The 113,768-nt window shown below is 63.9% G+C and carries 108 protein-coding genes and 1 tRNA gene (2 of these 109 running past the window's edge); 62 read left to right on the forward strand and 47 right to left on the reverse strand.

Annotated features, from left to right (window positions below; genetic code table 11):
• Nucleotides 1–4,106 carry the 5' portion of an MBG domain-containing protein gene (locus tag AB6802_RS06450; RefSeq protein ID WP_371009177.1) on the reverse strand. The gene continues 2,542 nt to the left of window position 1, outside the view, so only the first 4,106 of its 6,648 coding nucleotides appear in the window; the start codon lies at nt 4,104–4,106; its stop codon lies beyond the left edge, outside the window.
• A gap of 10 nt (nt 4,107–4,116) precedes the next feature.
• The gene (locus AB6802_RS06455) at nt 4,117–6,027 is read right to left on the reverse strand and encodes a ShlB/FhaC/HecB family hemolysin secretion/activation protein (RefSeq protein ID WP_371009178.1); all 1,911 of its coding nucleotides are present in this window, start codon (nt 6,025–6,027) and stop codon (nt 4,117–4,119) included.
• A gap of 238 nt (nt 6,028–6,265) precedes the next feature.
• On the opposite strand from AB6802_RS06455, the gene AB6802_RS06460 reads away from it, so the two are divergent.
• Both AB6802_RS06460 and AB6802_RS06465 read left to right on the forward strand, forming a co-directional pair.
• Entirely contained in the window at nt 6,266–7,132 is an 867-nt protein-coding gene (locus AB6802_RS06460; RefSeq protein ID WP_371009179.1) for a hypothetical protein, read from the forward strand.
• Nucleotides 7,133–7,240: 108 nt separating this feature from the next.
• A complete protein-coding gene (locus tag AB6802_RS06465; protein ID WP_371009180.1) occupies nt 7,241–8,104 on the forward strand; it encodes a hypothetical protein in 864 nt (287 codons plus the stop codon).
• A 9-nt stretch (nt 8,105–8,113) separates the two neighbouring features.
• Here the strand turns inward: AB6802_RS06465 and AB6802_RS06470 are convergent, their stop codons facing one another.
• Nucleotides 8,114–9,316, reverse strand: a complete 1,203-nt coding sequence (locus tag AB6802_RS06470) for an ROK family protein (protein WP_371009331.1) — start codon at nt 9,314–9,316, stop codon at nt 8,114–8,116.
• Nucleotides 9,317–9,543: 227 nt separating this feature from the next.
• Here AB6802_RS06470 and AB6802_RS06475 point away from each other — a divergent pair, with 227 nt between their 5' ends.
• The 6 genes from AB6802_RS06475 to AB6802_RS06500 all read left to right on the forward strand — a co-directional run bounded on the left by AB6802_RS06475 (nt 9,544) and on the right by AB6802_RS06500 (nt 15,611).
• Nucleotides 9,544–10,782, forward strand: coding sequence for an extracellular solute-binding protein (locus AB6802_RS06475; RefSeq protein WP_371009181.1), 1,239 nt, complete (start codon nt 9,544–9,546; stop codon nt 10,780–10,782).
• A gap of 79 nt (nt 10,783–10,861) precedes the next feature.
• Nucleotides 10,862–11,746, forward strand: a complete 885-nt coding sequence (locus AB6802_RS06480; RefSeq protein WP_371009182.1) for a carbohydrate ABC transporter permease — start codon at nt 10,862–10,864, stop codon at nt 11,744–11,746.
• A complete protein-coding gene (locus tag AB6802_RS06485; protein ID WP_371009183.1) occupies nt 11,746–12,591 on the forward strand; it encodes a carbohydrate ABC transporter permease in 846 nt (281 codons plus the stop codon). The genes AB6802_RS06480 and AB6802_RS06485 overlap by 1 nt, the downstream gene beginning before the upstream one ends.
• A gap of 2 nt (nt 12,592–12,593) precedes the next feature.
• On the forward strand, nt 12,594–13,610 hold the full coding sequence (locus AB6802_RS06490) for an SIS domain-containing protein (RefSeq protein WP_371009184.1): 1,017 nt from the start codon (nt 12,594–12,596) through the stop codon (nt 13,608–13,610).
• Nucleotides 13,610–14,548 (forward strand): PfkB family carbohydrate kinase, encoded by a 939-nt coding sequence (locus AB6802_RS06495; RefSeq protein ID WP_371009185.1) that lies wholly within the window; start codon nt 13,610–13,612, stop codon nt 14,546–14,548. The genes AB6802_RS06490 and AB6802_RS06495 overlap by 1 nt, the downstream gene beginning before the upstream one ends.
• A complete protein-coding gene (locus tag AB6802_RS06500; RefSeq protein ID WP_371009186.1) occupies nt 14,535–15,611 on the forward strand; it encodes an ABC transporter ATP-binding protein in 1,077 nt (358 codons plus the stop codon). Before AB6802_RS06495 ends, AB6802_RS06500 begins: the two co-directional genes overlap by 14 nt.
• A gap of 246 nt (nt 15,612–15,857) precedes the next feature.
• Here the strand turns inward: AB6802_RS06500 and AB6802_RS06505 are convergent, their stop codons facing one another.
• The 8 genes from AB6802_RS06505 to AB6802_RS06540 all read right to left on the reverse strand — a co-directional run bounded on the left by AB6802_RS06505 (nt 15,858) and on the right by AB6802_RS06540 (nt 28,659).
• Nucleotides 15,858–17,372, reverse strand: a complete 1,515-nt coding sequence (locus AB6802_RS06505) for an aldehyde dehydrogenase family protein (protein WP_371009187.1) — start codon at nt 17,370–17,372, stop codon at nt 15,858–15,860.
• 344 nt (nt 17,373–17,716) lie between these two features.
• Nucleotides 17,717–18,991 carry an RNA polymerase sigma factor gene (locus AB6802_RS06510; RefSeq protein WP_371009188.1) on the reverse strand — a complete coding sequence of 425 codons (1,275 nt, stop codon included), beginning with the start codon at nt 18,989–18,991 and terminating at the stop codon, nt 17,717–17,719.
• Entirely contained in the window at nt 18,988–19,362 is a 375-nt protein-coding gene (locus AB6802_RS06515) for a YciI family protein (protein ID WP_371009189.1), read from the reverse strand. Before AB6802_RS06515 ends, AB6802_RS06510 begins: the two co-directional genes overlap by 4 nt.
• A gap of 100 nt (nt 19,363–19,462) precedes the next feature.
• Entirely contained in the window at nt 19,463–20,542 is a 1,080-nt protein-coding gene (locus AB6802_RS06520) for a DNA topoisomerase IB (RefSeq protein ID WP_371009190.1), read from the reverse strand.
• An 83-nt stretch (nt 20,543–20,625) separates the two neighbouring features.
• Nucleotides 20,626–21,501 (reverse strand): transglutaminase domain-containing protein, encoded by an 876-nt coding sequence (locus AB6802_RS06525; RefSeq protein WP_371009191.1) that lies wholly within the window; start codon nt 21,499–21,501, stop codon nt 20,626–20,628.
• 66 nt (nt 21,502–21,567) lie between these two features.
• Nucleotides 21,568–23,979, reverse strand: coding sequence for a circularly permuted type 2 ATP-grasp protein (locus AB6802_RS06530; RefSeq protein WP_371009192.1), 2,412 nt, complete (start codon nt 23,977–23,979; stop codon nt 21,568–21,570).
• A 6-nt stretch (nt 23,980–23,985) separates the two neighbouring features.
• Entirely contained in the window at nt 23,986–27,345 is a 3,360-nt protein-coding gene (locus tag AB6802_RS06535; protein ID WP_371009193.1) for a DUF2126 domain-containing protein, read from the reverse strand.
• A gap of 117 nt (nt 27,346–27,462) precedes the next feature.
• Complete coding sequence (locus AB6802_RS06540; protein WP_371009194.1) at nt 27,463–28,659, reverse strand: acyl-CoA dehydrogenase; 1,197 nt, start codon at nt 28,657–28,659, stop codon at nt 27,463–27,465.
• 160 nt (nt 28,660–28,819) lie between these two features.
• Here AB6802_RS06540 and AB6802_RS06545 point away from each other — a divergent pair, with 160 nt between their 5' ends.
• Entirely contained in the window at nt 28,820–29,731 is a 912-nt protein-coding gene (locus tag AB6802_RS06545) for a LysR family transcriptional regulator (RefSeq protein ID WP_371009195.1), read from the forward strand.
• Here the strand turns inward: AB6802_RS06545 and AB6802_RS06550 are convergent, their stop codons facing one another.
• From AB6802_RS06550 to AB6802_RS06590, 9 genes are all read right to left on the reverse strand, one after another.
• Nucleotides 29,732–29,926, reverse strand: coding sequence for a hypothetical protein (locus AB6802_RS06550; protein WP_371009196.1), 195 nt, complete (start codon nt 29,924–29,926; stop codon nt 29,732–29,734). It abuts the gene before it with no gap.
• Nucleotides 29,927–29,991: 65 nt separating this feature from the next.
• Entirely contained in the window at nt 29,992–32,313 is a 2,322-nt protein-coding gene (locus AB6802_RS06555) for a Tex family protein (RefSeq protein WP_371009197.1), read from the reverse strand.
• Between the two features lie 266 nt (nt 32,314–32,579).
• Complete coding sequence (locus AB6802_RS06560; protein WP_371009198.1) at nt 32,580–33,758, reverse strand: serine hydrolase domain-containing protein; 1,179 nt, start codon at nt 33,756–33,758, stop codon at nt 32,580–32,582.
• Between the two features lie 30 nt (nt 33,759–33,788).
• The gene (locus AB6802_RS06565) at nt 33,789–34,985 is read right to left on the reverse strand and encodes a serine hydrolase domain-containing protein (RefSeq protein ID WP_371009199.1); all 1,197 of its coding nucleotides are present in this window, start codon (nt 34,983–34,985) and stop codon (nt 33,789–33,791) included.
• A 120-nt stretch (nt 34,986–35,105) separates the two neighbouring features.
• The gene (locus AB6802_RS06570; protein ID WP_371009200.1) at nt 35,106–36,137 is read right to left on the reverse strand and encodes an extracellular solute-binding protein; all 1,032 of its coding nucleotides are present in this window, start codon (nt 36,135–36,137) and stop codon (nt 35,106–35,108) included.
• A gap of 41 nt (nt 36,138–36,178) precedes the next feature.
• On the reverse strand, nt 36,179–36,991 hold the full coding sequence (locus tag AB6802_RS06575) for an ABC transporter permease (RefSeq protein ID WP_371009201.1): 813 nt from the start codon (nt 36,989–36,991) through the stop codon (nt 36,179–36,181).
• The gene (locus AB6802_RS06580; protein WP_371009202.1) at nt 36,984–37,931 is read right to left on the reverse strand and encodes an ABC transporter permease; all 948 of its coding nucleotides are present in this window, start codon (nt 37,929–37,931) and stop codon (nt 36,984–36,986) included. The genes AB6802_RS06575 and AB6802_RS06580 overlap by 8 nt, the downstream gene beginning before the upstream one ends.
• The gene (locus AB6802_RS06585; protein ID WP_371009203.1) at nt 37,931–39,034 is read right to left on the reverse strand and encodes an ABC transporter ATP-binding protein; all 1,104 of its coding nucleotides are present in this window, start codon (nt 39,032–39,034) and stop codon (nt 37,931–37,933) included. The genes AB6802_RS06580 and AB6802_RS06585 overlap by 1 nt, the downstream gene beginning before the upstream one ends.
• Nucleotides 39,035–39,173: 139 nt before the next feature.
• The gene (locus AB6802_RS06590; protein ID WP_371009204.1) at nt 39,174–40,832 is read right to left on the reverse strand and encodes an amidohydrolase; all 1,659 of its coding nucleotides are present in this window, start codon (nt 40,830–40,832) and stop codon (nt 39,174–39,176) included.
• Between the two features lie 171 nt (nt 40,833–41,003).
• Between AB6802_RS06590 and AB6802_RS06595 the strand changes: the two genes are divergently transcribed.
• The 3 genes from AB6802_RS06595 (at nt 41,004) to AB6802_RS06605 (ending at nt 43,957) form a co-directional block, all read left to right on the forward strand.
• Complete coding sequence (locus tag AB6802_RS06595) at nt 41,004–42,035, forward strand: histone deacetylase family protein (RefSeq protein ID WP_371009205.1); 1,032 nt, start codon at nt 41,004–41,006, stop codon at nt 42,033–42,035.
• A 441-nt stretch (nt 42,036–42,476) separates the two neighbouring features.
• Nucleotides 42,477–43,187, forward strand: coding sequence for a LuxR C-terminal-related transcriptional regulator (locus AB6802_RS06600; protein ID WP_371009206.1), 711 nt, complete (start codon nt 42,477–42,479; stop codon nt 43,185–43,187).
• On the forward strand, nt 43,184–43,957 hold the full coding sequence (locus AB6802_RS06605; RefSeq protein ID WP_371009207.1) for a response regulator transcription factor: 774 nt from the start codon (nt 43,184–43,186) through the stop codon (nt 43,955–43,957). The genes AB6802_RS06600 and AB6802_RS06605 overlap by 4 nt, the downstream gene beginning before the upstream one ends.
• A 22-nt stretch (nt 43,958–43,979) precedes the next feature.
• Here AB6802_RS06605 and AB6802_RS06610 read toward each other — a convergent pair whose 3' ends face one another.
• Genes AB6802_RS06610 through motA form a run of 6 tightly spaced genes read right to left on the reverse strand, consistent with a single transcriptional unit; the run spans nt 43,980 to nt 48,882 of the window.
• Complete coding sequence (locus AB6802_RS06610; protein WP_371009208.1) at nt 43,980–44,417, reverse strand: hypothetical protein; 438 nt, start codon at nt 44,415–44,417, stop codon at nt 43,980–43,982.
• Nucleotides 44,418–44,437: 20 nt separating this feature from the next.
• Nucleotides 44,438–45,520 carry a flagellar biosynthesis protein FlhB gene (gene flhB / locus AB6802_RS06615; protein ID WP_371009209.1) on the reverse strand — a complete coding sequence of 361 codons (1,083 nt, stop codon included), beginning with the start codon at nt 45,518–45,520 and terminating at the stop codon, nt 44,438–44,440.
• A gap of 24 nt (nt 45,521–45,544) precedes the next feature.
• Entirely contained in the window at nt 45,545–46,567 is a 1,023-nt protein-coding gene (locus AB6802_RS06620; protein WP_371009210.1) for a flagellar motor switch protein FliG, read from the reverse strand.
• A 43-nt stretch (nt 46,568–46,610) separates the two neighbouring features.
• Nucleotides 46,611–46,985 carry a flagellar motor switch protein FliN gene (gene fliN, locus AB6802_RS06625; protein ID WP_371009211.1) on the reverse strand — a complete coding sequence of 125 codons (375 nt, stop codon included), beginning with the start codon at nt 46,983–46,985 and terminating at the stop codon, nt 46,611–46,613.
• A gap of 30 nt (nt 46,986–47,015) precedes the next feature.
• Nucleotides 47,016–47,954, reverse strand: a complete 939-nt coding sequence (locus tag AB6802_RS06630) for a FliM/FliN family flagellar motor switch protein (protein ID WP_371009212.1) — start codon at nt 47,952–47,954, stop codon at nt 47,016–47,018.
• A gap of 52 nt (nt 47,955–48,006) precedes the next feature.
• Nucleotides 48,007–48,882, reverse strand: coding sequence for a flagellar motor stator protein MotA (gene motA, locus AB6802_RS06635; protein ID WP_371009213.1), 876 nt, complete (start codon nt 48,880–48,882; stop codon nt 48,007–48,009).
• A 147-nt stretch (nt 48,883–49,029) separates the two neighbouring features.
• Between motA and AB6802_RS06640 the strand changes: the two genes are divergently transcribed.
• The 32 genes from AB6802_RS06640 to AB6802_RS06795 all read left to right on the forward strand — a co-directional run bounded on the left by AB6802_RS06640 (nt 49,030) and on the right by AB6802_RS06795 (nt 79,988).
• Nucleotides 49,030–50,841, forward strand: a complete 1,812-nt coding sequence (locus tag AB6802_RS06640) for a DUF1217 domain-containing protein (protein WP_371009214.1) — start codon at nt 49,030–49,032, stop codon at nt 50,839–50,841.
• 7 nt (nt 50,842–50,848) lie between these two features.
• Nucleotides 50,849–51,571, forward strand: a complete 723-nt coding sequence (gene flgF / locus AB6802_RS06645) for a flagellar basal-body rod protein FlgF (RefSeq protein ID WP_371009215.1) — start codon at nt 50,849–50,851, stop codon at nt 51,569–51,571.
• 4 nt (nt 51,572–51,575) lie between these two features.
• Nucleotides 51,576–52,997, forward strand: coding sequence for a flagellar protein export ATPase FliI (fliI, locus tag AB6802_RS06650; RefSeq protein WP_371009216.1), 1,422 nt, complete (start codon nt 51,576–51,578; stop codon nt 52,995–52,997).
• Nucleotides 52,978–53,778: a hypothetical protein gene (locus AB6802_RS06655; RefSeq protein WP_371009217.1), complete on the forward strand. Its 801-nt coding sequence runs from the start codon at nt 52,978–52,980 to the stop codon at nt 53,776–53,778. Before fliI ends, AB6802_RS06655 begins: the two co-directional genes overlap by 20 nt.
• A gap of 87 nt (nt 53,779–53,865) precedes the next feature.
• A complete protein-coding gene (flgB, locus tag AB6802_RS06660; protein WP_371009219.1) occupies nt 53,866–54,246 on the forward strand; it encodes a flagellar basal body rod protein FlgB in 381 nt (126 codons plus the stop codon).
• A gap of 2 nt (nt 54,247–54,248) precedes the next feature.
• On the forward strand, nt 54,249–54,665 hold the full coding sequence (gene flgC, locus AB6802_RS06665; protein ID WP_371009220.1) for a flagellar basal body rod protein FlgC: 417 nt from the start codon (nt 54,249–54,251) through the stop codon (nt 54,663–54,665).
• On the forward strand, nt 54,665–54,994 hold the full coding sequence (locus tag AB6802_RS06670; protein WP_371009221.1) for a flagellar hook-basal body complex protein FliE: 330 nt from the start codon (nt 54,665–54,667) through the stop codon (nt 54,992–54,994). The genes flgC and AB6802_RS06670 overlap by 1 nt, the downstream gene beginning before the upstream one ends.
• A gap of 4 nt (nt 54,995–54,998) precedes the next feature.
• Nucleotides 54,999–55,787, forward strand: a complete 789-nt coding sequence (flgG, locus tag AB6802_RS06675) for a flagellar basal-body rod protein FlgG (RefSeq protein ID WP_371009222.1) — start codon at nt 54,999–55,001, stop codon at nt 55,785–55,787.
• Nucleotides 55,788–55,793: 6 nt separating this feature from the next.
• Complete coding sequence (flgA, locus tag AB6802_RS06680) at nt 55,794–56,315, forward strand: flagellar basal body P-ring formation chaperone FlgA (RefSeq protein WP_371009223.1); 522 nt, start codon at nt 55,794–55,796, stop codon at nt 56,313–56,315.
• Between the two features lie 149 nt (nt 56,316–56,464).
• Nucleotides 56,465–57,553 (forward strand): flagellar basal body P-ring protein FlgI, encoded by a 1,089-nt coding sequence (locus tag AB6802_RS06685; protein ID WP_371009332.1) that lies wholly within the window; start codon nt 56,465–56,467, stop codon nt 57,551–57,553.
• Between the two features lie 8 nt (nt 57,554–57,561).
• A complete protein-coding gene (locus AB6802_RS06690; RefSeq protein WP_371009224.1) occupies nt 57,562–58,167 on the forward strand; it encodes a MotE family protein in 606 nt (201 codons plus the stop codon).
• On the forward strand, nt 58,164–58,868 hold the full coding sequence (gene flgH, locus AB6802_RS06695; RefSeq protein ID WP_371009225.1) for a flagellar basal body L-ring protein FlgH: 705 nt from the start codon (nt 58,164–58,166) through the stop codon (nt 58,866–58,868). The genes AB6802_RS06690 and flgH overlap by 4 nt, the downstream gene beginning before the upstream one ends.
• 17 nt (nt 58,869–58,885) lie before the next feature.
• On the forward strand, nt 58,886–59,380 hold the full coding sequence (gene fliL / locus AB6802_RS06700; protein WP_371009226.1) for a flagellar basal body-associated protein FliL: 495 nt from the start codon (nt 58,886–58,888) through the stop codon (nt 59,378–59,380).
• Complete coding sequence (gene fliP / locus AB6802_RS06705; RefSeq protein ID WP_371009227.1) at nt 59,377–60,108, forward strand: flagellar type III secretion system pore protein FliP; 732 nt, start codon at nt 59,377–59,379, stop codon at nt 60,106–60,108. The genes fliL and fliP overlap by 4 nt, the downstream gene beginning before the upstream one ends.
• A 224-nt stretch (nt 60,109–60,332) precedes the next feature.
• On the forward strand, nt 60,333–61,331 hold the full coding sequence (locus AB6802_RS06710; RefSeq protein WP_371009228.1) for a flagellin: 999 nt from the start codon (nt 60,333–60,335) through the stop codon (nt 61,329–61,331).
• 271 nt (nt 61,332–61,602) lie between these two features.
• Nucleotides 61,603–62,673, forward strand: a complete 1,071-nt coding sequence (locus tag AB6802_RS06715) for a flagellin (protein WP_371009229.1) — start codon at nt 61,603–61,605, stop codon at nt 62,671–62,673.
• A gap of 178 nt (nt 62,674–62,851) precedes the next feature.
• Nucleotides 62,852–64,504, forward strand: coding sequence for a flagellar basal-body MS-ring/collar protein FliF (gene fliF / locus AB6802_RS06720; RefSeq protein ID WP_371009230.1), 1,653 nt, complete (start codon nt 62,852–62,854; stop codon nt 64,502–64,504).
• A 3-nt stretch (nt 64,505–64,507) separates the two neighbouring features.
• Nucleotides 64,508–65,134 carry a hypothetical protein gene (locus AB6802_RS06725; RefSeq protein WP_371009231.1) on the forward strand — a complete coding sequence of 209 codons (627 nt, stop codon included), beginning with the start codon at nt 64,508–64,510 and terminating at the stop codon, nt 65,132–65,134.
• Nucleotides 65,131–66,498, forward strand: a complete 1,368-nt coding sequence (locus AB6802_RS06730; RefSeq protein WP_371009232.1) for a MotB family protein — start codon at nt 65,131–65,133, stop codon at nt 66,496–66,498. Before AB6802_RS06725 ends, AB6802_RS06730 begins: the two co-directional genes overlap by 4 nt.
• Nucleotides 66,495–67,925: a chemotaxis protein MotC gene (locus tag AB6802_RS06735; RefSeq protein ID WP_371009233.1), complete on the forward strand. Its 1,431-nt coding sequence runs from the start codon at nt 66,495–66,497 to the stop codon at nt 67,923–67,925. Before AB6802_RS06730 ends, AB6802_RS06735 begins: the two co-directional genes overlap by 4 nt.
• On the forward strand, nt 67,922–69,292 hold the full coding sequence (locus tag AB6802_RS06740; RefSeq protein WP_371009234.1) for a flagellar hook-length control protein FliK: 1,371 nt from the start codon (nt 67,922–67,924) through the stop codon (nt 69,290–69,292). Before AB6802_RS06735 ends, AB6802_RS06740 begins: the two co-directional genes overlap by 4 nt.
• Nucleotides 69,222–69,812 carry a transglycosylase SLT domain-containing protein gene (locus tag AB6802_RS06745; RefSeq protein WP_371009235.1) on the forward strand — a complete coding sequence of 197 codons (591 nt, stop codon included), beginning with the start codon at nt 69,222–69,224 and terminating at the stop codon, nt 69,810–69,812. The genes AB6802_RS06740 and AB6802_RS06745 overlap by 71 nt, the downstream gene beginning before the upstream one ends.
• 221 nt (nt 69,813–70,033) lie before the next feature.
• A complete protein-coding gene (locus tag AB6802_RS06750; RefSeq protein ID WP_371009236.1) occupies nt 70,034–70,702 on the forward strand; it encodes a winged helix-turn-helix domain-containing protein in 669 nt (222 codons plus the stop codon).
• 91 nt (nt 70,703–70,793) lie between these two features.
• Nucleotides 70,794–72,041, forward strand: a complete 1,248-nt coding sequence (locus AB6802_RS06755) for a flagellar hook protein FlgE (RefSeq protein ID WP_371009237.1) — start codon at nt 70,794–70,796, stop codon at nt 72,039–72,041.
• Nucleotides 72,042–72,071: 30 nt separating this feature from the next.
• Nucleotides 72,072–73,526, forward strand: a complete 1,455-nt coding sequence (gene flgK, locus AB6802_RS06760; RefSeq protein ID WP_371009238.1) for a flagellar hook-associated protein FlgK — start codon at nt 72,072–72,074, stop codon at nt 73,524–73,526.
• A gap of 3 nt (nt 73,527–73,529) precedes the next feature.
• Complete coding sequence (locus AB6802_RS06765) at nt 73,530–74,579, forward strand: flagellar hook-associated family protein (protein WP_371009239.1); 1,050 nt, start codon at nt 73,530–73,532, stop codon at nt 74,577–74,579.
• A gap of 31 nt (nt 74,580–74,610) precedes the next feature.
• Nucleotides 74,611–74,958, forward strand: a complete 348-nt coding sequence (gene flaF, locus AB6802_RS06770) for a flagellar biosynthesis regulator FlaF (protein WP_371009240.1) — start codon at nt 74,611–74,613, stop codon at nt 74,956–74,958.
• The gene (gene flbT, locus AB6802_RS06775; protein WP_371009241.1) at nt 74,955–75,392 is read left to right on the forward strand and encodes a flagellar biosynthesis repressor FlbT; all 438 of its coding nucleotides are present in this window, start codon (nt 74,955–74,957) and stop codon (nt 75,390–75,392) included. Before flaF ends, flbT begins: the two co-directional genes overlap by 4 nt.
• A 1-nt stretch (nt 75,393) precedes the next feature.
• The gene (flgD, locus tag AB6802_RS06780) at nt 75,394–75,801 is read left to right on the forward strand and encodes a flagellar hook assembly protein FlgD (protein ID WP_371009242.1); all 408 of its coding nucleotides are present in this window, start codon (nt 75,394–75,396) and stop codon (nt 75,799–75,801) included.
• 13 nt (nt 75,802–75,814) lie between these two features.
• Nucleotides 75,815–76,081: a flagellar biosynthesis protein FliQ gene (gene fliQ, locus AB6802_RS06785; RefSeq protein WP_371009243.1), complete on the forward strand. Its 267-nt coding sequence runs from the start codon at nt 75,815–75,817 to the stop codon at nt 76,079–76,081.
• 266 nt (nt 76,082–76,347) lie between these two features.
• Nucleotides 76,348–78,213, forward strand: a complete 1,866-nt coding sequence (gene asnB, locus AB6802_RS06790; RefSeq protein ID WP_371009244.1) for an asparagine synthase (glutamine-hydrolyzing) — start codon at nt 76,348–76,350, stop codon at nt 78,211–78,213.
• Nucleotides 78,214–78,344: 131 nt separating this feature from the next.
• Nucleotides 78,345–79,988, forward strand: a complete 1,644-nt coding sequence (locus AB6802_RS06795) for an MFS transporter (protein ID WP_371009245.1) — start codon at nt 78,345–78,347, stop codon at nt 79,986–79,988.
• Nucleotides 79,989–80,000: 12 nt separating this feature from the next.
• Here the strand turns inward: AB6802_RS06795 and AB6802_RS06800 are convergent, their stop codons facing one another.
• The 4 genes from AB6802_RS06800 to AB6802_RS06815 form a co-directional block, all read right to left on the reverse strand.
• On the reverse strand, nt 80,001–81,386 hold the full coding sequence (locus AB6802_RS06800; RefSeq protein ID WP_371009246.1) for an NAD(P)/FAD-dependent oxidoreductase: 1,386 nt from the start codon (nt 81,384–81,386) through the stop codon (nt 80,001–80,003).
• Between the two features lie 50 nt (nt 81,387–81,436).
• Nucleotides 81,437–83,116, reverse strand: coding sequence for a chloride channel protein (locus AB6802_RS06805; protein WP_371009333.1), 1,680 nt, complete (start codon nt 83,114–83,116; stop codon nt 81,437–81,439).
• A 276-nt stretch (nt 83,117–83,392) separates the two neighbouring features.
• A complete protein-coding gene (locus AB6802_RS06810) occupies nt 83,393–83,890 on the reverse strand; it encodes a cupin domain-containing protein (RefSeq protein ID WP_371009247.1) in 498 nt (165 codons plus the stop codon).
• A gap of 17 nt (nt 83,891–83,907) precedes the next feature.
• The gene (locus AB6802_RS06815) at nt 83,908–84,636 is read right to left on the reverse strand and encodes an NAD-dependent epimerase/dehydratase family protein (RefSeq protein WP_371009248.1); all 729 of its coding nucleotides are present in this window, start codon (nt 84,634–84,636) and stop codon (nt 83,908–83,910) included.
• Between the two features lie 62 nt (nt 84,637–84,698).
• Between AB6802_RS06815 and AB6802_RS06820 the strand changes: the two genes are divergently transcribed.
• A complete protein-coding gene (locus AB6802_RS06820) occupies nt 84,699–85,172 on the forward strand; it encodes a MarR family winged helix-turn-helix transcriptional regulator (RefSeq protein ID WP_371009249.1) in 474 nt (157 codons plus the stop codon).
• An 11-nt stretch (nt 85,173–85,183) separates the two neighbouring features.
• On the opposite strand, the gene AB6802_RS06825 is transcribed toward AB6802_RS06820, so the two are convergent.
• A complete protein-coding gene (locus AB6802_RS06825) occupies nt 85,184–85,483 on the reverse strand; it encodes a putative quinol monooxygenase (RefSeq protein ID WP_371009250.1) in 300 nt (99 codons plus the stop codon).
• Nucleotides 85,484–85,604: 121 nt separating this feature from the next.
• Here AB6802_RS06825 and flhA point away from each other — a divergent pair, with 121 nt between their 5' ends.
• From flhA to AB6802_RS06860, 7 genes are all read left to right on the forward strand, one after another.
• Nucleotides 85,605–87,692: a flagellar biosynthesis protein FlhA gene (gene flhA / locus AB6802_RS06830; RefSeq protein ID WP_371009251.1), complete on the forward strand. Its 2,088-nt coding sequence runs from the start codon at nt 85,605–85,607 to the stop codon at nt 87,690–87,692.
• On the forward strand, nt 87,689–88,441 hold the full coding sequence (gene fliR, locus AB6802_RS06835; protein WP_371009252.1) for a flagellar biosynthetic protein FliR: 753 nt from the start codon (nt 87,689–87,691) through the stop codon (nt 88,439–88,441). Before flhA ends, fliR begins: the two co-directional genes overlap by 4 nt.
• 4 nt (nt 88,442–88,445) lie before the next feature.
• Nucleotides 88,446–88,832 carry a hypothetical protein gene (locus tag AB6802_RS06840; protein WP_371009253.1) on the forward strand — a complete coding sequence of 129 codons (387 nt, stop codon included), beginning with the start codon at nt 88,446–88,448 and terminating at the stop codon, nt 88,830–88,832.
• A 318-nt stretch (nt 88,833–89,150) separates the two neighbouring features.
• Nucleotides 89,151–89,720 (forward strand): rod-binding protein, encoded by a 570-nt coding sequence (locus AB6802_RS06845; RefSeq protein WP_371009254.1) that lies wholly within the window; start codon nt 89,151–89,153, stop codon nt 89,718–89,720.
• Nucleotides 89,721–89,728: 8 nt separating this feature from the next.
• Entirely contained in the window at nt 89,729–90,151 is a 423-nt protein-coding gene (locus AB6802_RS06850) for a hypothetical protein (protein ID WP_371009255.1), read from the forward strand.
• A gap of 31 nt (nt 90,152–90,182) precedes the next feature.
• On the forward strand, nt 90,183–90,713 hold the full coding sequence (locus AB6802_RS06855; protein WP_371009256.1) for a hypothetical protein: 531 nt from the start codon (nt 90,183–90,185) through the stop codon (nt 90,711–90,713).
• Nucleotides 90,714–90,902: 189 nt separating this feature from the next.
• Complete coding sequence (locus AB6802_RS06860) at nt 90,903–91,187, forward strand: SCP2 sterol-binding domain-containing protein (RefSeq protein ID WP_371009257.1); 285 nt, start codon at nt 90,903–90,905, stop codon at nt 91,185–91,187.
• 61 nt (nt 91,188–91,248) lie between these two features.
• On the opposite strand, the gene AB6802_RS06865 is transcribed toward AB6802_RS06860, so the two are convergent.
• Both AB6802_RS06865 and odc2 read right to left on the reverse strand, forming a co-directional pair.
• The gene (locus tag AB6802_RS06865; RefSeq protein ID WP_371009334.1) at nt 91,249–91,866 is read right to left on the reverse strand and encodes a GNAT family N-acetyltransferase; all 618 of its coding nucleotides are present in this window, start codon (nt 91,864–91,866) and stop codon (nt 91,249–91,251) included.
• A 197-nt stretch (nt 91,867–92,063) separates the two neighbouring features.
• On the reverse strand, nt 92,064–93,197 hold the full coding sequence (gene odc2 / locus AB6802_RS06870; RefSeq protein ID WP_371009258.1) for an ornithine/lysine decarboxylase: 1,134 nt from the start codon (nt 93,195–93,197) through the stop codon (nt 92,064–92,066).
• A gap of 545 nt (nt 93,198–93,742) precedes the next feature.
• On the opposite strand from odc2, the gene AB6802_RS06875 reads away from it, so the two are divergent.
• From AB6802_RS06875 to AB6802_RS06895, 5 genes are all read left to right on the forward strand, one after another.
• Entirely contained in the window at nt 93,743–94,945 is a 1,203-nt protein-coding gene (locus AB6802_RS06875; RefSeq protein ID WP_371009259.1) for an amidase, read from the forward strand.
• Between the two features lie 3 nt (nt 94,946–94,948).
• Nucleotides 94,949–95,848: a LysR family transcriptional regulator gene (locus tag AB6802_RS06880; RefSeq protein WP_371009260.1), complete on the forward strand. Its 900-nt coding sequence runs from the start codon at nt 94,949–94,951 to the stop codon at nt 95,846–95,848.
• A gap of 111 nt (nt 95,849–95,959) precedes the next feature.
• A complete protein-coding gene (locus AB6802_RS06885; RefSeq protein ID WP_371009261.1) occupies nt 95,960–96,628 on the forward strand; it encodes a DUF1007 family protein in 669 nt (222 codons plus the stop codon).
• A gap of 170 nt (nt 96,629–96,798) precedes the next feature.
• Nucleotides 96,799–97,917: a nickel/cobalt transporter gene (locus AB6802_RS06890; RefSeq protein WP_371009335.1), complete on the forward strand. Its 1,119-nt coding sequence runs from the start codon at nt 96,799–96,801 to the stop codon at nt 97,915–97,917.
• A gap of 122 nt (nt 97,918–98,039) precedes the next feature.
• Nucleotides 98,040–98,393 carry a hypothetical protein gene (locus AB6802_RS06895; RefSeq protein WP_371009262.1) on the forward strand — a complete coding sequence of 118 codons (354 nt, stop codon included), beginning with the start codon at nt 98,040–98,042 and terminating at the stop codon, nt 98,391–98,393.
• Between the two features lie 24 nt (nt 98,394–98,417).
• Here the strand turns inward: AB6802_RS06895 and denD are convergent, their stop codons facing one another.
• The 4 genes from denD to AB6802_RS06915 all read right to left on the reverse strand — a co-directional run bounded on the left by denD (nt 98,418) and on the right by AB6802_RS06915 (nt 101,366).
• Nucleotides 98,418–99,380 carry a D-erythronate dehydrogenase gene (denD, locus tag AB6802_RS06900; RefSeq protein WP_371009263.1) on the reverse strand — a complete coding sequence of 321 codons (963 nt, stop codon included), beginning with the start codon at nt 99,378–99,380 and terminating at the stop codon, nt 98,418–98,420.
• 3 nt (nt 99,381–99,383) lie between these two features.
• Nucleotides 99,384–99,590, reverse strand: a complete 207-nt coding sequence (locus tag AB6802_RS06905) for a hypothetical protein (RefSeq protein ID WP_371009264.1) — start codon at nt 99,588–99,590, stop codon at nt 99,384–99,386.
• A gap of 19 nt (nt 99,591–99,609) precedes the next feature.
• Nucleotides 99,610–100,611, reverse strand: coding sequence for a cation diffusion facilitator family transporter (locus tag AB6802_RS06910; protein ID WP_371009265.1), 1,002 nt, complete (start codon nt 100,609–100,611; stop codon nt 99,610–99,612).
• A gap of 68 nt (nt 100,612–100,679) precedes the next feature.
• Nucleotides 100,680–101,366: a GNAT family N-acetyltransferase gene (locus AB6802_RS06915; protein WP_371009266.1), complete on the reverse strand. Its 687-nt coding sequence runs from the start codon at nt 101,364–101,366 to the stop codon at nt 100,680–100,682.
• Between the two features lie 83 nt (nt 101,367–101,449).
• Here AB6802_RS06915 and AB6802_RS06920 point away from each other — a divergent pair, with 83 nt between their 5' ends.
• Complete coding sequence (locus AB6802_RS06920; protein WP_371009267.1) at nt 101,450–102,634, forward strand: pyridoxal phosphate-dependent aminotransferase; 1,185 nt, start codon at nt 101,450–101,452, stop codon at nt 102,632–102,634.
• Between the two features lie 3 nt (nt 102,635–102,637).
• On the opposite strand, the gene AB6802_RS06925 is transcribed toward AB6802_RS06920, so the two are convergent.
• From AB6802_RS06925 to AB6802_RS06935, 3 genes are read right to left on the reverse strand one after another with little or no spacing between them, the layout of a single operon-like run.
• Nucleotides 102,638–103,381: an MBL fold metallo-hydrolase gene (locus AB6802_RS06925; RefSeq protein WP_371009269.1), complete on the reverse strand. Its 744-nt coding sequence runs from the start codon at nt 103,379–103,381 to the stop codon at nt 102,638–102,640.
• The gene (locus AB6802_RS06930) at nt 103,381–104,058 is read right to left on the reverse strand and encodes an amino acid ABC transporter permease (RefSeq protein ID WP_371009270.1); all 678 of its coding nucleotides are present in this window, start codon (nt 104,056–104,058) and stop codon (nt 103,381–103,383) included. The genes AB6802_RS06925 and AB6802_RS06930 overlap by 1 nt, the downstream gene beginning before the upstream one ends.
• A gap of 10 nt (nt 104,059–104,068) precedes the next feature.
• Entirely contained in the window at nt 104,069–104,908 is an 840-nt protein-coding gene (locus AB6802_RS06935) for a transporter substrate-binding domain-containing protein (RefSeq protein WP_371009271.1), read from the reverse strand.
• A gap of 133 nt (nt 104,909–105,041) precedes the next feature.
• Between AB6802_RS06935 and AB6802_RS06940 the strand changes: the two genes are divergently transcribed.
• Nucleotides 105,042–105,938 carry a LysR substrate-binding domain-containing protein gene (locus AB6802_RS06940; RefSeq protein ID WP_371009272.1) on the forward strand — a complete coding sequence of 299 codons (897 nt, stop codon included), beginning with the start codon at nt 105,042–105,044 and terminating at the stop codon, nt 105,936–105,938.
• 31 nt (nt 105,939–105,969) lie between these two features.
• Here the strand turns inward: AB6802_RS06940 and AB6802_RS06945 are convergent, their stop codons facing one another.
• Nucleotides 105,970–106,731, reverse strand: coding sequence for an SDR family oxidoreductase (locus AB6802_RS06945; RefSeq protein WP_371009273.1), 762 nt, complete (start codon nt 106,729–106,731; stop codon nt 105,970–105,972).
• A gap of 226 nt (nt 106,732–106,957) precedes the next feature.
• The gene (locus AB6802_RS06950; protein ID WP_371009274.1) at nt 106,958–107,686 is read right to left on the reverse strand and encodes a tellurite resistance TerB family protein; all 729 of its coding nucleotides are present in this window, start codon (nt 107,684–107,686) and stop codon (nt 106,958–106,960) included.
• A 195-nt stretch (nt 107,687–107,881) separates the two neighbouring features.
• Here AB6802_RS06950 and AB6802_RS06955 point away from each other — a divergent pair, with 195 nt between their 5' ends.
• Nucleotides 107,882–108,244, forward strand: a complete 363-nt coding sequence (locus AB6802_RS06955) for a nuclear transport factor 2 family protein (protein ID WP_371009275.1) — start codon at nt 107,882–107,884, stop codon at nt 108,242–108,244.
• On the opposite strand, the gene AB6802_RS06960 is transcribed toward AB6802_RS06955, so the two are convergent.
• Entirely contained in the window at nt 108,241–109,173 is a 933-nt protein-coding gene (locus AB6802_RS06960; RefSeq protein ID WP_371009276.1) for a rhodanese-related sulfurtransferase, read from the reverse strand. The genes AB6802_RS06955 and AB6802_RS06960 overlap by 4 nt on opposite strands.
• A gap of 147 nt (nt 109,174–109,320) precedes the next feature.
• Between AB6802_RS06960 and AB6802_RS06965 the strand changes: the two genes are divergently transcribed.
• Nucleotides 109,321–109,959 carry a 2-dehydro-3-deoxy-phosphogluconate aldolase gene (locus AB6802_RS06965; protein WP_371009277.1) on the forward strand — a complete coding sequence of 213 codons (639 nt, stop codon included), beginning with the start codon at nt 109,321–109,323 and terminating at the stop codon, nt 109,957–109,959.
• An 8-nt stretch (nt 109,960–109,967) separates the two neighbouring features.
• Here the strand turns inward: AB6802_RS06965 and AB6802_RS06970 are convergent, their stop codons facing one another.
• Nucleotides 109,968–110,717: an SDR family oxidoreductase gene (locus AB6802_RS06970; RefSeq protein WP_371009278.1), complete on the reverse strand. Its 750-nt coding sequence runs from the start codon at nt 110,715–110,717 to the stop codon at nt 109,968–109,970.
• Between the two features lie 173 nt (nt 110,718–110,890).
• Here AB6802_RS06970 and AB6802_RS06975 point away from each other — a divergent pair, with 173 nt between their 5' ends.
• Complete coding sequence (locus AB6802_RS06975; RefSeq protein ID WP_371009279.1) at nt 110,891–111,784, forward strand: AraC family transcriptional regulator N-terminal domain-containing protein; 894 nt, start codon at nt 110,891–110,893, stop codon at nt 111,782–111,784.
• Between the two features lie 71 nt (nt 111,785–111,855).
• Here the strand turns inward: AB6802_RS06975 and AB6802_RS06980 are convergent, their stop codons facing one another.
• The 3 genes from AB6802_RS06980 to AB6802_RS06990 form a co-directional block, all read right to left on the reverse strand.
• Nucleotides 111,856–112,059 (reverse strand): hypothetical protein, encoded by a 204-nt coding sequence (locus tag AB6802_RS06980; RefSeq protein ID WP_371009280.1) that lies wholly within the window; start codon nt 112,057–112,059, stop codon nt 111,856–111,858.
• A 114-nt stretch (nt 112,060–112,173) separates the two neighbouring features.
• Nucleotides 112,174–112,247 (reverse strand) — tRNA-Gln (locus AB6802_RS06985).
• A gap of 75 nt (nt 112,248–112,322) precedes the next feature.
• Nucleotides 112,323–113,768, reverse strand: partial view of a DUF882 domain-containing protein gene (locus AB6802_RS06990; protein ID WP_371009281.1) — the 3' portion only. It continues 405 nt past the right edge of the window; 1,446 of the gene's 1,851 nt are visible here — the last part of the coding sequence; its start codon lies off the right edge, out of view; it ends in the stop codon at nt 112,323–112,325.

The raw sequence follows: 113,768 nt of genomic DNA on the forward strand, positions 1-113,768 counted from the left end.
TAGACCTTGCCCTGCCCTTGGTCGACGGTGACCGTGATCGCCCGTTTGTTGATGGTGAAATTGGCGCCGACATAGGTGATATCGTAATTCGCGTTGTTAGCGTTGGTCAGCGTGCCCTGGCCGATGGCATAGGTGCCTGCATTCTCGCCGGCATCTCGGTCGAGCGAGCCGGACAGCGCCACGCCGCTGCCCAGATCGGAGTAGATATAGCCATAGGACGACGGATCGGCATCGCCATAAGTCTTGCCCTGACCGGAATTAGCCGTCAGGGTCACCATCCGCTTGGCAACGGAAATTAGGCCCGTGCTGTTGAAGGCAAGGGCGTAGCCATTCTGCGCGGCGACGTTGGCGGCATCGATGGTGATCGTGTAGGTCCCTGCTCCGAGCGGCTGGAGGGCAAGCGTAGCCGGGGTATAAAGCGCCGGCGCGCCGGTGAAGGCGGTAGCGGCGTTGTCGCCGAGATAGGCATTGGCCACTCCTGCCTGGTAGCCCGATACCGAATAGGTCAGCGTCGGCATGGCGTCGCCATAGACCATCGACGCATTGTTGGAGCTAAAGGTCAGGGTCGGCTGATAGGCGAAGACATAACGATTGCCTGACACGCTCACCGCGCCTCCGACCGTCGTGTTCCACACCGCTGTGTTGCCGCTGTCGAGATTGCCGAATGTGTTGCCGGTGGGTGCCGCCGCATAGACCAGCCAGCGCCCGCTGGTGGCGGTGACGGCATCGCTGCCGCGGCTGTTGATGAACTTGCCGCCGGCGGCCAGCACCGGATCGGTGCCGCTGACTTTGGCGCTTGCGGCGATCGTCAGGTCGCCGGTGGTCTGTAGTTGAACCTGGCCCGTCGTGGTGGCGCCGGTCGTGGTCATTCCGCGCGCGCTGCCGACGCTCCCGATGGTGAGCCCGCCGAGATCCACCAGGTTGACCGATCCGGCATTGGCGGCGACGGTGCCGATCTGGTTGCCGGCATTGGTCAGGCTGAAATTGCCGGTGCCGCCAAGCCAGAGCGAACCTGCCGTCAGGCTGCTGCTCGTCTGCGCGACCGTGCCGTCCGACGACAGCGCCAGCGTGCCGGCGCCGACGTTGACAGCCTGGTCGAGCGCGAAGATCGTCGCCGCCGTTTCGATCTGCCAGTTGGCGAAGGAAAGCGCGCCGACATAGGTCGATCCCACGGTTGCCGCGGCAGCGTTCTGCAGCGCCGAAAGCGACGTGATCGAGCTGTCCGCTTCGTCGAGACGCCAATTGCCATAGACGTTGAGATTGGCGACGTTGCCGCTTGAAACCCCGCTGCGGAACGTGACGCCGTTCTGCGCGCCCGAGCTGTCGCTCGGATTGGGATCGCGGACCGTATAGGCAAGCACACCGCCGCTGATCCAGCCGGTCGGCACGGCGATGTAGTAATAGCCGTTGACGCCTGTCGACACCGTGCCGAGATCGACGCCATTCGACACGGCAGTCACGAGGCCCGGATTCTTCACATAATACGGCTGACGGGTATCCGACGACAGCGGGGTGACGCCGTCATCCTTGTAGGCGATCCCGGAAATCGCCTGGACACCGTTCGGATAGAAACTATTCAGATAGGGGTAGAGGCCGCCGGAACCGCCGCCGAAGGCCGAGCTCAGGCCATTGGCCTCGCCGCCCTGGAAGTCGGCGGTGCTCAATCCGATCACGCTGCCGGTATTGCCGTAACCGATAGCGACGGTCGTTCCCGATGTGGTCGTGTCGAACGTGCTGTTGGTGACCGTGCCGTAATTCAATCCGACCAGTCCGCCCACCTCGGCGGCTCCGAGCGTTCCGCTGGCTGGCCCGGTCGAGTACGCATCGCTGATCGATCCCTGGTTCAGCCCCACAAGCCCCCCGACGAAGCGTGAACCGAGCACCCAACCATATGAATAGGACTGGCTGATCGTACCGCCTGCCGTGTTGGTGCCGACCAGTCCGCCGGCAGAATTGTAGTCACGCGCGTTCACTCCGACCGTCGAGAACGACCGGATGATCGAGCCATCGTTCTGGCCGACCAACCCGCCCGTCGAGCCGGCGCCATGAATCTGGCCGCTCGCCCATACACCGGAGATGGAGCCCTTGTTCCAGCCGGCGATGGCGCCCGTCTCATAGGAAGCCATCACGACCGCGTCGACCAGCCCGACATTGCGCACCGCGCCCCCACCGCCGATATAGCCGAACAGGCCGGCATAATTGTTGCCGCCGGGGGTCGACCACAAATCGTTGACGGTGTTGCCGAGACCGTCGAACGCGCCGGTGAAGCCGTTGCCGCTGTTGAGGATATTGGTGTTGCCGTCGGTGCCGATCGGGATGAAGCCCTTGGGGCCATTCCAGTTGTAGGTGGCGGTGGCGTCGATGGTGTTGGCCAGCGCGTAGCGTCCGGCGAGGTCGCCGTTGATGGCTTGCAGCTGGTTGACGTCGTAGATCAGCGTGTAGCTCTGGCCGTTGATCGACAGCGCCTGTGCCCCTTGCGTGCCGGTAAACGTCACCGAGGCGCCGAGCGCATAAGATACGAAACCGCCGGTGCCGCCATGATTGGTGACCAGCGACAGCCCGCCGACGCCGCCGATCGTGGCGCCGGCATTGAAGACGATCGAGTGATAGGCGTCGAGTGTCAGCGTGTTGGCGCTCCAGGCGATCGGCGCGGCCACGGTGATGTCGCCCGCCTGCGAGCCGCCGCTGCCGGTCGAGATGGTGACGTTGGCCGTGGCGAGCAGGTTCTGCAGCGTGGTGACGTTGATGACGCTGTCATTGGTGTTGGCGCTCATGCTGCCGCCGATGTTGCCGGCAGCGTTCGATATGGTGACGTTGTAGGGATCGAGCAGAAGGTCGCCGGAGTCGCCGAAGCGCGCGCTGAGATCGGCCGAGCCGGTGAAGTCGAGGCGCTGCTTGCCGGAAACTTCCGTAAAGCCGCCATTGCCGCCTTCGTCGCCGCCGCGTGCGGAAATCTTGCCGGCGAACGTCGTCACCGCGTCCGACCACACGATGACCGTGCCGCCATCGCCGGTGCCGGTCGCGTCGGCGCTGATCTTGCTGTCGGCATCGATTTCGGTGGTTTCGGCATGCTGCAGCGTGCCCGAGCCTTGCTTGTCGCCGCCGATCTTGATGGTGCCGCCGCCATTCTTGCCCGAGGCGTCGACAACAGCGCTCTTGAGCTTCAGCTTTCGGCCGGTGACCGTAACTTTACCGCCTTGACCACCCGCCTTGGCCGACGCGTCGAGAGTGCCGGAGACTTCAACGGCCCCCTGGTCGCCGCCAAGCACGATTTCACCGGATTGACCCGAGACCGTGCGCGCCTCGACAAGGCCGGACATATTGACGGCCTGCCGCGCCGCTTCCTTGGCTGCCGCAGCCTTGATCTCGACACGACCGCCATTGGCGCTGATTACGCCCGAATTGCTGACCAGCGCGTTCGAGCCTGCTGCATTTGTCGGCACGGCGACCTGCAGGAAGCCATCGCCGGAAAGATCGAGCGCTGCTTGTTCGCCCGAGCCAAGGCCGACCTTGCCGAGCGGCACGCTGATGGTGCCGGAATTGTCGACGCTGCCGCCGATCAACGCGGCATAGCCGCCTGAGCCGATCGAGATGGTGCCTTCGTTGGAGACGGCCGCGGACGCGCCCTTGCCCTTGAACTTCAGCTTGCCGGCCTTGAAGTCGTCATCGCTGATATCGAGCGAAGAGCCGACGAAGCCGGCGGCACTGACCTTGCCGGTCTTGGAGATGGCAATGCCGTTCGGATTGACCAGAAACACCTGGCCGTTGGCGTTGAGTTGGCCGGCGATCGTCGACTTGGTGTTGCCGGTGACACGGTTGAGCATCACCGACGACGACGTCGGCTGCTCGATATCGACCCTGGCGCCGGCGCCGATGGAAAAGCTCTGCCAGTTGACGATGGCCGCGTTGGTCGACTGCTTGATCGCAAGTCGCGAGGCCGACGGCTTGGAGATTGTGACGCCACCGGATGCAACACTGCCGCCGGTCGGCAGTTCCTGCGCCTTGGCTGATGTGAAGCCGACAAGCGCCGTCGAGGCCCACAGCAGCGCCGTCAGCGATGCGCTGGTGCGGTTGAAGAGAAGCGATGGGAAGGCCCGGCGTTGCATGGTCATGCCCTCAGAACTGTATCGCGCCGCTCAGCGAGAAGCGATCGCTGTCGGACTGTTGGTCATCGCGGTGCTGCCGGCCCCATTCGAGGGTCAGGCTGGTGTTCGTGGGATCGCTTGCAAACGCCGTGCCGAACTTGACGCCAAGCCCGTAGGAAGCCCCGATGATGCTGGCGCTCTCGAGCGCCGTCGGCATTTCGAGACGCACTTCGCCGACAGCCCCGAACACATAAGGCGAAAGCTGGAGCACGCCGCCGGTGAACGGCACATACCAGGGCGTCGACAATTCGCCGCGAACCACATAGCCGGAATCGCCCTGCAGCGCGCCGGCATCGAAGCTCGACAGTCCGGTCGCACCGGCAAGGCCGATCTGCTCGGATTGCAGAAGCGGCTTGCCGAACGAAGTCTGCGCGCGGGCGAACAGATCGACGCCAAGATGCTCGGCGAGCGTCTGGCTGTAGCTTGCCGAGACCTCCAGCTTCTGGAACGTGGCGTCGGCGCCCTGGCGCGACAAGGGCAAGAGCGGCGTGGCATCGGCGGCCATGCGCGCGCCAAGGCCATCGATGCCGAAGGACGCGCTGACATTGCCGACAAAGACGCCGCCGAGCGGCGTGAACCAGGTGGCATCGGTGCCGAACCGGATGATACGCAGCCGGTCCTCGGCGATCGGCAGCGATATTGGCGTGACGGCGTTGAGATAGTCGTTCTGCGCGTCGAAGGAGAGCTCGCTGCTCACGGTCAGCGCGCGGCTGCGGATCCATGGATAGCGCAGACTTGCCGAGTAGCGTTCGAATTCGCTGCCGAAGCCGAGAGACCCTGGCTCGGCGTTCGGATTGGCGCGCGTACGGCTGGCCTCGAGGTTGAACGTCAACCCGTCATAGCCGATCGGCACGACGATGCCGGCCGCATAGTTGCGGTTGCGCGGGTCGCCGCTGAACAACCCGTTGTCGCCGTCGTTCGGATAGCCTCCGGCCCGCAGATAGACCAGTTCGCCAAGCCCGAGCAGCGAATTGAAATCGATGCCGACCCCGGTCGACCGGCGCTGCAGCGACGGCGACAGCGAATTGTCGAGTGTGACCTGCCCGCCGATCGGCCGGTATCTGCCGTCGACGACCAGCACGCTGGCGCCCCTGGCCGAGCCTGCCTTGAGCGTCGAGCGCAGCCTGGCGCCCGGCGTGTCGCCGGCCAGCAGGAGCTTGCACTCGATGACGGACAGCTTGACGCCTTTTTGGCCGACCAGTGGCGCCAGCGTCGCCTCGACCCTACCCCTTATCCGTTCCGGCAGATTGCTGGTGTCGATCTTTTCGAGAAAGCCGTCGACGACCACGAGCCGCAGCGTGGCGCCGTTGGCCAGCTTCTGCGCCGGCAACACGACCCGCACCAGCGCATAGCCGGCGCGGGCATATTCGGCCTCCAGTTCGCGCGCCGCGGCGAATATCTGCGCCGCGGTGACGGTGCGATGCGCAAGCACGCCTGTGATCTTGCGGGTCGCTTCCGCCATTTCGGCCAGTCCACCCTCGATATGGACTTCGGCAAGCTTCACTTTCAGCTTTTCGGCGCCGGCCGGTGCCTCCAACCCCTTGTTCTCGGGGATGGAGACACCTGCCGTGTCCGGCCCGGGTGGTGGCCGAAAAGTAGGTGGTGTGATCTGGCTGGCGGTCTGGGCGAACGCGCCCGCCGGAAGCCAAAGCCAGGCTGAAGCGGCGACGAGCACGACCGCGGCGCGAACGCAGCCATGCCGTCCGATGACGCCTGACCGGCGCCGGGCGCCTTGTCGGATGTTGCGGTTTTCGTCGGCCCGGAAGCCGGATCCGCCCATATGGATCACGCAGTCACTCTTGGTCCTGGGACAAAAGTCTCGCGCAAAAGCGTTGCCACCGCCGATGCCGTGCATCGAACGCCAGACCCTGTCCTGTTTCATTTTTCCCGGGAAGCGCTCCCCGCGGCCCCGATGGCTAAAACCCTATGCCCGCCCGCCGGGACTCGTCAATTTGCCGGCCGGACTATTATTGGGACGGGTTTTGCAAACCGATGCAAAGGGTTAGCCGGGAACATGCACGATGCTTGGTCGTTGTTCCAATGGGCAACTGGACACGACCGGCGAAGACTGGGAATCTTCCTTTGTGGTTGTTTTGGAATCGCATGGAGTACCGCAGGAAATGCCGCTGAGTGCCGAAAAGATCGCCAGTCATCCAGCCACTCTACGTGGTGTCCAGGAGCAATCACGCGCGCTCATCCATATCTACGAAACAAGTCCTCGGCTCGCAGCCGTCTTTGCCACCCAGCAGCGCTGGCTGCTCGGTCATGTCGGTCTTGCCATGCACTTTCGGCGCGACCCCAACGACCGCCGCACCGAGCTGACGACCGCGCGCTTCATTGAGGCCGTACGGCGTAATTCGGTGGCCAGCCGCAACACCGCCGAAGCCTTTCTCAAGGAGATGCTGCACTACAACATCGCCGAATATCTTTCGACGAGCGGCGACGGTCGCGCCCATCCCTTGCGACCGACTTCCGCCACCATCGAGACCTTCACCGGCTGGATTCATGCGCATTTGAGGACGCTCGACCGCGTCGATGGCGGGACCCGGCTGGCAACCTTCCTCGACCGGCCCGAGATGCTGTCCACCTTGCAGCCCTTGATCTGCGACGGGCTGTTGACGAGCGCCGGGGTACGGGAGCCAAGGCAGACCTTCTCGTTGTTTATCTGGCTAAACAACGGCGGAATCGTCATGGACTGGCTGATGTCCGGCATCGATCCGGAAGACGCCCATCTCGACAAGATTCCGACCAGCGTCATTTCGGTCAGCGAATTCGCGCATTGGCTCAAGCTCTCGCGCACCCATCTGTCGCGAAAACTCCATGATGCCGAGGCACTTGGCAGCATCGGCTGGGTCGGCCAGCGCGGCCATTCCGTGATGTGGGTTTCGCGCCAGTTCTTCGACGAATACATGGCGGTCCAGTCCGCCAAGCTCGCCATCGTCGACGTGGCCTTCGAGGCCTGTCTAGCCAGCTTCCCGCAACGCTGACCTCCACTCCGGTAGTACGCGCGAAAAACCGCTGGTTGTACTGGCGAGTATGCGTCGAAACTGCTATCGGCTTGCCTGTGTCATGGGACTTTGCGCGGGTTGTGGGGGATGGCGCTGAATTTCGAGGACATTGTGAGCCACCCCGGGCTGGGCGCTTACATCCAGGCGCAGGCACGGGCGATGCAGCAGGCCTATGAAGGGAACCCGCGAGCGTCCGCGGTCTTTGCCACCCAGCAACGCTGGCTGATGGCCCATATTGGTCTTGCCTTGCATTTCCGCAGGGACCCTAGCGACTACCGGAAGGAGATGACGGCGGCGCGTTTCGTCGACGTCACCGTCCAGCATCAGGTGGCGAGCCGAAATACGGCCCATGCCTTCATCAAGGAAATGCAACACTATCATTTCATTGAGGTCGGGCGGGCGGGCGACGACGGCCGTATTCGCCCGCTGCAAGTGCCCGCCATGACCTTGGAGCCGTTGATCGGCTGGGTCCTGATTCACCTGAGCACGCTTGATGCTCTTGATGGCGGCAAGCGGCTGGAAACATTCCAGGCGCGGCCGCAAATGCTGGCGCAGTTGCAGCCGCTGGTCGCGGATGGCCTGATTTCCTCCGTGCCGGTGCGCGAACCGCAACAGACTTTTTCACTGTTCACCTGGCTCAACAATGGCGGCGTCGTCATGGACTGGCTGATCTCCGGCGTTGATCCGGCGAATGCCGCCAACGAGCGCATCCCGACCGGCATTCTTTCCGTCGGCGATTTCGCCCGCTGGTTGAAGTTGTCGCGCACCCATCTTGCGCGCAAGTTGCGCGACGCCGAGACGCTCGGCAGCGTTGGCTGGCTCGGCCAGCGCGGCCATTCGGTCATGTGGATCTCGAACGAGTTCTACGGTGAATACGTAACGGCGCAGGCAGTCAAGCTCGCCATCATCGACGCGGCATTCGCCGCGTGCCAGGCGCAGCCGGCGAACTAATTCCCCAACCTACCCAGCCTTCAGAATGGCGGAGAAGCGCGGGTCGAAGGCCCGGCTGATCGGCTCGGCCGCCGCGCCCACGGCGATCGCCCAAGGGTCCGTGGTGCCAAGCTGCAGGCGCGGCAGGCGCCGTACAGGGCGATCGGCAATCGACGGCAAGAGGGGCTGCATCGCATCCAGCAGGCGGCGCGCCAGCGCTTCCGGGGCGCTGCTGGTGAGAATGACGGTCTGCGGATCGAAGATCGTCTCGATCAGATGCACGCTCCAGCGCAGGTCGCGGGCGGCGTCTTTGATCCAGTCCATGACCTTGGGGTCTTCGGCAAGCGCCAATTCGCCGATCTTCTCGTAGAGATTTGCCCCGGTCGGATCGAGGCCGAGATGCTGATAGAGCGAGGCCAGCGATGCGCGATGTTCGAGCGGCGTCGAGCCGGGACCGGCAGGCGAAAGCAACGCCATGCCGACTTCGCCGGCATTGCCGTTGCCGCCGCTGTAGAGTTCGCCGTTGAGGATAAGCCCGGCCGCGATGCCGTAGCCGACATAGAGGCAGACGGCGTGGTCGACGCCATGCGCGGCGCCGACGATGCGCTCGGCCGTCGCGCAAGCCGCGGCGTCGTTCTGCAGGCCGACATTCAGCCCGGTTCCGGCTGCAAGCGCCTCGACCAGCGGAAATTGCTGCCAGGCCGGCATCATCCATTTGTTGTCGGAGTTCTTCAGGCCGAACGGTCCCGGCATGGCAACGCCGAGCCCGACCAGCCGCGGCTCGGACTGCGCAAACAATCCCGCCAGCTCGCGCCTGACATCGGCAATCAGCGCAAGGATGATCGCCACGCCTTCCGACGGTTCGTCGAACGGCAGGCCCGCATTGGCACGGGCGATGACATTGCCGATGAGATCGACGACCACGACGCGGGTCAGATGCCGGTCGATCTGCAGGCCGATCGCAAAGGCGCCCTCGGGCACCAGCCGGTAGGGTGTGAAGGGCTGCCCCCTGCCCTTGCGCACGGTGCCCAGCGCCGCGACCAGGCCATCGCGCTCAAGATCCTCGATGATGTTGGAAACCGCCTGCTTGGTGAGCTGCGTCGCCCGCGCCAGGTCGGCACGCGAAAGCGCGCCGTTGAGCCGCAATGCCTCGATCATGACGCGGCGGTTGTGCGCGCTTGCGCCTTCCTGGTTGGTGCCGCTCTTGGCGCGGATCGGGCTGACGTCGTGCACCTTCATTTTCCCCTCTTGACTCCATTAAAGGATTGATCGACTAATTAAGTCAAGCGAATTGACTTAATGGTGAAGTCAGAGCGGTTTTGAGAAAAAAAGACGGCAGGCCAAAGCCTTTCGCCGCTAACCGCTCAGGCAGATCCGGTCACACGCGATATGGAATTCGAGGAAACGGCAGGTGCCTTCGCCGCCTCCTCCGAAGCTGTCGAAAAATGGGAGTAGTTGAAATGTTGAAATCTATCGGAAAGACACTTCTGGGCGCGGTGTTCGCGGGCGGGCTGCTTGTCCCTCACGCCTTCGCCGACACCACGCTGAACGCGCTGTTCATGGCTCAGGCCGCCTATAGCGAGGCCGACGTGCGCGCCATGACGGAAGCCTTCACCAAGGCCAATCCGGACATCAAGGTCAATCTTGAATTCGTCCCCTATGAAGGATTGCACGACAAGACGGTGCTCGCGCAAGGCTCCGGCGGTGGCTATGACGTGGTGCTGTTCGACGTCATCTGGCCGGCAGAATATGCCACCAACAAAGTGTTGGTCGATGTCTCGTCCAAGATCGGCGACGACATGAAGAAGGGCGTGCTGCCCGGTGCCTGGACCACTGTCCAGTATGACGGCAAATATTACGGCCTGCCGTGGATCCTCGACACCAAATACCTGTTCTACAACAAGGAAATCCTCGAAAAGGCCGGCATCAAGACGCCGCCGAAGACCTGGGAAGAGCTTGGCGAGCAGGCCAAGATCATCAAGGACAAGGGCTTGTTGAAGACGCCGATCGCCTGGAGCTGGTCACAGGCAGAGGCCGCGATCTGCGACTACACCACGCTGGTCAGCGCCTATGGCGGCGACTTCCTCAAGGACGGCAAGCCGGACTTCCAGAATGGCGGCGGCGTCTCGGCGCTGAAATACATGGTCGACAGCTACAAGTCGGGCCTCACCAATCCGAACTCCAAGGAATTCCTCGAAGAGGACGTCCGCAAGGTGTTCGAGAACGGCGACGCGGCTTTCGCGCTGAACTGGACCTATATGTACAACATGGCCAACGATCCGAAGGACTCCAAGGTCGCGGGCAAGGTCGGCGTCGTGCCGGCGCCTGGCGTTGCCGGCACCAGCGAAGTATCTGCCGTCAACGGCTCGATGGGCCTCGGCATCACCGCGGTGTCGAAGCATCAGGACGAAGCCTGGAAGTACATCGAGTTCATGACCTCGCAGGCGACGCAGAACCAGTACGCCAAGCTTTCGCTGCCGATCTGGGGATCGTCCTATGACGACCCGGCCGTCACCAAGGGCCAGGAAGAACTGATCGCCGCCGCCAAGCTCGGTCTCGCCGCCATGTATCCGCGGCCGACCACGCCGAAATACCAGCAGCTGTCGACCGCCCTGCAGCAGGCCATCCAGGAATCGCTGCTCGGCCAGACGACGCCGGAAGATGCGCTGAAGACAGCGGCGCAGAACAGCGGCCTCTGATCTGCCATTTCTCTGTGTGCGGGCGGCTTCATGCCGCCCGTGCTATTTCTGACCCGTTGAAGGAAGAGAGGCGCCCTGCATGTCAGGCACCTGGATGACGACTCGCGCGTGGCTCTTGATGCTGCCGCTGCTGGTGATCATGGTCGCAATTATCGGCTGGCCACTGGTCGATACCGTCCGGCTTTCTTTCACCGATGCCCAACTGGTCGGCACGTCGGGCAATTACGTCGGCCTCGACAATTACACCAACATGCTGATGGGCTCGAACTTCACCCGCACGCTGGCCACCACCACCTGGTTCGCGGTTGTGTCGGTTGCAGCCGAGATGGTGCTCGGCGTGCTGGCGGCGCTGTTGTTGAACCAGCAATTCCGTGGCCGCGCGGTGCTGCGCGGCCTGATGATCCTGCCCTGGGCGCTGCCGACGGTCGTCAACGCGACGCTGTGGCGGCTGATCTACAATCCCGAATATGGCGCGCTGAATGCGGCATTGACGCAGCTGCACATCATTGGCGACTACCGCTCCTGGCTGGGTGAGCCGGGAACGGCGCTGGCCGCGCTGATCGTCGCCGACTGCTGGAAGAATTTTCCGCTGGTCGCGCTGATCGCGCTGGCCGCTCTGCAAGCGGTGCCGCGCGACATCACCGCCGCGGCACTTGTCGACGGCGCCGGCCCCTTCAACCGCTTCCGCTTTGTCATCCTGCCCTATCTCGCCGGCCCGCTGATGGTGGCATTGGTGCTGCGCACCATCGAGGCCTTCAAGGTCTTCGACATCATCTGGGTGATGACGCGCGGCGGCCCGGCCAACAGCACGCGCACGCTGTCGATCCTGGTCTATCAGGAGGCTTTCTCCTTCCAGCGCGCCGGTTCCGGCGCCTCGTTGGCGCTGATCGTCACTTTGCTCGTCACAGTGCTCGCGGTCGCCTATGCGGCGCTGGTGCGCAAGACCGCGGGGAGTGCGGCCTGATGGAACGCAAGAACCCAGTCTTCACCGCTTTCATCTACATCTGCGCCATCCTGCTCGCTGCGCTCATCCTGGCGCCGCTGGCATGGCTCTTCATCATGAGCATATCGCCGGCCGCCGACCTCGCCGACAAACCGCTGCGCTGGTGGCCGCAAAGCGTCGACTTCTCGCGCTACGGGCAACTCCTGTCGACCGCCGAAAACAGCGCCGGCGCCGCCTTCACCGCGTCGCTGCGCAACAGCCTCGAGATCGCCGGCATGGCGACGCTTGCCGCGATCCTGCTCGCGGTGCCGGCCGGCTGGGCGGTCTCGCGTACGCCCTCGGTCGGCTGGTCGCTGTCGATGGTGATCGCCACCTACATGCTGCCGCCGGTGGCGCTCTCGGTGCCGCTCTATATGGGCCTCTCCTATCTCGGCCTGCTCAACAACGTCTTCGGCCTGGCGCTGATCTATCTGACCATCCTGGCGCCGTTCACCACCTGGCTGATGAAATCGGGCTTCGATTCCATCCCGCGCGAGATCGAGGCCGCCGCCATGATCGACGGCGCCGGACTGCTCCAGACCTGGCGCATCATCACTTTGCCGCTGGCAGCACCGGTGGTGGCGACATCGGCGCTGTTTGCCGTGCTGCTTGCCTGGGACGAGTTCTTCTACGCCCTGCTCTTCACCTCCGACCAGCGGGCAAAGACGCTGACCGTGGCCATCGCCGATCTCGCCGGTGGCCGCGTCTCCGACTATGGACTGATCGCCACCGCCGGCGTGCTGGCGGCCTTGCCGCCAGTGCTGATCGGCCTCGTCATGCAACGCGCGCTGATCTCGGGCCTCACCAGCGGCGGCGTGAAAGGATAATGATGACTGCAGAACGACCCCGCCCCTCCGGCCTCGTCGCGATCGACCGCGAGATGGCGCGCCAGCATCAGGACGCGCTCGCTTCCTTCAAGAGCAACAAGGATGCCGCCGCCAAGGTCGCGGCCTCGATCAGGCGCAACGGCAGGCTGATCCTGCTCGGCATGGGCGCTTCGCATGCCGTCGCCCGCGGCGTCGAGCCGCTCTATCGCGCGCATGGCATCGAGGCCATCGCCCTGCCGCTCTCGGAACAGCTCGGACAGAAGCTGCCGCTTGCCGGCAAAACGGTGATCGTCACCTCGCAATCCGGCGAAAGCGCCGAAGTCGTGCGCTGGTTCTCCGAAGCAGATCAACACGCCGACACTTTCGGCCTGACATTGGAGGCCGGCTCTTTCCTCGGCCGCACCGTGCCTTGCCTCGTCGGCGCCGGCGGCACAGAGCTTGCCTTTGCCGCGACGCGCAGCCTGACCGTGACCTTCGCCTTGCATCTCGCGATCCTCGCCGCGCTCGGCGAGGATCCTGCCGCAGCGCTGTCGGTACTCGAGGCGCGTGAAGCGGCTGCGATCGACGCCGCCCTGGCTGCCTTGGACAAGGTGCAGACTGTCGTCACTTCGGGCCGCAGGCTGCAGGGCGTAGCCGAAGCGCTGGCGCTCGGCCTGACCGAGCTGTCGCGCCTGCCATGCTATTCGCTCGAAGGCGGCCAGTTGCGGCACGGGCCGATGGAGATGCTGAGCCCGAAAATCGGCATCGTGCTGTTCCGCGGCGACGACCCGACCGCCGACCTCGTCACCGCCATGGCTGTTTCCGTGGTCGAGACCGGCGCGCCGCTGATCCTGTTCGACGCTTCGGGCAAGCCGCCGGTCGCCGGCGCGGTCACCTTGGCCTTCAGGCCGGCGTCGGGACTGGCGGCGATCTTCGCCATGCTGCCGGTCGCTCAGCGCCTGATGATCGCCTTCGCCGACGCTCGCGTCGACAACGCCGGGACGCCGGTGCGCACCACCAAGATCACGCGGAGCGAATGATGCGGCCGCTTGCAGTGATCGGCAACGTCAATGTCGACCTGATCGTCGGCCCGGTCGCGCCATGGCCGAAGGCCGGCACCGAGACCGTCGTCGACCACGACGATCTGCGCGTCGGCGGCCAGGCCGGCAACACGGCGCTCGCCTGGCAGGCGCTGGGCATCGATTTCGAGATCGCGGCCAATATCGGCGACGACCAGTTCGGCCGCTGGCTGGGCGAGGCCTTCGGCTCGCGCGCGCAAAAATGGCCGGTGTACCGCGAGGGCACGACCTTGTCGGTCGGCATGACCCATCCCGATGGCGAGCGCACCTTCTTCACCACGCGCGGCCACCTGCCGCGCTTCAGCCTGGGCGATGTGGTCTCCGTGCTGGACGGCGATCGGCTCTCCGGAGGCTACGCGCTGCTGTGCGGTTCGTTCCTGACCAATGACCTGACCCGGGACTACGATGCCTTCTTCGACTGGGCGGAGGCCCATCGCATCGCCGTTGCGCTCGATACGGGGTGGCCAATCGACGGCTGGACCGAGGCGAACTGCGCGGCCACCCGCGGCTGGCTGTCGCGGTGTGAACTCGCTCTCTTCAATGAGGTCGAGATGACGACGCTTGCCGGTCTCGATAACCCGGTGGAAGCAGCGCGCAAGATCCGCGACGGCATGCGGCAAGGCGCGACCGCCGTGGTCAAGCGCGGGCCCGATGGCGCGATCGCGATCGGCCCCGACGGCGAGCTTATCGAAGCCACCGCGCCGCGCGTGAAAGTGGTCGACACGATCGGCGCCGGCGATGTCTTCAACGCTGCCTTCCTGGCGGCACTGGCGCAGGAGCGGCCGCTGGGCAGCTGTCTTGCCGCCGCCATCCGGGTGGCCTCGCGCGCCATCTCAACCCTGCCCCGCGACTATAGCGGGCCGATTGCATTCGAGGACGTCGTCAATGAGCGCGCTTGAAATCCGTGACGTCCGCAAGAATTACGGCAGCGTCGAGACGCTGAAAGGCATCAACATCGCGCTGGAAAGCGGCGAGTTCCTGGTCCTGCTTGGATCGTCGGGCTGCGGCAAGTCGACCTTGCTCAACATCATCGCCGGTCTGGCCGAAGCGACCAGCGGCGACGTGCTGATCGGTGGCCGGTCAGTGCTTGGCGTGCATCCGAAGAACCGCGACATCGCCATGGTCTTCCAGTCCTATGCGCTTTATCCGAACCTGACCGTGCATCGCAACATCGGCTTCGGCCTGGAAATGCGCAAGGTTCCCGCGGCTGAGCGCGACAAGGCGGTGCATGAGGCGGCACGGCTTCTGCAGATCGAGAACCTGCTCGAACGCAAACCCGGTCAGCTTTCCGGCGGCCAGCGCCAGCGCGTCGCCATCGGCCGGGCGCTGGTGCGCAAGCCGCAGGTATTCCTGTTCGACGAGCCGCTCTCCAACCTCGATGCCAAGCTGCGCCTTGAAATGCGCACCGAGCTCAAGCGGCTGCACGAGATGCTGCAGACCACTGTCGTCTACGTCACGCATGACCAGATCGAGGCGATGACGTTGGCGACCCGCATCGCCGTGATGCGTGACGGCCGTATCGAACAGCTGGGCACCCCGGAAGAGATCTACAACAATCCGGCGACGCTCTATGTTGCTGGCTTCGTCGGCGCGCCGTCGATGAACATGCTGGAGGCGGTCGTCGAGGACGGCAAGCTTGCCATTGCGGGTGTTGATGCGCGCCTGGCGATCCCGGCCCGCTACGCAAAGGCTGCTCAAAACGGCGCGCTGGTCGTCGTCGGCGTGAGGCCCGAGGCGCTTCGCCTTGGCCAGGGCAACGATGCCGAGCTGTCGCTACCGGTCGAGATCGATGTTGTCGAGCTGACCGGCCCCGAGCAAGTCGTCACCGCCCGAGCCGGAACGCAGAAGCTGACGGCAACCCTGCCGCCGCAGGCTCGCCTCGCCAAGGACCAGTCCTGCGCGTTTGTCTTCGATGCGGAAGCGTTGCGCCTGTTCGATCCGGCAACCGGCAAGGCTTTCTGAGCAAGGGGATATCCCCCGCGCGGGAGATGCCGTCGCGTCGCCACGGCTGTAGACACGCCATGCTGCGCGCATTTGGCCGCATCGCAAAGGCGGGGATTCGCATGAAGAAGACCTACGAAAAGCCGACGTTGAACAGGCGTCAGAAACTGTCCGTCGTCACGGCCCTTTGCACGCCGTCGACCTGCGTACCCTGATACGTCTCGGGTAACCGGAAAACGGCGCCGCTTTGCGCGGCGCCGTTTCGATTCAGTCGATGTCGAACGACACGCCTTGCGCCAAAGGCAGAGCCTTCGAGAAGTTCACCGTGTTGGTGGCGCGGCGCATATAGGCCTTCCAGGCATCCGAGCCGCTCTCGCGGCCGCCGCCCGTTTCTTTCTCGCCGCCGAACGCGCCGCCGATCTCGGCGCCCGAAGTGCCGATGTTGACATTGGCGATGCCGCAATCCGAACCGTCGACACCGAGGAACCGCTCCGACTCCTGCAGGTCGCGGGTGAAGATCGACGACGAGAGGCCGGCGCCAACCGAATTGTGCTCGTCGAGCACGGCATCGAAGTCGGTATATTTCATCACATAGAGGATCGGCGCGAACGTCTCCTCAGTGACGGGAGCCACCTGCTTGGGCATTTCGACCAGCGCCGGATGCACGTAGTAGGCGTCCGGATGGCCGTTCTCGACGCGGGCGCCGCCGGTAATCTTGCCACCGTGGGCACTGGCTTCCTTCAGCGCCTTCTGCATGTTGTCGAAGGCTGCCTTGTCGATCAGCGGACCGACCAGCGCCTTGCCTTCCAGCGGATTGCCGACCGAAACACTCTGATAGGCTTTCTTCAGGCGCGGCAGCAAAGCGTCATAGACGCTGTCATGCACGAACAGGCGCCTGAGCGTCGTGCAGCGCTGGCCGGCCGTGCCCATGGCGCCGAAGGCGATGGCGCGCAGCGCCATGTCGAGGTCGGCGGTCGGGCAAACGATGCCGGCATTGTTGCCGCCGAGCTCCAGCACCGCGCGCGCGAAGCGCTTGGCAAGCCTTGGGCCGACCTCGCGGCCCATGCGGGTCGAACCGGTGGCCGAAACCAGCGGCACCTTCGGGTGGTCGACCATGACTTCGCCGACGACGCGGTCGCCGATCAGCACCTGCAGCAGCCCATCGGGCGCGTCAGTGCCAAAGCGCTTGGCGGCACGCTTGAAGATCGCCTCGCAGGCAAGCGCGGTCAGCGGCGTCTTTTCCGACGGCTTCCACACCACGGCGTCGCCGCAGACGAAGGCGAGCGCCGAATTCCACGACCACACCGCGACCGGGAAATTGAAGGCCGAGATGACGCCGACGACGCCAAGCGGGTGCCAGGTTTCCATCATGCGATGTCCGGGACGCTCGGTAGCGATGGTCAGGCCGTACAATTGCCGGGACAGACCGACGGCGAAATCGCAGATGTCGATCATTTCCTGGACTTCGCCGAGGCCTTCGGACGGGATCTTGCCGACCTCGATCGACACCAGCCGGCCGAGCTCATCCTTATGGGCGCGCAATTCCTCGCCGAGCAGGCGCACCAGTTCGCCGCGCTTCGGACCTGGCACCAGCCGCCAGGCCTGGAACGCCTTGTGCGCGGCATCGATGGCCTTGCCGGCATCGGCGGCCGAAATCGACTTCAGCGCCGCGATCTGTTCACCGGTCACCGGGCTGCGCACGATGAGATCGCCGCCGGTCAGCGCATCCTTGGCCACGCCCAGTTTCGCCAGAAGTTCGGCCGTTTCCTTCGCAATGGTCATTTTTATCCCTTTCAGATCCCGCCTCTCATAGGGCGGGCGTGGACGCCATGCGCCGTGTCCTGTCCGTGCCGAGGGGCACGCTTGGGCGCTTTCATGGCGTGGCATTACTCGTTTCAGGGAAAAACCGCCACCCCGGCATGGTCCAAGGCCGGAGCGCGAAATTAGGCCAGGCAGGCGATTGGAGGAAGGCGTGTTGAGATTTCAGGTCAGGCCGAGTCGGAGTCGAAGACGGGCGCGAAGCGACCAAACTGGGCGGGTTCCGAGAACCGGAGCGGAGCGTACTTTTCGTACGTGAGCACCGGAAGCGCAGGAAACCGGCATTGCAGACCGGCCTCACCTGACTATCAATGCGCCTTCTGGATCGACGACTTCTCGGCGCTTTCCTTGATCAACCGGTCGATATGCATGCGGATATGCGCCGCTTCCGCCGCGGTGTTGGCCAAGGCGATGGCGCGGTCGAAGGCGACGCGCGCCTCCTCGTTACGGCCAAGTTGCATCAACAGTCCACCGCGCAGGCCGAAGAAGTGGAAATAGCCCGAAAGCCGGTCTTCCAGCGGCTCGATCATGGCAAGCGCCGCTTCCGGACCGCGCACCTTGCTCACGGCGACAGCGCGGTTCAGCGTCACCACCGGCGACGGCTGCATCTGCTCGAGCAGGCCGTAGAGCAGGTCGATCTCGATCCAGTCTGTGTCCTCGGGCGTCGGCGCCCGCGCATGCAGCGCCGCGATCGCCGCTTGCACCTGGTAAGGACCGGGCTTGCGATGGCGCAGCGCCTTGTCGACCAGCGCCAGGCCCTCGTCGATCATCTTGCGGCTCCACAGCGACCGGTCCTGGTCGTCGAGCAGGATGATCTCGCCATTCGCGTCGAAGCGCGCCGGCGCCCGCGCATGCTGCAGCAAAAGCAACGCGGTCAAGCCCATGATCTCGGGCTCGGCCTGGAACAGCCTGAGCAGCAGGCGGGCAAGGCGGATTGCCTCCTCGCAGAGCGGCGCGCGGGCCGGCGCCTCGCCGCTGTTGGTCGAATAGCCTTCGTTGAAGATCAGATAGACCATGGCGGCAACCGCCGCGAGCCGTTCGGAGCGCTCGACCGCGTCCGGCGTCTCGAACGGCACGCCGGCGTCGGCAATGCGCGCCTTGGCGCGCGTGATGCGCTGCTCCATGGCGCTCTCACCGACCAGAAAGGCGCGCGCGATCTGCTTGACGGTAAGGCCGGAGACGATACGCAGCGCCACCGCGATCTGCTGCGTTGCCGGCAGATCCGGATGGCAGCAGATGAACAAAAGCCGCAGGATGTCGTCGCGGTAATGCGCTCCATCCAGGCGCTCGACCATGTCGCCCTCGGCATCCTCCAGATCGGAGATCTGGTCTTCTTCCGGCATCGGCGCCTGCTTGGCGGTCTTGCGCACAGCATCGATGCCGCTGTTGCGGCCGACAAAGATCAGCCAGGCCGCCGGATCGCGCGGCGGCCCGTTCTTCGGCCAATTCTTGAGCGCCCTCAGGCATGCGTCCTGGAAAGCCTCTTCCGCCGCGTCGAGGTTGCGGAAGTAGCGCAGCAGCGCGCCCATCGCCTGCGGGCGGGCGTTGCCGATCGCGGTGCTTATCCAGGCAAGCTCGGTCATACAGCAACCTTTGTCGGATTGAAGACCGAAACCGGCCGGATCTCATACGATCCGCCGCTCGGATTGACCTCGGAGAGCTCGCGGGCGAATTCGACGGCTTCGTCGAGATCGCGGCATTCGAGCGTATAAAAGCCGAGGAACTGTTCCTTGGTCTCGGCGAACGGGCCGTCGAGCACGATCGACTCGCCCTTGACCTTGCGCAGCGTCGTGGCCGCGGTCGTCGGCAGCAGCCGGGCCACTGGCCCAAGTCGACCGGCCTTGGCATATTTCTCTTGGACGTTGAGTATCTTGGCCATCACCTCGTCGTCCTGTTCCTTGCTCCAGGAACTGACGACGTCTTCGGAGGCGTAGCAGAGGATGGCGTAGAGCATTTTTTCGTCCTTTCCGTATCAAAGGACGCGACAGTAGGGCGCGAACCGACACAAGGTCGATAAAAAAAATCGTCGGGCTGTCAGAGACTTGCCGAGCCGGTCAGGCCCCGTGCGACTGGAGCCACCGGAGCACCAGCGTTTCTTCCTCATCGAGCCCGGCGATCAGCCGTTTCCGCTTGTTTGCGTCGGCCATCTCGGTCAGCAGGCGCCCCTCGGACCACGCGTCGAAAACGAGCGGATGAATGTAGCATTTACGGCAGACCGCGCGCGTGTTGTTCAGGCGTTCGGCCACCTTGTCGACGACGCTGTTGATCAGCCGCTTTTGGTGGGTCTTGCTTTCGGGCAGCTCGGCGCCGGCAAACAGCGACGCCGCATGGATGGTGCCGCCCCAGGTGCGGAAATGCTTGGAACTGAAATCGGCCCCGATAGCCTCGCGTATATAGCGGTTGACGTCGTCGGAGCGCAGCTTGCGCCTCTCGCCATCCTCGTCGAAATACTGGAACAGATGCTGCCCTGGAATGTCCTGGGCGCCGCGCACGACCCGGGCGATGCGCCGGTCGACCAACTTCAGCTTCCATTCCTTGCCGGATTTGCCCTTGAAGGCAAACCGCAGGCTCGACCCTTTGATGTCGACATGGCGATCACGCAGCGTGGTGAGCCCAAAACTCTTGTTGTCGCGCGCATAGGCGGCGTTGCCGACACGGATCATCGTGTTGTCGAGCAGCCAGACGACCGCCGCGACGACGCGTTCGAACGGCAGGCCGTGGCGGCGCAGATCGGCATCGATGCGGCGGCGCAATTCCGGCAGGCTTTGTGCAAAGGCCACCAGGCTCGAATATTTGGCGCCGTCGCGCTCCTCGCCCCAAAGCGGATGATAGCGATACTGCTTGCGCCCGCGCTGGTCCCGGCCGGTCGCCTGAATATGGCCGTTCGGATCAGGCGAGATCCACACATCCGTCCAGGCCGGCGGGATGACGATCGCCTTGATGCGATCGAGGGCCACGGCGCCGACCGGCCTGCCATTGGCATCGGCGTAGGCAAAACCTTTGCCTTTCCTCAGGCGCCGGATGCCCGGGTCGGCATCGCTGACATAGCTGAGCGAGGCACGCTCGGCCGAACTTTGCGCGCCGTTCGTATGTTTCTCTTCTTCGCTCGCCGAGGATTGCAGCCGTTGCAACATGATCGCTCCACGCAAATAGCGCGTAGATAAGCCGCGTAACCGCTGCAGGTTCCGTATTTTTGGAGGAGGGTATCCTGGGTGCGTCAGGCCGCGACCGGAATGACGTCCACGGCCTGGTCGCCGACCTGGCCGCCCGTCGTCTTCAGCACGCCGACGATCGGCGCCACATCGGAATAGTCGCGGCCATAGCCGACGGTGATGTGGTCGTTGCTCGCCCGCATGCCGTTGGTCGGGTCGAATTCCTGCCAGCCGGCGTCGCGCCCGCACCAGGCCTTGACCCAGGCATGCATGGCGTCCGCGCCTTCCAGCCTCGGTTTGCCTTTGGGTGGGATCGTGCGCAGGAACCCGCTGACATAGCCCGCCGGGATACCCAGTCCGCGCAGGCCGGCGATCATGATGTGCGAGAAATCCTGGCACACACCGCGCTTCAGGGCGAAGGCGTCGCTGGCCCTGGTGCGAACGGTGGTCGCCTTGCCGTCATAGGTGAAATCGCGATGGATGCGGTCGCACAGGTCCATGACCGTGGCGGCGGTCGAACCGGCAAGGCTCCGCCGCGCATAGGCGGTGATCGCGGCATCGATGCCGACATGATCGCTGGCGGCGAGAAAGTGGTGCGGCGCATCCGGCGCCAGCGACCGCACCGCGCCGAGTTCTTCCCTCAACCGCTGCAGATCCGGCGAGACGTCGAGCCCAGGCTCAGGACGCGACACCGACACGCGCGCGCTCATTCTGATATCGAGCCCGTCATGGACGTCGCGAAAGGCGATCGCGGTGACGTTGTTGCCGAAGAAATCGGAAAAGTCCGTACGCTCCGACGGGTTCGGTACAAACGACAGCGACGCGGCGACCACGCGTTGCACGCCCGCAATCGTCGGCGGCAGCACCCGAACCTGATGCCGGCTGCCACCGGCTGCGGCATCATAATCGTAGCTGAGATGAAGCCTGATATCGTACAGCATGCTTAATTTCTTATCTTGACACAGGTTCTTGTCGCAAAACCACACGACACTTTTGCGGAACCTGCTTTATCCGAAATAGGCTTTGGCGAGGCTGCTGTAGAGGTTGCCGATCTCGGTGGCGAGATCGTCCAGCACTTCCGCCGACATCTCCGAAGGCTCCATGACGGCGGTCGCCGTGTTGAGCTGCAGAATTTCCTTGGCTGCCACCGACATCTGCCCCTCCGGGCCGACGGACGGTAGCAGCCCGATTTCCGCCTTCAGCCGCTCAAGCTGGAACAGGATCGAGCGCGGATTGAGCGGGTCGAGCGCCAAAAGGTCGATCACCGTGCGCCGCCCGGCTCGCACCGGATATTGCCGGCGATGGGTCATGACGCTGTCGCCGATCTCCAGCATCATGTCGAGCGAGCCGTCCGGCGCGCCCGAGCGAGTGAGACGGGCAAGCGTGCGCGCGATCTGGATGCCGCGCTCGATCCGCCGGCCGATTTCAAGGAAACGCCAGCCGGTGAAACGGTACATATTCTCGTGAAGCAGGCCGGAAAAGCCGGCGAGCTTGCGCAGCAGCACCGTCATCGCCCGCGTTGCATCGTCTCCAGGCGCAACCGTGTCCGCGAACTTGTGCACCGTCTTCGACAGGTCCTTCAGCGCCAGCCAGCCGTCGGGCGAAAAGCGATCGCGGATCTGCCCGGCGCTGTAGACAGCGCTGTCGAGCGTGCCGATCAATCCAGGCGGAATGGCCGATTCCAGGTCGATGCCGAATGGCTCGAGATAGTCCCTGATGTCGGCGAGCAGCGGCATGTCCGGATCGGACGTCTCGGCCAGCCGCACATGATAGGCGCGCAGGATGCGCACAGTGTCTTCGGAGCGCTCGATATAGCGGCCGAGCCAGGTCAGGTTTTCCGCCGCGCGGCTTGGCAGGCTGCCGGGCATGGTGCGGGCGAAGCTGTCATGCTCCTGCGGCAGCAGCGTCTCGCGTTCGACGGGTTTGTCGCTGACCACCCAGACGTCGGCGGCCTGGCCGCCGCGCTGCATGGCAATCGCCGTCGGGTCGAGCGACAGGCCGACCCGGGCGAAGCCGCCCGGCATCACCGTCCAGCCATCGGGCGTGCGCGCCAGATAGACGCGCAGGCTTGCCGGCCGCGGCTCCAGCCAGCCGCCGACATAGACCGGCGTCGTCGACAGCGTCACTGCTTCCTGGCCGACGAAACCGCCGCCATCGCTTTCGATGCGCGCGACCAGCGCGGTCCGTTGCTCCGGCGTCAGCGCCGAACCGAGCCTGGTCTGGTCGTCGTCCTCGAAGGCAAGCCGCGTCGACAGCGCCGGGCCGACAACCATGCGGTCGAGATTGGCGAGCACATGCTGGCGCTCGCTGTCCTGCCCGCACCACCAGGTCGCGACGCTCGGCAACAGAAGCTCCTCGCCGCGCAATTCGCGCGAAATCTTCGGCAGGAAGGCGAGCAGCGCCCGCGTTTCCATCAGGCCCGAACCCAGCGCATTGACCGTCGAAACGGTACCCCGGCGGATTGCCTCGACCAGACCAGGCGTGCCGATTTGCGAGTCCGGCCGCAGTTCCAGCGGGTCGGCGAAGGCGGCGTCGAGCCGGCGCCACAGCACGCTGATCGGCATCAGCCCGGACACCGTGCGCACCATCAGCTTGCCGCCGGAAACGGTCAGATCCTCGCCCTCGAGCAGCATGATGCCGAGATAGCGAGCGATATAGGCGTGCTCGTAGTAGGTTTCGTTGAGCGGTCCGGGCGTTAGAATGGCGACGCGGCCGTCATTTTCCCTGGCCATGCCGATCAGCGCGTCGCGAAAGCGGCGGAAGAAGCCGGCCAGGCGATGCACATGCATCTCGCCATAGATATCGGACAGCGCGCGCGTGGTGGCGACGCGGTTTTCCAGCGCAAAGCCGGCGCCGGACGGCGCCTGGGTGCGGTCGCCCAGGACCCACCAGCTTCCGTCAGGGCCGCGACCGAGCTCGAAGGCCAGCATATGCAGGAAATGGCCGCCGGCCGGCACGGTGCCGACGACAGGGCGCAGATATTCGGGACTTGCCGCGATCAGGCCGGCCGGCAGGATGCCTTTCTCGATCAGCCGGTTTTGCCCGTAAATGTCGGCGATGGTTGCTTCGAACAGATCGGCGCGCTGCACGAGGCCGGCGCTGATCTCGGCCCATTCCTTGTCCTCGATCAGCAGCGGGATATGCGCCAGCGGCCATTCGCGCTCATTGGCGCCAGCCTTGTCGTAGACGCGGTAATAGACGCCGGCATCGCGCAAATACTGGTCGGCGCGGGCGAAGCGCTGGCCGAGCTTTTCAGGGCCTAGTTCTTCCAGCGCCTCGATGAAGGGCGCCCAGGCCGGACGCGGATTGCCCGAGGCATCGACCATTTCGTCGACGACGCCGTCAATCGGCTGGTAGTGCTCCAGCAGGCTGTGCCTCAGCGGCTTGCCGCGTAGCTTTTTCTGATTCCCCTTTGCCATTGCTGATCAGAGTCTGGGAGGCCGCCTGAGGTCAAGGGTCATCGGGAAGTCTTCAGAGGGTTCTTCGTTGCGCAGCACGTAGCTGCCGGCCGTATGGCCACGCGGTTCGAAGCGGGCGAGCCGCCGCGCCTCGGCCTCATTGCCGTTGACCGGGAAGGTATCGTAGCTGCGCCCGCCGGGATGCGCGACATGGTAGACGCAGCCGCCCACCGCGCGGCTCGACCAGCGATCGTAGATATCGAAGACCAGCGGCGTGTTGACCGGCAGCGCCGGATGCAGGCCCGACGCCGGCTGCCAGGCCTTGAAGCGCACGCCGGCCACCGCGATCTCCCGGTTGTCGGTCAGTTTCATGGGCACGACGCGACCATTGCAGACGATGGCGTGACGTTCCGGATTGAGGCCTTCGGTCTTGACCTGCAGCCGTTCGACCGAAGAATCGACGAAGCGCACCGTGCCGCCGATGGCCCCTTGCTCGCCCATCACGTGCCACGGCTCCAACGCTTGCCGCAGTTCCAGCTTGATGCCGGCATGCTGGACCTCGCCGCAGAAGGGAAAGCGGAACTCGAGTTGCGCGTCGAACCATTCGGGACGGAATTCGAAACCATTGAGCTTGAGGTCGTCGAGTACGTCGAGGAAATCCGCCCAGACATAATGCGGCAGCATGAAGCGGTCGTGCAGCGAGGTGCCCCAGCGCACGAAGCGACCGTCTAGCGGGTTCTTCCAGGCGCGGGCGATGATCGCGCGGACCAGCAACTGCTGCGCCAGTGACATGCGCGCATTGGGCGGCATCTCGAAGCCACGGAATTCGACCAGTCCCAGCCGACCGGTCGGCCCGTCAGGCGAGAACAATTTGTCGATGCAGATTTCCGAGCGGTGCGTGTTGCCGGTGACATCGGTCAAAAGATTGCGGAACAGCCGGTCGACCAGCCATGGCAAGGGTGCATTGCCCTGGTCCGGATGCGGCACCTGCGCCATCGCGATCTCGAGCTCATAGAGCGAATCGTGCCGCGCCTCGTCGAAGCGCGGCGCCTGGCTGGTCGGGCCGATGAACAGGCCGGAGAACAGATAGGACAGCGACGGACGCCGCTGCCATTGCAGCACCAGGCTCTTCAACAGATCGGGCCGGCGCAGGAACGGACTGTCATTGGGCGTCGCGCCACCAACGACGACATGGTTGCCACCGCCGGTGCCGGTGTGGCGGCCGTCGATCATGAACTTGTCGGCGCCGAGCCGCGTTTGCCGCGCCTCCTCGTAGATCGCCGTGGTCGTCGCCACGCAGTCCTGCCAAGTCGAGGCGGGATGGATGTTGACCTCGATGACGCCGGGGTCGGGCGCGACGCGGATGACGTTGAGGCGCGGATCGTGCGGAGGGCCGTAGCCTTCGATGTGCACCGGCAAGCCGATCGCCTTTGCCGCGTTCTCGGCGGCTGCGATCAGTTCGAGATAGTCTTCCAGCGCCTCGACCGGCGGCATGAACACGCAGAGCCGCCCGTCGCGCGGCTCGACGGAAAGTGCGGTACGCACCGCGCCGCCGATCTCGGTCAACTCCTGCTCGACCCGGTCCTGCTGACCGGTCGTCGCGGTGAACGAGGCCGCCTGCTGGCGCCGCGCCATCTCGTCGGCGCCTTCCAGTTCTGCTGGAGCAGCGGCAGCCAAGATCGCCTCACGCGCCGGCAGCGCACCGCGCGGCAGCGATGGATCGACCGGTACGATGTAGGGAAATTGCGCCGGCGGCACATAGGGCAGCGTTCCGAGCGGCAGGCGATAGCCGACCGGGGAATCGCCCGGCACCAGGAACAGCCGGCCGCGCCGCGTCTTCCATTTCTCCGAGCGCCAGCGCGGCTCCGACGCCTGGCTGTTCCAGCGCTGCACCGGCAGCACATAGCCCGACGGCTTGGTCAGCCCGCGCTCGAACACACGCGCCATGCGGCTGCGCTCTTCCGGATCTTCCAGCTTGGAGTTGGAAGGATCGACATTGTCCGGCAGCTTGCCTTCCTTGAGCAGCCATTCGGCAGGGTCCTCAAAGGCTTCGCTGACCATCGCCTTGTCGATGCCGAGCTCGCCGGCAATCGCCGTCAGCAGGCTTTCGGCCTGCTGCGGACCAACCTTGGCGTCGCTCTTTTCGTGCGCGATCAGCGACGGATCGCTCCACACCGGCTCGCCGTCGGTGCGCCAGTAGAGCGAAAAGGTCCAGCGCGGCAGGCTCTCGCCCGGATACCACTTGCCCTGGCCATAGTGGAGGAAGCCGCCCGGCGCGAAGCGTTCGCGCAGTTTGCGGATCAGCGCGTCGGCCTTTTCGCGCTTGGTCGGGCCGACGGCGGCGGTGTTCCACTCGGCGGATTCGAAATCGTCGATGGAGACAAAGGTCGGCTCACCGCCCATGGTCAGCCTGACGTCGCCGGCTTGCAGCGCAGCGTCGACCTTGTTGCCGAGCGCATCGAGCGCCTGCCAGCTTTCATCGGAGAACGGCTTGGTGATGCGCGGATGCTCGGCGATGCGATCGACCCGCATGTCGAAACCGAACTCGACATTGGCGAAGCTCGCCATGCCGGAGATGGGAGCGGCGTTGCGGAAATGCGGCGTTGCGGCCAGCGGCACATGGCTTTCGCCGGTGAGCAGACCCGAGGTCGGATCGAAGCCGATCCAGCCGGCGCCCGGAAGATAGACCTCGCACCAGGCATGCAGATCGGTGAAGTCGACGGCGGTTCCGGCCGGGCCATCGAGCGCCACCAGATCGGGCTTCAACTGGATCAGATAGCCGGAGACGAAACGCGCCGCGATGCCCAGGTTACGTAGGATCTGCACCAGCAGCCAGCTCGAATCCCGGCACGAGCCTTTCTTCGCCGCCAGCGTCTCTTCCGGCGAGAACACGCCGGTCTCCATGCGCACGATATAGGCGATCTCGCGCTGCAACCGCGCATTGAGGTCGACGACGAAATTGACGGTGTTGGTGGGGTTGCGATCGATCGTTGCGAGGAAAGCCGACAGCAGCGGTCCGGCCGGTTCCGGTGTGCGGTAAATGGCGAGATCGTCCCTGATCTCTTCCGGATACTCGAACGGAAAGATCTCAGCCGACGGTTCGACGAAGAAATCGAACGGATTATAGACCGTCATGTCGGCGACGAGATCGACCTCGATCTTCAGTTCCGTCACCGGCTCCGGGAAGACGAAGCGGGCGAGGAAATTGCCGTAGGGGTCCTGCTGCAGATTGACGAAGTGGTTAGCCGGCTCGACCTTCAGCGAATGGCTGAGCACCTTGGTGCGCGAATGCGGCGCCGGTTGCAGCCTGATCACCTGGGGGCCAAGAACGACCGGACGGTCGTATTTGTAATGGGTCAGATGGTAGACGGCTGCCAGAATTGCCATGGGGCCCCGGAGATCGGCGTTTCTTCAGCCGAACCCTGACACAAGTCCTGGGCATTCTCCAAGCACAGATGTTGCGCTGCACCCAATTTAAGCAGCGTCACCGGCTAAGCTGTCATCCTAGAAGAATGCCTGAATGCCCGTCTGCGCCCGTCCCAGGATCAGCGCATGCACGTCATGCGTGCCTTCATAGGTGTTGACCGTCTCCAGGTTCTGCGCATGGCGCATGACGTGGTAGCCGATCTGGATGCCGTTGCCGCCATGCATGTCGCGGGCCTGGCGAGCGATGTCGAGCGCCTTGCCGCAATTGTTGCGCTTGACGATCGAGATCATCTCCGGCGCCATCTTGCCTTCGTCCATCAGCCGGCCGACGCGCAGCGAACCCTGCAGTCCAAGCGCAATCTCGGTCTGCATGTCTGCGAGCTTCTTCTGGAACAGCTGCGTGCCCGCGAGCGGCTTGCCGAACTGTTTTCGGTCGAGACCATATTGCCGCGCGCGGCGCCAGCAGTCCTCGGCGGCGCCCATCGCACCCCAGGAGATGCCGTAACGCGCCCGGTTGAGGCAGCCGAACGGACCTCCGAGGCCCCTGGCGTTGGGCAGCAGCGCATCTTCGCCCACTTCCACGCCTTCCATCACCACCTCACCGGTGATCGACGCCCGCAGCGACAGCTTGCCGCCGATCTTCGGCGCCGACAGCCCCTTCATGCCCTTTTCCAGCACGAAGCCGCGGATCTCGTCCTTGCCGTTGTCGCCCTTCAGCTTCGCCCAGACGACGAACACGTCGGCGATCGGCGCATTGGAGATCCACATCTTGGACCCGGAGATCCTGTAGCCGCTCGCCGTTTTCTCGGCGCGCGTCTTTATGCCGCCCGGATCGGAGCCGGCATCCGGCTCGGTCAGGCCGAAGCAGCCGATCCATTCGCCCGACGCCAGCTTTGGCAAATATTTCTTACGCTGTCCTTCCGAGCCATAGGCATGGATCGGATACATCACCAGCGACGACTGCACTGACATCATCGAGCGGTAGCCGGAATCGATGCGTTCGACCTCGCGCGCCACCAGCCCGTAAGTGACGTAATTGGCGCCGAGCCCGCCATATTCCTCGGGGATGGTGATGCCGAGCAGGCCCGCCTCGCCCATCTCGCGAAAAATGCCAGGATCCGTCTTCTCATCGAGATAGGCTTCCTCGATGCGCGGGGCGAGCTTGTCGGCGGCAAAAGCCGCGGCGCCGTCGCGCACCATGCGCTCGTCCTCGGAAAGCTGGTCCTCAATCAGGAAGGGATCTTCCCAGACGAACGCGTTCTTGTCGGCGGCCATGGCTCTCGGTCTCTCCCAAATGCATGTCGCCCAAAAGTGTTCAGGGGTTTTTGGACAACGACATGCGCAAACAAAATCTTGGATGCCGGGCTTATCCGCCTCTGCCTCGAAAAAATCAAACGAAATTGCATCATTGATCAATGAGGTTTAGTAATGGATCATGAATGTCCAACGCCGCCTTCTGCCCAACACCGCCGCGCTTGCCGCTTTCGAGGCCGTGGCGCGCCTCGGCTCCTTCACTGCCGCGGCCCGTGAACTCGATCTGACCCAGGGCGCTGTCAGCCGGCAGATCAGTCTTTTGGAAGACCTGTTCGGCCAGCGGTTGTTCGAGCGCGACAGCCGCAATGTGCGGCTGTCCACGGCGGGCGAGATCTACGCAGAGGCGGTCCGCTCAGCGCTCGGCCAATTGCGCGACGCCGCCCTTGGATTGATGAGCAATCGGCATAGTGGTGTGTTGAACCTTGCCATTCTGCCGACCTTCGGCACACGCTGGCTGATGCCGATGATCCCCGATTTCGTCGCCCGCAATCCCGACATCACCATCAACTTCGCCACGCGCATCGGCCGCTTCGACTTCGCCCGCGAGCGGCTCGACGCCGCGATCCATCACGGCATGCCCGATTGGCCGGATGCCGACTGCACGCTCCTGATGCATGAGACCGTGATGCCGGTGGTTTCACCCGAATTCCTCGCTAGCCGCGCCATCGCCACGGCCGCCGATATCAGTCGCCTGCCGCTGCTGCACATGGCGACGCGTCCCGGCGCCTGGAGCGAATGGTTCGAAGCGCAAGGCCTGAGCGCGCCGACCGGGCCCGGCATGCAGTTCGAGCAGTTCGGCACGGTCGCTCAGGCCTGCATGGCGGGGCTCGGCGTCGCGCTCTTGCCGGAAATCCTGATCGCAGGAGAATTGCAGCGCGGCCAGTTGGTGCCAGCGCCGGGTCAACCCATGCAAAGCCGCAGCTCCTACTATCTCGTCGTGCCGCATGACAAACGCGGCCACCCGCCGGTCGCAAGCTTTCGCGACTGGCTGCTCGACAAGGTCGAGAAGGAGCCAGCCTTTCTCGCCTGGTAGCTACTTGCGCTTCATCGCCTCGGCTTCCGGCTGTGAGCGTCGGGTCATTGCGACTTGCGTTTCGGCAACTTTCGCATCGAGCTTGCTTTTGATCCGGGCGAAAGCCTGGTTTCCATCGACCGAACTGCCGCTCGCCATGCCCTCGTCCCAAAGACGCCCCAACTCGTGGACACCCACTTGCTCGAAGCTTGCCATATCGCGCGTCTCTCCACGCACGGATGGTAGATAACGCTCTACCGATTGCAAGGAACCATTCGCAGCTACTTCCGCTTCATCGCCTCGGCGAGCGCCGCGCCGAAAGCACCTTGCGAAGGTTTTTCCGGCTGGCGCTGTGGCGCCGGCGAGCGCGGCGCGGGCTTGCCGCCGCCGTGATCCCGCGGCCCAGTCTTCGACGCGCCGCCCTCGCCGCCATCCTTGCGCATCGACAGCCCGATGCGCTTGCGCTTGATGTCGACCTCGACAACGCGCACTTTCACCACGTCGCCGGCCTTCACTACCTCATGCGCGTCCTTGATAAAACGGTCGGCGAGCTGCGAGACATGCACCAGCCCGTCCTGATGCACGCCGATGTCGACGAAGGCGCCGAAGGCAGCGACATTGGTGACTGTGCCTTCAAGCAGCATACCGGGCTTCAGATCCTTGATTTCGTCGACGCCATCGGCAAAGGTCGCTGTCTTGAAGCCGGGGCGCGGATCGCGTCCGGGCTTTTCCAGCTCGGCGATGATGTCGCGCACTGTCGGCAGGCCGAAGCGCTCGTCGACGAAGACGCGCGGATCGAGCGCCTTGAGTGCCGCGCTATCGCCCATCAGCGCCCGCACATCACGGCCGCAGGCGGCAACGATCTTCTTGGCCACGCCATAGGCTTCCGGATGCACCGACGAGGCATCGAGCGGCTCGCTGCCATTGGCAATGCGCAGGAAGCCGGCGGATTGTTCGAACGCGCGCGGTCCAAGGCGGGAGACCTTGAGCAGCTCCTTGCGGCTGGAAAACGGTCCGGTCGCGTCGCGATGCGCCACGATCGCCTCGGCAAGCGACGTGCCAAGGCCTGAGACGCGCGCCAGCAGCGGCGCCGACGCCGTGTTGAGGTCGACGCCGACGGCGTTCACCGCATCCTCGACCACCGCTTCCAGCGAGCGGCCAAGCCGGTACTGGTCGACATCGTGCTGATACTGGCCGACGCCGATCGATTTCGGCTCGATCTTGACGAGCTCGGCCAGCGGATCCTGCAGGCGCCTGGCGATCGACACCGCACCGCGCAGCGACACGTCGAGGCCGGGGAATTCCGCCGCTGCCGTTGCCGAGGCGGAATAAACCGAGGCTCCGGCTTCGCTGACGATCACCTTGAGCGGCTTCGGGCCTGAACCTGCAGGCATATCGGACAGCATGTCGGCGGCCAACTTCTCGGTCTCGCGGCTGCCGGTGCCGTTGCCGATCGAGATCAGTTCGACCTTGTGCTGGCGGATAAGCGCGGCGAGTTCGGCTTGCGTGCCACGCACATCGTTCCTGGGTGGAAACGGATAGACCGTGGTCGTCGTCAGCACCTTGCCGGTGCCATCGACCACAGCCACCTTCACGCCGGTGCGGATACCGGGATCGAGCCCCATCGTCGGCCGCGACCCGGCAGGCGCGGCAAGCAGCAGATCCTTCAAATTGCGAGCAAAGACATGGATCGCTTCTTCCTCGGCCCGCTCGCGCAGGTCGCGCATCAGATCGAGCGTCAGATGCAGCGAAAGCTTGATGCGCCAGGTCCAGCCGGCGACTTCCATCAGCCAGCGATCGCCCGGCTGCGTGCCGCCGATGGCGTACGCATTGGCGATCATGCGCTCGACCGGCTTCACCGGCGATTGATCGTCGGCATCGACCTCGATGTCGAGCGACAGCACCTCTTCGTTGCGGCCGCGCAGCATCGCCAACGCGCGATGGCTGGGCACGCCGGACCAGCGCTCGACATGGTCGAAATAGTCGGAGAACTTCGCACCAGCCTCCTGCTTGCCATCGACGACTTTGGCACGCAGGAAAGCGCGCTCTTTCATATAGGCGCGCAGCTTGCCGACCAGATCGGCATTTTCCGCGAACTGCTCCGACAGTATGTCGCGGGCGCCTTCGAGCGCCGCCTTGGCATCGGCCACCTCCCCGGTGACATAGGCCAGCGCAAGTTCCGCCGGCACTTTCGAACGGTCGGCCAGGATCGCCTCGGCCAGCGGACCGAGTCCACGCTCGCGGGCAATTTCGGCCTTGGTTCGGCGCTTCGGCTTGTAGGGCAGATAGATATCTTCCAGTTCCGCCTTGGTCGCCGCAGCCAAGATCTTGGCCTCGAGCTCCTCGGTCAGCTTGCCCTGCTCGCGAATCGAACCGAGGATCGTGTCGCGGCGCGCGTCGAGCTCGCGCAGATAGGCAAGCCGCTCGGCCAGGTCGCGCAATTGCGTGTCGTCGAGCCCGCCGGTGACTTCCTTGCGGTAACGCGCCACGAACGGCACCGTCGCGCCCTCGTCAAGCAGCCCGATCGCCGCCGCTGCCTGTTCCGGCCGCGAGCCGATCTCGGCCGCGATGATTGCTGCGATGCGCTTGATGTCCGATGCCATGCCGATCCCTGTCGAAAAGAGCGGCGACCATAGGCCGTGGCGCCCGCCCCGCCAACAACGGTATTTTCATTCGACAGCGAAGGTCCACAGGAAAGCGCGATAATGTGCGTTCAGCGCGACTCTAAGGTGTGTTGAGATTCAGGTCAGGCCGAGTCGAAAACGGTGGCTTTCGAGAACCGGAGCGGAGCGTACCTTTGGGTACGTGAGCACCGGAAGCGGAGAAAGCCGGCGTTCGCAGGCCGGCCTCAACTGAATGTCGACACACCTTAAACCATCGCGCTTAGCGCCTCGAGGAACACCACGATATCCTCGTCCAGCTTGTCGTCGACCGGCTCGGGCTGCGACGACATCTTGGCGATCACCACTTCCGTCTTCGGATTGACGTAGAGCCACTGGCCATGGATGCCGATGCCGCAGAAGGCGCCGCTGTCGTGCCCGGTCTGGTACCATTTGTTGCGATAGCGTCCCTTGGGAAACAGGAACACCATGGTGCCGCGCTGCCAGGCCTCATGGCTGCCGCCTGTGGCGATCGTGTCGCGCACCCAGGACTCCGGCAGAATGCGGCGGCCACCGGCTATGCCGCCCTGCCGCATCATCTCGCCGATGCGGGCAAGGTCACGCGGTGTCATCGACATGCCGCCGGCGGTGCGCGCCGTGCCTTCCATGTCGACGGTCACCGACATTTCGCTCGCGGCGCCCAGCGGCAGCCATAGCCTCTCGCTCAGCAACTCGGAGACGCGCTTGCCGGAGGCTCGCTCCACCAGGATGCCCAGCATGTCCGAATTGGGCGAGCGATAGCGGTAGGTCTGGCCATGCGGCTCGGCAAGCCGCTGGATGGTCATCAGGAACGTCGTCAGGCTTTCCGACCCGCCGCCCGGGTTCCACAGCGTCGAGCGACGATAGCGAGCAAAGGCGCTTTCGGGGTCGAGATAGGCCTCCTCGAAATCGAGGCTGACGGTCATGTCGAGCACATGGCGCACGCTGGCATCGCCATAGGCCGAACCCTTGGCTTCCGGAATGTACTGCGTCACCGGCGCGTTAGGGTCGAACACCCCCCCGCCTTCCAGAATGCCGGCAAGAATTGCCGTGACCGACTTGCTGATCGAGAAGATGATGTGACGGGCGCCGAACGGCATATGCGGCGCCAACCAGTCGCCAATGAAAGTGCCGGCTTTCATCACGGTCAGAGCGTCGGTGTCGGAGCGTTTGAGGAAGCCCTCCACGGTCTCCGTGCCGCCGGCGAAAGCGACCTTTTCGCCGAGCAGGACGCCAAGCGATTTCGCCGGCTCCTCGCCGCCGGGCGCGGCCGCGACATGCGCGCTTGGCACCAGCTCACCGACATTCTGGAACGACCATCGGTTGAACGGCGCCTGCCGCCAGGTTTCGAGCCGCACGTCCTTGCGGGCAAAGCCATATTGGGTTTCGAACGCGGTCTTGCCGGTCACGATCTCTCTCCCGATCTATTCCGATGGGTTTCAGGCCAACGCCGCGGCGATGGCATGCACGGCCTTCAGCGTCGCCACCGAATAGGCCGAGTTGAGGAAATCCGGATAGGTCGAAAGCTTCACAACGACCATCCGCTGTTCCCAGCTGATATGGATCATCTGGCCGAAGACGCCGCGGCACATCAGCGAGCGCGAGCGCTGATCCTCGATCCAGAACTGGTTGCGGTAACTGCCGTCCGGCAGGCTGGGATTGAAATCCGGCGTGTGCTTGCCGGTGCGCGTCGCCTCGATCCAGTCGGCGGGGATAACGCCGCCGCCATTGTCGAGGATCAATTGGCCGAACCGAGCATAGTCGCGCAGCGTCGCGTTGAAGCCGCCATCGGCCAGCGCATAGCCGGCGCTGTCGACGGTAAAGCAGGCGCTTTCGTCGGCGCCAAGCTTTTGCCAGAGCTCTTCGGAGACGAGCTGCGCCAGCCGCTTGCCACTCACCCGTTCCATGATGAAGGCGAGCACATCGGTCTCGATCGAGCGGTACTCGAATTCAGCGCCATGCGGCCGCACCTTGTCCTTCAGCCGCAGGATCAGTTCGAACAGATGTGACGGCCATGGAAAATCAGGATCGCTGCCCGGCGGGATCGGCTTCCAGCCGGTGGCGACATCGACCTGGCCGATTTCGGAATAGCGATCGGTATATTCTTCCGAGAAGCGCACGCCCGTCGTCATGTCGAGCACGTGCTGCACGGTGGCGCCGGCCCACCCGGTTTCGCCAAGTTCGGGAAGATAATCCGTCACCAGCCTGGCCGGATCGATCAGCCCGCGACCGACAAGAATGCCGCAAACCGATCCGGTGACCGATTTCGCCATCGACTGCGACAGATGCAGCGAGCGCTCGTCCATGCCGTTGAAGTAGCGCTCATAGGCGACCTTACCGTCCTTGAGCACCAGAAAGCCATCGGCGTAGGTCTCGTCGAGCAGGCCGGCAAGCGTCGTCGCCGCACCGTTGCTGTCCACGACCGACAGATCGTCAAGATCGACCTCTGCGCGCTCGAGGCGATGACGATGGCCGTTGCCGCGCCAGACCTCGACCGTCGGCAGGAACTCGCGGATATGCTGGAAGGCCCAGCGGTTCCAAGGCGGCCGGTCCCAATCGAGCTTCGGCGGCACAAGCTTGGGCGGCGAGCCCTGCATGATCGGCGGGCGGTGCTCGGAATTGCGATAGGACGTCAAGACTTCCTCCCGAATGCATGTCGCCCAAAGTGCGTGGCGGTTTGGGCAACGGCATGCACAGAAACAGGCAATAAGAAGGGGAGGCCGGAGCCTCCCCTCCTTTCATATGTTCCCGCAAACTTACTTGCGCAGGTTGGTCCAGATCTTGTTGTAGATCTCCACCACATCCGGCGGGCATGGCGGCACGAATTCCGGGGTCGGCGCGCCGGCCGGCGGATTGAGTTCCGGTGAGTTGGCGAAGTCTGGAGTCAGGAATTTGTGGCTGCCGGCAATGCCATTGTCGTAGCCGGCGAAGTCAGAAATCATCGCCGCGTTTTCCGGAAGCATCAGGAAGTCCTGGAACAGCTTGGCATTGTCCAGGTTCTTGGCGCCCTTCAGCACCGCGACATTGTCCATCCAGCCTTCGATGCCTTCCTTCGGATAGGAATATTTGATCGCCGGGATTTTCTGCCGCGAACGGTAGGTCGCGCCGTTCCACTGTTCGGTGACGATCACGTCGCCGGAGGTGATCTTGGTGATGGTGTCGTAGCTGAACGTCTTCCATGACGGCTTGGCGGCCATCAGGATGTCGTTGACCTTCTTCAAATTGGCCTTGTCGGCGCCGCAGCGCGGCACGCCGGCATAACGCTCGGCCGCATGCATGACGGTGTTGACGTCGTCGAGCACGTTGATCTGGCCCTTCAGCTCGTCCGGCGGGTTGAACAGGATGGCCAGCGTGTCGATGTCGCCCTTGTACTTGTCGGTGTTGACGGCGAATGCCGTGGTGCCGAACTGCCACGGCACGGTGTAGTGGCGACCCGAATCCCAGTAGATGTTGAGGAAGCGCGGATCGATGTTCTTGCCGTTCGGCATCGCATTGGGCTCGGTCTTTTCGAGCAGGCCTTCATCGATCATGATCTTCACGGTGTAGTCGGACGGCACCACGATGTCGTAGCCGGAATTGCCGGCGCGCACCTTGGACAGCATCGTTTCGTTGGAATCGTAGTCGTCCAGCGTCACCTTGATGTTGTACTGCTTCTCGAACTTCTCGATCAGCTTCGGATTGGTGTAGTCACCCCAGTTGTAGATGTGCAGTTCACCGTCGGCGAGCGCCGGCACGGCCCAGAGCAGCACGGCCGACGAAACGGCCGCCATCAGTTTTTTTCTAGACATTTTATGTTTCTCCTTGCCTTCCCATTGTTATGTCTTGGAGCTTATTTTGCGCGTCGGCGCGCAATCAGGAACGAGACCGAGACGAACAGGATCGACACCATAAGCAGGATGGTGGAGATCGCGTTGATCTCCGGTGTCATCGGTCGCCGGATCTGATTCCAGATGTAGAGAGGCAGCGTCGTCTGGCCGGGACCGGCGACGAGCTGCGTGATGGTGAAATCGTCGAAAGAGACGATAAAGGCGAGTGCGGCGCCCGACATGATGCCGGGCACCAAGAGCGGCAGCGTGATGCGCCGGAAGGCGTTCCACGGTGTCGCGTAGAGGTCGGCTGCGGCATATTCCAGCGTCAGGTCCATATCCTCCAGCCGCGCCCGGATCGGCATATAGGCAAAGGGGATGCAGAACACGGTGTGGGCGAGGATCAAATTGCCAATGCCGAAATTGAGCCCCAACGTTCCCGCGATCAGCGCGAAGAAGGACAGCGTCGCCACCGCGGTGATGATCTCCGGCACCATCAGCGGCAGGTTGATGACCATGAACGCCGCCGCGAGCCCAGGCCATGGCTTGACCCGCGTCATGCCGATCGCGGCAAGCGTGGCGCAGATGGTCGAGACGATTGTCGCTGTCACCGAGATGATCATCGTGTTCCTGGCGGCGCTGTGGAACTCCTCGTTGAGCAGCGCCGTGCCGTACCAGCCGAGCGTGACGCCTTCCCAATGTGTGACCAGCGAACCGCTGTTCAGCGAGAAGATCATCAGGATCAGCACCGGCACATAGAGCACCAGCAGACAGATGATGGCGATGGTGCGGAAACCTGGCTGGTCCTTGATGTCCATGATGCGGGGCTCACCCATGCTGCACCTTCCCCGACGTGTTGCGGACGTAGAAGTAAAGCGCGACCAGCACCGCGGCCATCAGGATCAGCGCCTGCGCGCAGCCCAGTGGCCAGTTGCGCCCCGAGCCGAACTGCTGCGCGATCAGGTCGCCGATCATCAGGTGGATGCCGCCCCCCAGGATTAGCGGCGTCACATAGGCGCCGAGCGCCGGTATGAAGACCAGCAGGCAGCCGGCGATGATGCCGGGCTTGGACAGCGGGATGATCACCCGCCACAGCACCTGGCGGCGCGTCGCATAGAGATCGTAGCCCGCTTCGATCAACCGGAAGTCGAGCTTCTCCAGGCTCGAATAGAGCGGCAGCACCATGAACGGCAGGAAGGCATAAAGCAGGCCGAGCTGGATGGCGAAATTGGTGTAGAGCATGGTGATCGGCTTATCGATCACGCCGAGACCGATCAGCGCGTTGTTGATCAGGCCTTCGTCGCGGATGATGAACATGATCGCCAGCGTGCGCACCAGAAGGTTCGACCAGAACGGGATGGTGATCATAAGCACCCACCAATTGCGCTGCGCCGGCGGCCGGGTCGCCATGAAATAGGCAGTCGGGAAGCCGAGCAGCAGGCAGATGACCGTCGTCACCACCGCGAACAGGAACGAGCGCAGATAGATGATCAGGAAGTCCGGCGTGAACTGCAGCGTGTCGTCGAAAATGTCGCGCTGGAACAGGAAGTTCAGATAGGCGTCGGCCGAGAAGTGCCATTGCACGCCGCCATAGGGTGCTGCGACAAGGAACGAATAGACGCAGATGATGAGGAGCGGCAGCACGCCGAAAATGCCGATGATGATCAGCGCCGGCAGCGACAACAGCCGGTTGCGCCGCGCGCCGGCCTTGGCCGCCTGAGCTTCGAACAACGCGGCCTTGGAAATCGTGGTTGGAGAAAGGGTTGCTGTCGCCATCAGTCTTTCAGGACGCGGGCGGCGTCCTCCTCGAACTGGATGCCGACCTTGGCGCCGGTCTGATATGTCACCGCGCTCGAGCGGCTGTTTTGATGGCGCACGATGAAATCGTCGCCGCCGCCGTCGAGCTTGACGTAGTAGTGCGTGTCGGTGCCGAAATAGACGATGTTGGACAGCGTGCCGGTGATCGTGCCCTTGCTCGGATCGGGCACGAGGTCGGCATGTTCTGGACGCATCACCACAGTGACCTCGCCCGAGGGTTCAAACCCTTCCGGATAGCCGGCGTTGATCGTCGCATCGCCGCCAAGTTTGACGGTCGCGACACCCGGTTTTTTCGACACCACAGTGCCCGGCAGGAAATTGGTCTCGCCGATGAAGTCGGCGACGAAGCGCTCGGCCGGCCGGTCGTAGATGTCGCGCGGTGAGCCGACCTGCAGGATCTTGCCAGCCGACATCACCGCGATGCGGTCCGACATGGTCAGCGCTTCTTCCTGGTCGTGGGTGACGAAGATGAAGGTGATGCCGGTCTCGTGCTGCAGGCGTTTGAGCTCGATCTGCATTTCCTTGCGCAGCTTGTAGTCGAGCGCCGACAGTGGCTCGTCGAGCAAAAGCACCTTTGGCTGCGGCGCCAGCGCCCGGGCCAGCGCCACGCGCTGCTGCTGGCCGCCGGAGATCTGGCTGGTGCGGCGGCCCTTGAGCGCCTCCATCTTGACCAGCTTCAGCATCTGGGCAACGCGCGCCTCGATCTCGGCCTTCGGCTTGCCCAGCATCTCCAGCCCGAAGCCGATATTCTGCGCCACCGTCATATGCGGGAACAGCGCGTAGCTTTGGAAGACCGTGTTGACGGGACGTTTGAAGGGCGGCAGCGGCGCGATGTCTTGGCCGTGCAGCAGGATTTCGCCGGCGGTTGGAAAATCGAAGCCGGCAATCAACCTGAGAAGCGTCGTCTTTCCGCATCCGGACGGCCCGAGCAGCGTGAAGAATTCGTTCTCCCGGATCGACACCGACACTGTGTCGAGGGCGGCTACCTGGCTTTCGCCCGTTCCAAAAACCTTACGTACGCCGCGAACTTCGATCGCGTTCTTACCCGGTTGTTCCGGCACGATTACCCCATTGAGAAAGCCTGCTCTTGGCGGCAGGTGTGTTCCTGTTTGATTGTCACCACAAGCCAACCGGCTTGGCAACTGCGCAGCAGTGACTCGGTCCGAGTCGCCGTTCAATTAAGCAATTCCTATGCCATCGTTAGGCTTGGTAAGTGACCTTCCCCCCGCAGATGGTGGTCACCGGGCGCACCGTATGGAGTTCTTCCGGCGCAGTCGCCTCGATATCAGCCGACAAAACGACGATATCGGCAAGGTACCCGATCTTCAGGCGGCCCTTGCGATGCTCCATGAATTCCGCATAGGCGCCCTCGACCGTGTAGCCTTCGATCGCTTCCTGCAGCGAAAAGCTCTGGTCCGGCATCCCTTCTGCCCAAGGTTTGCGCATGACTGCCGCCTGGATGCTCAGGATCGGATCAACCGGCGAAACCGGCCAGTCGGATGCAAACACCACACGTGCGCCGGCATTTTTGAGCGTACGCCAGGCATAGCTCAGCGGCCATTTCTCGCGGCCGATGCGCGACAGCGTCGGCTCCAGCGGGAAGTTCAGCGCCCCCGGCGGATGCGCCGGCTGCATCGAGGCCAGCACGCCGAGTTCGGCGAAGCGCGGCACGTCGGATGGCGTGGTTACTTCTATGTGTTCGATGCGATGGCGGCTGTCGCGCTTACCGTTCTTGCCCAGCGCTGCCTGATAGCCATCGAGCACCGCCCGCACCGCGCCGTCGCCGATCGAATGCACCGCGATCTGCAGGCCGCGCCGGTCGGCCTCGACCGCCACCTCGGCGAAATGCTCGGGCGAGAACAGCGGCTCGCCGCGCCAGCCCGGACGGTCGGCATAGTCGTCGACCATCACCGCCGTCCAGGAATCCAGCACGCCGTCATAGAAGACCTTGACCAGTCCCGACGACAGAAACTCGGAGTTGTAGCTCGCCGCCATGCGCGAGGCTTTTTCCAGCATCTCCAGCTTCATGAAATTCTTGAAGTGGAACGGGATCTTGGTGCGGCACAGAAGCCTTCCCTCTTTCTCGAGCCCGGCCAGCAATTCGAGCTGGTAAAGGTTGCCGTCCATGTTCTGGATCGAGGTGATGCCGTGCTTGGCGCACCATTGCAGTCCGCGATGCATGAGGTCGCGGTCGGCGGCAAGCTCGGCCGCTGACGGATAGGGGTCGGGCTCGGCGCCTTCGAGGCCAAGCCGCGTCCGGTTGGCGCCGAAATGGTCAAGAATTGGACCGAAGGCCTCGCCTTCGCGCAACTCGCCGGCGGCAAGTCCGTCCGCGCCCATGACGATCTCGTTGCCCGGGCCGACCTGCCTGCCATGCAGCAGGCCGGCTTCCTCCAGCGCCTTGGTGTTCGCCCACATCGTATGGTGGTCGGACGCCGACATGGCGAAGGGCCGGTCGGGGATGATGCGGTCGAGATGGTGGCGCGTCACCGGCTCGGGCAAGATCGCGTAGTCGACGCCTGCGCCGATCAGCAGCCTGGCGTCCGGACGCTTGGCGGCAAAACCCTGGATCGCGTCGCGCAACGCGTCGAAGCCGTGCACGCCGGCCAGATGCAGATTGTCGAGTTCGGCCGCGCCGCCGAAGAGATGCATGTGCGCTTCGATGAAGCCTGGCAGGACGGAGCCGCCCTGGGCGTCGATCACCCGCGTGTCCGGGCCTTTGTAATCGCGCACGCTGTCGCGATCTGCGATCGCAATTATCTGGTCACCCTTGATGGCAATCGCCTGGGCGCGAGGGGTGTCCGGATCAATCGTCAATATGCTGGCGTTCTCGACGATCAGATCGGCCGTTGGCGGCATCATTTTCTCCCATTTGCGCTTAGGCTAGCAGAGTATTGGCGTCTGGCAAGCCGTCCCATGCTGGCCCCAGGCAACAATTTGCGATGCCTCTTGGCGCGATCGAAAACCTCTGCCACAAAGCTGTATGATACCCGCAGAGACGCAAACTCGAAGAGCGAGCCAACTCCCAAAATGAAAACAGTTTTCTCCCCTCTCCACGCCGGTCACTCAGGACAGATGGAATTGGTCACCTCGGCGATCGTGCCGGGTTTCGAGAAGCCGTCGCGGGCCGAATTCATCAGGGCGCGGGTGGAAAGCGAGAAGCTCGGGCCGATCATCGCGCCGGTCGAGCACGACATCGCGGCGGCCAAGCGCGTGCACGAGGCTCACTATATCGACTTCCTACCGACGGTCTGGCCGGAATGGGTCGCCGCCGGCTTCAAGGGCTCGGCCATGGGCTTCACCTGGCCGACGCGCGGCCTGCGCGGCGACGTGCCGCCGAAGCGTGTCGATGCCCTGCTCGGCTATTATTCCTTCGATGCCGGCGCCACCTTCGTCGAAGGCACGTGGGCCGCGATCAAGTCGTCCTATGACGTCGCGCTGACCGGGGCCGCCCTAGTCAAGGGCGGTGAGCGCAGCGCCTTCGCGCTTTGCCGCCCGCCCGGCCACCATGCGGGCGCCGCCTTCATGGGCGGCTACTGCTTCATCAACAACGCCGCCGTCGTCGCGCAATGGTTCCGCGACCAGGGCGCCAGCCGTGTCTCGATCCTAGATGTCGACTATCACCATGGCAACGGCACGCAGGAGATCTTCTATCGCCGCGGCGACGTCCAGGTGCTCAATTTGCATGGCGACCCGATGGTCGAATATCCGTTCTTCCTCGGCCATGCCGACGAGCATGGCGAGGGTGAAGGCGAAGGCTTCAACGTCAATTATCCGATGCCGTTCGGCACCAACTGGGACGCCTGGAACGCCTCGCTCGAAGACGCCTGCGCCAAGCTTGCCGCTTACGCCCCCGACGTCGTCGTGGTGTCGCTTGGCGTCGACACGTTCGAGAAGGACCCGATCAGCCAGTTCAAACTGAAGAGCGAGGACTATCCCAAGATCGGCCGCCGCATCGCCAAGCTTGGGCTGCCGACTTTGTTCGTCATGGAAGGCGGCTACGCCGTGGAAGAAATCGGCATCAACGCCGTCGGCGTGCTGACCGGCTTCGAGGGCCGCTGAGGCGGCAAAACATCGAAGAAGAGCGCCGCCGGATCGACCGGCGGCGCATTTCCCGATGATCCCGCCGCCAGATCATCGGCTCGATTCAGCCCGGACACCATCTTCAAGTAACGCCAGGAACGGCTACTGAGTCGCAAAGCGAGTCGGCCAGATTCGATTTTGTCAAATCGCGTTTGATGTCGGATTCATCTGCGGGTAGATTAGACCCGAATCAGCCGGTCCTAGGGGGGCGCGGCGACCACCCAGAGTCTCAAGTTCCGGCATTTGGCCGGTGCCAGACGCGGACGGCTTCGCGTTCCCTGAATGGATTCGGCGATCCGCGCGACCTCGCGCTGTGCGTGTGCTTCGTAAACGTGATGCGTATTCAAGTTCGGCCGCTGGCGACGCCAGCATCCGGGCTCAAGAAAAGATTCCGGCCATGACATACAACCAAAGCATCCAATGAGCAGCTCCGCCGCGCTCCTGCAACCAGACATTTTGGGCGCCCGCCTGACGTCGCGTGGCGATCTCACCACTTTCTTCATGCAGCTTGCCGCCGATATCGGCGCCGACAACTATATGCTGGTCGCCATCGTGCATGACCAGGACCGCAACGATGCCCGCATCGTGTCCTCGAACTGGATCTTCGACGGCATCGAACTGATCGGCAAAAGGCTGATCGCCAGTTTGGCGCTGGGTCCCCTGACGACAGCCCCCGGCGTTCGCCCCAAGCCTTTGGTGACGGCGCAAGCGCCTGACGCCGGCGCGCTGCTGACCGGCGAAGAGGCGCGCCTGCTCGACGTGCTCGGCCATGCCGAGATTTATTCTCTGCGGCTGAATGTCGGCCGCCAGCGCCTGTTCGTGCTGTTTTCCGCCGGCGAGCCGGACAAGATCGAGCTGACCGCCCTGATGAAGGCGCAACTCAAATGCTGCTACGCGCTTTCCAGCATTCCGCAGCTGATCGCGGCGGCTTCCATGCAGGATCCGTTGTCGGACCGGGAGCGGGAATGCCTGTTCTGGGTTTCGGAAGGCAAAACCACCGATGAGGTGGCCGTCATCCTCGGCGTCTCGTCCAACACCGTCAACAGCTACATCACGCACGCCATCCAGAAGTTCGCGGCCAGCAACCGCGCGATGGCGATCGCGACAGCGATCAGGAGCGGCATCATTTGAAGCACGCACAGATAAGAGAGGCGGCGGCCGCCCTTTTCAACGACCAGCGCAATCCGTTCGGCGCTTTCTCGCTCGGCTCGGAGACGCATCACGCCGCCACGATTCCCGATGCAGTGCGCCGTTGTCGCTGGATCGCCGTCGACATCAATGCTTCGGCGTTCGGGCTCTATTTCGTCAGCCCATCGCCGGAACGCGCGCGTCTCGTCGCCTGTTTCGATTCCGATTATCCAAGCACCGCCGTCGCGACCAAATTCATCTCCGGCGCCAGCGGCGAGGATATGGTGCGCCACAGCAGCATTTCGACGACGCCACGCTGGTGGGCCGACGACGGCGTCCCCGGTTCCAGGCAGGCCTTTCAGCCCCTCGCCTGGGCCGAACCGACAGCCCCGCTGGCGCCAGGCACCAATGGCATCGCCCTTCCGGTGCATGCCGATCGCGGCCAATGCGGACTGGTCGTTTTCCTGGGCTCGGAAATCACGCTTTCGGACGAAATGCTCTGCGAAATCCACGCCCGCTGCTTTGCACTGTTCGCCGCCGTCGCGCGCATCCGTCCCGGCGACAACACCGGCCGGACGCGGTCGATCTCCAAGCGCGAGCTCGAATGCCTGAAGCTGACCGCCAACGGCAACACCAGCGAGGAGATCGCCAAGCTCCTCAAGCTCTCGGTGCACACCGCCAACCAGTACCTGACCCAGTCGACGCAGAAGCTCAACGCCACCAACCGCAACCAAGCGGTGGCCAAAGCGCTGCGGCTCGGCTTGATCGAATAGTCGAACGCTCCGAAAAGCGCCCTCAGGAAAAGGCGAGTGGCTCAGGCTTGCGGATGCGGGCCTCGTCGATCGCGTCCTTGAGCAAGGCGGTGTTGTGCTCGGGCGTCTCGCCAGGCTTCTCGAACGACACGTAGTTGACCACAACGGATGTGCCCTGGCCGGTCAACGTCAGCTGGAAATAGATATTGACGCCGCGCGGCCGAAGCTCGAGGTCGAGCACGATGCGCGGGCTGCCACCCCAGTCGACATGCGCTTCCCCACCATGGCCGAGCCGCAGCGTGCCCGGATGGAAGTAAAGTTCGGCAGCCGAATCCACCAGGTCCGACAGGCAGGCGATATGCTCCAGCCGGATGAACGCGATGTAGTCGGCGACCTCGATCAGTCTGAGTTCGCCCACCACCGGCTCGATGGCGTCGGCGACGATCAGCTCACGGGAATTAGCGTGTGGTTGCCGGTTCATGGATTACAAGCCGCATCCGTTCATTGAGTTACTTTGCGCTCGGTCTTCTTGGAGTAGACGATCCGCACCAGCTCGGCGACCGCCTGGTAAAATTGCGATGGGATCACGCTATCAACCGAAACTTGCTTGTACATGGAGCGTGCAAGCGCCACGTCCTCGAAGATCGGGATGTTGTTCTCCCTGGCGATCTCGCGGATCTTGAGCGCGACAAGGTCCTGGCCCTTGGCGAGCACTACCGGAGCGGAGTCCTCCTCGCGCACATATTTCAGCGCGATCGAATAGTGCGTCGGGTTGGCGATGATCAGCGTGGCGCGTGGCACCGCCGTCATCATGCGCTTGCGCGCCCGGTCGCGCGCCAGCGAGCGCAGTCGCGACTTGACGATCGGATCGCCTTCCGACTGCTTCAACTCGTCCTTGACCTCCTGCTTGCTCATGCGCAGGTCGCTTCGCCAGTGGAAGCGCGACCAGACGATGTCGATCACCGCGATCAGCCCCATGACGAAGACGATCGCCACCAATATGTCGACAAAGATGCCGCGGATGACCATGCCGAAAGCCATCGGATTGGTGATCATGCCGGCGAGCAGCTTGCGATGGTCCTGGGACAGCGTGAACGTCAAGACCGCGATGGCGAAGCCGAGCTTGGCCAGCGACTTCAGGAACTCGACCCAGCCCTGCACGCCGAACAGCCGGCTCCAGCCCTTGGCGATCGAGATACGCGACAGCTGCGGCCTGATGCGTTCGCCGACGATCTGCGGCATGTTCTGGAACACCGAGGCTCCGATGCCAGCGACCACCAGAAGCACCATCAGACTGAGGACGGCGCTGCCGATTTCGGTCATCACCTGTTTGTAGAGCGAGATGACATCGGTCTCGGTGTCCATCGGCCAGGCCTCGGGCTTTTCCAAAAACGACGACAGGAACATGCTGAGATCGACGATGGTGTCCTTGGCGTAGAAGACGGTGAAGACCAGGATGGCGAGGAAGGATGCAAAGAGAGCGGTCTCACGCGAAAGGGGCAGCTTGCCCTGTTCGATCGTGTCGCGGATTTTCTTTTCTGTGGGTTCCTCGGTTTTGGAATCCTTGTCGACCGCATCAGCCATGGTGCCCTGACCGTGTTTCTATCGTCAGGCGGCTTCGGCGGCGGGGCTCTGCGTCGAAGGCAGATCGAACGCCCCTTCGCGCGACAGCCGGATGGTCGCGACCGATATCGTCTTGCGGGCTGCCATGATGTCGGCCAGCGCGATGCCTTCCGATCCCTGTCCCAGTTCGGATTCGATCATACGGCGCGAACGCGCGCCGATCGCCGACAGCACAGCTTCGGCAAGTTCCGGCGGCGCGCCGCGCAACGCCAGCGTGACCAGTTCGGTCGACAGCCCGTCGAACAGGAGCACCCTGGCCTTCTGCGGGAGCAGCGGCAGATCGTCGAAAGCGAACAGCCGGGACTTGACGCCGGCGAGGTCGGGGGTGCCGACGTCCTCCAGATCCTGCATGAGCTCGTCGAGCTCGGGCTTGGCCATCTCGTTGAGCATGCTGGCGACACGTTCCTGGCCGGCCGAAGTGTCCTTGGTCGCCTTTTGCGACAGGACGCTTGCGCGCAACTGGTTCTCGACGATCCTGGCCGCGGCATCCGGAATGTTGGCCATCGTCACCATGCGCTTGATGATCTGGCCACGCATCGGCTTTTCCATCGTGAGCAGGACATTTGCGGCCGTCTGCGGCGCAAGTTTCGACAGCACCATGGCCGAGGTCTGCGGATGCTCGCCGGCAAGGAAGGCGCCGAGCCGGGCCGGCTCGAGCTTTTCGAGGTCCGGCCAGATCGGCGGCGGTCCTTCCTGGACCGGCTCGAACTTCCTGTCGCCCATGATGGCGCTCATTTCCTCGGGCGAGAGCGACTCGTTGAGGATCGTATCCATCCGGTCGGCCGAATCGAGCAGGCCGGCCCCCTCGGTGAACTCGGCCTCGAACTCGGCGACGATGCGCTCCAGGTCGGCCTGCGGGATCGTGCGCAGCAGACGAGCGCCCTCGATCAGCGCCTTCAGCTCATCCTGCTTGAAGAATTTGAGCAGGCGGCTCGCGGCGGGCTTGCCCATCGCCACCAGTATGGCCGCCGCCTTTTGCGGACGTGTCAGCGCCAATGCCGTCGTCATGCCTGTTGCCCTTGCTGCCGATTGGTCCGCCCGTTCACCACTTTCAGGCGCTCTTTGCGGCCGCGATGATTTCGGTCAGCCTGATGCCGAAGCGCGTCGGGTCGCTCTCCAGCACGGTGATCTCGCCGCGTGCGATCCGGCGGCCGTTGACCACGACATCAACCGGCTCGCCGATACGGCGATTGAGCGCGACCGTCGAACCCTTCTGCAGCGCCATCAGGTCCGAGACCGGCATCTCCGTGCTGCCAAGGATGATCTGCACGTCGACCGGAATGGTCATGATAATCGAGGAATTGGCGCCCAGGGCGGCCTCCGGGCGGCTCTCCTCTTCCCGCAGCACGCCGCGCAACTCCTCGATGGCGCGATCGAGCTGTTCTTCGGGCTGGTCGGGTTCGGCTTCCACCTTGGTCTTTGCCATTTGTCGTCTCCATAAATCTCGGACCCGGCGTCAGCCCGGTATCAGTCCGTCGATGAAATCCTGCCCGGCATCATGAGGGTGGCTGACGCGTACAGTGTAATTCTGCCCGAGCTTGCCGAACTCGCATACGAACAACGTCTTGTCGCGCGCGCTGAGCCTGGCGTTGATCTGGGCGTTTTCCTCGAATTCGATGATCTGGCCGGGTTGGAAACCCGCAAGCTCGCCCAGTGTCAGCCGGGCAAGCGGCATGGTGGCTTCGAGGCGCACGGTCGAGCGCATCACCTCTTCGGAAAAGCGCGCGCGCCAGTCGAACTGCGTGGTCCGGTCATCCTCGCCCTTATCGGCGACGGCTCCACGCGTGGATAGGAGCACGCGCTGCGGGATCATCACCGTGATCGTGCCGCTGTCTGACGGTGTCGACACGCCGTAGACAATCCGCACCGCTGCGCCGTCGCGCAGCACGCGTCGTCGCGCATCGTTGCCCGAGATGGCCTTCGACACCGGCAGGCGCAGTTCGAGCGAGCGCTTGCCCGATCCGTTGAGCGCCATTGCGACCTCCTGGAACACGGTGGTCGCGACATCGGCCTCGATCTGCGACAGGTCGCGCTCGATCGGCGAGACCGGCTGGTCGGGATCGCCGCCGAACAGCGCACACACCATGACGGCGACGGCCTGCGCGTCCATGACCAGGGTCATGGCGTCGGCCGAGGCCGGCGACGGCACGATGCCCAGCGCAAAAGCCTCGCCGGCCTGCGAACGCGCGTCGGGAACGCGGCCGACCTCCACCGTTTGCAGGTCGACCGTCACCGGCGCGCCGAGCTCGCCGGCAAGCGCCTTCTGCAGCAGCGGCAAGGCGCGCTCGGCCATGCCACGCCCGACGCCGATCACCTGTGCGGTCTCGCCGCTGTCGCCGACGAGGCGTTCGATGATCAAGGCCCGGGTCTGCGACGGATTACCCGGACTGGTCATGACGGCAAGCGGTCCAGTCTGTCTTTGCACATGTCTTTGTCTTCACGCATGCTTACGCCGCCTTCTTCTCGGCGCTGCCGGTGTTCATCGTGCTCTGCTCGACGGCATCGATCGTCGGGCGCTCATAGGATGAGATTGTCTTGCGGCCGAACTCGATCGCCACCTGCGGCAAGGCGCCGTTCATGTAAGCAAGCAGCGTCTGCTTGACGATGATGTAGAGCCGGTTCTTCTTCTCGCGAACCGTCTTGATCTTGGTCGCGACCGGGCCGACCACGGCATAGGACAGGAAAATGCCAAGGAAGGTTCCCACAAGCGCCGCGCCGATCAGGCCGCCGAGGATTTCGGGCGACTGGTCGAGCGCGCCCATCGCCTTCACCACGCCGAGCACGGCGGCAACGATGCCGAGCGCCGGCAGGCCGTCGCCGACCGCGACCATGGCGTGATAGGCCTTCATCTTGTCGGTGCGGATGGTCTGGATCTCTTCATCCATCAGCGCTTCGATCTCGTGCGAGCGGGCGTTGCCGATGATGATGATGCGACAGTAGTCGCAGATGAAGTTCATCAGGTCGTGGTTCTTGAGCACGGTCGGAAAGGCCTGGAAGATGGCGGACTCTTCCGGATTGTCGATATGCGCCTCGACCTCGCTGCGCGACTTCGAGCGCAGCTCGCGCATCAAGCTGTGCAGCACGCCGAGCGTTTCGAGATAATCGCGTTCCTTCGGCACGGCCTGCTTGAAGGCTTCAAGGATGCCCTTGCCGGTGTCCTTGACCGTCTTCATCGGGTTGGCGACGAGGAAGGTGCCGAGTGCCGCGCCGCAGATGACCACGGCTTCCCATGGCTGCAACAGCACATGCAGATGGCCGCCCATGGCCATGAAGCCGCCGAGAACGCAGCCGAGCGTCACCACTAGTCCAATCAGAATACCCACGGCAGGTCCTTCCGCATGTCACATCGTGGATCAGGGATAGTCCTCGTGCCTTGTGTGAGGCTTGAATCGAAACCGGCGGATGCGATTCAGTTTCGCGCAAGGAAGTAAGCTTATTGTGCCGGGATAGCTTCGGCCGGAGGCGTATCCTTGCTCAGTACCTATCTCAGCTACCAGTTGATCACCAAAGATATCAACAAATCGATCGACCAGGTCGAGCAACAGCCGACGGTCGATCGTGATACCCAATACTATTTGGCCAACATCGGTAAGGTGAAAACGATTGACGATTTCGTCAACAACGACCGCTTGTTCAAATATGCCATGAAGGCCTATGGGCTGGAGGACATGGACTATGCCAAGGCCTTTATGGTCAAGGCACTCAAGGAAGGCGTAACCGACCCCGACAGTTTCGCCAACAAGTTGACCGACAAGCGTTACGCCGCCTTCGTCAGCGCCTTTAATTTCGCCGCCAACGGTGCCGATGCGACCGTCTACAACAAGGCACAGCAGCCGGTGACCAGCAACTATGCGCTGCAAGTCAAGATCGGCGCCTCACAAGCGGGCCTTTCCTATTACCAGAGCGAAACCGCCTACTACGTCACCAACATTTCCAGCGTGAAATCGGTGGACGATCTGATGGGCAACTCTCGCCTGCTGACCTATGCAATGGCGGCATTCGGGCTTGACGCCACAACCGAGCCGGCTGCTACCGTCAGGGCGATGCTCGAAGGGGGCGTCAGCGACCCCAACAGTCCCGCCAACAAACTGACCGACAAGAGCTACGCCAACTTCGTGTCGGCATTCGACTTCGCCCAGTATGGCGATCAGACAACCACCCGCACCGATGTCCAGCAGGCCGTTCCACAAGGATACGTGACCGGAGCCGCACTGAAGCTGGTCAAGCCGAGCGCGCAGTACATCAAGGGCGAAGCCGATTATTACGCCGCAAATATCTCCAATGTGAAGTCGATCGACGACCTCATGGCGAACAAGCGCCTGCTCACCTTCGCCATGGCTTCCTACGGATTGGATGCGTCAACGGAAAAACCGCAGCAGATCCGCACCATGCTCGAAGGCGGCGTCAGCGACGCCAACAGCCCGGCGAACCAGCTGACCGACAAACGCTACGCCAATTTCGTCGCCGCCTTCAACTTTGCCCAATATGGCGACCAGACAACGTCGCGCGACGTGGTGCAGAAAGACACGCCGAAGATCTATACGACGGAGTCGGCGCTTGGTCTCATCCCGCCGAGTGCGGACTACATCAAGTCGGAGACCGCGTACTATCTTGCCAACGTCACGAACGTGAAATCCATCGACGACCTGATGGCCAACAGCCGGTTATACAATTACGCGCTCTCGGCCTATGGGCTCGACCCGTCCAAGGAGAGCAAGGACCTCATCCGCAGCGTGCTGACCGGCGGCATCCGCGACCCCAACAGCGTCGCCAACAAGATGACCAACAAGGCCTATGCCGGGCTCGCGGTCGCCTTCAACTTCGAACAGTATGGCGAGGCGGCAACCACCATCAATCCGGCCCAGCAGCCTACCGTCGACATGTATATGCGCCAGACGCTCGAGGAAGACGCCGGTAAGACCAATGAAGGTGTCCGGCTAGCCCTCTATTTCCAGCGCAAGGCGCCCACCATCACCAGTTGGTACGACGTGCTGGCCGACACCGCTTTAGCCAGCGTCGTCCGCACCTCGCTCGGCCTGCCCGATTCTTTCGCTACCGCCGATATCGACAAGCAGGCGCAGCTGTTCGGGCAGAAGCTTGACATCACTGATTTCACCGACCCCGCCAAGCTCAGCAAGTTCCTGACCCGTTTCACCAGCATGTATGAGATCAACCACCCGACCTCGACCGCCGTGTCGTCGGTCAGCGTGCTGTTCTCGCAGCCGACCAGTGTCGGCATCTCCACCGACCTGATGATGGCCATGCAGCAGCTGAAGTTCTGAGAAGATCATGCAAGATAGCCTTTACGTCGCCCTCTCCTCGCAGATCGCGCTCGAGCGTCGCCTCGACACCATTGCCGACAATGTCGCCAATGCCTCGACCATCGGCTTTCGCGCCACCGGCGTGAAGTTCGAGGACGTTGTCTCCGGCACCGGGCAGAAGTCGGTCTCCTTCGCCTCCTCCGGCAAGACCTATCTTTCCACCGCGCACGGCGCGATGACCCAGACCGGCAATCCTTTCGACTTCGCCATCCAGGGCGATGCCTGGTTCGCCATCGAGACGCCCGCCGGGACGGTGATGACGCGCGACGGCCGTTTCTCCATGACCGAGAATGGCGAGTTGATGTCGATCGAGGGCTATCCGGTGCTCGACAGCGGCGGTGCGCCGATCCAGCTCGATCCGCGCGGTGGCCCGCCCAAGGCTGGCGCCGACGGCTCGCTCAGGCAGAACGGTCAGTTGGCCGGCGCAATCGGCCTCTATAATTTCGACCCCGGCGAGAATTTTGTTCGCTACGGCAATTCGGGCGTCGTCCCGCCACGAACGCCCGAACCCGTCACCGACCGCTCCGACGTCGGTATCGCGCAGGGATTTCTCGAGGAGTCCAACGTCAACCCGGTGCTCGAGATGACCAAGCTGATCCAGGTGCAGCGGGCCTTCGAAAATACCGCGGCGCTGATGAAGAAGGCCGATTCCTCCACCGACGACGCGATCAAGACGCTCGGCTCGAAGTAACGGCATGGCGACCGGCTCGTCCCTGCTGCGCGCTTCCGAGGCTCCGGCGGACACCGGGCGGGCGGACCGGCTGGCCGCGCTCGAGCGCGTCTGCCAGCGTTTCGGCGATCCGGAAATGCTGCTGTCGCGTGGCGGCCGGATCGTCGAGATTTCGTCGACGCATTACAAGGTCCGCGGCCTGTCCGGGATTGCCAGGCTGGGCGACATCGTCGAGCAGCGCGGCAACGCCGGCACCCGTCGCGGCGAGATCGTCAAGATCGGCAGCGATGAAGTGGTGGTCGCGCCCTTCGAACGCAGCGCCGATGCCGGCATTGGCGACGCCGTCTTTCGCCGGGGTCCGCTTGCGGTGACGCCACATGTCTCCTGGCGCGGACGCGTCATCGATGCCTTGACCCGCGCCATCGACGGTGGCCCGCCTTTGATCAGGCCGAATGCCGCCGACAGTACCGCAGCGGTCACGCCCGGCGCCATGTCGCGCCAGCGCGTCGACACCGGCTTCATGACCGGTGTGCGTGTCATCGACATTTTCACCCCGCTCTGCCTGGGCCAGCGGCTCGGCATTTTCGCCGGCTCGGGCGTCGGCAAGTCGACGCTGCTTGCAATGCTCGCCGGCGCCGAGGCCTTCGACACGGTGGTCGTCGCGTTGATCGGTGAGCGCGGCCGCGAGGTGCGTGAGTTCCTCGAGGATACGATCGGCGTCGAGAGCATGGCCAAGACCGTCGCCGTCGTCGCCACCAGCGACGAAAGCGCCATGATGCGCCGGCGCGCGCCCGACACCGCCATGCGCGTCGCCGAACATTTCCGCGACCAGGGCCATCGCGTGCTGCTGGTGCTGGATTCCATCACGCGCTTCGCGCATGCCTTGCGTGAGGTGGCGACGGGAACCGGCGAGCCGCCGGTGGCGCGCGGCTATCCGGCCTCGGTCTTCACCGACCTGCCGAAGCTGCTTGAACGAGCCGGTCCGGGCGCCGAAGGCCCAGGTGTCAAGGGCATGGGTTCGATCACGGCAATCATTTCCGTGCTGGTCGACGGCGACGATCACAACGATCCAGTCGCCGACTCGGTGCGCGGCATCCTCGACGGCCATGTCGTGCTCGATCGCGCGCTGGCCGAGCAGGGCCGCTATCCGCCGGTCAATCCGCTGTCGTCGATTTCGCGTCTGGCCGACAAGGCCTGGAGCGCGGAGCAGCGCGTGCTGGTGACGAAGCTGAAGTCGATGATCGCGCGCTTCGAGGATACGCGCGACATCCGCCTGCTCGGTGCTTACCAAAGCGGCGCCGATGCCGAACTGGACATCGCGGTGCGCCAGGTCCCGCTGATCTACGAAGCGCTGACGCAGTCGCCGAGGGACCGTGCCTCCGCCGATCCTTTCGCCGATCTTGCCCGCCATCTCAAGGGGAAGCCGAATGGCGATCAAGGAAACTGAGCTGCAATATACCGAGCGTATGTTGCGCGACATGCTCGCCGAGGCCGAGGCTATGGAACGAGCCAAGGCAGATGAGGCAAGGACTGCAAAGCAGAAAGCAGCGCGCGCCAAAGCGGAAAAGGCAACAGTGGTGTTGGCCAAGGCCGACAGACCGCATTTGCCGAGGGCGCCGGTTGCCCAGCCCTCCGATGTGGCACAGGCCAGCCGGGACTCCTTGATCGACGGACTTTTTCCAATCGCGGAGTGGCCGCAGCCACCCAAGCCGCAATTCCCGCGCCTGATCGACAAGAAAGCCGACCGGCGCAGTGATTTCGTCATCGCCGCGCTCGGCGTCACGCTTGGCCTGATTTGCGCGCTGTTTCCCTGGTACATCTTCTTCAACCAGGAGCAGTTCGGCGTGCAGACCATCAAGTTCGGCGGCAGCGGCAGCAATGCCGGCCGCGTCGCGGGCGGTACGCAATTGGTCAATATCAGCTCAGCCGATGCGCCCAAGACCGTTCCCGATCTCGACCTGTTCGCCACCGGAACCTTGCCGGACGAACCGGAAGATCCCGACAAGGCGCCGGGCCTCGACCAGCAGCCTTTCCCAGCCGCCGCTTCGGACTTCAAGATGGTGCACGTCGCCAATGGCCGCGCCATGATCGAGGACGATACCGGCCTGTGGATCGTCCAGCGCGGCTCGGTGCTGCCCGATTCCAGCCGCGTTGCCTCGATCGAGCAGCGTGGCGGCAAGTGGGTGATGGTCACCAGCGCCGATAAGGTAATTCAGCTTTCCAAATAACACATGTGGGCGATCTAGCCCCTGCCCGCGCAAGGTCCGCGCAAGACTGGCCGCCTAGTCTTGTGTGTACACGCTCGGGAGAATCCCATGGAACCCGTAAACCTTTTTGATCTCGCCACGCGGCAGTCACAGTGGCTGGCCGTGCGCCAGTCGGCGATCGCCTCCAACATCGCCAATGCCAATACGCCGGGCTACACGGCCAACGATGTCGAGCCTTTCGAGAAGGTTCTCGACCGCACCGCTGTGAAGCTGGCCGCGACCGCGCCCGGCCACCTTGGCGCTGAAGCGGCCAATGCCGGCTTCAACGTCAAGCCGGAGGATCCCACCGGCGCGATCATGCCGTCGAAGAACACCGTGGTTCTCGAGGACCAGCTGATGAAGGCCGGTGAGGTCCGCCGCTCCTTCGAGCTCAACACGGCGATCGTCAAGGCCTTCCATTCGATGATGTCAATGGTGGTGAAGAGCTGACCATGGACGCGCTCACAGCAGCCCTCAAAGTCGCGGCATCCGGCCTTGGCGCTCAATCGGAGCGCATGCGTGTGGTCTCGGAAAACCTCGCCAACGCGCAGTCGACTGGCAACACGCCGGGCGCCGATCCCTACCGCCGCAAGACGATCACCTTCCAGTCCGAGGTCGACCGCGCCAGCGGCGGCTCGCTGGTCGAGGTCAGCTCGATCGCCCACGATCCGTCGGACTTCCCGATCGAGTTCCAGCCCGGCAGCCAGGCCGCCGACGACAAGGGCTACGTGAAGATGCCGAACGTCAACACGCTGGTCGAAATGTCCGACATGAGCGAGGCGAACCGATCCTATGAAGCCAACCTGCAGGTGATCAAGCAGGCTCGCGATCTGATTTCCATGACCATCGACCTGATGAGGAACCAGTAATGATCGGCGGTATCGGGGCAATACAATTCAAGACAGCGGTTGATGGCGCCGAGCAGGCGTCACCCAATCTGCTGCAGGGCGGGCTCGGCACGCAGGCCAGCGAAAGCGTCGGCTCAAGCTTCGCCGAGGTTCTCAGCCAGGCGGCGACCAAGACCGTCAACACGCTGCAAGGGGCCGAGCAGATGTCGATCCAGGCGCTGAAAGGCGACGCCGACACCCGCCAGGTCGTCGATGCGGTGCTGAGCGCCCAGCAGGCGCTGCAGACCACCATCGCCATCCGCGACAAGGTTGTCTCGGCCTATCTCGAAATCAGCCGCATGAGTATCTAGCGTCATGAAAGCACTCGCCATCGCCGCCACCGGCATGAATGCCCAGCAGACCAACCTGGAAGTCATCGCCAACAACATCGCCAACATCAACACCACCGGTTACAAGCGCGCACGGGCCGAATTTTCCGACCTGCTTTACCAGGTCGACCGCACACAAGGCGTGCCCAACCGCGCCAACAGCTCGATTGTGCCAGAAGGCGTCTCGATCGGCCTCGGCGTCAAGACGACGGCGGTGCGCAACGTCCACACGCAAGGCGAGCTCGCCAGCACCGGCAACAGCTTCGACATGGCGCTGACCGGCAGGGGCTGGTTCCAGATCGAAGGCGCCGACGGCGGCACGCTCTATACCCGCGCCGGCGCTTTCAACACCAATGCCACCGGACAGCTGGTTACGGTGGACGGCGCCAATGTCATTCCGGCCATCACCGTGCCCACCGACGCCGTCGAGGTCATCGTCAACAAGACCGGCCAGGTCTTTGCCCGCATCGACGGTCAGACCGACCTGCAGCAGCTTGGCCAACTCCAGATCGCCAACTTCGCCAACGAGGCGGGCCTGGCGCCGCTCGGCGACAATCTGTTCCAGGAAACGCCGGCTTCCGGGCCGGCCAATGTCGGCGTGCCCGGCGACCCCGGTTTTGCCTCCATCCAGCAGGGCTATCTGGAATCCTCCAATGTCGATCCGGTCAAGGAGATCACCGAGCTGATCTCGGCGCAGCGCGCCTATGAAATGAACTCCAAGGTCATCCAGGCCGCCGACGACATGGCCTCGGTGGTCTCCAAGAACATGAGCTAACGGACGATGGCTATGGCGATCTCCTGCTCCGCATTCCGCTGCGCCGCGCTGGCCATCGCGCTGGTGGCCGGCGGCATGCCGGCATTGGCGCAGGAGACGGGCCAATCGGCAACCGAGATCGCCGCCAGCCAGGCTGTCGGCGAGGCCGTGCTGATCCCCAACCGGGTTATCTATCCCGGCGAGACCATCGAGAGCGCCTCGCTCAAGCAGGTGACGCTCGTTCCCGGCAAGCACAAGCCGGACGGCATGGCGACCAGCCTTGAGGAGCTCCAGGGCAAGGTCGCCAAGCGCACGCTGGTACCAGGCCGCTATATTCCGGTCGCCGCCATCCGCGACGCCTGGCTGGTCGAACAGGGTGCTTCCGTGCAGGTCTATTTCACCGTCGGCGCGCTGACCATTTCGGCCGCCTGTATCACGCTGCAGCCGGGCGCCGCCGGCGACCTCATCAAGGTCCGCAACACCGACAGCGGCAAGATCATTTCCGGCACGGTGATGGCCGACGGCACTATCCAGGTCGGCGCATCGTGATGCGTGCCTTTGCCCTGTTGCTTGCAGTCGCCACCGGCGTCCAACCGGCATTGGCCGATGGCTTGACGCCCAAGGCCAAGCGCGATCTCGCCGCCAAGAATGGCGGCGTCTATGACGATCCGCAATACGATCCCGCCACCACCACGCGCATGTTCCGCGTGTCGACGGGGCCAAGCACGTTGCCGCCCGGCCAGGTCGCCGCGCGCATCAAGGACATCGCCCAGCTGCAGGCCTCGCGCGACAACCAGCTTGTTGGCTACGGCCTGGTCATCGGCCTTGCCGGAACCGGCGACAGCCTGCGCAATTCGCCGTTCACCGAACAGTCGATCCGCGCCATGCTGGAAAATCTCGGCATCGCCACCGAAGGCGGCAGCGCGCGCGCCAAGAATGTCGCCGCCGTCATCGTCACCGCCAACATGCCGCCTTTCGTCCAGTCGGGCAGCCGCATCGACATCGACGTCTCCTCGATGGGTGACGCCACCTCGCTTGCCGGCGGCACGCTGGTGATGACGCCGCTGAAAGCGGCCGACGGTGAAATCTATGCCGTCGGCCAAGGCTCGGTGATCGTCGGCGGTTTCGTCGCGCAGGGCCAGGCCGAGCAGTTGACGCAAGGTGTGCCGACCGCCGGCCGTGTGCCGAACGGCGCCATCGTCGAGCGCTCCGTGCCGGCCGAGTTCGACGACCAGAACGTGCTGACGCTGCAGCTGCGCAATCCCGATTTCTCGACCGCCATCCGCATCGCCGACGCCATCAACGACTACACCTCGCAACGCTTCGGCGCGCGCGTCGCTGCCGAGCGCGATGCCCGCACCGTTCAGATCAGGCGGCCAAAGAATATCTCCGCCGCGCGCTTCTACGCCGAGATCGAGAATCTCGTCGTCGAGTCGGATGCCCCTGCCCGCGTCGTCATCGACGAGCGCACCGGCACCATCGTCATCGGCAGCAATGTCAGGATCTCGCGCGTGGCCATCAGCCATGGCACGCTCACCGTACGCATCACAGAGGCGCCACGGGTCGTCCAGCCGGAGCCCTTCTCCAAGGGTGAGACCGCGGTCGAGCCATCCACCGCCATCGAAGCGAGCCGGCCCAACGCGCGCGTCGCCGTGCTCGACGGCCCCGACCTCGAAACCCTTGTCTCCGGCCTCAACCGCCTCGGCGTGAAGCCTGACGGCATCATCGCCATCCTGCAAGGCATCAAATCGGCCGGCGCCCTGCAGGCCGACCTGGTCCTCCAATAGGCACGCCGATGATAGAGCTCTTCTCCTCAAGACCGCATCGTCACCTCGGCCTCTGCGCCGCCGGGGCGATCGTTGCTCTGCTCAGCGGCACCGCCGGCCACGCGGACGAGGTCCGTCAGGTGCTGCCCGGCGGCCAGGCGCCGCTTCAGCCGGCGCAGCTGACGCGCGAAAGCCAACCGGCCCAGCCGGTCGCGCTCGCAGGCGGGAAGGCGCCGGACGAGAGCGAGATCCAACGCTTCTGCTCCAACATCGCCGATGCAGCGCGCGACCGCCGCTATGCGCTGCAGGCGGAGGAGTTGAAACAACTGCAGGCCGGCATAGACGAGCGCATGAAAGCGCTGGATGCCAAAAAGGCCGAATACGAGGAATGGCTGAAGCGCCGCGAAGTGTTCCTGGCGCGCGCGGAGGACGGCGTCGTCAAGATCTATGCCGGCATGAAGCCCGACGCGGCGGCCGAACGGCTGGCGATGGTCAATGCCGAACTCGCCGCGGCCATCCTGATGAAGCTCGATTCGCGCAAGGCAAGCGTCATCCTCAATGAAATGGACCAGAAGGCGGCGGCGACGCTCACCGGCATCATGGCCAGCGCAGCGCGAAGGGTTGACCCGTCATGAAGTTGAAATTGCTAACCCTTATCGCGCTTGCGGCCCTGACCGGCTGCGGCACCGACTTCAAGGAGATCGGCAGGGAACCGTCCCTGTCGCCGGTCGGATCCGGGCTCGGCAATGGTGGGTCCGGCCCATACAGCTATCCCGAGCCGCCGGCGGCGCGTCCGAAGAAGTTCTCGCTGTGGGACGACCGCCAGAGCCGGCTGTTCACCGACCCGCGGGCGCTGCGCGCCGGCGACATCCTGACCGTCAACATCAAGCTCAACGACAAGGCCAATTTCAAGAACCAGAACGACCGCAGCCGCACCGCCGCGCGCAAGCTCGGTTACGACATTTCGCTCGGCTGGGAACAGGCAACCACCAGCGGCAAGGGCAACGCCGGTCTGAGTTCCAACACCGAGACCAATGCCGACGGCGAGATCAAGCGCTCGGAGGACCTCGCGCTCAATGTCGCGGCCGTCGTCACCGACGTGCTGCCCAACGGCAATCTGATGATCAGGGGTTCGCAGGAAGTTCGCGTCAACTACGAGCTCAGGGTGCTGACCATCGCCGGCATGGTGCGTCCTTCCGATATCGGCGCGGAAAACACCATCCCCTACGAGCGCATCGCCGAGGCGCGCATCTCCTATGGCGGCCGCGGCCGCATAAGCGAGGTCCAGCAGCCGGCCTATGGCCAGCAGATCCTCGACCAGGTTCTTCCTTTCTAGGATAGAGAGACGCCGCCGTGGCCAATGTCGAGCAGGCACAGCCCAAAAAGGGACCTTCACTGGTCATCCAGCTCGCCATGCTTTTGGCAGTGACGGGCGCTGCCATCGGCATGGGCTGGGTTTCCGGCGGCTATCTCAAGCAAGGCGACGCGCCGCCGCCGGTGCCCGCCGCCCCGGAAAACTCGGGCACCGCCGAAAAGCCCGCCGCTGACGGCAAGACGGTGCCAGGACCGACCGTGGTGCAGATGGCGCCGATCACCACCAATCTCGCTTCGCCGTCGGAGATCTGGCTCAGGCTGGAGGCGTCGCTGCTTTACGACGCCCCGCAGCCGCCGGAAATGACGGAACAGATCCAGCAGGATCTGCTGGCCTTCGTGCGCACGCTCAAGATGCATCAGATCGAAGGCGCCAGCGGCTACCAACATCTCAAGGCCGATCTCGAAGAGCGCGCGGCGTTGCGCAGCGGCGGTCATGTCAAACAGGTTCTCGTCAGGACGATGCTGCTCGAATGAGAAAATTCCTCGTCGCCACCGCGCTCATCGTTGCCACCACCTCCGTCGCCGCGGCCCAGCAGCTCGACCTGGGCGGCATCGGCAAGGCCGACGGCACCACCGTAGGCTATCTCATCCAGATGTTCGGCCTGCTTACCGTGCTGTCGGTGGCGCCGGGCCTTTTGATCATGGTGACGAGCTTCACCCGCTTCGTCATCGCGTTCTCGATCCTGCGCGCCGGTATCGGCCTGCAATCGACGCCCGCCAACCTGATCCTGATCTCGCTGTCGCTGTTCATGACCTTCTATGTCATGGCGCCGACCTTCGACCAGGCCTGGAACACCGGCGTCAAGCCGCTGATGGACAATCAGATCACCCAGGCCGAGGCGTTCGAGAAAATCTCCGACCCGTTCCGCGCCTTCATGCTGCACAATGTGCGCGACAAGGATTTCGATCTCTTCGCCGATCTCGCCCGCGAACGCGGCCAGGTCGTCGCAAAAGAAACCGTCGATCTGCGTATCCTGGTCCCGGCCTTCATGATCTCGGAAATCCGGCGCGGCTTCGAGATCGGCTTTCTCATCGTGTTGCCGTTCCTGGTCATCGATCTTATCGTCGCTACCGTCACCATGGCCATGGGCATGATGATGCTGCCGCCGACAGTGGTGTCGCTGCCGTTCAAAATCCTGTTCTTCGTGCTGATCGACGGCTGGAACCTGCTGGTCGGCAGCCTGGTGCGATCCTTCAACTGACGGCGTCGCAACAAGCGTCGGACGCGGCTCACGCTCCGCTCGAATTTTAAGCAATATATTTTCGATTAACCGTCCGATTTAGCCCTTTGGTAGGGACTTGCCGCCATAGTCGCTCGCAGATGGCGGGTGACCCAACGCAACGGTCATTGGCATGATGCCGCTCCGTCATACCGGACATGCCGGTATGTCAAAAAAATCCGTGTAAAAACAAGGTACGAGTAGCCATGGCCAGTATCATGACCAACGCTTCGGCGTTGACCGCTCTGCAGAGCTTGAACGCCACCCAGAAGAACCTCGACACCACCCAGGCCCGCATCTCGACGGGCTATCGCGTCTCCCAGGCTTCGGACAATGCCGCTTACTGGTCGATCGCCACCACGATGCGCTCCGACAATCAGGCCATGTCCACCGTTTCGGACGCGCTCGGCCTCGGCGCCTCGAAGGTCGACACCGCCTACACCGGCATGGACAGCGCGATCACGACCATCAACCAGATCCAGCAGAAGCTGACCGCATCCTACGGCCAGACCGACGCTGCCAAGGAAAAGACTCAGGTCGAAATCGCAGCACTTCAGGCGCAGTTGAAGGGTTACGCCGATGGCGCTACCTTCTCCGGCACCAACATGCTGTCCGTGAACAGCGGCGCGACGGCCACCACCGCCGCCGACGTCAAGGTCGTGTCGGCCTTCAATCGCAGCTCCGCCGGCGCGGTTTCGATCTCGACGATCGACGTCAACGTCGAAAGCATCAAGCTGTATGAGGCCGGCACTGCCGCGACCTCGAAGGGCATCCTGGACGCCAATCGCCTCGGCACCACCGGCGCTGAAACCGCCACGGCACAGAACGCGACTGCCGGTAACGCCGTCGTCGCCGGCGACACCTATTCGGTCGCCACCCTGAAGATCTTCGACACGGCAACGGGCAAGGGCTTCGGCGACGATCAGATCGCGCAGATGATGACCGTCGTCGATGCCGCGCTCAAGGACATGACGACCGCCGCCACCAAGCTCGGCGCGGCCAAGAGCTCGATCGACCTGCAGAAGACCTTCACCTCGAGCCTGATGGACTCCATCGATCGCGGCGTCGGCCAGCTCGTCGATGCCGACATGAACAAGGAATCGACTCGCCTGCAGGCACTGCAGGTGCAGCAGCAGCTCGGCGTCCAGGCACTGTCGATCGCCAACGGCTCGTCGCAGTCGATCCTGTCGCTGTTCCGCGGCTAATCGCTCTGGACTGACCAATCAGGACAATCGGGCCGCGCCAAAAGCGCGGCCCGATTTGCGTTTCTTTTTGCGTCTGCTCAAGGCTCGCGCAACCCTCGTTTCTTAACCTCTCGAATGCCACTTTTAACACGCCATTAACCATATCGAGCTAGGTATGGTTAACCAATGACTTACGACAGGTTGTCGATCGGCCCGACCGGCACGATCGCAACCCGATGGGCAGGCCAATCCGGCCTGAGTGGCACGCCGGCTTAGAGAAGGAGCGAGTTTCTTGGCGAGCATCATGACGAACGCTGCGGCGTTGACTGCACTTCAGAGCCTCAACGCTACCAACAAATCGCTCGAACAGACGCAGGCCCGGATCTCGACCGGCTATCGCGTCTCCGAGGCCTCCGACAACGCCGCCTACTGGTCGATCGCCACCACCATGCGCTCCGACAACCAGGCGCTCTCGACCGTGCAGGATGCGCTCGGCCTCGGCGCTTCGAAAGTCGACACGGCCTATACCGGCATGAACAATGTTTTGACGACGATCGGAAACCTCAAGACCAAGCTGCTGTCTACCATAGGCCAGACGGATGCCAGCAAGGCAAAGACGCAGACCGAGATCACCTCGCTTCAAGCGCAGATGAAGTCGTTTGCCGATGCGGCCACTTTCTCCGGCTCGAACTATCTGTCGGTGACATCTAAGCAGGTCGCCGCCGCCAATGACGGCGTCCAACCTGACTCCCAGATCGTGTCCTCGTTCAATCGCTCTTCGTCGGGCGCGATCTCGCTCGGCACGATCGATATCGATGTCGAGAGCACCAAGCTTTTCGACAGCGGGCTTCCCACCGCCGTCAAGAACCAGGGCATTATCGACCGTACAACCTCGGTCTACGCCACGGCCGCGGCCCAGGACCTTTATGATACCGCCTATGCCGCCTCTATCGCCAGCGGCAGCACCGACATCGCGGCCAACACCGCCGGTCAGACCGCCGCGGGCACGACCGTTGCCAGAATCGACAACGTCTCGGCCTTCAATCTCGACATCACGGCGCCTGGCGTGACCGACGACATCATCACGCAGATGGTCAACAAGATCGACAACGTTATGAGTCAGCTTACTGACGCCGCCACCGTGCTCGGCGCCGCCAAGAGCTCGATCGACTTGCAGAAGACCTTCACGCAGAGTCTGATGGACTCCATCGATCGCGGCGTCGGTCAGCTCGTCGATGCCGATATGAACAAGGAATCGACCCGCCTGCAGGCACTGCAGGTTCAGCAGCAGCTCGGGATCCAGTCACTGTCGATCGCCAACAGCTCCTCGCAGTCGATCCTGTCGCTGTTCAAGAACGGCTAAGCGGCCAGCTACTCCGACAAATGAAAAAAGGCCGCGCTCCGAGCGTGGCCTTTTTCATTGGAGGTCGGAAGTTGCCGGTTCGGTCTTTGCCGGTTCTTCGGCGGTACGATCTATCATCCTCGCACAAGCTTCGCAGTCTAGTCTTCCGCCGGACAGTCATGCTGGGGACAGTTGAATCGTGCCGGAACAGATCCAGAGCATCATCGCGAATTTGAAGAACTTCGGCGTCAGGCGCCTGGCGCTCATGGGCGGCATCGCGGCCCTGGTCATGGCCGTCATCGGCATCGGCTCGGTCTATCTCAACCGCCCGGCCTATGAGACGCTCTATGTCGGCCTCGATCGCTCCGACGTCAACCAGATCGGCCTCGTGTTGGCCGATGCCGGCATCGGCTTCGATGTCGGCTCGGACGGAACCTCCGTGCTGGTACCCTCCGGCACCACCGCGCAGGCGCGTATGCTGCTTGCCGAAAAAGGTCTGCCGACCAGCACCAATGCCGGCTACGAGCTGTTCGACAATGTCGGCTCGCTCGGCCTGACCTCCTTCATGCAGCAAATCACCCGCGTGCGCGCCCTGGAAGGCGAGATCGCGCGCACCATCCAGTCGATTTCCGGCGTCAAGGCGGCGCGCGTCCACATCGTCATGTCCGAGCGCGCCAACTTCCGCCGCGACGAGCAGCAGCCTTCCGCCTCGGTGGTCATCCGCTATGCCGGCAACGACGCCGAAAAAAGCGCCATGTCGATCCGCCATCTGGTTGCGGCGGCGGTTCCGGGCCTTTCGGCCGACAAGGTCACGGTGCTCGATTCCAACGGCAACTTGCTGGCCGCCGGCGACGACCCGTCCAACACCAGCGCCGCGCGCACGCTGGGCGTCGAGCAGACGGTCGAGGCGCAGATCGGCGACAACATCCGCCGGGCGCTGACCCCCTATCTCGGCCCCGACAATTTCCGCGCCTCGGTCAAGGCCGACGTCAACACCGACACCCGCCAGACCGAGGAGACGATCTTCGATCCGAACTCACGCGTCGAGCGTTCGGTGCAGTCGGTGAAGACCAACGAGGCCAGCAACCAGAAGCAGGCCTCGACCCCGACCAGCGTCGAGCAGAACCTGCCGGAGACGCAGACGACCAGCACGGAAGGTCCGCAATCCACCTCGCAGAACGACCGCAAGGAAGAAATCACCAATTACGAGATCAATTCGAAGAAGATCGCCACAGTCTCCAACGGCTACACGGTCAACAAGATGTCGATCGCCGTCGTCGTCAACCAGGATCGCCTGAAGACCATCCTGGGCAAGGACGCCACGCCGGAGCAGATCGCCACGCGCGTTGCCGACATCCAGAAGATGGTGGCCTCGGCGACCGGCTTCGACGACAAGCGCGGCGACGTCATCGACGTCTCGGCGGTTGAGTTCATCGGCGGCCTCGACGGCGAGCCGATCGACCAGCCCGGCATCCTCGCCTCGATCGGCACCTATGCCGGCACGCTGATCAACGCCGGCGCCTTCATCGTCGTCGTTTTCCTGGTCGCCTTCTTCGGCCTGAAGCCGATGGCTGCCGCGCTGACCGCGCAGGCCAAGCCCGCGGCGATCGCCGGCCCGAGCTTCGACGATGTCCAGCGCTCGCTGCCGACGCCCGAGCCGGTCCCCGCGATTGCCGCGGATGCATCGGCCGGCTCGGCCTTGCCTGGCGCCCGCGGCAACCCGCTCGACGACCTGCGCCAGAAGATCCGACCGGCGCCGCAGGAGCGGCTGGCGCGCATGGTCGACCTCAACGAGGAGCGTACCGCGCAGATCCTGCGCAAATGGGCAGCCGTTCCGGAGGCCGTGGGTTAGGCCATGGTCTCGGCAGCCCTGTTCGATCTCCTGCCCGATTTCGCTTCGCGCGCCTCGTCTGCCGCTCAGGCGCCGGCCAAGCGCGATGCCGAGCACATGCCGGCCGCACCGGCGCCGCAGGCCGATATCGGCGCGCTGATCGCCGAGGCGGTGGCCGATGCCGAAGCCGCGCTCGAAGCCCGCCTTGCGCTTGCCCATCAGGCGACGCTCGAAGCCGAACGTCAGGCCAATGACGATGCGGCGAAGGCCTTCCTCGAAAGCTTCGGCGGCGATCTAGGTGCCGCGGTGGCGGGGCGTATCGACGCCATGGAAGCGCAGCTTGCCGAACTCACCGGCGCCGCCGTCGCCCGCATCGTTGGCGGTATTGTCAGCGACGATCTGCAGAAGCGCTCGCTCTCGGCACTTGCTCGCGCCATCAGCGCCGCGGTTGCCGACAGCGAGGCCGTGCGCATCGGCGTGCGTGGGCCGCTGTCCCTGTTCGAACCGCTCAAGGCGGCTCTTGGACCGCGCTCGGTCAATCTCGATTTCACCGAAGCGCCGGGCCTCGACCTGACCGTGACCATCGACGAAACGGTGTTCGAGACGCGTGTCGCAGAATGGTCGGCTTCGCTGTCGGAGGTCTTGTCGTGAGCGCTGTCGAGCATGCCGAGCCCAGGCACGAAATCATCATCGTCAGGCGCGGCCATGACGATCACGATGACGGCCATCACGGGGGTGTCTGGAAGATCGCCTTCGCCGACTTCATGACCGCGATGATGTGCTTCTTCCTCGTCATGTGGCTGATCAACGCCGCCAACGAGCAGACCAAGGCAGCCGTCGCCAGCTATTTCAATCCGGTCGAGCTCATCGATCGCAACTCGAGCCGCAAGGGTCTGGAAGATCTCGGCGACGGCCCGAGCAAGGTCGGGCTGACCGCCGACAATCCTCAGGATGGCGCGACCAAGGCGGGCGACGACGGCAAGGGCGGCGCGGGATCCTCAGAACGCAGGCAGACCAAGGAAGGCAAGCAGGACGCCGATCTCTCCGATGAGCACCTGTTTGCCGATCCTTACGCGGTGCTGGCGGAGATCGCCTCCGATACCGGGGTGATGCAGAATGTCAGCGCCAAGGGCGATGGCGGCGCGCAGGCCGCCGGTCCGGCGACCGGCGCCTCCGGTGGCGAATCCTATCGTGATCCTTTCGCGCCCGACTTCTGGTCGCAGCAGGTGGCGGCGCCCGGCGCCGAGGCCACGGCCGAACGCGCCAGGATCGATGGCGACCCGGTCAAGCCGGGCGACAAGGTCGCCACAACAGCGGTGCCGAAGGTAAAGGTCGTTCCGGCTGCTCCCGCGCTGGAAGCAGCGCCGCTGGAGCCGTTGGCAACGCCAGACAAGACCGAGGCCAAGAACAAGCAGACGGCGGCCGAAGGCAAAGCCGGCAAGGCGCAGAGCGAACAGGCCAAGAGCGACAAAGCCGAAGGCGAGAAGGCCGAGACGGCAAAGGCCGAACCAGCGCCGCCCCCTGACAAAGCTGACAAGGCGCCGAGCAAAGCCGTTGTTCAGGAAGCCGCGCAGATCAAGCAGGAGCTCGCGAAAGCCTTCCTGCCCGGCGAGAAGCTCGCCGATGGCGTCTCCGTCGAGGCGACCGACAAAGGCGTCGTCATTTCGATCACCGACCAGCTCGACTTCGGCATGTTCGAGATCGGCTCGGCTTTGCCGCGCCGCGAGCTGGTGCTGGCGATGGAAAAGATCGGCCGCATCATCAACGAGAAGAAGGGCACCATCACCATCAGCGGCCATACCGACGCACGGCCGTTCCGCAGCGACACTTACGACAACTGGCGGCTTTCCACGGCGCGGGCTCATTCCGCCTATTACATGCTGGTGCGCGGCGGCGTCGACGAGAGCCGCATCACCGAGGTCGCGGGCTTCGCCGACCGGCAGCCCAAGATCGCATCCGACCCGATGGCGGCCGCCAATCGCCGCATCGAAATCCTGATGGCGGCCGGCGGATGAGAGGCAGAGGCGTCATCGGTGGGCTGATAGCGCTGCTGTTGCTCACTGCGGGGTCGCCATCGGCGGCCTTGGCGCAGGACGCGCTGCAGCCCTATCAGCTGGTGCGTTCGCTGCAGCTGATCCAGGACCGCATCGCCGCCGGCGACCATGCCGCGCTGCCGATGCAGGCCAAGCTTCTCGAAATGATCGACGCCCGGTTGCGCGATGCCGATGCCGAGGATTTCAAGGAACCGAAGAATTTCCGCGCCTTGCTCGTCTATGGCATGAGCGGCGGCAATCCCGTGACGGTCGAATCGGCGGCATCGCGCGCGACCAGCGACCCGCAAAACCTTGCCATAGCCAAGGGCATCGTCGCCTATTTGAACGGGCAGCCTGCCGCGGCAATCGAAATCCTGAAGCCGATCGATCCGATGACCGTGCCGAGCGACCTCGGCGCCTTCCTGGCGCTGGTCAAGGGCTCGCTGCTTGCCACCGATCAGCCTGCCGCCGCGCTCGTTCTCCTCGATCAGGCGCGTCTGCTCAGCCCGGGCACATTGGTCGACGAGGCAGCACTTCGCCGCTCGGTCGGCATCGCGGCCGCGCAAGGCGACGCCGCCCGTTTCGCGCTGGCCTCGACCCAATATGTCGCGTCCTATCTCTATTCGCCCTATGCCAGCCAGTTCGCCGATGCCTTTGTTTCCGGCGTCATCACGCTGCATATGGCGATCAGCCAGGACAAGATCGCCGACATCACCTCGATGATGGACCCCGAGCGCGAGAAGGTGATCTATCTGCGCATCGCCCGCCGCGCTGCGATCGACGGTTTGGCTGAGCTCTCGGCTTTCGCCTCGGCCAGAGCGGAACAGGGCCGCGACGGCAACGGCAACCAGGACGACCCACGCGCCCAGCTCTATTCCAGCCTGTCGACAGTGACCTCGGCCACCATAGATGACGTGCGCGCCAAGCTCGGCAGGATCGATCGCGGCAAGCTCTCGCAGAGCGACCGCGACTTGCTTGACGCGGCGCAGGCTGTTGCCGGCGAAGTGGTGGCGCCGGTGAAACCAGCGGCCAAGCAAAAATCCGCGCCGATAGCCAAAGCCAAGGGCGGCGAGACGAAAAACGAGGCCGATGCGTCCGCCGACGCCGACCTGCCGCCAGTCGAAGGCGCAATGCCCGAGCAGCTTGCAGTTTCGGCGCCAGCCAAATCGACGGCGGACAGCCAGCCGGCTGTGCCGCCTGCCCCACCAGCAACCACGCAGCAATCAGAACAGGCGCCAGCCACGGCTCCAGCACCAGCCGTCGCAACCGCTGCCGCGCCTGCACTGCCTGTGTCGGCCCCGGCGTCAAGCCCGGGCACCGACGACCACGACCCCATCGATGCAGCGATGACCAACACACGCCGTCAACTCGACAAGATCGACCTGCTACTGGGAGCCGCACCGAAATGACCAGCGTCAGCCAGGCCCTGCCGGGGTTTGCTTCGACCCAGTCCCAGCCCAGGCAGAACGCTGCCGGCGGCCACGACAAGGATCGCGATTTCGGCGAGATGGTGCATGGCAACGAGAAGTCCGGCCGCGCGCAGGACAGGCACTCGACCGCACCGGTCCCGCCAGACGCGCATCTGTCAAAGCGTGCATCCGCCAATGCTGGCAAACAGGATGCGGATCAGGACACGCAGGGCAGACCCGCGTCACAGAAGGTGGCCACCGGCAAGTCCGCAAAGGGCAACGCCCAAGCAGAGCATGGCAAAGCGGCGACTGCCGCTGACACGTCGACGCAAGCCGACAATTCGGCGCCGTTGCAGGACCGGCTGCCGTTGCTGATGGCGTTGAGCGACATGAAGCATTTTGCTGCATCCCCGGGCGCTGGCGGCAAGGACACCGCCGCCGGCGAACAGGCCGATGGGGTCAGCCAACCCTCATCGCTCGAATTGCGGCTGCGTCAGGGGAAAGGCGCGGCGATCGACAATTCCGCGGAGCCGCCGGCGCGATCCGCTCGCTCGACCCCGGCACAAGAAGCAGGACCCGATTTCGGGCAGAAGCCGGTAAAGGCGGCGGCGGATCTCGAACTACCGGGCCGCTCCGTCAGCGACGATCTGTCCGCGCAAGGGGACCAGGCGCAACCCGACGGTGTGCTGCCGCAAGGCTGGCGTCCGGCCTCGGCCAAGGTCTCGCAGCAGTCCCAATCCGCGGCGCAGCAGGCTCAGGGCAAACCGTCTTCCTCCGCCAGCCGCACGGAAGTCGTCAGCCAGCAGAGCTTCCCCGCCCCGGCGCAAAACCCGACGAGCCAGACCGCATCGGCCCTGGTTGACGCGATTGCCTCGGACAAGGGCGTCCAGCAGAGCTTCTCAAGCACCCCGGCAGGCTCACAAACGAACAATTCTGTTGCCGTTCCGACACATGTCCTGAAGATCGAGCTCCACCCGGCCGAGCTCGGCGCGGTCACCGCCAGCCTGCGGCTCTCGGGGGAGCAACTTTCAATTGAGATGAAGCCGGAAACGCACGAGGCATATCGACGTCTCACAACCGATAGCGATGCCATCATCAAGTCGATGCGCAGTCTCGGTTTCGACGTCGACAAGGTGACCATCCTGCAACCCTCGATAGCAGCGCACGCAGCCAGCCGCGCTGATTCAAACAGCGCCATGCCGATGTCGACAGGTCGTGATCAGCCCTCGTTCCAACCGGGAAATTCGGGCGGCAACAACGCCGGCGGCGGCCGGCAACCGGGAAGGAACGAGGGTAATGGCGCACAGGAATTCGGCCGTGTCGCTTCGCCTCTGCGCGAGCGCGCTGGCGACGATATTTATATCTAGCTTCGCCGCCGACGTCGCGGACGCCGCCGCCAATCCTTGCGAGCCGGAAATCCTGCGCGCCGCCGATCGCTACGGCGTACCCGCCGGAATTCTCTACGCGGTCGGCCTGACGGAAACCGGGAAGAAAGGCAGCCTTCAGCCTAACGCCCTGAATATAGAAGGAAAAGCCGTTTTTCCGCGCAGTCGCGGCGAAGCCCTCGCCACATTCGAGAATGCCCGTCGCGAGGGCAAGACGTTGATCGATCTCGGCTGCATGCAGATCAACCATCACTATCATGGCGACCATTTCCGCAGTGTCCAGGACATGCTCGATCCGCATCAGAACGTCGACTACGCGGCCCGCTTCCTGGCGAGCCTGCGTGCCCGTCACCTGACCTGGTCGATGGCTGTCGCGCGCTACCACGCCGGCCCCGACAATGACCCGGCGCAGAAGATCTATGTCTGCCGCGTCATTGCCAACATGGTCGCCACCGGCTTCGGCAAATGGACGCCAAACGCCAGCGCGTTTTGCAATCAGTAGTTGTTGTCTCCTGATGACCGATCGCCAGCCTTGCCGACGCATCTGCCGGCATCGATGCGGTCTGCACGTTGCTGTCGAAATACACGCGCACAAATGCTTTTATTACGCCTCTCAAAAAAACTCCCAAGAAAATAGCTACAAGAAATGACGGTTTTTCAGGATTCACCGCGCCGAGTACCCCTTTTCGCACGGGGCAGATGAGCTGATTCGGGGGCGGGTCGATGATCGTGATTGTTGATGAGCGAGAGCTCGTAACGGAGGGCTACAGCTCGCTGTTCGATCGCGAAGGCGTCGCCACGGCGGGCTTCGCTCCGGGCGAATTCGGCGAGTGGGTCAGCTCCGCCGCAGATACCGATCTCAGGTCCGTCAGGGCATTCCTGATCGGCGACTGCCGTGAAGGCAGCGTGTCGCCCCGCCAGATCCGCGACCGCACCGGCGCTCCGGTGATCGCGCTGAGCGAACAGCATTCGCTCGAACATACGCTGCGCCTGTTCGAGAGCGGCGTCGACGACGTCGTGCGCAAGCCGGTCCACATCCGCGAAATCCTCGCCCGCATCTCCGCCATCCGCCGCCGCGCCCATGAGGAGGCGGCCTTCACCGAGGTCGGCGCGATGCGCATCTTCATGGATGGCCGCGATCCGGAGATCAACGGCGAGCCGCTGCCGCTGCCGCGTCGCGAGCGGCGCATCCTGGAATATTTGGCCAGCAACCGCGGCCGGCGCGTGACCAAGACGCAGGTGTTCAACGCCATCTACGGCATCTTCGACGAAGAGGTCGAGGAGAACGTGGTGGAAAGCCACATCTCGAAGCTGCGCAAGAAGCTGCGCGAGAAGCTTGGCCACGATCCGATCGATTCCAAGCGGTTCCTCGGCTACCGGCTGGTATTTTGATGCCCGTCGCCGACGCATGTCGCGCCAGCCTCGCGCAAGACACGAGGCATAGCTTTAAGGCCTGCTATCCAGGCACTGCGGAGATCGATCGATGAGCCTCTATGGAATGATGCGGACCGGCGTTTCCGGCATGAACGCGCAGGCCAACCGCTTGTCCACCACGGCCGACAACATCGCCAATTCGGACACCACCGGCTACAAGCGCTCTTCGGCCGAGTTTTCGACGCTGATCATGCCCGGCACCGGCGGCGCCTACAATTCCGGCGGCGTGACGACGACGATCCGCTCCGCGATCAGTTCGCAAGGCGTCATGCAATACACGACCTCGGTCTCGGACCTCGCCGTCAATGGCGACGGCTTCTTCGTCGTGCAGGACGCCGGCGGCACGCCCTATATGACGCGCGCCGGCTCGTTCGTTCCGGATGCTCAGGGTAGGCTTGTCAACGCGGCCGGCTACCAGCTGATGGCCTATAGCTACGCCAATGGCGAACCGGCCGCGACCGCCAATGGCTTCGAGGGCCTGGTGCCGGTGCAGATCTCCGACCAGCAAATGACGGCGACGCCGAGCACGGCAGGCAACTTCGCCGGCAACCTGCCGGCGGGAGCGACGCCGCCTTCCGGTCCACTGCCCTCCGCCAACGATCCGGCCTCGCAGTACACGTCGAAAACCTCATTGGTTGCCTATGACAATCTCGGCAACAAGAAGCTGCTCGACGTCTATTTCACCAACACCGGCGCCGGCACATGGCAGGTCTCGGTCTTCGACCAGTCGAAGGCTACCGCGGGCACCTCCTTCCCCTATACCGGCGGCGCGCTGGCATCGCAGAACCTCACCTTCGACGCCACGGGCAAGCTCACCGGCACCAGCAACATCTCCTTCACGGTGCCAGGCGGCTCGGCCCTCACCCTCGATCTTTCCAAGCTGACCCAACTCGGCACCGGCTTCACCGTCGCCGACGCCAAAGTCAACGGCAACGCGCCGAGCTCGATCCAGAAGGTCCAGATCGGTCAAGACGGCGTCATTTACGCGCAGTTCGAGGACGGCTCGACCAAGGCGCTCTTCAAGATCCCGCTGGCCGACGTTCAGAGCCCCGACAACCTCACCGCGATGCCGGGCAACGTCTATGTGCAGAGCACCGATTCCGGCGCCGTCCGCATCGGCTTTGCCAATGAAGGCAAGCTCGGCTCCATCGTTTCCGGAGCCCTTGAAAATTCCAACGTCGATATCGCCGAGGAACTGACCAATATGATCGCGGCGCAGCGCAGCTACACCGCCAATTCGAAAGTCTTCCAGACCGGTTCCGACCTGATGGACGTCCTTGTCAATCTGAAGAGATAAACGACGGGCGCCGGCCCGTGAAAGATCAGCATGTCGCTTTCCTCCGCACTAAGCATTGCCCAGTCGGCGTTGCTGGCCACGTCCAAGCAGACCAGCATCGTGTCGCGCAACGTGGCCGACGCCTCCAATCCGGACTACACCCGCCGCATAGCTGTCGTCACCAGCACGTCGCCCGGCGCCCGGGCAGTGGACATCCAGCGCGCCGCGAACGATCTTCTTTTTCGTCAGAACCTGTCGGCGCTTTCAGCCTGGAGCGGACAGAGCACGCTCTATAGCGGCATGGATCAGCTCGGTGTGTCGGTCAACGGGGTCGATAACGCGTCTTCCCCGTCGAGCGCCATCACCGATCTGCAAAAAGCGCTGCAGCTTTACGCCACCACGCCGTCGAACCAGAATCTCGCCACCAGCGTCATCGACGCCGCCAAGCAGGTGGTGAATTCGCTGAACAGCGGCACCCAGGCGATCCAAGACTTCAGGACCCAGACCGACGGCCAGATTTCCGCCGCCGTCAGCGACCTCAACTCGCTGCTCACCCAGTTCCAGGACGCCAACAAGGCTGTCATCTCCGGCACCCGTTCGGGCACCGACGTCTCCGACGCGCTCGACCAGCGTGACGCGCTCCTCAAGAAGATATCGGAATACGTCCCTGTCTCGACCTTCACGCGCGGCGACAACGATATGGTCGTCACCACCAAGGACGGTTCAACGCTGTTCGAGACGGTGCCGCGTTCAGTCACGTTCGCGCCGTCGGCGGGCTACAGCGCCGGCGCCCCCGGCAACTCGGTCTACATCGACAATGTGCCGGTTTCGGCCGGCGCCGGCGACGGCACCGCCGCGGACGGCAAGCTTGCCGGCTTGCTCAAGCTGCGTGACGGCGTCGCCTCGACCATGCAGAGCCAGCTCGACGAGACCGCGCGTGGCCTGATCACAGCCTTCGCTGAAACCTCGCCGTCGCAACCCAACGCGACGGGCCTCTTCACCTGGTCCGGCGCCCCGGCGATTCCCGCCGCCGGCACCTTGATCAACGGCCTCGCCGGCTCGATCAAGGTCAACGCGGCCATGGATCCGAGCGCCGGCGGCAACCCGTCGCTGCTGCGCGACGGCGGCGCCAACGGCGCTGCCTATGTCGCCAACACCACGGGTGGCGCGTCCTATTCGGACCTGTTGATCGCTTACGGCAACAAGCTGGATCAGCCGATGACCTTCGACACTTCGGCCGGCATCGCCGTCAACGCGAGTGTCTCCGACTACGCCGCCAATTCCATCGGCTGGTTCGAAGGCGTACGCCAGCAGGCGTCGACCAATTCCGACGCCAAGGAGGCGCTCGCCTCGCGCACGGCCGAGGCGCTGTCGAACGACACCGGCGTCAATGTCGACCAGGAAATGTCGCTGCTTCTCGACCTCGAACACACATATCAGGCCTCGGCCCATATGATGAAAACGGTCAGCGACATGCTGGACTCCCTATTGGCCGCAGTAGGATAAACCATGAAAGCGACAGGCGTTTCCTCAGCCGCAGTTTCCAACGCGTTGCGTTATCAGCAGGCGAAGATGCAGGCCGACCTCATCAACGCGACGAAGGAATCCCAGACCGGCAAGGTCGCCGATGTCGGGCTGGCGCTCGGCAACCGCACCAGCCAGGCAGTGACCTTCCAGCGCGACCTCGACCGGCTGAACGGCATCGTCGATTCCAACGCGCTGGTCGCGGCCCGCCTGACGTCCACGCAGGATTCGCTCAGCCAGCTCTCCACCACCGCGCAGAAGTTCCTGTCCGCGCTGACCACCGGCGTCTCGGGCGATGCTTCCACCAATATCCTGCGGACCGCCGGCTCCACGGCGCTGCAGCAGATGACCGGCATCCTCAACACCAGCGTCAACGGCGAATACCTGTTTGCCGGCACCAACACCGACGTCAAGCCGATGGACGATTTCAGCGCCGCCGGCTCGCCGGCCAAGGCGGCGTTCGATACCGCCTTCACCAGCTATTTCGGCTTTACGCAGACCGACCCGGCGGCGGCAAACATCACATCCGCGCAAATGGACGACTTCATCACCACCACGGTCGAACCGCAATTCCTCGGCGCCGGCTGGCAGGCCAACTGGTCGAGCGCCACCGACGACCAGATCACCACCCGCATCTCCTTGAACGAGACCACCCAGACCTCGGTCAGCGCCAACGAGCAGGGCATCCGCAAGCTCGCCATGGCGGCCGCCATGGTCAGCACGCTCGTCACCGGCAACATCAGCCAGGCCGCTCAAAGCACGTTGATCGACCGCGCGCAGAAGATGGTCGGCGAAGCGATCGGCGGCCTGACCCAGGTACAGTCCGAGACCGGCCTTGCCCAGCAGCGCGTTACCGACGCCAGCGACCGCATGAAGACGCAGGTCGACCTGTTCGAGAAGCATATCCTCGACCTCGAAGGCGTCGACCCGGCCGAAGCGGCGACCCGCGTGGCCGACCTGACGCAGCATATCGAAACGTCCTTCGCCTTGACCGCGCGCATACAGCAGCTCAGCCTGCTGAACTACCTGACCTGAATAGTTTCACCGGAACGCTAGAGCGCCGACGATGTATCAATTCTCCTACGCAGACGTCCAGACCGACTCCGTCGCCGACGCCAAGGACAGGGAGCGGCAGCTTCTCACGCGCTCGATCGACATGTTGGCGGCGGCAGCCGCCGTCGGACCCGAATCGATGGAGGCGATCGAAGCGTTGCACTTCACCAACCGCGTCTGGACCACCTTCGTCGAGGATCTGGGCTCCAGCGACAACGCCCTGCCGAAAGAACTGCGCGCCAATCTTATCTCCATCGGCCTGTGGCTGCTGCGTGAAACGGAAGACATCCGCCAGGGTCGCACCAACAATTTCGAAGGATTGATCGAGGTCTCGCAGATCATCCGAGACGGCATCCAATGACCAACACGCTGAAGATCTCGCTCAAGCCGAACGAGAAGATCTACATCAACGGCGCCGTCATCCGCGTCGACCGCAAGGTCACCATCGAGCTGATGAACGACGTGCAGTTCCTGCTCGAAAGCCATGTCATCCAGGCTGAGCAGGCCTCGACGCCGCTCAAGCAGCTTTATTTCATCGTGCAGATCATGCTGGTCAATCCAGCCGGCGCCGCTGAAGCCCGCGATATGTTCCGCCGCTCGCTGCCGATGCTGATTGCAAGCTTCGACAACCAGGACATCTGCAAAGCCTTGAAGCAGATCGACCGCATGGTCGGCGAGAATGACATCTATGAGGCGCTGAAGGCGATCCGCGCGCTATATCCGCTCGAGCGCAAGGCGCTCGAGGACAATGACGATCGCCCTGAAGCGCCGCGCGCATTGGCTGTAGGAGCATAACATGACCGTGGACATGACAACGACGATCCCGGTTGGCGCCAACCAGGCCAGCCAGCAGACCTCCAAGACGGCGGTCGACTATCAGTCGTTCCTGAAGCTGCTCATCGCAGAGATGAAGAACCAGGATCCGACCAAGCCGATGGATTCGACGCAATATGTCGCCCAGCTCGCGACCTTCTCGCAGGTCGAGCAATCGGTGCAGACCAACACCAAGCTCGACCAGATCATGTCCTCGTCGGCGCTATCGCAGGCCGACGCGATTATCGGCCGCTCGATCACATCGGCCGACGGCAAGACCACCGGAATCGTGGCTTCGGTGACGCTCGCCAGCACCGGACTGATCGCAGTGCTGCAAGATGGCACCAAGGTCCCCGTCGGCGCGGGCGTGTCGATCAAGCCGGCAAGCTAGGCTAGCCGCCCACATGAATGAGGCCGACGCCCTCGATATCGTCCAGTATGCGGTGTGGACGGTGCTCGTCGCTTCCGCCCCGGTGGTGCTGGTGGCGATGGCCGTCGGCATCGGCATCGCGCTCATCCAGGCGCTGACGCAGATCCAGGAAATCACCCTCACTTTCGTGCCGAAGATCGTCGCCATCATGCTGGTGGTGGCGCTGACCGGCCCGTTCATCGGCAGCCAGATCTCGGCCTTCAGCAACGTCATCTTCGAACGCATCGAGCACGGCTTCTAGAGCAATTTCAGGAAAAGTGGGAGCGGTTTTCCGCCTGGAAATTGCGACAAAACAAAGAGATAGAGCGGTTCGCCGTTTCCGTGGAACGGTGAAACGCTCTAAGACGCGGCAGCCGCGAGTGTGGAGCGACATGCGCGTGAGCTGCAAGATCGCTTGCGGCTGGACCCGTTGCGGCTAGATTGTAGATCGGGCTGTTATCGGCCTGGATCTTGGACTTCAGGCGCTCTTCGGGAAACGATGAATCAGGCAAAAGCGGCCGGCGGATCATGTGCGGAATAGCCGGCGTCTGGCGAAAGCGCGATCCGATCGGCGGCGGCGACCTTTCCGATGTTGCCCGCATGATGCAGGCGCTGGCGCATCGCGGCCCCGACGATCACGACAGCTGGAACAATGCCCGCCTGGCGCTCGGCCACCGCCGGCTGACCATCATCGACCCGTCGCCTGCCGCGCGCGAGCCGATGCTGACCGCCGCCGGCGATGGCGTGCTGTGCTATAATGGCGAAGTCTACAATTACCGCGCGCTGCGCAAGGCGCTCGAAGCGGAAGGCCTGACCTTCCGCACGGTTTCCGACACCGAGGTGGTGCTGCAGGCGCTGCATCATTGGGGACCGGAAAAAGCGGTGCCGATGTTCGACGGCATGTTCGCATTCGCCTACTTCGATGCCCGAAATAGTGCCTTGTGGCTTGCCCGCGACAGGCTCGGCATCAAGCCGATGTCGGTCGCCGAGACAGGCGACAGGCTGCTGTTCGCTTCCGAGGACAAGGCGATCCTTGCTTGCGCCGATTTTCCGCGCCGCATCGACACGCGCGAGCTCACCTTGCGGCTTGCCTGGCAATGCCGCGATTCCAGCTACAGCGTGTTCGACGGCATCGAGCGCCTGCCGCCGGCCGGCCTCTGGAAGATCAATGGGGATGGCATCGAGAAGCGTTGCTATTGGCACGTGCTCGATGTGCTGGAGACGGCGCGCATTTTGGGCGACAGGGCGTCCGACTCCGACCACATGGCGAGCCTACAGACCCTGCTCAACGAAAGTGTCGAGATGCATTGCATCGCCGATGCCAGTCTCGCCACCGCGTGCAGCGGCGGCATCGACTCGGGCATGATCACAGCACTTGCCAAACGCTTCCGGCCGGAGATGCACGGCTATGTCGTCGACCCGAAGCTCGGCCACAGCGAGGCCGCGGATGCCGAGCGGACCGGCCGCCACGTCGGCGTCAGCCTGCGCCGGGTGCCTGTAGATCGGGACCGTTTCTTCGAGCTCTGGCCGCGCGCGGTGTGGCATCTTGAAACCGACGGTTGGCATCCCAGCCATTCCGGGCTGCTCGCGCTTGCCGAGCAATGCCGGGCCGACGGCGTCAAGGTGCTGCTCACCGGCGAGGGCTCGGACGAGCTCTTCGGGGGCTACAGATGGCAGGCATCGACGATGAAATTGTGGCGCCAGTCGTGGCTGCGGCGGCTGTTCCGATCGAAGGCCAGAAATGACCGGAAATTTGCCGAGCTTCGTCGCGCGCCGTTCCGCAATTCGCTCGGCCGCGCCTCGTCCTGGGATCGCAACGTCGTGCTGCGGTCGCTGTCGCCGGAGCTGAACTTTCTGCAGACCAAGCTGTTCGACAGGCTGGACGGCGTCGCGCCGCCCGGCGACCGTGCCTTCCTCGCCAGTTGTTTCTACGACCTCTATTCGCACCTGCAGGATCTGTTGCACCGGCACGACCGGCTGAGCATGGCGGCATCGGTCGAGCTCAGGGTGCCGTTCCTCGAAAACCGGCTGATCGACTTTGCCATTCATCTGCCGAGACGGCACAAATATCGTGGCGGAACGAGCAAATGGCTGCTGAAAAGGGTCGCCGAAACGCACCTGCCGCGCGAAAACATCCGCGCGCCAAAGAATGGTTTTCAGATGTCCGAAGCCTTCTCGGCCGGCACCCAGGGTCTGCTGCGCGGCGGCCTGCTGCGCGATGCGATGAGATGGTCCTCTGCCGAAGTGGAAGACCTTGTCGCGATGGCGCGCAGCCAGGAGCCGACAAGGCTGCGTCTGGTCGGCATGGAAATGCTGCTCAGGCTCTATCTGGGCGGCGAGACGCCGGACCGCCTCACCGAGGCGCTGCATGCCGAAGTGGCAGGCGCAAAATAAGTTGGTCCAGACCGGCAAGATGCTTGGCTTAAAGCTTCGCCGACGCATTTTTGCCTTTGCCTTCCTGTTGTTGGGTCGCACTCTTTGACGACTCGCCAAAGGCGAGGCAGGCAGAAGGCGAAACGGCAGTGATGATCGACGACGAGCCGGAAAGCGAACGCGTTTCGGCGCTGGCGCCATTCCGGCACGGCATCTTCCGCGCCGTCTGGTCGGCCAGCCTGGTGTCGAATTTCGGCGGCCTGATCCAGGGCGTCGGCGCCGCCTGGATGATGACGACGATCGCCACCTCGTCTTATCAGGTCGCGCTCGTCCAGGCCTCAACGACCTTGCCGATCATGCTGTTCGCCCTGGTGGCCGGCGCCATTGCCGACAGCTTCAACCGGCGCAAGGTCATGCTGGTGGCGCAGACCTTCATGCTGGTCGTCTCGGCGCTGCTCACGGTCTTCACCTGGTATGGCTGGATGACGCCTTGGACGCTGCTTGCCTTCACCTTCCTGATCGACAGCGGCACGGCACTGAACAGTCCGGCCTGGCAGGCATCGGTCGGCGACATGGTGCCGCGCGCCAAGGTTCCGGCGGCGGTCGCGCTGAATTCGCTGGGCTTCAACATCACGCGCAGCGTCGGCCCGGCCATCGGCGGCGTCATCGTCGCAGCCGCGGGTGCCGCGGCCGCCTTCGCCGCCAACGCCATCAGCTATATCGGCCTGATCGTCGTGCTCGCCCGCTGGAAGCCGGAAGAGCCGGCGCAGACCTTGCCGCGCGAGTCGCTGGGCGCCGCCATGGGCGCCGGCCTGCGCTACGTCGCCATGTCGCCCAACATCGCCAAGGTACTGGTGAGAGGATCGGCCTTCGGCTTCAGCGCCGGTGCCGTCTTGGCGCTGCTGCCGCTGGTGGCGCGCGACGTCGTCAAGGGCGATGCGCTCACCTACGGCATCATGCTCGGCGCTTTCGGCATCGGCGCCGTCGGCGGCGCGCTGATCAGTGTGCGACTAAGGCAGTTGCTGTCCAGCGAGGCGATGGTGCGCATGGCCTTTGCCGGCTTCGCCGTCTGCGCCTTCAACGCCGCCGTCAGCCACAATGCCTGGCAGACAGCGGCTGGCCTGCTCATCGGCGGCGCCTGCTGGGTGATCGCGCTGTCGCACTTCAACGTGACGGTGCAGATGTCGACGCCGCGCTGGGTCGTCGGCCGCGTGCTGTCGATCTACCAGACGGCGACCTTCGGCGGCATCGCCCTGGGCAGCTGGATATGGGGCGTGGTTGCCGACGCGCATGGCGCCGAGACAGCGCTGACCGCGGCGGCGATCACGATGCTGGCCGGCGGCGCCATCGGCCTCGTCCTGCCGTTGCCGCGCCAGACAGTGCTCAACCTCGACCCGCTCAACCGCTTCAAGGAGCCGATGCTGGCGCTCGATCTGAAGCCGCGCAGCGGGCCGATCGCGATCATGATCGAATACATCATCCGCGAGGAGGATGTGACGGAGTTTCTCGCCACCATGGCCGAGCGCGGCCGCATCCGCCGACGCGACGGCGCCCGCAACTGGACGCTTGCGCGCGACCTCGAAAACCCCGGCATCTGGATCGAGCATTACCACACGCCGACCTGGGTCGAATATATCCGCCACAACCGGCGCGCCACCCATGCCGATGCCGTTGTCGGCGAGCGCATACGCGCGCTGCACAGCGGCGAGGACCCGCCACGCGTCCGGCGCATGATCGAGCGCCCGACCACGGCGGGCACGACGCTTGTCTCGCCGAAGGGCCCGATCGATCACTGATCTTTTGGCCGGTCAGTGGCCCGTGATGCTGTCGGCGAGAGCGGCCAGCCTCGAAGTGTGGCCGAGCCCGGCCGCTTCGCGTTGGTCGGCGATGCGATAGAGCTGGTACATCGAATGCACGCCAAGCCAGCGCAGCGGCTCCGGTTCCCAGGGCCTCACCTTGCGGTTGACCCAGGGCAGCCGCGTCAGCTCGGTATTTTGGCCCAGCACGAGATCGGTCAACGTTCGCCCCGACAAATTGGAGCTCGAAACACCGAGCCCGACATAGCCGCCGGCCCAGCCGATCCGCGTCGCGGGATCGAGGCCGACCGTCGTGCACCAGTCGCGCGGCACGCCGAGCACGCCGCACCACGAGTGCTCGATGCGGCTTGCCGCCGTCTGCGGCAGCAGCGTCGTCAGGATGGTGTGCAACTGGTCGATCGTCGCTTGCTGCGTCTGGCCGTTGACGTCGGTGCGTGAACCATAGCGGTAAGGCACGCCGCGCCCGCCCATGGTGATACGCCCTTCGCGCGTTCGCTGCGCATAGCAATAGGCATGCGCTGCGTTGCCGAGCAGCTCATAGCCGTCCCAGCCGATCTGGCGCCACAATTCCTCGGACAGCGGCTCGGTGACGATCTGCGCACTGTTCAGCGCCAGCCAGGTGCGCTCCTCACCCGGAATGCCGGCGGTGAAACCTTCAGTGGCGCGGATGATCGTCTCGGCCCGGACCGTGCCGCGATCCGTGGTGACGTTGCCCTTGGCGATGGAGGTAACGGTCGTCTTTTCATAGATCGTCACGCCAAGACGCTCGACCGCTTCAGCCAGACCGCGCACCAGCTTGGCCGGCTGCACCCGCGCCTGGCCATGGATGACGAAGCCGCCCAGGACATTGTTGATGTTGATGCGCGCGCGCGTCGCCGCGGCATCGAGCGGTTCGATGCGGCCAGGATTGACATCCCAGGAGCGGATCGTCGCGCATTCCTCGCGCACGCGCTCCAGCTGCGCCGGATTGGTGGCGACCGTCAGATTGTCGACGCGGCGGATATCGGCATCGATGCCTTCCTCGGTCGCGACTCGGATCACTTCGTCGACGCAGCCGGCCATCGCCTGCTGCATGGCGACGACGCCCTGCCGGGTCGAGGTCTTGAGGTATTTCTCGCGCGACCAGCCGAAACCGCCCGACAGCCAGCCGCCATTGCGCCCCGAGCCGCCGAAACCGGCAAACTCACGCTCCAGCAAAACGATGCGCAGCGAGGGTTTTGCCTTCTTCAAATAGTAAGCTGTCCAGAGCCCGGTATAGCCGGCGCCGACAATCGCGACATCGGCCTCGATGTCGCCGGGCAGAGGCGGGCGTGGTGCGGGAACCGCACCCAGATCCGCATACCAGAACGAGATGTCGCCGTTGCGCTTGACTTGCATGGAGATGGTTTCCGGAAATGCTCGTCTTATTGGCGAGGCTGACGATCGGGTCAACCTTCGCCGGCCAGATCCCGGCGCGCCTTGTCGAGTTCCTCGGCGTAGCGGCGCATCAGATGGCTTTCGGTGAGCAGGCCGAGCACGATACGCTCGTCGAAATCCTCCACGACGGCGAGTTCTTCGGCGCCGGCGCGCTGGAAGGTTTCGGCGGCGGACTGGACGTTCATCGACGGCACCAGCACCGCATCCTTGAATTGGGCGAGCGCGCTGACCGGCGTCGCGCCGTCGGAGCGATCGCTGTGCAGTTCGGGCACGAGCAGCATGCCGACATAGCGGTCCTCCTGCTCGACGGCGATGACGCGCTGCGCCGAGCCGAGCGGGATTTGTTTGCGGAACTCGTCCAGCGTGGTCGAGGCGTCGATCATGCGCACGTCGCTGCGCATCATCGAGCCGACGGTCAGGCTGCGCATCCAGCCGACGTCATGCGCGCTGCGGATCGTTTCGCCACGCAGATGGAAGCGCCAGGTCGAGAACGAATAGCCGAAGGTTTCGCGCACCAGGATCGCCGACATGATCGACGCCGCCAGCACCACGCCCGTCAGCGTCAGGTCGCGCGTGGACTCCAGAGCCAGGAAGGTCATGGTCAGAGGGCCGCCGACAACGCCGACGGCAAGCGATGTCATGCCGACGACGGCGGCGACCGACGGATCGAGGCCGGTCGACGGCGCCGCCAAAACCATGACGCCGGCAAAAAGCTTGCCGAGCAAGGCTCCGAGGAACAGCGAGGCAAAGAACAGACCGCCGCGGAAGCCTGAGCCGAGCGAGACGGCCGAGGCCGCCAGCTTCAGCACGAAGACGCTCGCCACCACCGGCAGCGCGTAGTTCATCGCGAACTCTCGGTGCAGCGCACCATGGCCGCTGGAAAGCACTTGTGGCGTGACCAGTCCCAAAAGCCCGACAAGGATGCCGCCAATGAACGGCCGTACCGACGCATCGATCGACAGCCGCACAAAGAGGCGCTCGACGAGGCTCACCAGTTGCATGATGGCGATCGATGCCGCGCCGCCGAGCAGCCCGAGCAGCAGGAACGGCACATACTGGCTGGCGGTCAGCGGCGGCAGCCCGGCAAGCTCCAGCGGAAACGGCGCGCCGCCGAAGATTTCCGCCGTCAGCGAGGCGGCGATGGCGGCCGTCATCACCGGCGCGACATTTGCCACCGAATAGATGCCGATGACCAGTTCGAAGCCGTAGAAGGCGCCAGTCAACGGCGCGTCGAAGGCGGCAGCGATGGCGCCGGCGGCGCCGCAGCCGACCAGGATGCGGACATCGTTGCGGCGCAGGCGGAAGGCGCGGGCAAGCCGGGACGCTATGCCGGAGCCGATCTGCGTGTAGCCGGCCTCCAGCCCGACCGAAGCGCCGAAGCCGCTTGAGATCATTGTCTGCGCGACGATGATGAATGTATCGGTGAGCGACATGCGCCCGCCATAGAGCGCATTGGCCTCGATCGGATCGACCGGAGTGCGGAATTTGTAGCGCCGCAGCCAGATCACCGAAAGGCCGAGCAAAAGGCCGCCAATGGCCGGAAACATCGCCTGCACCGGACTGGCCAGCGAAAACATCGCCGAAAGCCGCCCGCCCGGCTGCACGTCGAAGAGCAGATAGTGCATGCCCTGCACCAGCGCGCTCATGCCGGTGACCAGCAGGCCGGCAATCACCCCGACCACGCCCGCCATCAACACGATCACGATGCCCCGCGCCTCGAGCACGGGGATCGAGTTGATCAGCACCGCGCGAAGCCGGCGGGCGTAGACTTGCGGTTCGTTTCTTGGCGGTTCGTTTCTGGCAGGCAACGGATCGGCTCGCCGATATGCGGAGGAATGGAAGCTGCCGTGCCTGATACGCCCGGCGGCATTGCGTGGCAATCGCAATGCCGACTGCTCGTGGCGCCATTTTGGCGTTGTGCAAATTGGCCTTATCGAAGGCGTGCCGCCGGGACCAAGGAGATAGACTTAGTCAGGAACAGGGATCGTCAGCGGACCGCAATCGTCCTCGGCGACGAAAATCGCCAGCAACTCGGCCGGCTCGGTCGCGCTGGCATTCTCGGCGAAGGCGTGGATCGCGCCCGGCGCCTCGAACCAGGTCTGACCCGTTGTGTAAGTGACGGCCGGTCCGCCGTCCATCTGCGAGCGCAGCGCTCCCTTGACGACGAAGGCGGTGACCGAGCCGGGATGCTTGTGTCTCGGCGTGTAAGCATTCGGCGGGAATTCGACCAGTGCAGTGGTGATCGAGTGGCCAGCGACGTTCGGCAGCTTCTCGCAAGAGAGCGGCTTGACCGTCGTGCTCGGGCGCGCCGATGCGCCGGCGTTGGCCGCCATCAGGTGGACATGCGCATCGATGTCAGCAATCGCGTTGATGGTTCTGTTGCCGGGGACGACGGCCATGCCAAGCAGCCCGGAAGCGATCGCGGCAACGCCGATCAGCGCCAGGTTTCGGGAAGAAGCAATCATGACAGCGGCTCCCTTGCTCACCTGGCCAGCCGGAAGTCGGCCCGCCAGCCGAGTTCGCTGATCGCCTTGTCGGTCGTGACATGGCTATTGTGCTCCGCGACATTGAACGCGCCCTGTGACCCCTTTTCCACGGCAAGCAGAGCCGCGAAGGCTGCCGCGTCGACATGCAGCGCCGGATCGGCGCCGGTCTCCGTACCTGTGCCCGGCCCGTAAAGATGTCCATAGCGAAGCACGATGCCGGTCATCGGCGAGGCTTCCAGCACATGCCGTTCAAGCGCGATGACGCCGCCGACGCTGACGGCACGGCCGCCTTCGGCATTGCTGTCGAGGGGATCGGTCTCGGCATGCGGCTCGGCTCCGGGCGCATAGGCCCAAGCGATGCTCTGCGCGATCAGCCGCCGGACGCCCGTCGCCTTCGCCGCGTCGACCAGATTGCGGGTGCCCTCATCGCGGACATGCGCATTCCTTGTGATCGCCTCGGCCATACGTGACGGATCGAGCCCAGCCGGCAGGTCGGTGAGCTGATGGATGACGATCTGGGGCCTGGCGGCCATCACCGCGTCACGCAACCCTGCCGCATCGAAGACATCGACCACCACCGGATCGGCTCCGAGAGCACGCAGCTCTTCGGTCTTCGCCGCCTGCCTTGTCGAGGCGGTCACCTGATGGCCGGCCGCGAGAAGCTGCGGGATCAGGCGGCGGCCGATCGCACCCGAGGCTCCGGCAAGAAAAATACGCTTGCCCATCGTCTTTCGCTCCTTGCTGCGATAATATCAGAGTACGAACAACATATAAGAGCACTGATATCATGCGCAAGAGGAATCCGAGCATTCCAGCTCCCGGAGAAGGCAAGCGCGGCGAGCAGGGCTATCTCGGCTATCTGCTGCGACAGGCGGCCGGCGCCTATCGGCTGAAGGTGGAACGGGCACTTGACGAGTTCGGCGTAACGCAGGCGCAGTTTGCGGCTCTCACCATGATTTCGGCTTATCCTGGTCTATCCAACGCCGACCTTGCCCGGCTCGCGGTGCTGACGCCGCAGACGGTGAGCGTAATCGTCGGCAATCTGGAGAAAGCCGGCTCTCTCGTTCGCACGCCGCATGCCATCCATGGCCGCATCCAGCATCTCGACCTCTCCGACAGCGGCCGTGCCTTGCTAAAAAAATGCCGTGAGCGGGTCTACAGGCTGGAGGGAGACTTGGCCGCGGGGCTTTCCGCCGCCGATGAACGCGCGGTGCGGCGTTGGCTGGTCAACGTTGCGACGGCGGAGGCGACGCAGACGTAGTCAGCTAACTGTCAAGTCGGCGCGCCGCCATCCGTTTCGTGGAGCGTGAGCTTGCGATCGCTGATGCCAAGTGCTGCCCAGCTCGCGCGCCATTCGGCAATATGCGCCGACTTGAAATGCGCATCAAGCGCGGAGCGATCGCTCCATGCCTCCGAAACACGGATAAGCCCTGGGTCGAGCACGTCCTGCGCATAGGAATAATCGAGGCAGCCGGGCTCGGCGCGGCTTGCCGAAATCATCCGTTCCATCGCCGGCTTTGCCTGTTCGAGCCTGTCGGGCGGCAGCCGGACCGTGCCGATGATCAGCAGCATGCGATTTCCCTTTCAGGTGAGCCCAGGTCAGGGTCCGTAACCACTCTCCCACCTTCGCGCAAGCTTGGCCGGTTACGGTCGAAGGCCTGCCCTGCGTGGCGGCTGTGGATTTGGGGACGATATGGCGATCAGCGAAACACTTGCGCCCGGCGCGGTAGCCAAGAACGGCCGCGACGTCTTCTTCGCGCTCGGCATCGTCATCATCCTGGCCGTGCTGTTCCTGCCGATCCCGGCTTTCCTGATCGATATCGGCCTCGCCTTCTCGATCGCGCTGTCGGTGTTGATCCTGATGGTGGCGCTGTGGATCCAGCGTCCACTGGATTTCTCGTCCTTCCCGACGGTGCTGCTGATTGCCACGATGCTCAGGCTGTCGCTCAACATCGCCACCACGCGTATGATCCTGTCGCACGGCAATGAAGGCACGCACGCCGCCGGCTATGTCATCAGTGGGTTCTCCAAGCTGGTGATGTCGAGCGACTTCGTCATCGGCCTCATCGTCTTCATGATCCTGATCGTGGTGAACTTCATCGTCATCACCAAGGGCGCCACCCGTATCGCCGAGGTCGGCGCGCGCTTCACCCTGGACGCCATTCCCGGCAAGCAGATGTCGATCGACGCCGACCTGTCCGCCGGCATGATCGACGACAAGACGGCGCAGCTGCGCCGCCGCGAGCTGGAAGAGGAATCCTCCTTCTTCGGTTCGATGGACGGCGCCTCGAAATTCGTGCGCGGCGACGCCATCGCCGGCCTTATCATCACCGCCATCAACATCGTCGGCGGCATCGCCATCGGCTACATCAGGCACGGCATGGGCCTCGGCCAGGCGGCCGACGTCTTCATCAAGCTCTCTGTCGGCGACGGCCTCGTCACCCAGATCCCGGCGCTGATCGTCTCGCTTGCCGCCGGCATGCTCGTCTCCAAGGGCGGCACGCGCGGCTCGACCAACCAGGCGGTGTTCGGCCAGCTTGGCGCGCATCCGCGCGCGCTCTATGTCGCGGCCTCGCTGCTGGTCGTGCTCGGCCTGATGCCTGGCCTGCCGCTGTTCCCGTTCTTTGCGCTTGCCGGCGGCATGGCAGCTCTCGGCTACATCATTCCGCTGCGTGCCAACCGCGCGATTGCCGCCGCCGAGGCGGTGAAAACCCAGGAGAAGGCAAACAAGGTCGAAGAGGAAAAGAACTCGGTCAAGGCATCGCTCGCCACCGCCGAGATCGAGCTCCTGATCGGCAAGCAGCTCTCGACCAGGCTTCTGGTGGCGCATCAGGAACTGGTGTTCCGCATGTCGAAGATGCGCAAGAAATTCGCCCAGCAATACGGCTTCGTGGTGCCCGAAATTCGCGTCGCCGACGACTACGCCATCCCGCCGAAGAGCTACCAGATCAAGGTCCACGGCACGGTGGTCGCCGAATATCAGATGCGCGTCGGCGAGGTCATGGTGCTGCTTGGAACGCGCGGCGTGCCGGAGATCCCCGGCGAGGAAATCCGCGAGCCGGCCTTCGGCATGCGTGCCTATTCCGTGCTCGAGACCTTTTCCGAGGATCTGAAGCGCGAGAACTTCACCTTCGCCGACAACATGTCGGTGCTGCTCACCCATCTGTCGGAAGTCATCCGCAACAACCTGCCGCAGCTTCTGTCCTACAAGGACATGAAGGCGTTGCTCGAGCGGCTGGACCCGGAATATCGCAAGCTCGCCGACGAGATCTGCACCTCTCACATCTCCTATCCTGGTCTGCAGGCGGTGCTGAAGCTTTTGCTGGCCGAGCGCGTGTCGATCCGCAATCTGCATCTGATCATCGAGGCCATCGCCGAGATCGCGCCGCATGTGCGCCGCACCGAGCAGATCGTCGAGCATGTGCGCATCCGCATGGCGCAGCAGATCTGCGGCGATCTTTCCGAAGGCGGCATGCTGAAAGTGCTGCGCCTCGGCAACCGCTGGGACCTCGCCTTCCACCAGAGCCTCAAGCGCGACGCCAAGGGCGAGGTGCGCGAGTTCGACATCGACCCGCGTCAGCTCGAGGAATTCGGCCAGGACGCCACCAAGGCGATCCGCAAGCATCTCGAGGCCGGCGAGCGCTTCGTGCTGGTGACGGCGCCCGACGCGCGGCCTTATGTGCGCATGATCATCGAACGGCTGTTCACCACGCTGCCGGTGCTCAGCCACGTCGAGATCGCCAAGGGCGTCGAGATCAAGGTGCTCGGGACGATCTCGTGAACGCGCTCTCGCAAGGCGTCGTCATCGCCGCCTTCCTCGCCTTCTGCCGCATCGGCGCCTGCTTCATGCTGATGCCTGGACTGTCGAGCGCGCGCGTGCCGCTGCAGATCCGACTGTTCGTGTCACTCGCCGCCACCGGTGGCCTGCTCGCCTTCCTGTGGGACAAGATCTTTCCCTATGTCGATGCGCGCCCGCAGATCCTGGCGCCGATGATCGTCTCCGAGCTGCTGGTCGGCGGGCTGATCGGCGCCATGACCAGGCTCTACATGGAAGCGCTGCGCTTCATGGGCTCGGCCATCGCCATGCTGATCGGCTATGGCGGTTCAGGCGGCCCGGCGATCGAGGAGCCCGAACCGCAGGCCGCGCTTGCCGCCATCATCTCGTTTTCGGCGCTGCTTTTGCTGTTCGTCTTCGACTTCGACCATGAGATCATCCGGGCGCTCGTCGCCTCCTACACGGTGGCGCCGGTCAACGTGTTCTTCAATCCGCAAGCCGCCCTCGTCGACGTCACCGATACTGTGTCCGACGCCTTCTTCCTGGTCATCCGTCTCGGCAGTCCGTTCGTCGCCTATGCCATCCTGGTCAACATGACCATCGGCTTCGTCAACAAGCTGACGCCGCAGATCCCGGTCTATTTCATCTCGCTGCCCTTCGTCATCGCCGGCGGCCTGATCATGTTCTATTTCGCCATCGGCACCTTGCTGACGCTCTTCGTCGACGGCTTCGTCGACCTTACGCTGGCCAGATAGGCCAATGACCGCGCGCAAGGACCGCCTGAAGAAACTGGTCAAGGTGCAAGAGCAGTTGCAGGCCTTGCACGAAACCCGCCATGCCGGTTTCCTCGCCGGCGCCGCCAAGGCGGAATCGGAGGCCAAGGACCTGATCGAGCACTTCGACACCGAGGCCTCGCTGGGCAGCCTCTTTCCGGAAATCTACCATCGCCGCATCACCGACGCGCTCGGCCGCCAGAAGAAGAACCTGGAGGATGCCCAGCAGGAAGCAACGCTGGTCGCCACCGCGACGGCGCGCACCAACATGGTCGAGCGCGCCTACAAGGACGTCCGCCGCCGCGACGAACGCGAACGCTCCGACCGCGAACGGCTCGATCTGATCATGCAGAAGCGGCAGGAAAACTCGTAGATCCGTGCCTGGAATGTGACGTCTATGGCGCCGCCCTCAGGCACGTCGAACAGGTCGGGCCCATCCAACACAATGGCCTCGAACGCGTGGCCGATATCGTCGATCCATTCGCGGGACGTATCCCTTGTCAGCGGTTGCCAACACTCTGGTGTCATCGGGCGGACGATAGTGGCGTTAGTTTCCACCCGAGATTGGCGAACGGCTCAGTGCTTTGTCGACTGCACATAAATCGCCCAAGCCACCGCTACTGCGCGCAAGCCTGCCACAAGCTTGTTCAGTCATTGTGCGGACGACAAAACCGACAAAGGGCGGACTTTCGTGGCCATTTCCCCACCCAGCGACATCGTCATGGACGTTGCCCGCGCGGCGGAGCCGGCCGATATCGAGGCCGCGCGGGCAGCGCTTGCCAAACGAGCAAATGGCACCGCGGTGCCATTCTCGGTCGATCCATCCGCTACCGTCGATGCCGGTTCGGTGCTGTCCCGCGCCACCGCCGACAAGGTGGAAGCGGCAAATCCGGCAAAGAAGTTCCAGCGCTTCGAGGCGATGGTGCTGACGACCTTCATCCAGAACATGATGCCCAAGGATACCGAAGGCGTTTACGGCACGGGGCTGTCCGGCGACATGTGGAAGTCGCAGCTGGCCGAGAAGGTTGCCGATGTCATGGCCGCCCATGGCGGCATCGGCATCGCCAAATCGATGCTGGCCGACCACTATCTCGACGGCAAGCGAAAAGTGCCGGTCGGCCCCGTTGCCGGCGGACCGCAGAAGACCGAGATCGACCAGCAGACCAGACTTTCGACCTCGATGGTCGAACAGCTCGAGCGCAAGGCCGCGCGGTCGATCACCGGTGACGACACAACCATAAAAACGGATATCAAGATCTAGGGACCTACATGGCCGACCAAACGGACCTTTCCAACCTGCCTGCACCGACCCCCGCAACGGAGGCGCCGGTCGTGTCCGCACGACCCGGCAACCTCGCCGCCATCATCGGCCGCATCGAGCAAGCGGTGGAGGAGGAAACGGCCGGTATCCGCAGCGGAGTGGGTTACGACCTCAAGGCCTCGAACGCCCGCAAGAGCCGGTATCTCTATGAGCTGAACCGCGCGTTGAAGGGCGCCAACGAGATCGAATTCCTCGAGCAGCATCGCGAAGGCCTGATGCGGCTGCGCCAGAAGCTGGCGAAGAACGAGGCGGCGATCCTTGCCCACCTCAACGCCGTCAACGAGGTCGCCACGCTTCTGAAGAACGCCATCCAGCGCGCCGACACCGACGGCACCTATTCGGTGGGCGAGTTTGGCATGGCGCGAGCCTGATTGAGATGATCGAGGCGCAAGGAAAGCTCGGGTGATCAAGTTCATCGCCGCCGCGCTGTGGATCTGCGCCGTGACGCTGGGCGCGGTGTTCTATTCTTTCCAGGCGGCTGGCGAGCGTGGCGTCGGCGAAACGCCGAAGCCGATGCTGGGTGGCCTCGACTATGTCAAGACCGACATGATTTCGGTGCCGCTGCTGCGCAACGGCACCATCGACGGCTATTTCCTGACCAAGCTCGTCTATACGGTGGAACCGGCGGAGATAAAGAAGCTGTCGATCCCGGCGCAAGCGCTGATGACCGACCAGGTCTATTCCTACCTCTACGCCAACCCGCAGATCGATTTCACCAAGAAGGAATCGATTGATCTCGACGCTTTCCGCAAATCGATCCGCGACACCATCAACACCCGGGTCGGGGTCGAGCTGGTGCACGAGGTGCTGATCGACCAGGTCAACTTCCTGTCCAAGGACGAAATCCGCGACAACGCGCTTCGCCGTCGCAAGAATGCCGGCGAGACGGCGGCAGCGATGACCAAGGCTTTCGAGCCGGCGCCGGAGCACTGATTGCCCCGGCAAAGCGATTTCCGAGGCTCCTACCTACCCCCTACCGCAATATGACGCATCGTCACCGCGTTGACGTTAACGTCAACTCAAAGCTATATGCGCCGGTTACCCGCGCGCTCGCGCGGCACACCCTCGCCCAGCGGCCGAGAGAGCCGGTGCGCGTCAACGCAACCAACGAGGAGAACCGCCATGGGCGTTCAGGAGATTGCCGACAAGATCAAGTCGCGCGTGGCAAGCGCGGGCTTCGAGCACTCGGTCAAATTCGACACCGGCGGCGACGGCGTCATCGTCATCGACGGCGCGACCGTCTCGACCACCGATGCGCCGACCGATTGCACCGTGAAGCTGTCGCTCGACGATCTGGATTCGCTGATTGCCGGCGAGCTCAACCCGACCATGGCCTTCATGGCCGGCAAGCTGAAGGTCGAGGGCGACATGACGGTCGCCATGGCGCTCGGCCAACTGCTCGGCTGATCCTTCGCAAAAACACAGCGCCGCCCGATGGGCAGCGTTGTGTTTTTGTCGAACCGAAGGCTCAGGCGACAAACTCGATCGCCTGTCCCTTGAGCTTGCGGCCGGCAGCCTTGATCGTGCCTTTGGCGCCGTCGAGCGCGCCATCCTTCAGCTCCAGCGCCAGCAGCCGGTGCCGCTCATAAGGTCCAGGCATGGCCAGCGCGCCGGTGCGCTCGGCCGAAAAGCCGAAGCGACCGTAATAGGGCGCATCGCCGACGAGCAGGACCGCGCCATGGCCAAGCCGCGCGGCTTCGGCAATCGCATGATGCATCAGCGCCGAACCGATGCCGCCGCCCTTCAATCCCGGCTCGACCGCGAGCGGGCCGAGCAGCAGCCCGGCCGGACCGCTCTCGCCCAGTTTCACATCCCACAGCCGCACCGTGCCGACGACCGCGCCTGAAGCGTCGCGCGCGACGAAGGCCAGGCCTTCCGAAGGCCGGCGGCCGCGCCGCAGCCTCTCAGACGATTTCTTGCGCCGCTTCGGGCCCATGGCGCGATCAAGCAACGACTCGCGCGCCACGACATCACCGGCGCCTTCGCCAACGATGACGAAGGCCGGCGCCTGGGCGGCCCCCTCGTCCGGCGCGCTGCGCGAGCCAGCCAATGCCCCATGGGCAAGGGAGGGCGCAAGCGCCGCCATCGGGCGTTTCTCCCCCGCGGAGAAAAGCGCACCCGACAGTCCGAACGAGGGGGCGATTTCAGTGGCCGCAACGGCCGGTTTGATCAGGTATTCCATATCCGCGATCCTTCACGAGCGGAGATTTGTTCCACAAGCGAGCCGAGGCGGGCGATCAGCATCGCCCGCGCCGGATGATCTGGCCAGCTCTTACGAGCCGGTCAGATCACGTAGGATCGGAGAGGCTCGAAGCCGTTGAAGGCGACCGCCGAATAGGTGGTCGTGTAGGCGCCTGTGCCTTCGATCAGCACCTCGTCGCCGATGGTCAGCGACAAAGGCAGCGGATAAGGCGTCTTCTCGTACATCACGTCGGCCGAATCGCAGGTCGGGCCGGCGAGCACGCAAGGCGCGGTCTCCGAGCCGTCATGGCGGGTGACCAGCGGATAGCGGATCGCCTCGTCCATGGTCTCGGCGAGACCGCCGAACTTGCCGATGTCGAGGAACACCCAGCGCACATTGTCGTTGTCGGCCTTCTTGGAGATCAGCACGACTTCCGACTTGATGACGCCGGCATTGCCGACCATGCCGCGGCCCGGCTCGATGATCGTCTCGGGAAGCGCGTTGCCGAAATGCTTGCGCAGCGCCGAGAAGATCGCCTGGCCATAGGCCTGCGCCACCGGCACGTCCTTCAGGTAACGGGTCGGGAAACCGCCGCCCATGTTGACCATCTTCAAGACGATGCCTTCGTCGGCAAGCGTCGCGAACACCGTCTTGGCGTCGCCCAGCGCGCGGTCCCAGGCCGACAGGTCGGTCTGCTGCGAGCCGACATGGAACGACACGCCATGGGCATCGAGGCCGAGCTCCTTGGCATGGCGCAGCACATCGACGGCCATCGCCGGCACGCAACCGAACTTGCGCGACAGCGGCCATTCGGCGCCCTCGCCATCGGTCAGCACGCGGCAGAACACGCGGGCGCCAGGGGCGACACGGGCGATCTTCTCGACCTCCTCGACGCAATCGACGGCGAACAGCCGGATGCCGAGCTGATAGGCGCGTGCGATGTCACGCTCCTTCTTGATGGTGTTGCCGAAGGAAATGCGGTCCGCGGGCGCGCCCGCGTCCATCGCCATCTCGACTTCGGCAACCGATGCGGTGTCGAAGGACGAGCCCATCGCAGCAAGCAGGCGCAGGATTTCCGGCGCCGGGTTTGCTTTCACCGCATAGTAGATCTTGGAATCTGGCAACGCCTTCTCGAAGGCGCGGAAATTGTCGCGCACCACATCGAGATCGACGACGAGGCAAGGGCCATTCGGACGTCGGGTGGCGAGGAAGTCAAGGATGCGCTGGGTGGCCATCGGGTTCTCTCCATAAACGCCTTGCGGCGCGCAATAAGGCTGCCGGACGCGGGCTGTCGGCCTCGCGAACTCGCGGTCAAACAAAGGCGGGACGAAAATCCATGGAACCAGCCGGTGGAGACCCCGGAACCATGAAGCGCCGTCTCGCGGCGGTGAACCTTGGCCTTGCCCGGCCTCGGTTCGCTTTGTCTGCCTTGGCTTGGATGGGAGAACCCCGTTCCGCACTGCCGGCAATGAAGGTGTGCCTCTTTAGTAACCCCGGTCTTTGGACGACCGGAAGAGAACCAGAAAGGCCCGCACCGTCGTTGCTTCAAGGTGTCCTCGGGCTGGCGGTTGGCCGCTAGACCGACTGGAGGGGTTGGCTCCAGTTACCTTACCGATTGCCCTCACCATTCGAGGATCGGCGGACACCCACAGGCACGTGCGACTTTGGGCAAGCGCGATATAGGAGCGAAGGGTTTCACAATCAATAAAAATCGTAAGCGCAGGTTGTAAAATTTCTGGCATCGAACAATGTACGTGCCACCGTATCCGGATATCGAACGATGCCAGGAACCCAAGGCCCGCTCAACGCCTTCCTCGATCTGCGCCAAATGCCTGTGGCGAATGCACAATTGGGCCCGCTGGCCGGCCTGCGCCTGGCCGTCAAGGACATTTACGACGTCGCCGGCTACCGCACGGGCTGCGGCAACCCGCAAAAGTTCAAGGAAGCGCATGCCGCCTCACGGACGGCCGAGGCGGTGCAGATGATTCTCGATGCCGGCGCGCGCTTCGTCGGCAAGACGCAGACCGACGAGCTCGCCTTCTCGCTGTTCGGCCAGAACGCGCATTTCCCTTTTCCGGTCAATCCCGCAGCGCCCGATCGCGTCACCGGCGGCTCGTCGTCGGGCTCGGCGGCCGCGGTTGCCGGCGGCCTTGCCGATATCGCCACCGGCTCCGACACCGGCGGCTCGATCCGGGCGCCGGCAAGCTTCTGCGGCCTGATCGGCCTGCGCACCACGCATGGCCGCATCTCGCTTGAGGGCGCGATGAAGCTGGCGTCGAGCTTCGACACCTTTGGCTGGTTTGCCGACGACATCGAGACCTATGAGGCGGTCGGCAAGCTCTTGCTTGGCCGCGATCCGCACCAGCACCCGCTCAACCGGCCGCTATCCATTCGCTGGCTGGACGCGTTCGTCATGGGTCCGGCGGAAGCCGCGGAATATGCCCGCATGAAGGCGCTGGCCGCCTCTATCATCGGTCAGCCGGCGGAGACCGAATACACCTTCGCCTCGTTCCCCGACGAGCTCTATTGGTGCTTCCGCCGTTTGCAGGCTTTTGAGGCTTGGCGCGAGCACGGCGGCTGGATCGGGGCCGGCGGCGGCCCCCACCTCAACCCGGGCGTCGAGGAACGCTTCGGCTTCGGCCGCGCCATCGACGCCAGGATGGCCGCCACCGAGGCGGCGCGGCGGCTGGCGTTCCGCGCCGAGCTCGGCGCCATGCTCGGCAACAACGGCTTTCTGGTCCTGCCTACCGTTCCCGGAGCGGCGCCGCTGGCCGCCGGTACGCCGGAGCAGTTCCAGACCTATCGCGAACGCGCGCTGCATTTGCTGTGCCTTTCCGGTCTCTCCGGCTTCCCGCAGATCACCTTGCCGATCGGGTCGGTCGATGGCGCTCCCTTCGGCCTCTCACTGCTCGGCCCTTCCGGCAGCGACGTTGCCCTGATACGGCTCGGCCGCAAGATTCTCGACGCGGCTCGAAAGGTCTGACCGATGGATACACTGACCCGCATGCGCGCCTTCATCGACGTCGTCGAGGCCGAAGGCTTTTCGGCCGCCGCGCGCAAAATCGGCCGCTCCAAGGCGCTGCTGTCGAAATATGTGCGCGAGCTGGAGGACGAGCTCGGCGCGCTGCTTTTGAACCGCACCACCAGGCAGTTCTCGATGACGGAGGCGGGCCACACCTATTATCAGCGGGCCTCCGAGATCGTGCGCGAGGTCGACAGCCTTGCCGACGCCGTGCGCGAATCCTCCGGCGATGTGCGCGGCAGGATCAAGCTGTCGGCGGCGCGGACCTTTGCAGACGCACCGATCGGCCAGTCGCTGATCGACTTCGCCAAGCAGTATCCCGACATCGTGCTCGACGTTCATCTCGACGACCGTTTCGTCGATCTGGTCGAGGAGGGTTTCGATCTTGCCGTACGCATCTCGCGGCTCGAGAACTCCTCGCTGATCGCAAGGCGCCTGGCGCCGTTTTCGGTCAGGCTGTGCGCATCGCCCGAGCTGATTGCCAAACATGGCGCGCCGACGCGTCCGCAGGATCTTGCCAACATGCCCTGCATCGTCGACACCAACGGTCGTTCTTTGGCCAACTGGCGTTTCAAGGGGGAAGGCGAAGAGTCCATGAGCGTCACCGTTTCAGGCCCGATCGAGGTCAACAGCCCGATCGTGGCGAGAGCCGCGGCACTCTCCGGATTGGGCTTCGCCATGCTGCCGGACTTCATCGCCGCTCCCGACATCGCCTCGGGCCGCCTGGTCACCGCGCTGGACGACCGTTTGCTGTCGGGCACCGGTATCTTCGCGGTCTATCCGCATCGCCGCTATCTGCCGGCCAAGGTGCGCGTCTTTGTCGATTTCCTGGTGCAATGGTTCAGGACGCGCGACACTGTATGATCCATGTTGCCCGCAAGTGCGCGGCGGTTGAACCTGAGGCACGTCCCAATTTCGCCCCCTTTTTGATAACTGTCGGGTGCGCTCCGGAAGTGGATGGAATCGCGGCCCAGAATGCACCTTAAACGGCAAGCAACCATGCTGGCTTCGGCCCTTGCGGCGACATTCGCCGCAGTCGAGCCGGCCGCGGTGCACCCGCACGTCTTTGCCGAGGCCCGGCTCGACGTCATCCTCAGCAAGGATCACCAAAGTGTGACGGCGTTGCGCCACCTTTGGCGCTTCGACGACCTGTTTTCGAGTACAGTGATGATGGAGTTCGACAAGAATTCCGATCTGAAGCTTGACGACAGTGAGCTCAAGGAAGTGGCCGACACCGTCCATTCCTCGCTGGCCGAGTTCAACTACTTCCAGCTGGTCACGCAGGACGGCAAGGACGTGCCCATGACCCCGCCACCGCATCTGATGGCGAACTTCGACAACGATCAGCTGATCATCCTGTTCGAATCGCAGCCGAAAACACCGATCAAGCTCACCGGCAAGATCGACATCGGCGTCTATGATCCGACCTTCTACACCGCGATCGACTTCACCGAGGATTCCAACATCACAGTCGAAGGCCTGCCCTCGACCTGCGCCAGCAAGGTCATCCGGCCCGACCCGGACGAGGCGATCAAGGAAAACCAGAAGACCCTAACGGATGCGTTCTTCAACGACCCGACAGGCACCGACATGAGCAAGATCTTCGCCACCAAGCTCGAACTGAATTGCTCGCCGGAAGGATAATTTTGGTGATGAAACCGTCGCTGCGCGCAAGCAGGTTCCGCAAAAGTGTCCCACGGTTTTGCGATCGGAGCCTGCGACAGACAAAGGAATCTAAGCGGATATTCGTGGGGCATCCCACGAATATCCGCTTAGCGCTCGGCCTGTTGGCCGCCACCTTGGTGATCACCCATATGCCCATTGCGGCGCACGCCCAAAGTTCGCTCGGCATCGGCGTCAATGACGGCATGGCGCCCACCACCGGCCCGTTTGCCCATATCCTGATGTGGATCAACGTGCGCCAGCAGGAATTCTACCATGCGCTGGCCGCGGCGATGAAGGCCATGCGCCAGGACGGCAGCAAGTTGTGGCTGCTCATCGGCTTGTCCTTCGCCTATGGCATCTTTCACGCTGCCGGCCCCGGCCACGGCAAGGCGGTGATCTCTTCGTACATGGTCGCCAACGAAGTGGCGCTGCGGCGCGGCATCATGCTCTCTTTCGTCTCTGCGCTTTTGCAGGGCCTGACCGCGGTCGTCGTCATGATGCTGGCCTATTTCGTGCTGCGCGGCACCGCCATCTCGATGACCGACGCGGCGTGGTTCCTCGAAATCTCCAGCTATGTGTTGGTGACATTGTTCGGCGCCTGGCTTTTGTGGCGCAAGCTCGGTCCGTCGGTCCGGCGTCTGCTCGGCAGGGCTCCTGCCTACAGCCTGTCGGCGGCCCACGCCGGCCATTCGCATGGGGGCCACTCGCACGCCCATGCACATTCCCATGCAGGCCACGCCCACGCGCATTCGCATTCCGTGGCGTTGCATGTGCACGACGACCACGATCATCATGCCCATTCGCACGCGCATAGCCACGATCACGGCGCGCACGACGATCATGCCGGGCATGATCACGCGCACCACGATCATGGCGCCGGCGAAGTCTGCGAGACCTGCGGCCATTCGCATGCGCCGGATCCAGCTATGCTGTCAGGCGATCGCTTCGACTGGAAAACCGCCTGGTCGGCGGTGGCCGCCGTCGGCATCCGCCCCTGCTCCGGCGCGCTGATCGTGCTGAGCTTCGCCCTGCTCAACGGCCTGTGGCTCGGCGGCCTGCTCTCGGTGCTGGCGATGTCGATCGGCACCGCGATAACCGTCTCGGCGCTGGCGACGATCGCCGTTCTGGCCAAGAACTGGGCGGTCTATTTCGCCGGCGACGGCCGCATCGGCAACAGCATCCATTCGATCGTCGAGATCGGCGGCGCGGCGTTCATCTTCCTCGTCGGCCTGCTGTTGCTGTCCGCCAGCCTGTCGGGCGGCGTCTGAACCGGCGACGTCGCGACACTGTCGAGCTGCTGAGAACAGATCGCCAATGCGACGACATGGCATAGAATTATATTAACGATTTACAGCGTTTTGTGGGTGTCGCCACTGTCGTGGGATTCCACATGAATCGTGATATAAAGAAACTGCTGATACGTCTTTTACTTGGTGTCCTGGGCGCCATTATAGGAGTTATTTTTCGTCCGTTTTGGTTGTCCGACTGGGGAATGCCCACGTTTATTTTTCTGGTTTGGCTGATCACATTGATCGCATTGGGATGGGCAGGAAAGCGCCAGCAGCATTCCTTTCGCTTCGGATTCATTGTGGGAAGCGGTTTTGCTTTGTCCCTTATCGCGACAGTCCTGACCAAAAGCGTCGTCGTCGGAGCAGGGCTCATTGCTGTTCTGGCTTACATTGGGATAAAGGCAAAATTCTTTGCCCGATGGGGCAATGAGCCGATCTCTCGCCCAAAACAGTAGCTTCCGCTGCAAAAACGTATCGGCTTACTTGAGTTCATCCTCGATATGAGCACGGATGATTTCGTCGAAGCTCGCCTCCGCCACAAAGCCGAGGTCCCTCGCCCGCCTTGCCTCGAAGCGCGTCGGCCAGCCTTTGACGATCGCCCAGATCGTTTCGTCGGGCTCTTCGCGGATGCGCTTCGCGACCTCGGCGCCGGCAATGCGTTCGAGCGCTTCGATCTGCTCGCCGACGGTGACGGCGACGCCCGGCATGGTCAAATTGCGGCGCGGCCCGATCCTGTCGCCATCGATTTCCGCCGCATGGATGAGGAAGCCGACCGCCGAGCGCGGGCTGGCATGCGTGTGCAGCACCGAACGCGGCACCGGCAGGATCGCTTCCTGGCCGGCGAGCGGTTCGCGGATGATGCCGGAGAAGAAGCTTGAAGCCGCCTTGTTCGGCTTGCCGGGACGCACGCAGATGGTCGGCAGCCGGATGCCGACGCCGTCGAAAAAGCCGCGTCGAGTATAGTCGGCCAACAGCGCCTCGCTCATCTGCTTCTGCGTGCCATAGGAGGTCAGCGGTGTCGGGTGGAAGTCATCCGCAATGACATCCGGGAACGGCGCGCCGAACACCGCGATCGATGAAGTGAAGACCAGGCGCGGCGCAAATGCCGCCAGCCTCACGGCGTCGAACAGCGCACGCGTGCCGTCGAGGTTGACCCGGTAGCCGAGATCGAAATTGGCCTCCGCTTCACCCGAGACGATACCGGCCAGATGGAAGATCACATCCGGCCGCGAAGCGATGAGTTTTGCCGCAGCGCCGGGTTCGGAAAGATCGCCGGTGTGGATCGCGACATCGACGCCCGCCAATGCGGGTGCTTGCGGCGGTACGATGTCGTGCAGGTCGAGCGCATTTATCTTGCGCCCGCGCAGTGACCCGTCCTTGGCCAGCCTCGCGATCAGCTTGCGGCCAACCATTCCCGCCGCGCCCGTAATCAGAATTCGCATGCTCTACAGACCCTTCTTGCGTTGGCTGCGCCCGCGCAGCCACAGGACGACAAACAGCCCAAGGACAAAGACGATCGCAACCAGTGCGGCAAGCACCGTCGACACCTTGCCGACGGCAAGCATGATGGTCGGCAGGTAATAGGCGGCAAACCCGAACACCAGCAGCACGCAGGCTGCCGCGATCGCCGCGTTGCGTGTCTCGCTATCCATATTTATCCACTCAACGCGGTCAATGAAGATGACGGCGATCGCGCGGCGCGTCATGCGCGTGATCATGATCATGGTGATGGTCGTGCTCGTCGTGACTATCGGCGCACTGGCCGAACTCGGGTTCGACCGTCGTATGCTCGATACCGTGCTCGACCGCCAGCCGCTTCTTGATGGCGCTCACCGCCATATGCTGATCGACGCCGTCGTTCAGGCAGGCGTGCAGCGTTGCCATGTTGGAGGTGCCGTCAAGCGACCAGACATGCATGTGATGCACCTCGCGCACGCCCTTGACCGTGGCCTGGATATCCTTGGCGATGAGGTCGCGATCAAGGCTCGCCGGCACGCCTTCCAGCAGCACATGGGCGGCCTCGCGCATCAGCGACCAAGCGGTGGACAGGATAAGCAGCGACACCAGCACCGAGAGGATCGGATCGATCGGCGTCCAGCCGGTGGCGATGATGATGATCGCCGCGACAATCGCCGCCGCCGAGCCGAGCAGATCGCCCAGGACATGCAGGATCGCGCCGCGCATGTTGAGGCTCTCGCGGTCGCCGCCATGCAGCACGAAGAACGAGGCGATGTTGACCAGGAAGCCGGCGACCGCCACCACAAGCATCGGACCGCCAAGCACCGGCGACGGGCTCATCAGCCGCCCCCAGGCCTCATAGACGATCCACAGCGCGATGACGAAAATGGCGATGCCGTTGGTGTAGGCAACCAGCGTCTTGACCCGCGCAAAGCCATAAGTGAGACGGCCGGTGGCCGGACGGCCGGCAAGATGGAAGGCGTACCAGGCAAGGCCGAGCGCGATCGCATCGGCCAGCATGTGGCCCGCGTCGGCGACCAGCGCCAGCGATCCGGTCAGCCAGCCGCCGAGCGCCTCCGCGACCATGAAGCCGGCCGTCAGCAAGGTCGCGATCAGCACCCTCTTCTTGTCGGTCGAGCCGTGCACATGGCCGGGACCATGGCTATGACCGGCTGCGTGTGCGCCATGGTCATGAGAACCGTGATCATGCGCCATCGCCGAACTCCTCGTTGCTGACCATGATCTTGTCCGAAACCGGTTTCCCACTTTTCGGGATCATGGTTCTACGCACCAAACTCGGCGCGGAAATCCTCGAGCCGCCGCCTCTGGCCGCCTTCACTATCGAAGTTCGCCGGATCGAGCCAGGCCTCATAGGCGTTGCGCAGTGCCGGCCATTCCGTGTCGATGATCGAATACCATGCGGTATCGCGGTTTTCGCCTTTTACCACAAGATGCTGGCGGAAGATGCCCTCGAACTTGAAGCCGAAGCGCTCGGCCGCGCGCTTCGACGGTTCGTTGCGGTTGTTGCACTTCCACTCGTAGCGGCGATAACCGAGATCGTCGAAGAGATATCTTGCAAACAGGAACTGCGCCTCGGTCGCCGCCGGCCTGCGCGCGATCAGCGGCCCCCAATAGATGTTGCCGATCTCGCCTACGCCGTTGTTGGCATCGATGCGCATCAAGGTCTGCCGTCCCGCGATCTTGCCGCTCGCCTTGTCGAAGACGGTGAAGAACAGCGGATCCTCGCTGGCCTCGGCCTTGTCCAGCCAGGGTTGGAAGGCGGCTCGCGTCTCCGGCGGGTAATCGGGAAGCCAGGCGAAGCGGCCGCCGGCGTCCGAAACCGATGAGGCCTCATAGAGCCCATCGCCATGCCTGGCCGCGCTCAGCGGCTCGAGCCAGACCGTGCGCCCCGCGATCGCCTTGCGTTCCGGACGCGGGCGCGGCTGCCAATTCTTCAGATTTTCCGACACGCAAAGCTCCAATCCGTTTGACATTTCCTGGCGGACGCTCACAAAAACGCTCGCTTACTGAAAGAACCACAGGAACGGGAAAAATGCTCCACACCATCGCGGCCTTCGACCGGCTCGGCGAGGAAAATGCCTTCGCGGTGCTCGCAAGAGCAACATCGCTGGCGCAACAGGGCCGCGACATCGTCAATCTCGGCATCGGCCAGCCCGACTTCAAGACGCCGCAGCATATCGTCGAAGCGGCGATCAAGGCGCTGCGCGACGGCCACCATGGCTATACGCCGGCAAACGGCCTGCTGGCCACCCGCGAGGCGGTGGCGCGCCGCACGCTGACCACCACCGGCGTCGAGGTCTCGCCGGAGAGCGTGATGATCCTGCCCGGCGGCAAGCCGACGATGTTCGCCGCGATCCTGATGTTCGGCGAACCCGGCGCCGAAATCCTGTATCCGGATCCCGGTTTCCCGATCTACCGCTCGATGATCGAGTTCACCGGCGCGACGCCCGTGCCGGTGCCGATCCGCGAAGAGAACGGCTTTGCTTTCTCGGCTGACGAGACACTGGCGCTGATCACGCCGAAGACCAGGCTGTTGATCCTCAACTCGCCCGCCAACCCGACCGGCGGCGTCACGCCCCGCGCCGAGATCGAGAAGCTGGTCAAGGGTCTGGAGAAGCAGCCCCATGTCGCGATCATGTCCGACGAGATCTACGACGTCATGACCTATGACGGCGAGACGCATTTTTCGCTGCTCAATTTCCCCGAAATCCGCGACCGGCTGATCGTGCTCAATGGCTGGTCGAAGACCTGGGCGATGACCGGCTGGCGCATGGGCTGGTCGATCTGGCCGAACGGCGACAAGGGCGCCCACCTCTACGACAAGGTGCGCAAGCTCGCGGTCAATTGCTGGTCCTGTGTCAACGCGCCCAGCCAGTTCGCCGGCATCGCGGCGATCGACGGCCCGCAGGACGACGTTGCCAAGATGATGCGCGCCTTCGACAACCGCAGGAAGATCGTCGTCGAGGGTCTGAACGCGTTGCCGGGCGTTTCCTGCATCACGCCGAAGGGGGCTTTCTACGCCTTCCCCAATGTCTCAAAGACCGGCTGGAAGGCGAAGAAGTTGGCCTCCGCGCTGCTTGAGGATGCCGGCGTGGCCCTGATCGGCGGCCCGGATTTCGGCATCCTCGGCGAAGGCTATATCAGGCTCTCCTACGCCAACTCCGAGGAGAACATCCTGCGCGCGCTGGAGCGGATCGAGGCGTTTTTGAAGAAGTGAGGTTCAGCCTCCGCCTCGCCGATCCAGATAGGCTCGTGCGATCGACCGCAGCTCGTTTTGGTCGATCGCGACACCATGTCCGCAATAGGCCCGGCCGAACTCGATCCGCAAAAGCTGTTCCATCGTCTTGCGATAGGCTGGCACGTCGGAACCCGGAAGGTCGTCGATCAGTCGCCCGCGATAGATCGCATCGCCGGCGAAGAAATCGCCGTTCCTTTCATCGACAAGCCCGATCGACCCAGGCGAATGGCCGGGTAGGTGCAGCACACGAAGCGACCTGTCGCCGGTTTCGATCCTGTCGCCTGCGTCCAGGATCCGGGTCAGCGGCGCCGGCCTGATTTGGAAACGCAGCGGCGACCATCCCTGATGCGGAGGCCTGCCGACCGCATTCGGCTGCGCCCGAAAGAGATGAGCCAGCGTGTGCTCATCCGCCATGTCTTCGAAAAAAGTGGCCTCCGCGCGGTGGCCGGCTCTCGTCTCGAATTCGCTCAAGGCGCCAACATGGTCGACATGGATGTGCGTTGCAACGGCCACGACCGGCTTTCCCGGTCGCAGGTCCAGTGCCGGCCTGAGAGGCACGAGACCCATGCCGCCATCGATGATGAGATCAACGTCGCGCCCAGCCACATGGAAGATGTTAGCCTGGAAAAACGGATGGACGTGAGATTCCCATATCCGTGTGATGCCTTGCCCCGGATTTTCGAGCGAAAACCAGTGGGACACTTCTGCGTGGGCGGTCGCCGACATCAGCGATGGCCCCGCGCGAGCATGCGCTCGATCTTCATCTGCAAGACGGTCAGAACCGAAACCATCGACAGGTAATAGACCAGCGCCGCGCCATACCATTCCAGGAAGCGAAAGCTGGTGGCGATCGCGAACTGGGTGACGGTCATGAGCTCCTTCAGGGAGATGACCGTCGCCAGCGAGGTCGCCTTCAGCAACGAGATGAATTCGTTGACCAGGGACGGCAGCGCGACACGAAGCGCCTGAGGCAGGATGATCAGGAAGAATATCTGGCCCCGGTGCAGGCCGAGGGCCGCAGCCCCCTCGGATTGGCCCTTGCCGACGGACGCGTAGGAGCTGCGGAGAATCTCGGTCAGATAGGCGATCTCGATCAAGGTCAGCGCGAGAAACGCCGCAACGAAGGGCGTGAACCAGTCCAGGCGGAAAACGGCCGAGATTTGCGGCAGCCCGTTCCAGATGAACAGCAGCACGAGCAGAGCCGGCGCACCGCGAAAAAGCCAGACAAAGAGACCCACCAGCAGGCGAATCCAGCGCCGCTTGGATGTGGCCAGCGCAGCCGTCGCCAAGGATGTCGCCAGGGCGACGGCCATCACCAGAACCGACAGAACCAAGGTCAGCAAGGCCCCCTTTGCAAGGGGCCAGCCGAACAGCGCGGTCAGGAAGAGCTTGGTATCGAACACGGCCTTTGCCTCAATCGGTCGTGTGCTTGACGTCGGTGGCGGTCTCGGGAAGGTTCCATTTCTGCAACAAGGCCTTCATCTCGCCGCTGGTCTGCAGCGTTTCGATCGCTTTCACCAACGCCGCGCGGTTGTCGCCGCCCTTTCGCAGATAGATCCCGTAGGTTTCGCCGTCCCCATAGTTGTAAGGAATCTGCAATCGGCCCGGCATCTGCTTGATGCGGAATGCCGCCGTCGTGTCCTGGGTAATCGTCGCCGCGGCGCGCCCGACCAGTATCTGCTCGATGACGCCGGAAGCGGATGGATAGGTCTGTATCTGCGCCGGCGCCTTGCCGGCTTTCGCCAGTTCCGCGTTCAAGTCCGCGGCCGTCTTTTCGTAAGTGGTGCCCGCCTCGATCGCCAGGACTTTGCCGCTCAGGTCGAGCGGCGATTTGGTCTCTGAATCCGGGGCGGCCGTAACCATCACCACGTTGGAGACGAAGTAAGGAACGGCGTCATAGGCCTTGAGGCGCTCCTTGGTCACCATGATGCCGCTTGCAACGAGATCGCAGCGCTCGGCGCCCAATGACGGCAAGAGCCCCTTGAAATCACCGACCACATATTTGGTGGTGCCGCCCCATTGCTTGGCGATGGCGTCGACGACATCGACCTCGAAGCCGACCAGCTTCTCGTCTCCGGGGTTGGCATAGTACTGCATCGGCGGGAAGTCGCCGCCGGTGCAGACATTGAGCACGCCGTCGCGCATGAGCCCTGAATCGGCGGCCTGCGCCATCGGCGCCACCGCCGAAAGCGCCGTGACGATAATGCCGCCAAGCGCGAGTCTGGCTGCGGTGGAAACCGGCGGATGAAACATATTCTAGTCCCCTTGTTTTTGTCATGGCTGCCGATCCGGAGGCAGCGCGGGGACGGTATGTTGCGGGTTTTCTGCAAACAAGCTAAATCTTTATAGAGAAATAAGAGCAGTTTTTCTAAACTATAGAGGTCTAATGGCTCTCCCATCGCTTCATTCGCTACGCGTCTTCGAGAGCGTTTCCCGTTTGGGCAGCATCGCTGCGGCGGCCGCTGAGCTGCACGTCACATCCGGCGCCATCAGCCAACAGTTGCGGGCGCTGCAGCTGTCGCTCGGCCTCGACCTGTTCGAGAAGCGGGGCCGCCGTCTTGTCGTGACGGATCGCGGGGCCGCGCTGCAAAAGAGCGTCGGCCTGGCCATGCAGCACATTTCGGAATCGATCCGCGACATCTCGGCGAACGCTTACAGCGCCGCTGACAAGGCCATCCTCACCGTGTCGGCGCCGCCGGTTTTCGGAACGACATGGCTGACGGCGCGGCTCTTTCGATTTCTCGATGCGAACCCGGATATTCGCATGCGGATGCGCACGGCTATCGACTTCGAGGAAGTAGACTGGCGCGAAGTCGATGTCGCCATCGTCTACGGCAAACCGCCCTGGTCCGGATTCTGGTGGCGTTTGCTGCACAGCATCCACGCCTCACCGGTCTGCAGTCCGCAACTGCTGCGCGGCCCGAATGGCATTCGCGAACCCCGCGATGTCCTTCGTCACCGCCTGCTCCACGAGGACGACGGCGACCAATGGCGGCGCTGGTTGACGGAAGCGCGCGTGCCGCACGCCGTGGAGTCGGATATCTATTTCGATAATTTCGCCATGGTTCTGCAGGCGGCGCGCGACGGCCATGGCGTTGCGCTCACAAACGATATCATCTCCTTCAGGGATCTTGATGAAGGTCGACTTGTGCAGCCGCTGACGCTCGGCGTCGCGGCCACCCGAAGCTACTACTGCTTGTGCCACGAGAAAGGCCTGGCAAATCCGGCCATCGGGCGGTTTGTCGACTGGTTGGGCGATCAGGCGTCGAGACCGTCCAGTTGATTCTCTATGTGTCGAGCCGATTGGGCGAGGACTAACCTCTACCGACAAACGGCATCTTCGTCGCCATCACGGTCATGAAAAGCACGTTGGCGTCGAGCGGCAGGCTGGCCATGTGCAGCACTGCGTCGGCGACGCGCTGCACGTCCATCACCGCTTCCGCCGCGATGGAGCCGTTGGCCTGCGGCACGCCCACCGTCATCGGCTGGGCCATCTCTGTCAGCGCGTTGCCGATGTCGATCTGGCCGCAGGCGATGTCGAAGGGCCGACCGTCGAGCGCCAGCGTCTTGGTCAGCCCGGTGATGGCATGCTTGGTCGCCGTATAGGGCGAGGAACCCGGCCGCGGCGCATAGGCCGACACCGAGCCGTTGTTGATGATGCGGCCGCCCATCGGCTGTTGCCGGCGCATGGCGCCAAAGGCGGCGCGGGCGCACAGGAACGATCCGGTCAGGTTGACGCCGACGACATCGTTCCAGACCTCGACCGGGATCTCATCGATCAGCGTCGATTTGTAGCCCATGCCGGCATTGTTGAAGAGCAGGTCGACGCGGCCGAACGCTTCGACCACAGTTTCGAACATCTCATCGACCTCATTGGCCTTGCTGATGTCGCAGGCGACGGCCAGCGCCTTGGCCTCTGTCCTGCCTGCCGCGGCAACCGCTTCATCCAACACCGCCTTGCGGCGGCCGCAGAACACCGTGTTCCAGCCGGCCTTGAGCAGCGCGGTGGCGACGCTCTTGCCGATGCCGGTGCCGGCGCCGGTAACGATGGCGGTCTTCTGTGTCATGGCGGTCATCGTCCTCTCCAAGGCTGGAAGAGACGTGGCATCGCAAATGCTGGAGGTCATGGCAAGCAGCCATCGTCGACAAAAGATTGGGCCGACAAAAAGGGCGGTCATTGGCGACCGCCCTGATCTGAACCGCGCTTGGGAGGAGGATAAGCCGGTCCGACTGTTTAGAATCATGCGCTTGCTGGGTTAACGAAAAGTTAATGGCGGAAGCGCCCGCTAACCCTCTTCTCCATCAAGGAGAACTCGGCGCTCCTCCGGCCGGCACCTTCGCCGCCGAAACGGTCGCCTCGACATGGTCGACCAGCGCGTCCGGCAGCCCGAGGCGGCCGGCGAGCAGATCGAGATAGCCGCGCTCGGCGCGGGTGTCGGGATCGATGGTCAGCCGCGAGGCCGTGTAAAGCTCGAGCTTCTGCGCATCGGTCTTGGCGCCGGCGACCAGCGTGTCGAGATCGAGCGGGCTTTCGAGTTCGGCAAGCAGGAACTTCTCCGCCTCGACGCCGATGCCGGCAAGCTTCAGCTTGTCGGCGATCTTCTTGCGCTCCTCCTCATCGACATGGCCGTCGGCTTTCGCTGCCGAGATCATCGCCCGCACCAGCGTGAGCGTGAATTCGGCCTCGCCTTGCGGCGCCTGCGAGGGATGGAAGGCGGTGTCCGCCGGCGGCGGCAGCAATTCCGTCTCGCTCGCCGGCGGGGCTTGATCCGGCGCCTTGCCGGCCTTGTAGTTCTGGTAGGCCTTGTAGGCGAGGCCGCCAATGGCCGCCAGACCGCCGAGCTTGATGGCGGTGCCGGTCACCTGCCGTCCGGTGCCGGTGCCGAGCAGCACGGCCGCCAGCGCGCCGGCGGCGAGCGGATTGTCCTTTGCCATCTGCACCGCCTGCCCCGCCTTGTCGCGGACAGTCGAGCCGGTCCCAGGGATTTGCGAGCCGAGAAGATCGTCGAGCAGCTTCTTGGGGTCGAGCATCATGCCTCCAGAATTGGCCCGGCCGAATGCGCCCGGGCAAGGTTTCGGACCGGCAAGAGGTAGGCCGCGCGCCTTGACATTACAATGACGAGGCCCATTTCGCCGCCCGATCAAGGCGGCGGAAACAGCCTCGTCATGTGTCGAAATGGCGGATCGCTTCGGCTAGGGTTGCGCCGATTTCAGGGGAGCGATTGGATGACCAATGCAGAAAACCGGGAGCCGGCCCGCGATCCGCAGGATCTCGAGCGCCTGTTGATCGACCGCCAATGGGCCGGCGACATCGAGGGAATGCTGGCGCTGTTCGAACCAGATGCCGTCGTCGATAGCGGCGGTGGCGAATTCACGCGCGGCAGGCAGGCAATTCGTGTGCTTTTCGAACAGGGCATGGCAGCGGGACGCAATTTCCAGCGCGGCGAACAGCGCCCTGCCCTCATCAATGGCGACCTGGCGCTGACCTCGACCAAGCTGCCCGACGGCAGCATCACCAGCGAAGTCGCCCGTCGCCAACGTGACGGCACCTGGCTTTGGGCGATCGACCGTTATTCGGTATCGTTTTAGCTGCCGATGTGGCGGCGGCCGCCTCGCACCTGCGCCAGTTCGACCTGGCGATGGCGCTCGGCATAGCGGGCGCGGTCCTCTTGCGAGCGCACCTCGAAGCAATGCGGACATGAGACGCCGACGGTGAATTGCGGCGACAGCCGATCCTCGGCCGTCAGCGGATGCCGACAGGCGCGGCAGAGTTCCGCCTCGCCCTCGGCGAGGCCATGCGACACCGACACGCGCTCGTCGAAGACAAAACACTCGCCCTGCCACAGGCTGTCTTCAGCCGGCACCTCTTCGAGATATTTCAAGATCCCGCCCTTGAGGTGAAACACATCCCTGAAGCCGAGCGACTTCACATAGGCGGTCGCCTTTTCGCAGCGTATGCCGCCGGTGCAGAACATCGCCACCTTGCGGCCTTCGAGTTCCTCGCGATGCTCTTCGACCCAGGCCGGAAACTCGCGAAAGCTGGCCGTCTGCGGGTCGACAGCGCCCTGAAATGTACCGATCGAGACTTCATAGGCGTTGCGCGTATCGATGAGAATAGTGTCGGCGTCCGAGATCAGCGCGTTCCAATCGGACGGCGCGACGTAGGTGCCGGCGCTGTTCGCCGGATCGATGTCCTCGACGCCCATGGTGACGATCTCGCGCTTCAACCGCACCTTCATGCGATGGAACGGCATTTCGGCCGCGACGCTGTACTTCACCTCCAGCCCGGCCAGTCCTTCGATCGCCTGGAGATGGTCGATCAGCGCGACGATTGCTTCCTCGCTGCCGGCGACCGTGCCGTTGACGCCCTCATGCGCGAGAAGCAGCGTGCCCTTGATGCCGCGGCCGCAGCAGAACGCCGCGAGCGGCGCGCGCAAGGTCCCGTGGCCGTCGAGCCGCGCGAATTTGTAAAGCGCGGCGACGCGAACTGGCTGCTGGGTTACTTTGGCCGTTGTCATCGCAATGCCACTAGACCGTGCTGAAAGCGGTTTCAAGGCGGAGCAAACGAACGGGGTGGCGCGTGACATCGCGACACGCCTGCTTTCGTGGACTTGGCATACCCCTTCTGCTAATCGGTTGAAATCGACCGCAACGGAGACAGACAAATGACCAGCAAGACCGAAAAGCTCCTGTCGCTTCTCGATGGTCAGCCGGTCATACCGGTGCTGAAGATCGCCAATGTCGCTGATGCCGTGCCGCTTGCACGCGCGCTGGCGCGCGGTGGTCTCAGGGCCATCGAGATTACGCTGCGTACCGCCGATGCGCTGGAGGCCATCCGCCGTGTCGCCGCCGAGGTCGAGGACGCGATCGTCGGCGCCGGCACCATTCTCGACGCCAGGCAGTTCGACGAAGCGGCCGCCGCCGGCTCGAAATTCATCGTCAGCCCCGGCATCACCAGCCAGCTTCTCGACGCCGCCAAGGACAGTCCCGTGCCGCTTTTGCCCGGCGCCATCACGCCCGGTGAGATCATGGCCGCGCGCGAGGCCGGCCTGCGCTTCCTGAAATTTTTTCCTGCCGAACAGTCCGGCGGCATCGCGTCACTGAAAGCTTTCGCCTCGCCGCTCGCCGACGTGAAATTCTGCCCGACCGGCGGCATCACCGCCAAAAATGCCGCCGACTATCTCAGCCTGCCCAATGTCATCTGCGTCGGTGGCTCCTGGGTTGCGCCGGACGATCTGATCAAGGCCGGCAAGTGGGACGAGATCGAAGTACTCGCGCGCGAGGCGAGCAAGCTCAAGAAATAATCGCTGCTCTACCAGGCCAATGGACCATTCTCGTCGAAGTAACCGCCGGTTGGGCCGCCGGGCTCCAGCGTTGCCAGGTGCACGATGACCCCGGCAGCTTGCTGCACCGTGCGGCCGCCCTTGTGCGCATTGAGGTCCGTGGCGGTGTAGCCGGGCGCCGCGGCGTTGACCATGATGCCGTGCTGCGAAAGCTCCCTGGCGAAGGCGATCGTGATGGCATTGAGCGCGGTCTTCGAGCTGCCATAGCCCATGACATTGGGCGACTGGCTGTTGCCGGCCGCGCGCGCCATCGAACCGAGATAGCTGCTGACCATGACGATGCGGGCGGCGGGCGCCGCCATAAGCAGCGGCAGCAATGCCTGGGTGACACGGACCGGACCGAAGACATTGACGTCGTAGGTCGCCCTCATATCCGCGACATCCTCCCGGCTTGGTGGCCGCTCATAGCGGCCGTCCGCGCCGAGCGCGTCGACATAGCCGGGAGCTATGCCGGCATTGTTGACAAGCACGTCGAGGCTCGATGTCCGCGCCGCCAGAGCCTTCGCGGCAGCCGCCACGCTGTTATCGCTGGCGACGTCGACCTCCAGCCATTCGACGTCGAGGCCATCGTTGCGCAACGCTTGTGCCGCGGCCTCGCCGCGCTTGGCATCCCGTGCCCCGAGCCAGACCTTGTATCCCATCGTAGCCAGCCGCCGGGCGGTCTCGAGGCCGATACCTTTGTTGGCTCCGGTCACCAGCGCGTTCTTTTGCGTCGTCATGTTCGTGTCTCCTTTTGGTGACCTGGACATGACGTGCGGATCGCTATCGCGCGCGCCGGATTCTCGCGCCTTCTTGCCTAATCCTCTCAACAACGCGTTTTGCACGCCAACCGCGTCCACGCCTCCGCGTCGCCCTGGTTGCGCAGCCCGCATGGATCGGCAATGCTGGAGCGATGGACGAAGCCTTGCAGGAATTGATCACCATCGCAGGCCACCATGCGCGCGGACGACGCACGAAGACGGCTATTCCGCGCGTTACCATCGGCCGCAGCGAGGTTCCGACACCGCCCTTACCCGAGCTATGTCAGCCGACAGTGCTGTTCGTGCTGCAGGGCACCAAGACGGTGCTGATCGGCGACCGCACGCTTGCCTATAGCGCCGGCAGCTATTTCGTCTATGCGCTGGAGACGCCCGCGACCAGCCAGTTGATCGAGGCGAGCAGCGCCCGTCCCTATGTGGCCATCGCTTTCGCCATCGATATCGAGCTGATCGCCACCTTGATCATCGACCACAAGTCGGCGGTGGACGGCGACAGTTTCGTGACCAACCGGGCCGATGACGAGCTTCTCGACGCATGGCGCCGGATGCTGCGGCTGCTCGACCGGCCGGCCGAGATTCCCGTGCTGGCGCCGATGCTCGAACGCGAGATCGCCTTCCGGTTGCTGCAGGGCCCACAAGGCGCGAAGCTGCGCCAGCTCGCGCGTGCCGACGGCCGACTGTCGCAGATCCGCCGCGCCACCGCGTGGATCCGCCAGCACTACAACGAGCCGATCGACGTGGCCGAACTCGCGGCGCTCGCCCATATGAGCAACGCTTCGTTTCATCGCCACTTCAAGGCGGCGACGGCCATGAGCCCGATCCAGTATCAGAAACAGGTGCGCCTGCTGGAGGCCCGCCACCTGCTGATCGCCGAGCCGGGCAACGCCGCGCGTGTCGCTTTCACCGTCGGCTATGAAAGCGCTTCCCAGTTCAGCCGCGAATATGCGCGCCAGTTCGGCTTGCCGCCCGCGCGCGACGCGGCAAGGCTTCTTGCGCGAGGCGAAGCCCCCATGCTGGAAATCGACTGAAGTCACATCAGGCGTTGAACATGAAAAACCGGCCGGCTTGCGCCGACCGGCTGGTTCTGCGTGAAACGCGATTACTTGCAGACCGTGACCTTCTCGGAGACCTTCTTGTGGTGCTTCCAATGCGTGACCCAGGTGGTTTTGCAATGCTTTTCCATACGCATGTGATCATGCCTACGGCCATTGGTCTTCACGACGACCATGGCCGCCTGTGAAGGCGCGATGGCCGCGGAAACCGTTGCCAGAGCAACAGCGGATGCCAGTACAATTTTCTTCATGAATATCCCCGGGTTGGAACGACCAACCTTAACCCATGAAAATGCGCCCTGTTCCGCCCTCACGAGAAGTTCAGTACCGCGTGAATGTTTGTTGGCAGCCGGCCTCGACGGGCCTGGTTCCCGCTCATGGATTCGAACCACGATTCACGCCTTCAAAGGGCGCTGTCCTACCTTTAGACGAAGCGGGAGTGCCTAGCGAATAGTGGAGCCTATCAAACAAAAGGCCGCGCACCAGCACGGCCTTTTGTGGAAGTCGAGTTTTCCTACTTCGTCTGGAAGCGGGCGACCGACAGGAACTTCACAGCATTGCCGGTGAAGCGGCTGGTGTCGGGCGCCTGGGCGTCCGATTGGAAGCCGGCTGTGTAAACCTCGCTCGGCGGCGTATGCACGATGTTATAGGCATAGCGCGGCGCCGTCGTCGCGCTGGAGACGGTGGCGATCGTCTCGCCGCTGCCCAGCGCCCAGCGCGCGGCCTGCGGGGGTGCTGCCACCACCATGGCCTTCGGTCCGGGCTTCAGGTCACGCGCCGAGGCCCTTGCTTCCTTGGCTGTGGTCTTCACGCCGGCGCCGATCGCCTGTGCGGGATCGCTGCCCGCCGGGAGCGCCGCGATGGCCTTGCGCGGCGACGCCGCATCGACGCCCGACGGGTCGTTGAAGGCCGAGCGCGGCTCCGGTTGCGTCAGCGACGCGAGCTGATACTGCGCGCCGCCGTCGTCAGGCGTGACGCTGGCCTGTTCAAGCACGGCCTTGATCTCATCCTGCCTGGCCGGCTGCGGCCTTGCCGTCGGCAGCACCGAGAAGGCGTCGGTCGCGCTCCTGTCCTGCTGAGCCGTGTCCGCCAGCGCCAGAAGCACATTCTGGTCCTTCGACGCCAGCTCCGCCGGCGTCGTGCGGTCGGGACGCCAGGTCGGCAACGGAATGTTGTTGACGGCGACCTGGGCCGGATCGGCTGAAGCGGCCTCCGTCGCGTTGGCCGTGCCGAACGGCACCTTATCGGGCGCCGGCGCCTGCGCAGTCGACACCGCCTGTTCGGTCGTCGCCGAGGCATCTGCCATGGCGAACGGCACGTTCTGCGGCGCCTGCTGGCCAACATCGGCCTTCGGACGCGGCGCGAAATCAGGCAGCGGGACTTCCTTCGGCGGCAGCGCGGCGATGATCGTCTCCGGCGTGTCCTGCTGCGGCTGCGTATCGTCGGCGCTGTCATCCGCGATCTGCGGGATGTTGGCGCGCTTGGCGTCCTTCGGCGACACGATCGCGATGCCTGGAAGATTGCTGTTGCGGGACGTTGCGGCGGAAGCGACCTGAACCTGCTTGACGGTCTTGGCCTGCGGCGTCGGGTTGCTGTCGTCGGCCTCGTCGTCGGCCTCGTCAGAGCCGCCACCGAACCAGGCGGCCAGCAGTCCGCCGGACCGTTTGGTCGAGCCGCCGGCGCTGGCCAGTTCGATGTTGGGCGTGCCGGATCCCTTACGCGCCTGATAGGCGGCTACCGCCTGCTCATAGCCGGGCAGCGGCTTGCCGTCGCTCGGCACATGCAGCGTCTTGCCGTTCGGGAACAGGCTGACCAGTTCCTGGCGGCTGATACCCGGCCAGTGGCGCACATTGCCGACATCCATGTGGACGAACGGGGAGCCGGAGGTCGGGTAATAGCCGACGCCACCGCCCTGCATCTTGAGGCCGATGTTGCGCAGCTTCTTCAGCGGCACGCCGGG

Source organism: Mesorhizobium sp. RCC_202 (genome assembly GCF_041355295.1).
Lineage (GTDB): Bacteria > Pseudomonadota > Alphaproteobacteria > Rhizobiales > Rhizobiaceae > Mesorhizobium.

Excerpts from the sequence above, each read along its gene's own strand:
- AB6802_RS06550 (WP_371009196.1), bottom strand. The coding sequence starts at position 29,926 with ATGGCAAGCTTCGAGCAAGTGGGTGTCCACGAGTTGGGGCGTCTTTGG.
- AB6802_RS06485 (WP_371009183.1), top strand. The coding sequence starts at position 11,746 with ATGGAACGCAAGAACCCAGTCTTCACCGCTTTCATCTACATCTGCGCC.
- AB6802_RS06945 (WP_371009273.1), bottom strand. The coding sequence starts at position 106,731 with ATGACCGCCATGACACAGAAGACCGCCATCGTTACCGGCGCCGGCACC.
- AB6802_RS06740 (WP_371009234.1), top strand. The coding sequence starts at position 67,922 with ATGACCAGCGTCAGCCAGGCCCTGCCGGGGTTTGCTTCGACCCAGTCC.
- flaF (WP_371009240.1), top strand. The coding sequence starts at position 74,611 with ATGTATCAATTCTCCTACGCAGACGTCCAGACCGACTCCGTCGCCGAC.
- AB6802_RS06620 (WP_371009210.1), bottom strand. The coding sequence starts at position 46,567 with ATGACGACGGCATTGGCGCTGACACGTCCGCAAAAGGCGGCGGCCATA.
- AB6802_RS06610 (WP_371009208.1), bottom strand. The coding sequence starts at position 44,417 with ATGAACCGGCAACCACACGCTAATTCCCGTGAGCTGATCGTCGCCGAC.
- fliQ (WP_371009243.1), top strand. The coding sequence starts at position 75,815 with ATGAATGAGGCCGACGCCCTCGATATCGTCCAGTATGCGGTGTGGACG.
- AB6802_RS06850 (WP_371009255.1), top strand. The coding sequence starts at position 89,729 with ATGGCCGACCAAACGGACCTTTCCAACCTGCCTGCACCGACCCCCGCA.
- AB6802_RS06575 (WP_371009201.1), bottom strand. The coding sequence starts at position 36,991 with ATGGGTGAGCCCCGCATCATGGACATCAAGGACCAGCCAGGTTTCCGC.
- flgG (WP_371009222.1), top strand. The coding sequence starts at position 54,999 with ATGAAAGCACTCGCCATCGCCGCCACCGGCATGAATGCCCAGCAGACC.
- AB6802_RS06925 (WP_371009269.1), bottom strand. The coding sequence starts at position 103,381 with ATGTCGGCGACCGCCCACGCAGAAGTGTCCCACTGGTTTTCGCTCGAA.
- flgA (WP_371009223.1), top strand. The coding sequence starts at position 55,794 with ATGGCTATGGCGATCTCCTGCTCCGCATTCCGCTGCGCCGCGCTGGCC.
- flhA (WP_371009251.1), top strand. The coding sequence starts at position 85,605 with ATGGCGATCAGCGAAACACTTGCGCCCGGCGCGGTAGCCAAGAACGGC.
- flgF (WP_371009215.1), top strand. The coding sequence starts at position 50,849 with ATGCAAGATAGCCTTTACGTCGCCCTCTCCTCGCAGATCGCGCTCGAG.
- AB6802_RS06600 (WP_371009206.1), top strand. The coding sequence starts at position 42,477 with ATGAGCAGCTCCGCCGCGCTCCTGCAACCAGACATTTTGGGCGCCCGC.
- flgK (WP_371009238.1), top strand. The coding sequence starts at position 72,072 with ATGTCGCTTTCCTCCGCACTAAGCATTGCCCAGTCGGCGTTGCTGGCC.
- flbT (WP_371009241.1), top strand. The coding sequence starts at position 74,955 with ATGACCAACACGCTGAAGATCTCGCTCAAGCCGAACGAGAAGATCTAC.
- AB6802_RS06655 (WP_371009217.1), top strand. The coding sequence starts at position 52,978 with ATGGCGATCAAGGAAACTGAGCTGCAATATACCGAGCGTATGTTGCGC.
- fliN (WP_371009211.1), bottom strand. The coding sequence starts at position 46,985 with ATGGCAAAGACCAAGGTGGAAGCCGAACCCGACCAGCCCGAAGAACAG.
- flgB (WP_371009219.1), top strand. The coding sequence starts at position 53,866 with ATGGAACCCGTAAACCTTTTTGATCTCGCCACGCGGCAGTCACAGTGG.
- AB6802_RS06885 (WP_371009261.1), top strand. The coding sequence starts at position 95,960 with ATGCACCTTAAACGGCAAGCAACCATGCTGGCTTCGGCCCTTGCGGCG.
- AB6802_RS06515 (WP_371009189.1), bottom strand. The coding sequence starts at position 19,362 with ATGCTCTACGCCATCCTCTGCTACGCCTCCGAAGACGTCGTCAGTTCC.
- AB6802_RS06805 (WP_371009333.1), bottom strand. The coding sequence starts at position 83,116 with ATGGCGGGCGTGGTCGGGGTGATTGCCGGCCTGCTGGTCACCGGCATG.
- AB6802_RS06495 (WP_371009185.1), top strand. The coding sequence starts at position 13,610 with ATGCGGCCGCTTGCAGTGATCGGCAACGTCAATGTCGACCTGATCGTC.
- AB6802_RS06965 (WP_371009277.1), top strand. The coding sequence starts at position 109,321 with ATGACCAGCAAGACCGAAAAGCTCCTGTCGCTTCTCGATGGTCAGCCG.
- AB6802_RS06935 (WP_371009271.1), bottom strand. The coding sequence starts at position 104,908 with ATGTTTCATCCGCCGGTTTCCACCGCAGCCAGACTCGCGCTTGGCGGC.
- AB6802_RS06690 (WP_371009224.1), top strand. The coding sequence starts at position 57,562 with ATGATAGAGCTCTTCTCCTCAAGACCGCATCGTCACCTCGGCCTCTGC.
- AB6802_RS06630 (WP_371009212.1), bottom strand. The coding sequence starts at position 47,954 with ATGACCAGTCCGGGTAATCCGTCGCAGACCCGGGCCTTGATCATCGAA.
- AB6802_RS06860 (WP_371009257.1), top strand. The coding sequence starts at position 90,903 with ATGGGCGTTCAGGAGATTGCCGACAAGATCAAGTCGCGCGTGGCAAGC.
- AB6802_RS06570 (WP_371009200.1), bottom strand. The coding sequence starts at position 36,137 with ATGTCTAGAAAAAAACTGATGGCGGCCGTTTCGTCGGCCGTGCTGCTC.
- AB6802_RS06865 (WP_371009334.1), bottom strand. The coding sequence starts at position 91,866 with ATGGCGGCGCTTGCGCCCTCCCTTGCCCATGGGGCATTGGCTGGCTCG.
- AB6802_RS06520 (WP_371009190.1), bottom strand. The coding sequence starts at position 20,542 with ATGTTGCAACGGCTGCAATCCTCGGCGAGCGAAGAAGAGAAACATACG.
- AB6802_RS06530 (WP_371009192.1), bottom strand. The coding sequence starts at position 23,979 with ATGGCAAAGGGGAATCAGAAAAAGCTACGCGGCAAGCCGCTGAGGCAC.
- AB6802_RS06545 (WP_371009195.1), top strand. The coding sequence starts at position 28,820 with ATGAATGTCCAACGCCGCCTTCTGCCCAACACCGCCGCGCTTGCCGCT.
- AB6802_RS06890 (WP_371009335.1), top strand. The coding sequence starts at position 96,799 with ATGCCCATTGCGGCGCACGCCCAAAGTTCGCTCGGCATCGGCGTCAAT.
- AB6802_RS06800 (WP_371009246.1), bottom strand. The coding sequence starts at position 81,386 with ATGCAAGTCAAGCGCAACGGCGACATCTCGTTCTGGTATGCGGATCTG.
- AB6802_RS06490 (WP_371009184.1), top strand. The coding sequence starts at position 12,594 with ATGACTGCAGAACGACCCCGCCCCTCCGGCCTCGTCGCGATCGACCGC.
- AB6802_RS06960 (WP_371009276.1), bottom strand. The coding sequence starts at position 109,173 with ATGACAACGGCCAAAGTAACCCAGCAGCCAGTTCGCGTCGCCGCGCTT.
- AB6802_RS06980 (WP_371009280.1), bottom strand. The coding sequence starts at position 112,059 with ATGAAGAAAATTGTACTGGCATCCGCTGTTGCTCTGGCAACGGTTTCC.
- AB6802_RS06820 (WP_371009249.1), top strand. The coding sequence starts at position 84,699 with ATGCGCAAGAGGAATCCGAGCATTCCAGCTCCCGGAGAAGGCAAGCGC.
- denD (WP_371009263.1), bottom strand. The coding sequence starts at position 99,380 with ATGCGAATTCTGATTACGGGCGCGGCGGGAATGGTTGGCCGCAAGCTG.
- flgD (WP_371009242.1), top strand. The coding sequence starts at position 75,394 with ATGACCGTGGACATGACAACGACGATCCCGGTTGGCGCCAACCAGGCC.
- AB6802_RS06555 (WP_371009197.1), bottom strand. The coding sequence starts at position 32,313 with ATGGCATCGGACATCAAGCGCATCGCAGCAATCATCGCGGCCGAGATC.
- AB6802_RS06590 (WP_371009204.1), bottom strand. The coding sequence starts at position 40,832 with ATGCCGCCAACGGCCGATCTGATCGTCGAGAACGCCAGCATATTGACG.
- AB6802_RS06880 (WP_371009260.1), top strand. The coding sequence starts at position 94,949 with ATGGATACACTGACCCGCATGCGCGCCTTCATCGACGTCGTCGAGGCC.
- flgH (WP_371009225.1), top strand. The coding sequence starts at position 58,164 with ATGAAGTTGAAATTGCTAACCCTTATCGCGCTTGCGGCCCTGACCGGC.
- AB6802_RS06975 (WP_371009279.1), top strand. The coding sequence starts at position 110,891 with ATGGACGAAGCCTTGCAGGAATTGATCACCATCGCAGGCCACCATGCG.
- AB6802_RS06905 (WP_371009264.1), bottom strand. The coding sequence starts at position 99,590 with ATGGATAGCGAGACACGCAACGCGGCGATCGCGGCAGCCTGCGTGCTG.
- AB6802_RS06875 (WP_371009259.1), top strand. The coding sequence starts at position 93,743 with ATGCCAGGAACCCAAGGCCCGCTCAACGCCTTCCTCGATCTGCGCCAA.
- AB6802_RS06670 (WP_371009221.1), top strand. The coding sequence starts at position 54,665 with ATGATCGGCGGTATCGGGGCAATACAATTCAAGACAGCGGTTGATGGC.
- AB6802_RS06950 (WP_371009274.1), bottom strand. The coding sequence starts at position 107,686 with ATGCTCGACCCCAAGAAGCTGCTCGACGATCTTCTCGGCTCGCAAATC.
- AB6802_RS06810 (WP_371009247.1), bottom strand. The coding sequence starts at position 83,890 with ATGATTGCTTCTTCCCGAAACCTGGCGCTGATCGGCGTTGCCGCGATC.
- AB6802_RS06765 (WP_371009239.1), top strand. The coding sequence starts at position 73,530 with ATGAAAGCGACAGGCGTTTCCTCAGCCGCAGTTTCCAACGCGTTGCGT.
- AB6802_RS06460 (WP_371009179.1), top strand. The coding sequence starts at position 6,266 with ATGCCGCTGAGTGCCGAAAAGATCGCCAGTCATCCAGCCACTCTACGT.
- AB6802_RS06475 (WP_371009181.1), top strand. The coding sequence starts at position 9,544 with ATGTTGAAATCTATCGGAAAGACACTTCTGGGCGCGGTGTTCGCGGGC.
- AB6802_RS06710 (WP_371009228.1), top strand. The coding sequence starts at position 60,333 with ATGGCCAGTATCATGACCAACGCTTCGGCGTTGACCGCTCTGCAGAGC.
- flgC (WP_371009220.1), top strand. The coding sequence starts at position 54,249 with ATGGACGCGCTCACAGCAGCCCTCAAAGTCGCGGCATCCGGCCTTGGC.
- AB6802_RS06510 (WP_371009188.1), bottom strand. The coding sequence starts at position 18,991 with ATGACCGAGCTTGCCTGGATAAGCACCGCGATCGGCAACGCCCGCCCG.
- AB6802_RS06725 (WP_371009231.1), top strand. The coding sequence starts at position 64,508 with ATGGTCTCGGCAGCCCTGTTCGATCTCCTGCCCGATTTCGCTTCGCGC.
- asnB (WP_371009244.1), top strand. The coding sequence starts at position 76,348 with ATGTGCGGAATAGCCGGCGTCTGGCGAAAGCGCGATCCGATCGGCGGC.
- AB6802_RS06580 (WP_371009202.1), bottom strand. The coding sequence starts at position 37,931 with ATGGCGACAGCAACCCTTTCTCCAACCACGATTTCCAAGGCCGCGTTG.
- fliI (WP_371009216.1), top strand. The coding sequence starts at position 51,576 with ATGGCGACCGGCTCGTCCCTGCTGCGCGCTTCCGAGGCTCCGGCGGAC.
- AB6802_RS06920 (WP_371009267.1), top strand. The coding sequence starts at position 101,450 with ATGCTCCACACCATCGCGGCCTTCGACCGGCTCGGCGAGGAAAATGCC.
- AB6802_RS06685 (WP_371009332.1), top strand. The coding sequence starts at position 56,465 with ATGTTCCGCGTGTCGACGGGGCCAAGCACGTTGCCGCCCGGCCAGGTC.
- AB6802_RS06940 (WP_371009272.1), top strand. The coding sequence starts at position 105,042 with ATGGCTCTCCCATCGCTTCATTCGCTACGCGTCTTCGAGAGCGTTTCC.
- AB6802_RS06840 (WP_371009253.1), top strand. The coding sequence starts at position 88,446 with ATGACCGCGCGCAAGGACCGCCTGAAGAAACTGGTCAAGGTGCAAGAG.
- AB6802_RS06910 (WP_371009265.1), bottom strand. The coding sequence starts at position 100,611 with ATGGCGCATGATCACGGTTCTCATGACCATGGCGCACACGCAGCCGGT.
- AB6802_RS06735 (WP_371009233.1), top strand. The coding sequence starts at position 66,495 with ATGAGAGGCAGAGGCGTCATCGGTGGGCTGATAGCGCTGCTGTTGCTC.
- AB6802_RS06895 (WP_371009262.1), top strand. The coding sequence starts at position 98,040 with ATGAATCGTGATATAAAGAAACTGCTGATACGTCTTTTACTTGGTGTC.
- AB6802_RS06795 (WP_371009245.1), top strand. The coding sequence starts at position 78,345 with ATGATCGACGACGAGCCGGAAAGCGAACGCGTTTCGGCGCTGGCGCCA.
- AB6802_RS06955 (WP_371009275.1), top strand. The coding sequence starts at position 107,882 with ATGACCAATGCAGAAAACCGGGAGCCGGCCCGCGATCCGCAGGATCTC.
- AB6802_RS06745 (WP_371009235.1), top strand. The coding sequence starts at position 69,222 with ATGGCGCACAGGAATTCGGCCGTGTCGCTTCGCCTCTGCGCGAGCGCG.
- odc2 (WP_371009258.1), bottom strand. The coding sequence starts at position 93,197 with ATGGCCACCCAGCGCATCCTTGACTTCCTCGCCACCCGACGTCCGAAT.
- AB6802_RS06480 (WP_371009182.1), top strand. The coding sequence starts at position 10,862 with ATGTCAGGCACCTGGATGACGACTCGCGCGTGGCTCTTGATGCTGCCG.
- AB6802_RS06825 (WP_371009250.1), bottom strand. The coding sequence starts at position 85,483 with ATGCTGCTGATCATCGGCACGGTCCGGCTGCCGCCCGACAGGCTCGAA.
- AB6802_RS06540 (WP_371009194.1), bottom strand. The coding sequence starts at position 28,659 with ATGGCCGCCGACAAGAACGCGTTCGTCTGGGAAGATCCCTTCCTGATT.
- AB6802_RS06535 (WP_371009193.1), bottom strand. The coding sequence starts at position 27,345 with ATGGCAATTCTGGCAGCCGTCTACCATCTGACCCATTACAAATACGAC.
- AB6802_RS06500 (WP_371009186.1), top strand. The coding sequence starts at position 14,535 with ATGAGCGCGCTTGAAATCCGTGACGTCCGCAAGAATTACGGCAGCGTC.
- AB6802_RS06455 (WP_371009178.1), bottom strand. The coding sequence starts at position 6,027 with ATGAAACAGGACAGGGTCTGGCGTTCGATGCACGGCATCGGCGGTGGC.
- AB6802_RS06595 (WP_371009205.1), top strand. The coding sequence starts at position 41,004 with ATGAAAACAGTTTTCTCCCCTCTCCACGCCGGTCACTCAGGACAGATG.
- AB6802_RS06815 (WP_371009248.1), bottom strand. The coding sequence starts at position 84,636 with ATGGGCAAGCGTATTTTTCTTGCCGGAGCCTCGGGTGCGATCGGCCGC.
- fliP (WP_371009227.1), top strand. The coding sequence starts at position 59,377 with ATGAGAAAATTCCTCGTCGCCACCGCGCTCATCGTTGCCACCACCTCC.
- AB6802_RS06970 (WP_371009278.1), bottom strand. The coding sequence starts at position 110,717 with ATGACGACGCAAAAGAACGCGCTGGTGACCGGAGCCAACAAAGGTATC.
- AB6802_RS06465 (WP_371009180.1), top strand. The coding sequence starts at position 7,241 with ATGGCGCTGAATTTCGAGGACATTGTGAGCCACCCCGGGCTGGGCGCT.
- AB6802_RS06525 (WP_371009191.1), bottom strand. The coding sequence starts at position 21,501 with ATGCTGTACGATATCAGGCTTCATCTCAGCTACGATTATGATGCCGCA.
- flhB (WP_371009209.1), bottom strand. The coding sequence starts at position 45,520 with ATGGCTGATGCGGTCGACAAGGATTCCAAAACCGAGGAACCCACAGAA.
- AB6802_RS06750 (WP_371009236.1), top strand. The coding sequence starts at position 70,034 with ATGATCGTGATTGTTGATGAGCGAGAGCTCGTAACGGAGGGCTACAGC.
- AB6802_RS06505 (WP_371009187.1), bottom strand. The coding sequence starts at position 17,372 with ATGACCATTGCGAAGGAAACGGCCGAACTTCTGGCGAAACTGGGCGTG.
- AB6802_RS06755 (WP_371009237.1), top strand. The coding sequence starts at position 70,794 with ATGAGCCTCTATGGAATGATGCGGACCGGCGTTTCCGGCATGAACGCG.